We start from the raw sequence: 89,783 nt of genomic DNA on the forward strand, positions 1-89,783 counted from the left end.
CCGTGGCCATGCGCGGCGACGACCCCACCCTCGCGGCCGAGCTGGCCTCGATGGCCGCCGAATACGCCCGCCTCAATCCGGGAACAGCGAGCGCTGAAGGCATGGCGGCGCACGCTGCGGCCATCGTCAGTGGCGACGAGACTGAACTGGACCGTGCGGTTTCCGTTCTGGCCAACGGCCCACGCCAGCTGCTCTACGCGCGCGCCCTGGTGGATCAAGCCCAGGCCCGGGTCCGGCGGAGCGATCACCGCGGCGCGGTGCCGGCCCTGACTCGTGCCCTGGACATCTTCCGCTCACACGGCTCGACCCGCGAGGCCGGGCGGACCCAGGACCGGCTACGTGAGCTCGGGGCCGCAGGGCGGCGCCGCCCGACGCGCACCGCACGCCCGGAATCGGGCTGGAAGGCGCTGACCGCCACCGAGCAGCGAGTCGCCCGGCTCATCGCCGACGGGCACACGAACCGATCGGCGGCGGCCGAGCTGTCGATCTCGCCGCACACGGTCAACACTCACCTTGGCGCCGTCTACCGCAAGCTCGGGGTCACGTCGCGGGTCCAGCTCACCCACGCAGTACCTTGACATCTGGTATGTCCGCGCGATCCGGTCAGGCCGGCGCAGGGGTTGGATCGGTTCATGCACACCGTTCTCGACACCGCCGGCCTGCGACCCGGCGACCGGGCGGACGCCGTCCGCCAGTTCTACCGGGACACCAGTATCGGCACCGCCGATATCAAGATCCCGGTCGGCATGCGCAACACCATGCGGATGGGCCGGGCGGGCCGGCTCAACCTGGGAACTTTCGACGGCACCGGCACCGGCACCGCATTGTGCCTGCAGAAAGATCCTGTACGCGACGGGGAGCGCACGCTTCTCCTGGCGAGCCAGGCCTCGGGTGCCGTGCTGGTTCGGCAGGACGGCCGGCAGACGAGGGTCGGCCCGGGCCAGCTGACGGTCCTGGACCCGACGGCGCCATTCGCCGTGCGCTACCACGGCGCCTTCGCCCAGGCCACGGCCCGCATCCCGCGCGTGGCCCTGCGGCTCCCGGAAGCCGACGTCCGACGGGTGACCGCACGGGTTTTCTCCCCCGTATCGGATCCGCTTGCAGCCCTCGTCGCCGCCAATCTCGGCAAACTGGTCGGTGACCCGGTGCTCCGCCGCGGCAAGAGCGCGGACCTGGTGGTGGAAACGACTCTGCGGCTGCTGCGGGGGTTGCTGGCCCGCCAGGCCGGTGACCCGCAAAGAGCCCGGGAGCCCCGGCACGAGACACTGCCGGACCGGATCTTGCACTATGCCCGGACCCACCTCGCCGACAACGACCTCGACGCCGCCCGGATCGCCGCCGCCCACCATATCTCCGTGCGCTATCTCTACCTGGTGCTGTCCCGCGAGGGCATCGCGCTCAGCGAGTGGATCCGCGCCGAGCGACTCGCCGCGGCGCGGGCCGACCTGGTGTCACCGTGGCTCCGTCGCAGCACTGTCGCCGCCGTCGCGGGTCGATGGGGCTTTGCCGACGCCACCCACTTCAGTAAGGTCTTCCGCCGGGCGTACGGGATGAGCCCCGCCGCCTGGCGCGACGAGAGCAGCGGCCGGCGCTCGTAGCGCGGTGTACACGGCCTTGGCCGCCGCCACGGAGATAGCCATGACGACACCGGCCGGGCCGAGCAGCGCTCCGCCCACGAGCGCCGCGACCAGTACCGACACCGCCGGCATGGCTACCGCATCGCGCAGCAGGCGGCCGTAGTGCCATCCCGCCTGGCCGGCCCAGCCGGACCCCAGCCCCGATGCCTCCCGGGCCGACGGCGGTGCGACCGCCCAGGCCAACGGCACGAGTCATTCGGTGCGTTCGGCTACGAGAACGCAGATGTCGTCGTGGTCGCTGCGGACAGCCAGTTGGTCGAGCAGCGGCCGGGTGCGGTCGGTACGTGCGATCCGGGCGGCCAGCGCCTGGATTTCATCGTCGATGTGCCGGCCACGTCGGATGATGCCGTCGGTGTACATGACGACCCGGTCGCCGACGGGGAAGGAGCGGGTGTACTCGGTGTACCGGGCACGCGGGAAGACGCCGAGCAGCGGGCCTGGCGGGTTCGGCAGTGGCCCGACCGTGCCGTCGGCCGCGGCCAGCAGCATGGGCGGATGTCCGGCCCTGGCCCACGTGATTTCGCCGGTCGCCGGTCGGTACCGGGCCATCACAGCTGTCGCCGCTGGTCGACCGCCGGCGCAGAGCATGGTGTTGAGGCTCGCGAGCAGGGCGGCGGGCGACGCTTGAGCCGCCTGTTCCGCGTAGGCGGCCGCCGCGAAGCGCAGGGGGATCATCATGATGGCCGCGTTGCGCCCATGTCCGGCCACGTCGCCGACGGCAATGATCACGTCGCCGTCGGGCCGGCGCAGCGACAGGTACCAGTCGCCGCCGATCCGCAGCCTGGTGTCTGTGCTGAGGCACCGGGCGCCGAATCGGATGCCGCCGAGGTCGGCGGCGGCGTCGCTGGGCTGAATCAGCTGTCGCAGCACGCGGTTGGTTTCGAGCACGGCCTGCCCCCTCTCGCCCATGCCCGTGCGGCGCCGGGACGCCGGCGCCGCACGGGTCGTACCGCCCGGTCAAGCAGTGATCAACTTGCCGGCCTTGCGAGCCCGGGCCGACTGGCTGAACAGGGCGATCCCGTACGCGACGCTGAAGATGCCGAACACGGTGGCGAGGCTGACCGCCCCGATGTCCGGGCGCACCGCCAGCGACACACCGAGCGCCAGCGAGATCAGGCCGCTGACCGCCCACATGGCCCGCTCGCCGGCAGTCGCCCCGCGACGGAAGGCGAACACGACCTCGACCACACCGCTGGCGAACGCCCAGACCGCGACCGTCAGCGTGAGTACCAGCGCGGTGATGCCGGGCCAGGCAATCGCCACCACCGCGGTGGCGACGGCCAGCAGGGCCAGAATCAGATTGCCTACCACCGGACCGGCCTTGTCGCTGCTGAAGGCTCGTCCGGCGTCGATGCCGGCGATGAGCAGCGCATACACCGCGAACATGAACACGAAGGCACCGACGGTGATGCCGGGCCACGCCAGCGACACGACGCCGACCACGAGCGCGAGAATTCCCCGCCACAACAGCGAGGCTGACAAGGACTTGAACACGGGAACCTCCGACAGGCGGCTTTCGACTGCGATCTGGAGGCGACGCTAGGGAGGGTTGCCCGGCGTGACCGTGCCCGCCGCGCACACCCTTGTGCCGTCTGTGCACCCTCATCCGACGGCTGTCGCCGCCGTCACATCATCTGGTACATCCACGCGATGCGTCCGGTGCCGCCATGGCGTTACCTGAGGCCCATGACCCAGCCCACGATCGTCCTTGTCCACGATGCCTTCACCGACGCCTCGAGCTGGGGCACGGTCATCCGGGAGCTGCGCGGCTGGGGCAGCGCGGTCGTGGCGCCGGCCAACCCGCTCGCCGGCCTCGCCACCGACGCTCGCTACCTGTGCGGCGTCCTGCGGAGCATCGACGGGCCGGTGCTCCTGGTCGGCCACGGCTACGGCGGCGCCGTGATCACGAACGTTCCGGCCGGCCTGGATCACGTGATCGGCCTTGTCTACGTGGCCGGGTTCGGGCTCGACCTCGGAGAAAGCTGCAACGACGTCATGGTGCGGTTCCGGACCACGGCGCTGACGGCGAGCCTGCGATGCGGCGCAGCGGAGGTGCGGGTCGAGGAACCGTACTTTCATCGTACGCTTGCCGCCGACCTGGCCGCCGACGCCGCCCTCGTCATGGCCTTGACCCAGCGGCCCATCGCAACCGCGGCGGCCAAGGAGGGCTCCGCGTACCCGGCCTGGACCCGCCTGCCCTCCTGGTACGGCGTCGCCACCCGCGACGAGGCCGTGCAACCCGCGGCGCAGCGATTCATGGCGCATCGGATGGCTGCGAACCAGATCGAGATCGACTCCTCGCATGCGGTGCCGATGGCGCGGCCGGCGGATGTCGCCGAGCTGATCCAAGCGGCGAGTCGCTGAATCTGGTACATCTTCGCGATCCGCCGTCTCGGCGTCCGCGGTGTAGTCGACACATGAGAACCGTGATGGACACCGCGACGATCGCGGTCGGCGACAGGGAAGAAGCGGTACGGCAGTTCTACCGGCATTCCACCATCCGAGCCGCCCGCATCACTGTCCCGCCCCGGATGACCAACAGGCTCGCCATGGGCGTGGCGGGACGTCTCACGGTCGGCACTCACTCCGGCGCCGTTCACCGGGTGGACGGGCCACCGACGGCTTGCGTGCAGCGCGTCCGGCCGTCGGTGGCCGAGGACACCCTCGTGATGGCCGTACAGACCGCCGGCCGCTTTCAGCTGGCCCAGCACGGGCGCACTGCCTCACTTACCCCGGGCGACCTGACGGTGATAGACCCGGCGGCGCCGTTCACGATGACCTACCCCGGGGACTTCGCCCAGACGACCGTGCGCATCCCGAGAGAACAATTGGGGCTGCCCCGGCGGATCGTCGACCTGGCCGCCGCCCGCCCGTTCTCGTCGGCCACCGACCCCCTGGCCGACCTGGTCCGGCAGTACTTCACGCTGCTGGCCGACAATGCTGAGCTGCGTCACGGTCCGCACGCCGACGAGGTGATCGAGGCCGGTATGCAGTTGCTGCGGGGTCTGCTCGCCGGCCGCGCCGGCGACGAGGAACGGGCCCGGGAGCCGCTGCAGGAGACGCTGGTCCAGCGCGTCCTCGCGTACACGCAGTCGCATCTTGCCGAGCGTGATCTCAACGCGACCCGGATCGCCGCCGCCCACAATGTTTCCGTGCGCTATCTCTATGTGCTCCTGGCTCGTGAGGACATCGTGCTCGGCGAGCGCATCAGAACCGAGCGGTTGGCCGCAGCCCGCCGGGAACTCGCCTCGCCGGCGGGTCGGCGACGCACGATCGCGGCCGTCGCGGCGCGATGGGGTTTCGCCGACGCCACCCACTTCGCCAAGGTCTTCCGACGGCAGTACGGGCAGACGCCCAGGGCGTGGCGTGCCGCTCAGGCTGTGGCCCGGACGGCCTCGGGATGAGCCCGGCCGGCGCCGGGACCGGACAGCCGAGCCGTCGCAAGCTTGCGATGGCGGCAGGCGGGGTTGCCATCACGCTGTTGGAACGAGCGAATTGACTGTTGCTGTGCGTGCCGGGATACGCGGTAGCATCGCCGATGTGCACATGCGCGGCCGCATTACGGAGCGTGCCGAGATCACCCGACTGCTAGCGTCGGTCAGACAAGGCCGGAGCCGAAGTCTCGTCCTGCGGGGGCCCGCCGGTATAGGAAAGTCCGCGCTCATCGATCACGCCGTTGCCGCAGGCGACGAACTCCACTTGATCCGGGTTGACGGCGTCGAGGTCGAACAGCAACTGGGCTTCGCGGCACTGCACCGGCTCCTCCGCCCCCTGCTCGGCGGATGGGACCGGTTGCCGGAGCCGCAGCGCGAGGCCCTCGCGCTGGCCTTCGGCCTCGTGATCGGCTCGCCACCGGATCGGTTCCTCGTCGGGCTGTCGGTTCTGACTCTGCTCGCCGACGCGGCCGCGGATCGACCGCTGCTCGTTGTCTGCGATGACGCGCAATGGCTCGACGATGAGTCCCTGGACGTACTTGCGTTCGTGGCCCGCCGGCTCGACTTCGACGCGATCGCGATGATCTTCGGCGTCCGGCACCCGATCGACCGGGCGTTGCCGCTGGACGGACTACCCGAGCTCGTCATCGAAAGACTGCCCGAGGACGACGCGAAGGCGCTGCTCGAGGAGGACCTCGCAGCCGCCCCGCTGGACAGCCGGCACCGTGTGGTCGTCGACCGCGTCCTCGCCGCGGCCGGCGGTAACCCGCTCGCGCTTCGCGAATTCGCGTACATCCTCACGCCGAGCGCCACGCAGGCCGGGCTGGTCGAGGACTTCCTTCTGGGCGGTCCGCTGCCACTGAGCCGCAGGCTGGAGGCCCGGTTTCTCGACCAGGTTCACAGCCACTCCGCCCTGGCCCAGACGGCGCTGCTGGTCGCCGCGGCGGACGCCACCGGCACCGTCGAGGTAGTGCGTGGTGCCGTCCATCAGCTGGTGACCGCGCCCGCCGAGTCTGTCACGGCGGCCTTCGAGGAAGCCGAATGTGCCGGTCTGCTCGTCTCGGACCCCGCATTCCAGCAGGTGCGTTTCCGGCATCCGCTCATTCGCTCCGCGGTCTACGGCGGGGCGACGGCGTCGCGTCGCCGCGATGTGCACCGAGCGTTGGCTGCTGTCATCGACCCGGTCCACGACGCAGATCGTCGAGCATGGCACTTGGCCGCGGCCGCCGACGGACCCGACGAAGCGGTCGCAGCCGAGCTCGAACAACGCGCCGACCGTGCCCAGGACCGTGGCGGCTATCTGGCGCAGACCGCATTCCTTTGCCGGGCAGCTGATCTGACCGTGGAGGGGCGGCAACGCAACGCACGATTGCTCGCCGCCGCGGGCGCCGCCATCACCGGCGGCGCGCTCCAACGCGCCGAGGACTTGCTCGATCGCCGCAACCCACGGCTCGACACACCGGCCGAGGCGGCGTCCGTCCTGCGGCTACGGGGCAACCTACTACTCGCGACAGGTCGTGAAGGCGCTACATCGTTGCTGCTCGACGCGGTGGAACTCCTCGGACCGATCGAGCCGGCCGCGGCACGCGACACCCTGCTGGAAGCGTTCAAAGCCGCAATTGTCCTGCCACGGCTCGGGCCAGGTGTGACCGCGATGCATATCGCGCAGGACGCATTGAAGCTGCGGCTTCCGGACTCCGAGGGCGAGCGGCTGCTGAGCGGGCACGCCAAACTCATCGCGGAAAGCTTCGGCGCCGCCGTGCCCATCCTGCGCGGTGCGTTCTCGGATCTACGATGCGATGGCACCGACGGTGACAGTGCCACCTCCCGCTGCCTGCTCGGCATCGTCGCCGCGATCGACTTGTGGGACATCGACGCGCTGGGAGCCGTCACCCAGCGATACGCCGCTGCCGCCCGATCGCAGGGGGCTTTGCGCGTTCTGGAGGTCGCCGCGTACGGGCAGGCGATGTGGGAGCTGCTGTGCGGCCGTTTCGCCGCTGCGGAGCTGCTGTTCGCCGAATTCGCCGAGATCGGGTCGGCCATGTGGGCCAACGCGGTGTACTACCGCGAAAGCGACGTGATGCTGCACGCCTGGCGGGGGGACGCCGCGGCGACACGCTCGGCGGCGGCCGTGCAGGCCGGGCCGTCCATCGACGTGCCGGGACCGGCCATCGTGCAGATGGCCCGGCGCGGCCTCATGGTGCTGGCCCTCGGGACCGGCCGATACCCGGAGGCACAGGCGGTCGGGGAGTTGATCCTCGCCGAGAATCCGCCCCATTACCTCGGCACGGCCTTGCCCGACCTGATCGAGGCGGCGGTTCGCAACGGCAAGCCGGCCGTGGCCGAGCGCGCGCTGGCCGAGCTGCGCCTCCGGGCCGGAGCCAGCTCAACGCCATGGGCGCTCGGTCTACTGGCCCGCAGCGAAGCGATCGCAGCCGCTGACCAGGAGGCGGAAGCGCTGTTCCGCGAGGCCATCGAGCAGTTGGAAAAGACCCCGGTTGCGACTGATCGTGGCCGTACGCATCTGCTCTACGGAGAATGGTTACGCCGGCAACGACGCCGCGGCGAGGCTCGGGCCCACCTCAATACGGCCCATGAGATGTTCTGCCGGATGGGCGCAGTCGCATTTGCCGAGCGAACGCAGTTGGAGCTCCTCGCCGCTGGGGAGCGGGCACGTAAGCCCAAGGAATCGACAGCCTGGGTCCTTACTCCGCAGGAGGCGAGAATTGCTCGCCTGGCCGCCGAGGGGGCTACGAACCAAGAGATCGCGAGCGAATTGTTCATCAGTGCCAGCACGGTCGAGTATCATCTGCGCAAGGTTTTCCGCAAACTTGATGTCAACTCTCGCCACAAACTGAGCCGCTCATTGCGCGGCGACGGTGGCGTAGATCGGCATCGCCCGGCGTCGGTGGGTGAGGATCATCGCCGATGAGTGACACTGATGTCGCACATCGAGCCCGGCGACAGGGACTCCGCGAAGGCTGACGGCGCCCCGGACTGTTTCCAGCATCATGGCGGTGCTCGCGGTTTCCGCGCTGTCCATGCCGTTGCGCGGCACGGCGACGGTCGGCGGGGCATACGGCGCGCATGGCGGACCGGTCGGCGCCCGGGCTGCCGGCGGCGAAGGATGCCCTGTCGTCAGCGGCTTTGCCGGACGTTGCTGCCGGGGGCGCCTCAAGATCAGTAACTTGTCGGACACCCGCTGGTCACGGCTTCGGAAACTTGGCCGGGTGAGGCTGCGGGACGGGACCGACGTCGCGCCCGCTAGCAGCACCGACAGTGAGGTGGTGGGGCATGGACACGACCCCGGACAGGCAGATTGCGGACCCGGCCGGCGCGCTCGGCGTACGACTGCGGGCCGGGCACGCCCTGCAGCAGTCCCCGCGGCGCGCCTATGCCCTGCTGCGCTCGGCGATCCGCGACGGCGGGGTGCCGGTGCTCGGGCGGCTGGCCGAGGATGCCCTGGTCAGGGACCTGGCGACCAGCCGTAACGCGGTGCGGCTGGCGCTGCACAAGCTGGGCCTGGACGGTCTGGTGGAGCGGCGGCCGAAGACCGGGACGGTGGTGGTGTCGAAGATCGGCCGGTATCCGATCTTCGAGTGTGCCGACCCGACCACCGGGGTCACGGTCAACCTGTCGCTGATCGAGACCCGGGACGTGCCGGCCACCGCCTACCTGGCGCAGCGGTTCGAGGACGAGGGGCTGGAGTCGCTGCGGATGTCGGAGTTCGTGCTGACCTCCGGCGACCGGACCGTCGGGATCTTCTCCCGGTACGGGCTGGTCGCCGCGCCCGCGCTGGAACAGGCCGCCCCCACGCTGCTGCCGGACGAGATCAGCTGGTACAGGCGCATCCACCGGGAGCCGCCCGGACCGATCGAGGTGACGATCGAGGCGGTCGGGGCGGACGAGCGCACCGCCCGGCTGCTCGGTGTCGAGGAAGGGCACCCGCTGCTCGTACGGGAAACGCTGTATCGCGATCGTCTCGAGCGCCCGGCCGAGCTGCACTACACGTTTCTCGACAGCCGGATGACCTCGTTGCACGCCCGCAGCTCGGCAGGTTGACCTTCAAAGCGTCTTTGACCTGGGGAAACTTCCGTCGGGAGACGGCGCAATGGCCGGGAAACCGCGGAGCAACGCCGGGGTTCACGGGGCGCTCCTAGCGTGCACGGCAGGCGGGCGGTCGTACTCACCGCCACCCGTGTCACGTGGAGGTCAGCAATGTCCCGACGCCATAGATTGTTCACCCTCGTCGCGGGTCTCACCGCGCTCACGCTCGCCCTGAGCGCCTGCGGCGACGACCAGGAAAGTGCCGCGGCGCAGGCCGGGGCCGGCTGCGCGAGCATGACGCCCGCACATCTGCTCCTGCAGACGGCCGATCTCGACGTCTCGTACATCCCCTACGGCATTCTCGCCAAGGAGCTCGGCTACTTCGCCGAGGAGTGCGTCGACATGACGATCGACGTCACCGCCGACGCCACGGTGCAGTCGCTGCTCAACAAGAAGACCGACTTCGGGATGTCGGCGCCCGACGTGGCGCTGACCGCGGGCGGCGACAAGCCGCTGGCCGCGCGCATGGTCTACAACATCATCCCGGAGCTCAACATCTATCTGGCGGTGCTGCCGGACTCGCCGATCCAGTCGGTCGGCGACCTCAAGGGCGCGAAGATCGGCCTGTCCAACAGCAGCCCGTTCTACGACGCGTTCCTCCGCGAATCGCTGCAGCCCGCCGGGCTCACGCTCGACGACGTCCAGCTGGTGACGACCGGGTACGGCTCGACGCCCGTGAACGCGCTGAAGTCCGGCGAGGTCGACGCGGTCCTCTACTGGCCGGGCATGTACACCGCCTGGCAGAACACGGGGCTGCAGACCCGGCTGCTGGCGGGGCAGGACTGGAGTCACAGCTACGACGGTCTCGGCCTGATGGCGCGCAACGACACCATCGAGCAGCAGCCGGAGCTCGTCGAGTCGGTGTCCCGCGCGATCTCCCGCTCGACGGTGTACCTCAAGAAGTACCCCGAGAGCGCGGTGAAGATCTTCTGGGCGGCCTATCCCGAGCGGGCCCCGCTGCCGGGCACCGACGAGGACGACGCGCTGAAGAAGGACCTCGCCGTCCTGCAGTCCACGCTCGGCTCGATGCACGTGGCCGAGCACCCCGACGACTACACCTGGGGCATCCAGACCACCGAGCGCTGGGCGGGTCAGATCGCGTACGACCAGCGCAACGGCATCGTCGACAAGGCGTTGAAGCTCGATCCGGCCGACTACTTCACCGCCCAGTTCATCGAGGCCGCCAACGACTTCGACCCGGCCGCGATCAAGGAGCAGTCGTGAGTGCCCCGGCGATGACGCACACGGCCGACATCCGCATCGACGACGTCGCCATGCGCTTCACCACGCGCGACGGCGAGGGCATCCAGGCCCTGGACCGGACGTCCCTGACCATTCCGGCCGGCCAGTTCGTCTCCGTGCTCGGCCCCAGCGGCTGCGGGAAGTCCACGCTGCTGCGGATCGTCGCCGGGCTGGCCGCACCGAGCGGCGGGAGCGTGTTGATCGGCGACGAGCAGGTCCGCGGCCCGAGCCGCCAGGTCGGGATGGCCTTCCAGGCCCCGGTCCTGCTGCCCTGGTACACCGTCGCGCAGAACATCGCCCTGCCGGGCAAGCTCGGCAAGGACAGGCGCGGGGACGCCGCCGGCCGGGTCGGCGAGCTGCTCGACATGGTCAAGCTCACCGGCCTGGGCGACAAATATCCGCGGGAGCTGTCCGGCGGCATGCGCCAGCGGGTGGCGATCGCCCGCGCGCTGATCACCGGCCCGTCGGTGATCCTCATGGACGAGCCGTTCGGGGCGCTCGACGCGCTCACCCGCGAGCACCTGCACGACGAGCTGCTGGCGATCTGGCAGCAGTCCGGCGCCACCGTCCTGTTCGTCACCCACGACATCACCGAGGCGGTCTACCTGTCCGACCGGGTGCTGGTGATGTCGCCGCGGCCCGGGCGCGTCGTGGCGGACATCGGCATCGACCTGCCCCGGCCCCGCGGCGAGCACACCCGCAAGGCCGCCGCGTACGCCGACCTGGCCGCCGAATTGCGCCGGCACATCGCTCACTGAGCCCCGACCGCGAGGAGTTCCCATGAACGAGCAGGTGCTGGACCGGCCGGTCCTGCAACCGGTCACCGTGGCGCCCCGGCCCCGGAGCAGCGTGCTGCGCCTGGCGCGGCGCACCGCGGTCCTGGCCGGTCACATCGTCTTCACCCTGGCCCTCTGGCAGGCCGTGGTCTGGGTGTTCCGGATCGATCCGCTGGTCGTGCCGGGCCCGTTCGCCGTGCTCGAGGCGCTCGCGGACCTGCTGCGGTCGTCCGTGGTCTACGAGGCGACCTGGGTGACGTTCCAGGAGGCCATGTTCGGCTTCGCGATCGGCGCCGCGGTCGGGATCGTGCTGGCCGTGGTGCTGGCCGAGTCGGACGTGCTGTACCGCCTCGTCAACCCGTACATCGTGGCCTTTCAAGCCCTGCCCAAGGTGGCCCTCACGCCGCTGTTCATCGTGTGGTTCGGCTTCGGCATCTGGTCGAAGGTGGTGCTGATCACGACGTTCGTCTTCTTCCCGGTGATGGTGAACATGTACACGGGCCTGCGCTCGTGCACCCCCGAGGAGGAGGAGCTGATGCGGGTCAGCCACGCCACCCGCTGGCAGCGGCTGCGGCACCTGCGCCTCTACAAGTCGCTGCCCTACCTGTTCGCCGCCTTCGAGGCCAGCTTCGTGCTCTGCCTGACCGGCGCCGTCTTCGCCGAGCTGCTCGGCTCCGGCACCAGCGTCGGCCTGGGCACCCTGGTCCAGCTGTTCACCGCCCGCCTGGCGATGCCCGGGCTGTTCGCGGTCATCGCCCTGCTCGGCCTCTTCGGGGTCCTGCTCGACATCGCCGTGAAGGCCGCCGCCCGGGTGTTCCTCGCCTGGAACCGGCCCTGAGTTCCACCGCACAAGGAGAAGCCATGTCGAAAATGCACCTGATCTGCGATCTCTCGCTCATCCACACCAACGCCAAGTGGCGCTACCCCGGATCGTGGACCAACTACGCGATGTACGGCGACCCCGCCCTCTACCTGGACATCGCCCGCATCCTGGAGCGCGGCAAGTTCGACGGCGCCTTCTTCGCCGACGTGGCCGGCACCCCGATGGTCAACGGCAGCATGACCGACACCGTCGAGCTCGGCGTCGCCTGGCCCCGGCACGACCCGATCCCCATGGTCGCCGCCATGTCCACAGTCACCGAGCGGCTGGGCTTCGTCACCACCGCCTCGATGACCTACAACCACCCCTTCCACATGGCCCGGATGATGGCCAGCCTCGACCACGTCACCCGCGGCCGGGTCGCGTTCAACGCCGTGGTCAGCGGGTTCCCGCAGGAGGCCCAGAACTACGGCTACGACACGACGCCGGACCATGAGTGGCGCTACAACCGGGCCGAGGAGTTCCAGCTGGTCCTGCGCAAGCTGTTCGACTCGGTGGAGCCGGACGCGATGATCTGGGACCGGGCGACCGGCCGGGTGGCGGACGCCGCCAAGGTGCACCGGATCGACCACGTCGGCGAGCACTTCAAGGTGATGGGCCCGCTGCCCACGGCTCCCTGCCCGCAGGGCCGGCCGATGCAGGTGATGGCCGGGCAGTCCGGGGCGGGCATGCGCCTCGCCGCCCGCTACGCCGATCTGCAGTTCGCCCAGGGCCCGACGCTGGAGCTGAAGGCCAAGCACCGCAAGCGCCTCGACGAGGCGTGCGCGGCCGAGGGCCGGGACCCGCGGGAGGTCGGCATCCTCTGGGCCGGACAGTTCGACGTGGTCTCCGGCCCCGCCGAGGCGGACGAGAACCGCCGCAAGTACCTGGAGCAGCACACGCCGCGGCTGCTGCACGTCTTCCTGAGCCAGTGGTGGGGCCTGGACGGCTATCCGCTCGACCCGGACGCCTACGTGCACCAGACCATCGAGGAGATCCGCGCCGCGGGTGTCGCGCCGAACTGGGGTTACCTGGACATCGCCATGTCCATCACGACGGCGACGACCACCATCCAGGAGTACGCCCAGCAGTGGCTGGAGAGCCTCGCCGAGCTGGTGGGCACCCCCGAGCAGCTGGCCGACGACATGGAGGAGTCGTTCCACGCCGGCGGCGGGATCGGCGGCTTCATGATCGCCCCGCGGTCCGGCGTCCCGGCCGGCATCGCCCGGTTCGTCGACGAGGTCGTCCCGGTCCTGCAGCACCGCGGCCTCTTCCGCACCGAGTACGAGGGCCGCACCATGCGCGAGAACCTGCTCAGCGATCGACCCGGAGCTTGAGGTCGCGCACCGCCATGGCGGCGCTCCTGCTGCCGATGTTCTTCGCCATGGCCTCCAACACAATGGTGCTGACCGGCCTCCCGCAGATCATGGCCGACCTGCACGGCACCCAGACCCAGTACTCCTGGATCGTCACCACCTCCCTGCTCGTCCTCACCGTCGCCACCCCGGTCTGGGGCCGGCTGGCCGACCGCGCCGACCGCCGGGCTCTGCTGCGCAACGCCTGCCTGATCTACGCCGCCGGCTCGACCGCCGCCGGCCTGGCCCCGGACCCGTGGGTCATCGTCGCCTGCCGGGTGCTCATCGGGATCGGCGCCGGTGGCATCGTCACCCTCACCCAGCTGGTCGGCACCAGCCTCACCGACGAGGTCGAACGGCCCCGCTTCTTCGGCTCGCTCGGCGCCGTCATGGCCGTGGCCACGGTGGTGGCCCCGGCCCTGGGCGGCCTGGTCGTCAACCTCGGCGGCTGGCGCTGGACCTTCTGGGCCACCGTCCCGCTGGCGGTCCTCGCCGTCGCCCTGATCCAGGCCGGCATCCCGCCGGCACCGGCCGCGGCCGGCACTGGAGCACCGTTCGACCTGGCCGGTACCGTGCTGGTCGTCGTCACCGCGCTGCTGGCGATGGTCTGGATCACGGTGATCGGCCCGCAGCCGGGCTGGGCCTCGGCGCCGTCGCTGACCGTCCTGGTCGTGCTGGCCGCCCTGACCGCCCTGGCGGTGATCCTGGCGCGGCGGGCGCCGGCTCCGCTCGTACCCCCGCATCTGCTGGCGAACGCCCAGCTGGTGAAGGTGCTCGTCGCCTCGGCGGCCGTCGGGGTGGTGACCTTCGCGACCTCGGTCTACCTGTCGTTGTACCTGCAGAGCGCCCGGGACTACAGCGCGGGCACGTCGGGGCTGCTGCTCGTACCGATGGCCGTCACCACCCTGGCCGGGTCTCTCGCGGCGGGGCGCGTCATCTCGGCGACCCGCCGCGACAAGCAGGTCCTGCTGGCCGGCTCGGCCGCGACCCTCCTGGGGCTGATCCCGCTCTGCCTGCTCGGGACCGCCACCAGCGCCGCCGTTGTCGCGGCGGCGGGAGCCCTCATCGGGCTGGGCCTGGGCTGCACGAGCCAGCAGCTCGTGGTCACCGCGCAACGGCACCTCGCCGCGGCGGACATCGGCGTCGGCTCGTCCCTGGTCCTGTTCGTCCGCAGCCTCGCCACGGTCCTGTGCCTGTCGGCGTTCGGTGTCGTGGTCGCCGCGGCCCTGCCCGGGCACGACGCCCTGACCGGCTACACCACGGGCATCCGGTACGTCTTCCAGGTGACCGGGGTCATCGCGGTGGCCGGGACGATCGCCCTGCTCTCCCTGCGCGCACCGGTGCGCCCCACGACCCCGGAGGAGATCGCATGTCCGACACCCCGCTGACCGGCGTCCGCGCCGTCGTCACCGGTGCCGCCCGCGGCCTGGGCCGGGCGATGAGCCTCGCCCTGGCCGGTGCCGGCGCCGAGGTCGTCGCCACCGATGTGGACGGCGACGCCCTGACCGAGACCGTCGAGCTGGGCCGGGCCGCCCCCGGCACCGTACGCGGCATGGTCCTCGACATCACCGCCGAGGCCGCCGTGGAGTCCCTCGCCACCCGCCTGTGGCGCGAGCACGGCGGCGTCGACGTGCTCTTCGCCAACGCCGGCATCGTCCTGGTGCGGCCGTCCCTGGAGACGACGCCGGCGGACCTGCGGCGGGTGCTGGACGTCAACGTCGTCGGCACCTTCGTCACCGCCCGCAGCTTCGGGGCCCGGATGCTGCGGCAGGGTCACGGCCGGATCGTGCTCACCGCCTCCCAGGCGGGCCAGCGCGGCACCCCGGAGTGGCTGGCCTACTGCGCCAGCAAGGCCGCCCTCATCAGCATGACCCAGACGCTGTCCTCGGAATGGGGTCCGGCGGTCACCGTCAACGCCATCGCGCCCGGGGCCTTCGTCACCGACCTCAACCGGCACCTGATGGCCGAACCGGGCTACCTGGAACGCCTGCGGGCCGGCACCGCCCTCGGCCGGGTGGGCCACCCCGACGACATCGGGCCCCTCGCCGTCTTCCTGGCCGGCCCCGGCGCCGCGCTGATGACCGGCGGCGTCGTCAACATCGACGGAGGAGTGAGATGACCACGGTGCACGACGGCCGCATGGACCCGGCGGCCGTACGGGAGGCCTTCGCCTGCTTCCCCTCGGGCGTCGTCGCCCTCGCCGCGGAGGTCGACGGCGTCCCCGAGGTGATGGTCGCCTCCTCGTTCGCCACCGGCATCTCCCTCGAGCCGCCGCTGGTCGCCTTCGCCGCGCAACGCACCTCGGCCACCTGGCCGCGGCTGGCCCGGGCGACCCGGATCGGCATCTCGGTGCTGGGCGACGCCCACAGCACCACCTGCCGGCAACTGGCCGCCCGGGACCGGGCCCGGCGCTTCGACGGCGTGGCCCACACCCGCCTGGCTAGCGGCGCCGTCGTCCTGCACGACGCCGCCGCGACCCTGGAATGCACCGTCCACCGCATCGTGCCGGCGGGCGACCACGACCTCGTCCTGCTGGAGCCGATCGCGCTCGGCACCGACCGGTCCGTGCTGCCGCTGATCTTCCATCACTCGGCCCTGCGATCCCTCCCCCCGAAGGAATAGCCGAGCCGGCCGCGGCAGCGCTTCAACTCACCCGGCCCTTCTTCCGCTGTCAGCAGCACGCCTCGAGGACAAGACGCAGGTCCGGAAGCAGGATCGGCCGGCTCATCCATCGCCGTCCAGAAAGAAATTCTCGAGCAGAGTGGTGAACTCGGCAGGCTTGTCCAGGTGGACGACATGGGTGGCGTCGATCTTTCGGTACGTGCCGTTGCGCAGCAGAGACATCGCGCGGTCGGCCTCCTGCTGGCTCATCGCGCCGTCGAGTGTGCCGTCGGCCAGGGTCGTGACGTGGGCGTGCAGGAGCAGGGCGGGGCAGGCGATTCTTTCCAGCGTCTCGGCGTGGTCGAAGCCCTCGTTCCAGGAACCGTCGTAGAAGGCGGCACCGAAGCGGGGGTCGTAGGAGTCCATGCCCCGGATGAATTGGCGGACAGTGTCGTTGCGCAGCAGGCCGATCTCGACCGGGGCGCCCGGGTGAGCCCGGCGGTAGGACTTGATCGCCTGGGTGAGGGCGAAGGCGGAGCCCCTGCCGACATTCCTGTCGAAGAACGGCTTGCTGCTCTCGATCCAGTAGAGCAGGAAGTCGTCCACGCCTTCCCGCGCGCCCGCGTCACTGGTCCGGAACGAGCGGTAGGCGATGGTCTGCTGGATGCGGGGCTGTTCGGCGGAGAACAGCGGCGGATCCTCGAGCAGGACGGCCCGGACCGATGCGGGGCGATTCGCGGCCAGCCAGGCGGTGAGCAGGCCGCCCGAGGAGTTGCCGGTGACGTACGCCGGCGCTCTGATCACCTGCTGGATGAAGTCGCCCAGGTCCGCGCCGATCCGGTTCGCGGTCATCGGATATCCCGCGGGAACGGTGGTGGCGCCGTGGCCGGGATAGTCGACGTCGAAGACGTGGAACCGCCCGGCCAGTCCGGCAAGCACATCATGCTCCGCGGCATCCTCGACCGGGCCGTCGCCGCCGCCTCGCTGCCGGCCCAGGCTTCCCTCGGCCTCAGACGCGCGGCGCCGGTACGGTCATGACAGGTGGGCGGCGTCGAGGGCGGATTGCAGCGATTGCAGGTAGCCGTCGCTGGTGACGGTGGCGCCGGAGACGGTGTCGATGGTCGCGTTCTGGGCGGTCAGGGTCTCCTGGGTGAGGATGGGCAGGGCGTAGGCGTTGATCTGCTGGTCGCGGCCGTTGTTGTTCGGGTAGACGGGCACCTGCACGGCGGTGATCTTGCCGTTGGCGACGGTGATGCTGACCTGCACGTCGCCCCAGCGGGTGGAGGCGGCCGACCCGGTGTAGGTCTTGCTGCCCGAGCCGGAAGGGGCGCTCGACGTGCTGGAGCTCGAGGCGCTCGGGGTGGGCGAGGTGCCGCTGGTGGGTGACGTGGCCGGGGTGCTGGGGCTGGGCTCGGGTGCGGGCGCGGTCGCGGCGGCCACGGTGTCGATGGCGCTGCTGGTGCTGGTGCGGTAGGAGAACAGCAGGACGAGGGCGGCGACCGTGGAGAACAGCCACAGGGTGATCTTGCGCATCGGCGGGGTCCTTCGCGGTTACCAGGCGAACAGTTCGGTGTGCAGGTTCTCGGGTGCGACTCCGGCGTCGCGGGCGGCGGTGCGGGCGGCGTCGGTCCAGCCTTCCGGGCCACAGACGAAGACCTGGGAGTACGCGATCCACGGTGCGATCGTGCTCAGCGCCTCGGCGTCGGCGTGGTCCGCGTGCTGGGCGGGCAGCCAGGACGGCCGGTCCGCGCGGGGACCGAGCAGGTAGATCACGCGTACGCCGCGGTGGGTGGCGAACCACTCCAGCTCGGCGCGGAACGCGATCTCCGCCTGGGTGCGGGCGCGATAGATCAGCGTCGCTTCGCCGGGGGCGTACGGCAGCTCGCCGAGCAGTGACAGCAGCGGCGTGACGCCGATGCCGCAGGCCAGCATCACCACCGGCCCGCCGCGGTAGGACTCACCGGTCAGCTTGCCGTAGGGGCCCTCGATCAGCGCCCTGGTGCCCGGCCTGAGCGAGGCGACGCGGGCACTGCCGTCGCCAAGAGTCTTCACGGTGATTCGCAGACCATGGCCGTGCGGCGTCGCAGACAGCGAGTAGGGGTGTGCGCGACTCCAGCCGGGCCCGTCGAGAAAGCGCCATTGGAAGAACTGCCCGGCGCGTACGGGAAGGGCGGCGAGGTTGCGCCCGCGAAGATGGACCGAGGTCAGACCCGGGCCTTCCGCGACCACCCGGTCGACCACCAGACGGTGGCGCAGATTACGCCAGACCGGCACACCGATCCGGTACGCGACCACGGCGCCGGCCGAGACCGCGTAGAGCGTCCACCAGTACGCCGTGGCGACCTTGTTGCCGATGAAGTCGGTGCCGGTCCACAGCTGGTGCGGCAGCGCCAAACCGACCCCGGCGTACGCGTAGAGGTGCAGCAGATGCCAGGACTCGTAGCGCAGTTTCCGCCGGGCGAGCCGGATCGAGGTGACCACCACCATGACCAGCGCCAGGGTGCCGGCGGTGGCCAGGAGCATGCCGGGATAGGTCCAGATCAGGTCCCACAGCTCACCGAGGAAGTGCGGGGAGTCGGCGCCCCGGTAGCCGATGATGATCAGCAGGATGTGGGCGACCATCAACCAGAACGAGGTGAATCCGGTCCAGCGGTGCCATCGGGCCAGCCGGTCCTGACCGAACGCGCGCTCGACCATGGGAACCCGGGCCATCAGCAGTACCTGCAGCAACAGCAGGTCCGACGCCCACAGCCCGGTCAGCCGCCCGGCCGCCGCGAAAGCGTCCGCCCCGCCCCCGCCGACCTGCTGCAAGCCGCCGTTGCCCACCCACAGGGCGGTGACGATCAACAGCGTGAGACCGGCCGCCACGCCACCCGCATCGGCGTACCACCGCGGGGTGGCCGGAAGCCGATCGGCGCCGCCGGAGTACGGCGCCGGAGCCCGGTGGACGGGCGGGGCTGTCGCTGTCATGTCCGCAACGATCGGACCTCGGGCTGAGAAATCGAGGCCTGCGCCCTGTGCGGAACCTATGCGCTTGCTATGAACCCTTCCCGTCCTGTCCTCTCCTGTCCGCGGATGCGGGCGTGCGTCACCGGGCAGCCGCACGCGGAGCCCGACTCGTGACTTCGGCTGTCGCCGAAATCCCGCCACGGACCTCACGAAATCCGCCGGGCGAGCGTCTTCCTGCCGAGTGCCCCAAGCGGAGTTTCCTTTGCGTACGCCCGCGGGCGAAAGGAGTGCGATGACGATCGACTGGCCGGTGGTGGCCGGCGTGCTTTCGACGGCTGTGTTCGTATTGGCGACGCTGCCGATGCTCGTCAAGGCGGCCAGGACGAAGGATCTGGCCTCGTACAGCGTCGGGAATCTCCTGCTGAGCAACGCGGGAAACGTTGTCTACTCCTTCTATGTGTTCAGTCTGCCGTTCGGGCCGGCGTGGGGTCTGCACGCCTTCAACATGCTCGTGAGCCTGCTGATGCTGGGCTGGTGGGTGCGATACCGGCACCGTAGCCAACCGGCCTCGCCCGCCCGCGCCGCGAGATGAGCGGCTGCGCGGTCGCGGCCGTGAAAGGCCGCCCTGACGTCTCCAGGCTACGGTGAGCTTCGCGCCCCACGCGGCCATGCCGTCGGGTGGGCCGGCGCGCACTGGCGAAGAAGGGCTGGTCTCGACCTCACGAACTCCGCGTGAGGAGCGTTTACCCAGCATGAGAGGCAAACCACCGTTCGAGTCCGTCGTCGCCCGGCACGGTGCGACCGTGCTCCGGGTCTGCCGGGCGGTACTGGGGCCGGTCGAGGCGGACGACGCGTGGTCGGAGACCTTTCTGTCGGCCATGCGGGCGTATCCGGATCTGCCCGGCGACGCGAACGTCGAGGCATGGCTGGTGACGATCGCCCATCGCAAGGCGATCGACAACGTGCGTGCGACGTCCCGGCGCGCCGTCCCGGTCGGCGAGACACCCGATGCGGCCGTGGCGGCCGCCGATGTCGATGTCGCCGGCGAGCTGGTCAGTGCCGTGGCGGCGCTGCCGCCGAAGCAGAGACAGGCTGTCGCCTATCACTACCTGGCTGACCTGCCCTACGCGCAGGTGGCGGCGATCCTCGGCGGTAGCCCGGCCTCCGCGCGTCGCGCGGCAGCCGACGGCATTGCCGCTCTGCGCCGCATCTATCCGGGCAAGACCCAAGGGGAAGGAGTACCCCGATGACCACTGACGACCGCGGTGACCTGGTAGAGGCGTTCCCCGTCGACGCCGGCCACCTCGCCCGCCTGCACCGGACGTTGACGGCGGCAGCCGAGGCGGAGGGCATCCTGGACGTGTCGTACGACGTCGTCGACACGCCGGTCGGCCCGCTGCTGCTGGCCGCCACCGACCTCGGCCTGGTTCGCGTCGCCTACGAGGGCGAGGACCACGACTCCGTCTTGCGGGCGCTGGCGGAGAAGATCAGTCCGCGGGTGCTGCGGGCTCCCGGACGCCTGGCCGAGGTCCGGGGCCAGCTCGACGAGTACTTCGCGGGCCGGCGTCGCACGTTCGACGTGCCGCTCGACTGGCGTCTGTCGCGCGGCTTCCGCCAGCTGGTGCTGCGGGCACTTCCCTCGGTGGAGTACGGCCACACCGCCCCGTACTCCACCATCGCGCGGCTGGTCGGGAACCCCGGTGCGGTGCGCGCCGTCGGAACCGCCTGCGCGACGAATCCGATTCCGGTCGTGGTGCCGTGTCACCGGGTCATCCGTGCCGACGGCAGTGCAGGGCGCTACCTCGGTGGGCCCGAGGCGAAGAAGGTCCTGCTCGCGCTGGAGGCCGCCGCGTGATGCCTCCTGCCCGCCGATCGCCATGTCCGAATCCCGCCAGCACTCGCGGTCGCGAGGAAGCAGAGTTGAACGCGGAGAGCTTCGATGAAGGAGGCAATGATGACCGTCTGGACGACCATCGCCGGCCCGCTGGGTGACCTGCTCCTGGTGGGGGAGGAGACCGCGGACGGGTGCACGTTGACGTCGCTGTCCATGCCGGGTCAGCGCAACGCCCCGGCCGTGCGGCCCGGCTGGCGCCGGGATCCGGCGCCGTTCGCGGAGATCAGCCGTCAGCTGGCGGCGTACTTCGCCGGTGAGCTCGATCGCTTCGACATCGCGTTCACCGGCGGCGGGACGGCATTCCAGCAGCGGGTGTGGTCTGCGGTGGACGAGATCCCGCACGGCACGACGACCACCTATGGTGCCCTGGCAGCGCGGCTCGGCCTGACCCGCGACCGGGTTCAGGCCCTGGGCGGGGCGATCGGCGCGAACCCGCTGCTGCTGGTGCGCCCCTGCCACCGCGTCATCGGCGCGGACGGCTCGATGCGCGGCTACGCCGGCGGCGTCGAGCGCAAGGTGCGGCTGCTCACCCATGAGGGAGCGCTCCAGCCGGCGCTTCTGTAGGCCCGTGCGACACCCCATTGACCAGAGGAGCCCAACACCATGATCAAGACCCTGGGGTACGCCGACCGGGTCGCCCAGACCGATGGGGAGACCCTGGCCGAGCAGCTCAACGAGCACGGCAACGCCCTGACCGGGCCGCTCCTGACCCCGGCCGAATGCCTCGAGATCGCCGGCCTCTACGACGAGCCGGACCGGTTCCGCACGACGGTGGACATGGCCCGCCACCGGTTCGGCTCCGGCCAGTACCGCTACTTCACCCACGACCTGCCCGGCCCCGTCCGCGACCTGCGCGAGCAGCTCTACCCCCGCCTGCTGCCGATCGCCCGGGACTGGGCCGCCAAGCTCGGCAAGCCCGCGCCCTGGCCCGACAGCCTGGGGGAGTGGCTGCAGCGGTGTCACGAGGCCGGGCAGTCGAGGTCCGCGCAGATTCTGCTGCGGTACGGGCCGGGCGACTGGAACGCGCTGCACCGTGACGTGTTCGGGGACATGCTCTTCCCGCTGCAGGTCGTGATCGGCCTGGATGCCCCCGGCGTGGACTTCACCGGCGGGGAGTTCCTGATGACCGAGCAACGCCCGCGGGCGCAGACCCGGGGCTCGGCCATCGCTGTGCCGCAGGGCCACGGCCTGGTCTTCACCACCCGCGACCGGCCGGTGGCGTCCAAGCGTGGCTGGTCGAACGCGCCGATGCGGCACGGTGTGAGCGTCGTGCGCTCCGGGCTGCGCCGTACTCTCGGCCTCGTCTTCCACGACGCCGCATGAGCTATGTCCTGCTCGGCGCGGACGGGCGGCCGTACCGCAGCTCGGCCCCGGGCGCGCTCGGCGGTCACCGCCGGGGGCGCCGCTACGGGCGGCTGGACTGCCCGTCCGCCCTCCGTGCCATCGCGCGCGGTCATTACGTACGGCACCGGGTGTTCTTCGCCGACGAGGCGACCGCGATCGCGGCGGGGTACCGGCCCTGTGGCGTGTGCCTGCCCGGCGCGTACGCCCGATGGAAGGACAACTCGGAACGTGCACACTCCGCGGCGGAGCTCGCCACGCTCACAGGGTTGCTGACCGCGCCGGACTGGCAAGCCGGGACGGTCACGATCGGGCACAGCCGCGACGCCTCCAGCCGCGCCGCCGCCCACGCGTTTCAAGCGGCCTGGACGGCGGGTGGCGGCGACATCCTCGCCGTGGTGGACTGGCCGGAGGCGGCCGCGTCGTGGCTGCGCCCGGCGAGCCGGTTGACCGCGGAGACTCCGGACGCGTGGGTGTTCGCGGCCCGGGTGCCGGGCTTTGCACAGCTCGCCCGCCGCCTGCGTCTGTCCACCGGCTTCGACCCGGCCCGGGCCGTGGCCTTCGCGGATCTCCAGGATTCCCGGCTGCCGTTGCTGGCCGGCCGGGGTGCCCTCGACGGCCTCCGCGGAGCGAGCGCCGACGGCGGCACGTGGGCGGTGCGGGGCAGTGGGGTCACCTCCTACCCCGGAATGAGCCGAGCGCGCTGATCCAGCGCCCGGCGGCGAACCTCTCGTCCCGTCTTCCGGCCGGATGGTCCGGCTCGGCCGTCCAACACTGAGCTTCTGAGCGGATGAAGTCCATCCGTCGCCGGGCTGAGCGCGGATCGTCGGAGACGTAGGCCAGCCCGACCACCAGCCACAGGGCGATCGGCAGGTGCGTGGCGATCAGGCCGGCCGACTGTGCGGCCTCAGTGCGGGGGGCCGGCGTCCGGCCCGGCGGCTTCGAGCCGTCGCGGGTGCCGGGAGGCGACCTTCTCGGGTTCGCGGATCAGCAGGTCGGCGGGGCTGCAGTCGAGCACGGCGCAGATGACGTCGAGGTCGTCGAGCCGGATCATGGTGGGGGTGCCGGTCCAGAGCCCGGACATTTTGCCCGCGCTGATCTCCAGCCCGGCCTCGGCGAGCAGGCGCCGCATCTCGGCGGACGTCCAGATGTTTCGCTTCGCCGCCCGCAACCGCAGATCCCAGCGCATGGCTCCAGTCCACCACCCCGCGCGGGTGCAACGGAACGGATCGCTGGGGGAAGTGCCCGTCTGTTCATAGAGGACGGTAATGCCGAGACATGAGGTCCGCGCTTGCTCAACGTGATGGGCGTGCAGGAGCATCGGTCGTTGGTGATGGGGCGGCGTGGTGCCGCGTCGTCAGGTCCGGCGTGGGGTCGCGGCGTTCTCGCCAACCGCGTGCAAGCGCTGCGGCTGCCCGGACGTGACCTTCTCAGGTTCGCGGATCAGCAGGTCGGCGGGGCTGCAGTCGAGCACGGCGCAGATGACGTCGAGGTCGTCGAGCCGGATCATGGTGGGGGTGCCGGTCCAGAGCCCGGACATCTTGCCGGCGCTGATCTCCAGCCCGGCCTCGGCCAGCAGCCGGCGCATCTCGGCGGACGTCCAGACGCCTCTTTCGGCCGCGCGCAGCCGCAGGTTCCAGCGCATCGCCTCAGCCCTCCCGCCGCAAGGGGCGGCCAATTAAATCGAACGTCCATCGAGAATCTTGGTTGTTTTTCATGATTCCTGAGCGTTCTCGTCGGTGTGTAAATCTTCGACACTCGCCAATCTATAAGTGTTGTTGCAGCTCACGCGCCGTTTCGTTGTAGATCTTAACGCGTGGCTCCGGTCAATGGATAGTCAGCGACGAAAAACTGCAGGCGCGTTGACATGCCCAGCGGAGATCGTTCAGGATGGTTTCCGAGCCCGCCACTCCATTGCGGAAGCTCAAATCTCGGCACTACAGGGTCGTTGAGCTGCGGTTATGCCGCCGGTGGGAGCTTAGCGGTCCCCATTCATCCAAGCTTCACCTGCGTTGCGTTTGCGCCGAACCGGCGTCTGCGCTATTCGCGCAGGCGGAGCTAGCGATTCAGATCCGTCTATACAACGGAGACGTTTAACGTATTCGTAACTACGTTTCGGAGGCCCGCGCCCCGGCGGGCGCGGCTGACCTGCGAAACGGGCGCTCCCAGCGTGGAGCCGGGCAGGATTTCCCCTCGATCGGGCATGCGTTACAGCGGAGGAGAATCGCGTTGAGCACCCACGTAACCTCGTCAAACAGGCTCCGGGCCGGTGCGTCGCAGCGGGAAGTGCGATCCTCGGTGGTGCCCGTTATGCGGCAGCGGGTTTCCGAGTTGGAGCCCACTCTGGCCCGGATCGGCCTTTACCACCTAGGATTCGCCGACGAGCAGGGCGCCCCGAGCACCGGCGGGGACGGCAAGCTGACCCGCACCAGCCTCATCACGGCGGCGGCGCAGGGCGTCGGCCTGGCCCCGGAGGACGTGCTGTCCCAGGCGGCGGCGCTGGAACTGTTCCACAACTCGACGCTCATCCACGACGACATCATCGACGGCGACGACCTGCGCCGCGGCCGCCCCGCCGCCTGGCGGGTGTTCGGTACGGGCCTGGCCATCCTGGCCGGGAACGCGCTGGAGAACCTCGCCCTGCGCATGGTGATGACCGACACGGGCGCGGGCCGCGAACCCGTCAGCCGCGCGTTCGCCGAGGCCATCGGCCGGGTGCACGACGGCCAGGCCCGCGAGATCGTGTTCCGGCCCGGTCCGGGCGCGACCACCGCGGAGTACGACCGGATCGTCGCCGGCAAGGCCTCGGCCCTGCTGGAGTGGTCCCTGACGACCCCGGCCGTGCAGGCCGGCGAGCCGGAGGAGGTGCTGGCCGCCCTGCGCGCCGCAGGCCGGCACCTGGGCGCCGGCCTGCAGATGTCCAACGACGTCGAGGACATCTGGGGCGACACCGCCGTCACCGGCAAGGGCGACCGGGGCGACATCAAGCGCCGCAACCTGACTTTCCCCGTGGTGCTCGCGCTGTCCGCCGACTGCGCGGCCGGCCGCGCGCTGGCCCGGCTGTGGCAGGCCGACGACACCACGGATGCGCACCTGCAAGCGATGGCCGACCTCATCGAGGAGGCCGGCGGCCGCCGCACGGCCACCCAGCTCGCGCAGGACCATCTGGCCCGGGCCGTGGAGAACCTCGCGCGAGCGCACCTCGCCGAGGCCGCGACCGACGAACTGACCACCTTGTTCGACCGCATCGTCAACCGCACGGCATGACCTGCGCCGCCCGTCGGGGGCGGCCTCTGGATTGGAGCGCACCACCATGACCACCACCCAGGAAAACCCGGCTTCCTCCGTCATCCGCAGCGAGTTCGAGCGCCGGGCGCAGGCCCACTACGAGACCAAGAAGCAGGATCCGATCAACCTGCTCCTGGGCGAGGAGGACGGCCTCTACCACCACCACTACTCGGTCAGCGACTACGACCACTCGGTGCTGGAGCTGCCCGAGCCCGAGCGGGACGCCGCGATTCTCGCCGAGATGGGCCGGTTGGAGCAGGAGCAGGTCGACCTGATCCTCGACGGACTGGGTGACCTCACGCCCGAATCGCGGGTGCTGGACGGCGGTTCGGGCCGCGGCGGCACGGCCTTCCTCGTCAACCGCAAGTTCAACTGCGAGGTGGTCGGGATCAACTTCTGCGCCCACCACATCGAGACCGCCGAGCGCCTCGCCAAGGACAAGTTCGGCGTCGACGACAAGGTCACGTTCAAGTTCGCCAACATGTGCGACACCGGCCTGCCAGCCGGCTCGTTCGACGCGGTCTACACCAACGAGACCACCATGTACGTCGACCTCGACGACGCCTACGCCGAGTTCTCCCGGCTGCTGCGCCCGGGCGGCCGTTACGTGTGTGTCGACTGGCCGGCCAACGACATCGTCAACGCCGACAGCGCGTCGGTGAAGGCGATCGACAAGCACTACGACTGCAAGATCCCGAAGCGCAGCGACCACTTCAAGTACCTCGCCAAGCACGGCCTCGTGCCGGTGCAGGTGCACGACTACACCCGTGAGGCCATCCCGTACTGGGACCTGCGGCAGCACTCCAAGCTGGCCACCGGCGTGGAGCAGCCGTTCCTCGACGCGCACCGCAGCAACGAGCTCAACTACATCGTCATCGTCGCCGAAAAGGTGCGCTGACCCGAGGGGCGCGGGTGCCCGCCGGACAGGGCACCCGCGCCACCGTCCCGGCACACCACGACAAGGGAGGCCGTCCATGGGCGCCGTAGCTCAATTGCCGTTCGAGCAAGCACATCTGCTGGAAGTCGCGCCGCTGCTGCGCACGCTGCAGTCCGAGGGCGCGGTCCACCGGGTCCGTACGCCCGAGGGCGTCGAGGCCTGGCTGGTCACCGGTTACGCCGAGGTGCGGCAGCTGCTCGACGACCCCCGGCTCAGCCGCTCCAACCCGAATCCGGGCGCGGTCAAGGACAGCGGGTCCGCGTTCCTGGACAACCTGCTCGGCGACCTGGCCACGGACCACGCCCGGCTGCGGTCCTTGCTGGAGCCGCACTTCGCCCCCGAGCTCATGGCCAAGGTGCGCTCGTCGGTCGAGGAGCTGACCGAGGAGCTGCTGGACGAGCTGGCGGGCAAGACGCCGCCGGTGGACCTGCGCGTGGAACTGGCCCTGTCGCTGCCGATCCTGGTGATGTGTGAGTGGCTGGGCGTGCCTCCCGAGGACAAGAACAAATTCAGCGTCTGGACGCAGGACGCGGCCAGCGTGGGTGACCCGGCCCGGTCTCAGCAGGGGATGGGCCAGCTGTTCGCCTACTGCCGGCAGCTCGTGGCGCAGAAGCGGGAGGCGCCGGCCGACGACGTGATCTCCCGGCTGTGTGCGGCGGAGGGGCTCACGGACATGGAGATCGTGGCCCTCACCGCGCTGCTGCTGTTCGGCGGCTACGAGACCACAGTGGCCCGGATCGGCACCGGTGTCCTGCTGCTGCTCACCAACCGCGATCAGTGGCAGGCCGTGCTCGACGACCCGGGCGTCATCGCGGGCGCGGTCGAGGAGCTCCTGCGGCTGTCGATACCCAATCCGCACAACGGCGGCATGCCGCGCTTCGCGCTGACCGATTTCGAGGTCGGGGGCGTCACCATCCGGGCCGGCGACCTCGTGCTGCTCAACATCGTCGCGGCGAACCACGACGAGCTGGCGTTCCCCGACGCCGACCGGGTCGACGTCCACCGACGCGACGGCGGCAGCCTCACGTTCGGCCACGGCGCTCACTACTGCGTCGGCGCGCCGCTGGCCCGCATGGTGCTGCAGGCGTCGCTGGTCCGGCTCGTCAAACGCTTCCCGGAGATGCGGCTGGCCGTCGATGTGCAAGAGCTCGGGCTGCGCCACGACACGCTGGTCGGCGGGCTGATCGCGCTGCCGGTGACGTGGTGATCGATCACCATGCTGCAGCAGATCTCTGAGCGCATCGTCAAGGGCAGCCCCGACTCGGTCCGCGACTATCTCCTGCTGGCGCGGCTGCACAAGCCCACCGGCGTCATCCTCTACCTGCTTCCGGGATGGTGGAGCTTCGCGCTCGCGTCCGGGCGCCGGCCGGACCTGGTGGCGATGCTCTGCCTCGCGGTCGCGGCCGTCCTGGTGCGCGGCGCCGCCTGCGCGTTCAACGATGTCATCGACCGCGACATCGACGCGCAGGTCGCCCGGACGGCCTCCCGCCCGGTCGCGGCGGGCAAGGTCAGCATCCGCAACGCCCTGCTGTTCGCCGCTGCCCAGGCACTGCTCGCCCTGCTGGTCCTGCTGCCGGTGAACGTCGCGACGGCCGTCATCGTCGGCGCCTCGTTCCCCCTCCTCGTCGCGTATCCGTACATGAAGCGGATCTTCTTCTGGCCCTCGGCGTTCCTGGCGCTGGTCATCAACGTGTACGCGCTGGCGGGCTGGACGGCTGTGACCGGCCGGCTGGAGGTGTCCGCGACGGCGCTGGGCCTGTACGCGTGCGGCTTCTTCTGGACCTTGATCCACGACACCATCTACTCCCACCAGGACAAGGAGTACGACCGCAGCATCGGGGTCAAGTCCTCGGCCCTGATCTTCGGCGCCGCCAGCAAGGCGTGGCTGCTGGTCTTCCTCGCCCTGAGCGTCGGCAGCGCGTTGTGGGCCGGTGCCCAGGCGCCGACCGGCTGGGCCTTCTTCCCGCTCACCGTGGCGGCGGGACTGCTGCTCGGCTACCAGATCGTCCGCGTCGACCTGGACGATCCGCAGTCCTGCTGGGACACCTTCAAGGCCAACGTCTCCTTCGGCTGGCTCGTGCTCGCCGCCGCGGTCGCCGGGATCTTCACATGACGCCATCACAGGAGGGGAACCGAGTGACGAGTTCGATGTGGCGGGGCGACGACGTCGACCTGGACGCCTACCTGGCCCGCGTGGGTCTCCGGGGCGACGTGGCCCCGGATCTCGCCACGCTGCGCGCCCTGCACACGGCGCACGTCGACGCGATCGCCTTCGACAACCTCGACGCGATCCTCGACCGGGCGGTGCCGGTGGACCTGGACAGTGTGCAGGACAAGCTGGTGCGGCAGGCCCGGGGCGGCTGGTGCCTGGAACACGTCGTGCTGATCGCGGCGGTGCTGGACCGGATCGGCTACACCTTCACGGCGCTCGCGACCCGGTCGCGGATCCGCACCGGCAACAAGTTCGGCCCCGCGGTGCACATAGCGCTCCGCGTCGAGCTGGACGGCGTACCGTGGCTGTTCGACGTGTCGTTCGGCGGTTTCGGACTGTCCGAGCCGATCCGGATCGCCGAGGGCGCCCGGGTGGACGGCAACTGGTCCTTCGACGTCGTACGCGAGCCAGCCGGGGAATGGGTGCTGCGCCTGCTGCGCCCCGACGGCCCGGCGGATGTCTACGGCTTCACCGAGGACCGGCGCTATCCCGCGGACTTCGAGGTGCTCAACCACTGGTGCCGCACCGACGAGCGCTCGCCGTTCAACAAGAAGATCATCCTGCAGCGCACCCGGCCCGAGCTGCGGCACGTCCTCATCGGCAGCACGCTCACCGAGTTGCGGCCCGGACGGCCGCCGGTCGTGCGCGAGCTCGACGAGGACGCGCTGCTGGCCGCGCCCGCTGAACTCTTCGGCGTCACTCTGGCACCGGACGACCTCCGCGCCTTGGCCAAGACCCTGCCCGGCGGCGCCTGATGCGAACCCTGCTGCTGGACAACTACGACTCTTACACCTACAACCTGTACCAGTTGATCGCCGGCGTGAACGGCGCGGAGCCGGTCGTGCTGGTCAACGACGACCCGGACCTGAGCGGCCTGCGGCTGGAGGAGTTCGACAACATCGTCGTGTCGCCCGGCCCGGGACGTCCGCAGAATCCACGCGACATCGGCCTGACCGGTGACCTGCTGCGCCGGTCCACGCTGCCGGTGCTCGGGGTCTGCCTCGGTCACCAGATGATCGCCCACCTGGCCGGCGCGCCGGTGGTCGCCGCGCCCGAGCCGAGGCACGGGCATCTGGCCAGGATCACCCACCACGGGGACCCGCTGTTCGCCGGGGTGCCGGACGAGTTCGTCGCGGTCCGCTACCACTCGCTGTGCGTGCCGGAGCCGCTGCCGGACGAGCTCGTCGCGACCGCGTGGGCGGACGACGGCGTCGTCATGGCGCTGCGCCACCGCGACCGCCCGCAGTGGGGCGTGCAGTTCCACCCTGAGTCGGTCGCGTCCCGCTACGGCCGGCAGATTATGCAGAACTTCGCCGACCTGACCCGTCGTACGCAACCCGCGCCGCGCCCGTCCGTGACGGTCACCGGTCCCGGGCCGGCCACTGCGCCCGTCCCCGCGCCGCAGCTCGAAGTTCTGAGCGCGGTGGTGCCGACGGCCGCCGACGCCGAGGCCATCTTCCTCGAGTTGTTCGACGGCAACCCGTACAGCTTCTGGCTCGACAGCAGCCGGGTGGAGGAGGGCCTGTCCCGGTTCTCGTTCCTCGGCGACACCTCCGGCCCGCTCAGCGAGGTGCTCACCTACCGCACGGGCAGCGGCGTGGTGTCGGTGCGCGACGCCCGCGGGGTTCGTACCGAGGAAGGCAGTGTCTTCGACGTCCTGGAGCAGCGCCTGCGCGAGCGACGCATCCCCGACGTGACCCTGCCGTTCGACCTCACCGGCGGCTACGTCGGCTACTTCGGCTACGAGCTCAAGTCCGAGTGCGGGGCCACGGCCGCGCACGAGGCGGAAACGCCGGACGCCGCCTGGATGTTCGCCGACCGCGTCGTGGCGATCGACCACCGGGAGGGGCTGACCTACCTGGTGGCCATCGCCGACGGGCAGCACCGGCCCGCCGCGCAGGAGTGGCTGGACCGGACGGCGTCGCGGCTGGTGGGCCTGCACCCGGCCGACCACGTGCCGCCCGGCGAATCGGCCGCCGGTCCGGCCCCGGACGCCGAGAAACTTCTGGTCCGGGACCGCGACCAGTACCTGGCCGACATCGCCGAGTGCCAGCGGCAGCTGCGGCGGGGCGAGAGCTACGAGATCTGCCTGACCGACAAGTTGCACCTGCCGTTCCACGACGAGGACACCGCGTTCTACCGGCGGCTGCGCCGCGCGAACCCGGCCCCGTACGCGGCCCTGCTGCGCCTGGGCGATGTCACGGTGTTCAGCTCCTCGCCGGAGCGGTTCCTGCGCATCGAGCGGGACCGCACGGTGACCAGCAAGCCGATCAAGGGCACCGCCCCCCGCGACGACGACCCGGTGCGCGACGCCGAGATCGCCGCCACGCTGAGGTCGAGCGCCAAGACGCAGGCGGAGAACCTGATGATCGTCGACCTGCTGCGCAACGACCTGGGTCAGGTCTGCGAGGTGGGCAGCATCGACGTCGACCCGTACCTGGCGGTCGAGAGCTACCAGACCGTGCACCAGCTGGTCTCCACGATCCACGGCCGGCTCGCCGGCGACGTCAGCGCGATGGACTGCGTCCGGCAGTGCTTTCCCGGCGGCTCGATGACCGGGGCACCCAAGCGCCGCACCATGGAGATCATCGACCGGCTGGAGACCGAGGCCCGGGGCGTGTACTCCGGCGCCCTCGGCTACTTCGGCCTCTCCGGCGGCACCGACCTCAACATCGTGATCCGCACCGCGGTCCGGGTCGGCGACCGGCTCTCCATCGGCGCCGGGGGTGCCATCGTGCTCGACTCCGACGCCCAGGAGGAGTACGAGGAGATGCTGCTCAAGGCCGCCGCGTCGCTGCGCGCCTGGCGGGCCCCGGCCGTGTCCGACGCGGGCGGCGCCCCGCGATGAGCGTCGTGACCGGGCCGTGGGCCCGCTGCTGGTGGGACGCCGAGGCGGGGTGGTCGCCCGCGGCCGACGCCGCGGGGACGGTGCGAGTCATCGACTCCTGGCTCACGGACGAGGGCCGGGTGCGGGGCCTCGGCCGGCACGCCGAGCGGTTCGGCGCGGCCTGCGAGCGGCTGGCCGGGCCGGGCCGGGAGGAGACGGGCCGCTTCATGCGGGCGGTCGCCGGGGCGCTGCCCGCCCGGGGGCGCTGGTTCCCGCGCGTGGAGCTCGTCGCCCTCGGCTCGTCGACCCGGTTGCGGATGTGGCTGCGCCCGGCGCCGCAGCGCACCGAGGTGCTGCGCGTGTGGACCGCTACCGGTCCCGACCGGCGCCGGCTGCCCGCCGTCAAGGGCCCCGACCTCGACCACCTGGCCATGCTGCGTGGCGCCGCGGCCGCCGCCGGGGCCGACGAGGCGCTGCTGCTCTCGCCGGAGGGCCACGTGCTGGAGGGGGCGACCACGAGCATCGTCTGGTGGCGCGGCGACACGCTGTGCGGCCCGCCGCCCGGCCCCGGGCTGTTGCCCGGGGTCACCCGCGCGTTGGTCAGCGAGATCGCGGCCGCGGCCGGGCATCCCGTGGTCACCGAGCGCGCCACCGTCGAGGACCTCGCCGGGGTGAGCGTCTGGACGCTGAACGCCCTGCACGGCATCCGGCCGGTGGCCGAGGGCTTGGGCCGGTTCGCGGACGCCGACGCGGTGGCGGCCGACCGCTGGCAGTCCCGGCTCGAAGCGCTGGCCGTGCCCGCCGGCGCCGCCCTGATCCCCGCGTCGCACCCCTGAAGGAGGCCTCCCGATGACCGATACCGCGGACCGTGACGAGCCCGAGTACGAGCGCGACCTGCTGCTGCAACTGACCCGCCGCTGGGGCAGGAAGGTGGCCGTCAAGAAGGACGAGCTCGACCTGGACGGGCACTTCGACGAGCGGTTGCCCGACTTCCCCGAGCACCTCGTGCCGGTGCTGAGCCTGCCGGGGGCCGACCGGCTCGACCGGGACGCCCGCGACCGGATCCTCTCCGCGGCCTGGATCGCCTACAACGCCAAGACCGCGGCCATCGAGGACGAGATCATCCTGCCCGCCTGCCGGCTGATGCTCCAGGAGCGGATCCCCGTGCGCCGCGACGACATCGCCGTGGCGGCCCTGCACCAGACCATCATCGACGAGCACTACCACATCCTGATGTGCCACAACGCCGTCGGCGTCACCCGCCGCCGCCGCGACCTGGGCGACGTGCGGTTCGCGCCGGACATCTGGTCGGTGGTCCGGGGGCGGAGCGCGGCTCGCGCCGGGCTGTCCGGCTTCGACCGCGACATCGTCGACATCGCGTTCTCGCTGGCCGCCGAGACGACGATCAGCGGGTTCCTCTCGACGCTGTCCACCGCCCGCACCATCCAGCCGATGAATCGGATCACCACCGACCTGCACCGGCGCGACGAGAGCGGGCACGCGGTGGTCTTCCGGGAGCTGTGCGGCTCGCTCTACCGCAGCCTGGACCCGGCCCAGCAGGAGATGTTCCGCGACGCGCTGGTCAGCGGCCTGGCTGCGTTCCGCGCCGCCGACCTGGACTCGTGGGTGGCGGTGGCGGCCCAGGGGGGCTTCGAGATCGGCGCCGACCAGCTGCGCGACTGGGCCGCGACCCGGCCCGCCCCGGCGCGCGACACCGGGCCGCTGCAACTGCTCCTCGGCGACCTGGGCATCAGCCCGGACCTCGTCGAGACCGTCCCCGTCCACCGGGCCGGCTGAGGCCGGCGGCGAGCGGAGCAACGGTGGGTCAGATGAGCAACGACACTGCTGAAGAGCAGCACAACGCCGCCCCGGCAGCCGGCGAGGCCGGCCCGGACTGGCGCACCCTCGTCGCCCACCAGCGGCCGGAATGGCCCGACCCGGCGGAGGTCGGCGCGGTGGTGGCCCGCCTGGCGGGTGCCCCGGCGCTGGTGACCCCGCGCGAATGCGACACCCTCACGGAACGGCTGGCCCAGGTGGCCGAAGGCGAGTCCTTCCTCCTGCAGGGCGGCGACTGCGCCGAGCTCTTCGCCGGCGCCACGGCCCCGGCGGTGCACGGCAAGCTGCGCGTCTTGAGGCAGATGGCCGCGGCCCTCACCGGCGCGTCGGCGCTGCCCGTGGTCACGGTGGGGCGGATGGCCGGGCAGTACGCCAAGCCCCGGTCCCACCCGACCGAGGCCCGCGACGGGCGCGAACTACCGGTGTACCGCGGCGACGCGGTCAACGGGCTCGGCTTCAGCGACGCCGAGCGGCGGCCGGACCCGGAGCGGCTGCACCGCGCCTACCAGGCGTCGCGGGACACGCTGGCGCTCATGCGTGCCTTCGCGCCCGGCGTCTTCACCAGCCACGAGGGACTGCTGCTCGACTACGAGGACGCGTTGACCCGCCGTGACCCGGAGACCGGCCGGCGCTACGCGGGAAGCGGCCACCTGCTGTGGATCGGCGACCGCACCCGGCAGCTCGACGGTGCCCACGTCGCCTGGTTCGCGACCGTCGCGAACCCGATCGCGGTGAAACTGGGCCCGGCCACCACGCCCGAGCAGGCGCTCGCGCTGATCGACCGGCTCAACCCCGGCCACCGGCCCGGCCGGTTGACGTTCGTCGTGCGGATGGGCGCCGAGCGCGTACGAGACCTGCTGCCCGAACTCGTGGAGAAGGTCACCGCGTCCGGCGCACCCGTGGTGTGGGTGTGCGATCCGATGCACGGCAACACCATCGAGGCGCCCAGCCGGCACAAGACCCGTCGCTTCGACGACATCGTGGCCGAGGTCGCCGGCTTCTTCGCGGTGCACGCCGCGCTCGGTACCCACGCCGGCGGCCTGCACGTGGAGCTGACCGGCGACGACGTCACCGAGTGCGTCGGCGGCAGCATCGGGCTGACCTTCGACGACCTGCCCCGCCGATACGAATCGGCGTGCGACCCGCGGCTCAACGGCAGCCAGGCGATCGACCTGGCCGCACAGCTCGCCGAGATCCTCACCCCCGCCCGCACCTGGAGTAGCCGATGACCTCCCGCCTGTTCACCTCCGAGTCGGTCACCGAGGGCCACCCGGACAAGATCGCCGACCAGATCAGCGACGGTGTCCTCGACGCGCTGCTGGCCCGGGACCCGCGCAGCCGGGTTGCGGTCGAGACCCTGATCACGACCGGCCAGGTGCACCTGGCCGGCGAGGTCACGACCCAGGCGTACGCCGACATCCCCGCCATCGTGCGCGAGACGATCCTGGGCATCGGCTACGACTCGTCGGCGAAGGGCTTCGACGGCGCGAGCTGCGGGGTGAGCGTGTCGATCGGCGCACAGTCGCCCGACATCGCCCAGGGCGTGGACACCGCGATCGAGCTGCGTTCCGGCGACAGCGAGCAGGTGCTCGACGCGCAGGGCGCCGGCGACCAGGGCATGATGTTCGGCTTCGCCTGCTCCGAGACGCCCGAGCTGATGCCGTTGCCGATCGCCCTGGCCCACCGCCTCGCGCGGCGCCTGTCGGCGGTGCGCAAGGACGGGACGGTTCCCTACCTGCGCCCGGACGGCAAGACCCAGGTCACCGTCGAGTACGACGGCCTGCGGCCGGTGCGTCTCGACACTGTTGTCGTGTCGAGCCAGCACGCGCCCGGCATCTCGCTGGAGTCGCTGCTGACCCCGGACATCCGGGAGCACGTCGTGGGTCCCGAGCTGGCCGGGCTGGGGCTGGCGACCGACGGCTACCGGCTGCTGGTGAACCCGACGGGGCGCTTCGAGATCGGCGGCCCGATGGGCGACGCGGGCCTGACGGGGCGCAAGATCATCGTGGACACGTACGGCGGGTACGCGCGCCACGGCGGCGGTGCGTTCTCCGGTAAGGACCCGTCGAAGGTGGACCGGTCGGCCGCGTACGCGATGCGCTGGGTTGCCAAGAACGTCGTCGCCGCGGGGCTGGCCGAGCGCTGCGAGGCTCAGGTCGCGTACGCGATCGGCAAGGCCAATCCGGTGTCGCTGTTCATCGAGACGTTCGGCACCGAGAACGTGCCCGTGGCGCGGATCGCAAGGGCGGTGGGCGAGGTCTTCGACCTGCGTCCGGCCGCCATCATCCGGGACCTGGACCTGCTGCGGCCGATCTACCAGCAGACCGCCGCGTACGGGCATTTCGGCCGTGAGCTGCCGGAGCTGCGCTGGGAGAGCACCGAGCGAGCGGCCGACCTCAAGAGCGCGGCCACGGCCTGACATGGGCGGCGTCCACGTGGCCGGTGCCATCGCCGCCGATCCGCTCATGGCCTCGGCGGTTCCGCACCGGACCGTCCCGGAACCGCCGGCCCGCCCTGCCCGAAACGGTGCCCGCGCCCGTGATTGCGAGGATACGAGATGCCCGAATGTCGAAGTGGCCGGCGCGGCGAGCGGCGGGACTCGTGATGCAACCCGCTGACCTGCTCCCAGCCGCCGGTCGTGGCAACTCGCCGGCGAACCCCGGCGTCGGCCGCGCCCACGGCAAGGCCATCCTGCTCGGCGAGCATGCCGTCGTGTACGGCGCCCCGGCCCTGGTCGTCCCGATCCCGCAGCTGACCGCGACCGCCACGGCGACCCGCCGGCCCGGCACCGGCGCGGACTCCGGCCGGATCACGTTCGCGATGGTGGGACCGGGCTCGGCCGCGGTGACCCCGCTGGCCACCGACGGGCTGCGGCACCTGGTGACGGAGTTCGAGAAGCTGGCCGGGCTGCCCGGCCCGCTGCACACCGAGGTCGTCATCGAGTCCTCCATCCCGCAGGGCCGCGGCCTGGGCTCCAGCGCCGCGTGCGCCCGGGCGGCGGCGCTCGCGCTCGCGGACGCCTGCGGTCACCGCATCCGTCCCTCCGACGTGTACGACCTCGTGCAGTCCTCGGAGATGGTTGCCCACGGGCGGGCGAGCGGCATCGACGCCGTGGCCACCGGCGCCACCGGAGCTCTGATGTTCCGGTCCGGCACCGCCCAGGAGTTGCCGGAGGGCGCGGCCGAGCATCCGGACGCGGCCTTCGTCATCGCGGACAGCGGCATCGGCGGCAGCACCAAGGCCGCCGTGGAGCTGTTGGCCGGCCGGTTCGACCACGAACCGGCGTTGCGTGAGGACTTCGTGACCGGCGTGACGGACCTGATGACCGCGGCCGTGCACGAGCTCGTCCACGGCGACCTGGCCGGCTTCGGCAGCCGGCTGACCGAGAATCACCGGCTGCTGCGCGAGATCGGCATCAGCACCGCCCGGATCGACGCGCTGGTCGAGGCCGCCCTCGCCGCCGGGGCCCTGGGCGCCAAGATCACCGGCGGCGGGCTGGGCGGCTGCCTGATCGCGCTCGCCGCCGACGCCGCCGGGGCCGCAGCCGTCGGCCGGGCCCTGCGCGCGGCCGGCGCCGTCACCACCTGGGTCGTGCCGATGACGAGGGCCGCGGGCCATGACGACTGACGCCGCGACCGCGGTCGCCCACCCCAACATCGCGTTGATCAAATACTGGGGCAAGCGCGACGAGGAGTGGATGATCCCGGCCGTCGACAGCCTGTCGCTGACCCTCGACGTGTTCCCGACCACCACCACCGTCCGGCTGGCGCCCGCCGGGCAGCCGGACCGTGTCCTGCTCGACGGCCGGCCCGCCGAGGGCGAGATCGAGAAGCGCGTGCTCGTCTTCCTCGACATGCTGCGCGCGCGGACCGGCCGCCGGGAGGCCGCCGTCGTCGACACCCGCAACACGGTGCCCACCGGCGCGGGCCTGGCCTCGTCGGCGAGCGGGTTCGCCGCGCTGGCGGCGGCCGGTGCGGCCGCCTTCGGCCTGGACGCCGGCCCGGCCGCCCTGTCGCGGCTGGCCCGGCGCGGTTCCGTGTCGGCGGCCCGGTCCATCTTCGGCGGCTGGGCGATCTGCCACGCGGGCAGCGGCAGCGGCGCCGAGGCGGACCTGGGGTCGTTCGCCGAGCCGATCGCCGCCCCGGACTTCGACCCCGCCCTGGTGATCGTGGTGCTGAACGCGGGCCCCAAGGCCGTCTCCAGCCGGGCCGGCATGCGGCGCACCACCGAGACGTCGCCGCTCTACCGCGCCTGGGCGGACGCCGGCCGGGCCGACCTGGCCGAGATGCGGACCGCGCTGGCCCGCGCCGATCTGGACCAGGTGGGGGAGATCGCGGAGCGCAACGCCCTCGGGATGCACGCGACGATGCTGGCCGCGCGGCCGGCGGTGCGCTATCTGTCCGCGGCCACGCTGACCGTGCTCGACGCCGTCCTGGCCTTGCGCGCGGCCGGGACCTCCGCCTACGCCACGATGGACGCCGGGCCCAACGTCAAAATCCTCTGTTCCCGTACGGACGCCGCGCTGGTCGCGGACGAGATGCGTGCCGCCGCGCCGGGGTGCCGGGTGCTCACCGCTCATCGGGGGCCGGGAGTGCGCCTGGAGGCCGTGCGGTGAGCCGCCGGGAGACCGCCCCCTGGTCCGGCGCCGTGCCCGTCCCGGGCACCGAGCCTCGCCCCAGGGCCGTACGCCACTCGGCGCCGGGCAAGCTTTTCATCGCCGGCGAATACGCGGTGCTGGAGCCCGGGCATCCGGCGCTGCTCATCGCGGTCGACCGGCACGTCCACGCCGAGGTGTCGGGCCTGCCCGGCGGGTCCCCGCTTGCCCGCGCCGACGTGGTGATCCGGTCCGACCTGTACGCCGGCGAGGTGCGGTGGCGGCGCGGGGACGAGGCGCCGGCCGGGCTGGGCCACGTGGTGTCCGCGATCGCCGTCGTCGACGAACTGCTCGCCGCTGGCGGCCTGCCCAGCCCCCCGATCCACGTCACGATCGAGAGCGACCTGCACCGCGGCGGCACCAAGATCGGTCTCGGGTCGAGCGGCGCGGTCACCGTGGCCGTGGTGTCCGCCGTTGCCGCGTACGCCGGGCTCGCACTCTCGCCGGAAGAACGCTTCCGGCTGGCGTTGGTCGCGACCGCCCGGCACAGCACCCGTGCGTCCGGCGGTGACCTCGCCGCGAGCGTCTGGGGCGGCTGGATCGCCTACCGGGCCCCGGATCGCGCCGCCGTCCTGGACCTCGTGGAGCGCAGCGGCATCGCGGTGGCGCTGCGCGTCCCCTGGCCGGGCTTCGGTGTGCGCCGGCTGCCGCCGCCGCGCGGGCTCGAGCTGGCGGTCGGCTGGACCGGGGAACCGGCCAGCACCGGGTCGCTGGCCGGCCGGCTGGGTGCGGGGGAGTGGTCCGGCAGTGCCTCACACCGCACCTTCGTGGCGCGCAGCGACGCATGCGTGCACGCCGCGGTGCGCGCCCTGGAACGGGGTGCGGGCCGGGAGCTGATGCACCAGGTACGTGTGGCCAGGCTGCTGCTGGCGAACCTGGACGCGGAGGTGCAGCTCGGCATCTTCACCGCCCGGTTGACCGCGCTGTGCGAGGCGGCCGAGGCGGTCGGGGGCGCCGCGAAGCCGTCCGGCGCCGGGGGTGGCGACTGCGGGCTCGCGTTCCTGGACGCCGCTGCGCACGGCGACGTGTCGCAGCTGCGGAAGGAATGGGCCGCCGCCGGGGTGCTTCCCCTGCCGATCCGTGTCGAGCCGATGAACGGGAGCGAGCAATGATCGCCAACCGCAAAGACGACCACGTCCGATTCGCCCACGAGCAGCAACGTCACCTCGTCGGGCACAACCAGTTCGACGACGTGCGGTTCGTGCACCACGCGCTGGCCGGCATCGACCGGTCCGAGGTGTCGCTGACCACCAGGTTCGGCGGCATGGAGTGGCCGGTCCCGGTCTACATCAACGCGATGACCGGCGGCAGCGTCAAGACCGGACTCATCAACCGCGACCTCGCGATCGCGGCCCGGGAGACCGGCGTGCCGATCGCGACCGGCTCGATGAGCGCCTACTTCGCCGACGGGTCCACGGCAGACACGTTCCGGGTGATGCGCAAGGAGAACCCGGACGGCTTCATCATGGCCAACGTCAACGCGAACGCCACCGTCGACAAGGCGTGCCGGGCGATCGACCTGCTGGAAGCCAATGCGCTGCAGATTCACCTGAACGCCGTGCAGGAGACCGTGATGCCCGAGGGGGACCGGTCGTTCTCCGCCTGGGGCCCGGCGATCGAGAAGATCGTGGCCGGCGTGGAGGTGCCGGTGATCGTCAAGGAGGTCGGCTTCGGGCTCAGCCGCGAGACCGTGCTGCGGCTACGGGACATGGGGGTGCGGGTCGCGGACGTCGGCGGCAACGGCGGCACCGACTTCGCCCGCATAGAGAACGACCGGCGCGACCGGGCCGACTACTCGTACCTGCTCGGCTGGGGCCAGTCCGCACCCGCCTGCCTGCTCGACGGCCACGACGCCGGCCTGCCGCTGCTGGCCTCCGGCGGCGTGCGCAACCCGCTCGACGTCGTACGCGGGCTGGCCCTGGGCGCCGCCGCGGCCGGTGCCTCGGGGCTGTTCCTCAAGACAGTGCTCGATTCCGGCGTACCCGGGCTGGTCGCCTTGATCTCGACGTGGCTGGACCAGATCGCGGCACTGATGACCGCGCTCGGCTCCCGGACCCCGGCCGAGCTGACCCGCTGCGACGTGCTGGTCCAGGGCGGCCTCGGCGCGTTCTGCGTCCAGCGCGACATCGAGACCGGCCGGCTCGCCACCCGGTCCCGGTCGCACGCCACGAGAGCGATGGGAGATCTGTGATGACCGATGCCAGCCTGACCGCCGGCGTACCGATGAAATGGGTCGGGCCGCTGCGCATCTCCGGCAACGTCACCCACTGCGAGACCGAGGTGCCGCTGGCGACGTACGAGTCGCCGCTGTGGCCCTCGGTGAACCGCGGCGCCCGCATCTCCCGGATGGTCGAGCGCGGGATCGTCGCGACCCTGGTCAACGAGCGGATGACCCGCTCGGTGTTCGTGCGCGCCACCGACGCGCAGACGGCCTACCTGGCCGCGCTGGAGATCGGCGCCCGCATGGACGAGCTGCGGGACATCGTGCGCACGTGCGGGCGGTTCGTGGAGCTGCTCGGCTTCCACCACGAAATCACGGCCGACCTGCTGTTCCTGCGGTTCGAGTTCTCGACCGGCGACGCGTCCGGGCACAACATGGCGACGCTGGCGGCCGACGCGCTGCTGACCCATCTGCTGCAGACCGTCTCCGGCATCGCGTACGGATCGATCTCGGCCAACTACTGCACCGACAAGAAGGCCACGGCGGTCAACGGCATCCTCGGCCGGGGCAAGAACGTGGTGACCGAGCTGCTGGTGCCGCGGGAGATCGTGCACGAGCGACTGCACACCACGGCCGCCGCGATCGCCGAGCTCAACGTGCACAAGAACCTCATCGGCACGCTGCTCGCCGGCGGCATCCGCTCGGCCAACGCCCACTACGCCAACATGCTGCTCGGCTTCTACCTGGCGACCGGGCAGGACGCGGCCAACATCGTCGAGGGCTCGCAGGGCGTGACTGTCGCCGAGGACCGCGACGGCGACCTGTACTTCTCGTGCACCCTGCCCAACCTGATCGTCGGCACGGTCGGCAACGGCAAGGGCCTCGGCTTCGTCGAGGAGAACATGACCCGGCTCGGGTGCCGGGCCGGCCGGGAACCCGGCGAGAACGCGCGCCGCCTCGCGGCCATCTGCGCCGCGACCGTGCTCTGCGGCGAGCTGTCCCTGCTCGCCGCGCAGACGAACCCGGGCGAGCTCATGCGGGCGCACGTCCGGCTGGAACGCAACCACACCACCGCCATGATCGGAGAGTGACGTGTCCGCAGACCTCACCGCCGGGATCCACGACCTGTCGGTCGCGACCACCCAGTACGTGCTGACTCACGAGACGCTGGCCCGGCAGACCGGCGCCGACGTGGCCAAGTACCACAAGGGCATCGGCCAGCAGTCGATGAGCGTGCCCGCCGCGGACGAGGACATCGTCACGATGGCCGCGACGGCCGCCGCCCCGATCCTGGCCCGGCACGGCAGCGACCGGATCCGCACCATCGTCTTCGCCACGGAGACCGGCATCGACCAGGCCAAGGCGGCCGGCATCTACGTGCACTCGCTGCTCGGCATGCCCTCGGCCACCCGGGTCGTGGAACTCAAGCAAGCGTGCTACTCCGGCACCGCCGCCCTGCAGTTCGCGCTCGGCCTGGTCCACCGGGACCCGTCGCGGCAGGTGCTCGTGATCGCCGCCGACTCCTCGAAGTACGAACTGGGCAGCTCGGGCGAGGCCACCCAGGGTGCGGCCGCGGTCGCCATGCTGGTCGCCGCCGACCCCGCGCTGATCCGCCTCGACAACACGTCCGGGCTGTTCACCGCGGACATCATGGACTTCTGGCGGCCCAACTACCTGACCACCGCGCTGGTCGACGGGCAGGAGTCCATCTCGGCGTACCTGCAGGCGGTGGAGGGAGCCTGGAAGGACTACACCGAGCAGGGCGGCCGCTCGCTGGCCGACTTCGGTGCCTTCTGCTACCACCAGCCGTTCACGAAGATGGCGTACAAGGCGCACCGGCACCTGCTGCAGTATCACGGGCACGACGTCGACGAGGCCGACGTCGTCCGGGCCGTCGGGCGCACCACCGGCTACAACTCGGTGATCGGCAACAGCTACACCGCCTCGATGTATCTGGGCCTGGCCGCGCTGCTCGACGGCTCCGACGAGCTGACCGGGCAGTCCGTCGGCTTCTTGAGCTACGGCTCCGGCAGCGTCGCCGAGTTCTTCGCCGGCGACGTCGTGCCCGGCTACCGCACGCACCTGCGCACCGATCAGCACCGCGCGGCGATCGACCGGCGTGCGGACATCGACTACGCCACATACCGGGCGCTGCATCAGCGGTCCTTCCCCACCGACGGCGGCGACCACGCGACGCCGCGCGAGACCACCGGGCCGTACCGGCTGGCGGGCCTGTCCGGCCACAAGCGGATCTACGAGCCGCGCTGATGGGAATCTCGACGGTCTCCCCGAACTCGCCGCTGCGGGGGGTGACGGTCCTGCTGCCCGGGCCGGCACCGGTCGGCATCCTCGCGACCGGCTCATGCCTGCCCGACCACGAGGTCGGCAACGATCAGATCGCCGCGCCGGCCGGCGTCGACCCGGCCTGGATCGTCGACCGTACCGGCATCCGCGCCCGCCGCCACGCCGCGCCGGACCAGGCGACCTCCGACCTGGCCGTCGCCGCCGCCCGCCGCGCCCTTTCCGCGGCCGGCGTGCGCCCCGACGGCCTCGAGCTCATCATCGTGGCCACCTCCACCCCGGACCATCCGCAACCCGCCACGGCGGCCCTCGTGCAGGCCGCGCTGGGCGCCACCCGGGCCGCCGCCTTCGACCTCAACGCGGTCTGCAGCGGCTTCGTCTTCGCCCTCACCACGGCCCAGCGCTTCCTGGCCCAGCGCCCCGGCGGCCACGCCCTGGTCATCGGCGCCGACATCTACTCCCGCATCCTCGACCGCGCCGACCGCCGCACCAGCGCCCTGTTCGGCGACGGCGCCGGAGCCGTGGTGCTGGGCGACGTCCCGGCCGGCCGCGGCCTGCTGGCCGACCAGCTGGCCAGCTACGGGGAGTACGCCTCGCTCATCCGGGTGCCCGGCGGCGGCAGCCGGGCACCGCTCGACGCCGGGGCACTGGCCGCGGGCGAGCAGCATTTCACCATGCAGGGCCGAGCGGTCCGCGACTTCGTGGAGACCCATCTGCCTCCGGCGGTCGCGGGCTTCCTGCGCGACGCGGGCCTCTCCCCGGCCGACGTCGACCACGTGGTGCCCCACCAGGCCAACGGCCGCATGCTGGACGACCTGGTGGCGCTGCTGGGCCTGCCCCGCGCGGTCGTGCACCGCACCGTCGAGCACTACGGCAACACCGGCGCCGCCTCGATCCCCATAACCCTGGACTGCGCCAACCGGGCCGGCCGGTTGCGTGCGGGCGAGGTGGTGCTGCTCGTGGGCTTCGGCGGCGGCATGTCGACCGGCATCAGCGTGCTGCACTGGTGACCGTCGCGCCTGGTGGGAGGACGCGATCCGGTTACTGGTCCCCGCCGGGCTGCGGCCGGCGCTGTGCCGATCGACCGGGTCAGCGGCGCGCGACCGGTGCCTCGTCCGCCGGCTCGGGCCGTTCCGCGCGCATGGGGTGGATGAGCTGCAGCAGCGGGCCGGCCATCGCGGTGGTGACCAGGGCCATGACGACCATGGACGAGTACAGCTGACCGTCGAGCACGCCGAGCTCGAGACCCACGCTGAGGATGATCAGCTCGGTGAGCCCGCGGGTGTTCATCAGCGCCGCCAGCGCCCCGGCGGGACGCGCCGCGATGCCGCACAGGCGCGCCGCGAAGAAGGCGCCGGCGAACTTGCCGCCGATCGCCACGGCGAGGATGAGAACGAGATCCAGGACGTCGCCGCCGTCCATGCGGGAGAGATCGACCTTGAGGCCGGCGACGACGAAGAAGATCGGCAACAGCAACAGTGCGTTGAGCTGTCCGATGTGCCCTGTCACCTGCGCGGTGACATGGGACGACGGCGAGGTGTCCGCCGGCCGCCGCGGCATGATCACGCCGAAGAGGAAGGCGCCGAAGATGAAGTGCAGGCCGATCCATTCGGTGAAGAAGGCCGAGACGAGCAGGCCCACGACGGTGACGAGCAGGGCCCCGGGCCGTGAGCTGCCGGGATCGCGGGGAGCGCCGAGGAGGCGGCGCAGCACCGGGCGTACCACCGCGACCATGAGCAACACGTACGGAATGAACAGCAGCAAAAGCAGCTGAGATCCGGTGGCGGCGCCGCAGATCGCCACGACGACGGCGAGCAGGGTCCAGGCCAGGACGTCGTCGATGGCGGCGCAAGCGAGGGCGACATTGCCCAGCCAGGTACGACTCATGCCGCGGTCGGTCAGGATGCGGGCGAGAACGGGGAAGGCGGTGACCGACATCGCGGCGCCCACGAACAGGATGAAGCCCGCCTTGTCGGGGGTGGGGTGGTCGGCGTACAGGTACATTGCGAGCGCCGCGCCCAGTCCGAAGGGCAAGGCGATCGATGCGGCGGCAACCGTGCCCGCCACGGTCCGGCGGCCGCGCAGCAGCCCGGCGTCGAGCTCGGCGCCGACGATGAACATGAACAGTGCGACCCCGAGGTTGGCCAGGGCGGCGAGATAGGGGCGGATGTCGGTGGGCACCAGCGTCGCCGAGATGACCCCGTGGAAGAGCGTGGGACCGAGCAGCAGTCCGACCAGGATCTCGCCGATGACGGGGGGCTGCCGCAGCCGCCGGGCCAGCGCGCCGGCACCGTAGGCGGACAAGGAGATCAACGCCAGCGCGAGAAACAGCATGGACACCTGGTGAGTGCTCATGGTGACAGTTCCCCGATCGTGAGAAGCTGGATGCCGCCGCCCGAGGCTTGCGGGAATTGCCGCGATACAACGGCATGCGTGGCTCGGGCGAATGTACGGTCCGTGACGGCGTGAAGAGGGCCGGGCGCGCCCACGCGAAGGCCCGCGGTAGCGGCGTACACCGGCGATCATTTCATGACGCTCGATGCCCGACAAGGGCTCGTCCCGGCCGCGACAGGGGGCCCCTAGCTGTACTGTCGACGAGACTTTCCGGACGCGCGACGGCCCCTTGTCCCCCCTCGTCGCCCGGAGTGGCCTCACGTTCCGGCGGTCACCGCGTTTGCCGCCCTGTGCTTTTCCGATCCTGGAATTGCTTGCCCCGGCTGTCCCCCGCCGCCCTTTCACCGATCATTGACGATCTCAAGGATGGGTGTCCTCATGACCGATTCCGATCTGACGGACCTGCGTGAGCGGGCCGCCCGGGGCGACAGCGATGCCATCGGTGAGCTCGTCGAGCTCGCCGGTGAGCGCGGCGACATGGACGAGCTGCGACGCCTCGCCGACGCCGGCAGCTCCGATGCGGCAGCTCAGCTCGTCGAGCTGGCGGGGGAGCTGGAGGACAAGGACGAGCTGCGGCGGCTGGCCGCGGGCGGCAACCGCGATGCCGCCGACATGCTGCTCGAACTGTCCGAGGGCGACAACTACGATGACGACGACCAGCGGGACGGCTGACGACCCGTCCCCACCGGGCCGGGGCACGCTGGAGGCTCCGGGGGCGTCGGGCCGGCCTGTGACCTGAGGACCGGTGGCCGGTGTCGTCGTGCCCGATGGGGCGCGACCGGCGCCGCTCGATCGGGGGTGCGTCGTCGGGACGGGGGACTGGCGGGTTTCGTCGCGCCTCGTTCGGGCACCGGAAGTCGACATGGCTGCTGCTTGTCGCCACCTGGGCGGACGATGTCCGTGGTGGCGGGGCGCTGCCGTCGACCAGGCCGGGAAGACCGGCGTACGCGAGACGGGCCGTTGGTCCGGCGAACTGTGGGATGCCGAGGAACGCGATGAGGATCATGAAGCTGGCCACCGGACTGGCCGTGGGCTATGTGCTGGGAGCCCGGGCCGGACGGGACAAGTACGAGCGCATCGTCGCCGTCGCCCAGCAGGCGAGCGGCCGTTCCGGCGCGGAGCAGGCCGCCGGTCCGGTGGAGGCCCCGGCTGCCGTGTCACGGGTTGAGCAGCCGGCCCCGGTGGAAGCCGGCGCCCGGCCCCGTCCGCCGCGCAAACGGCGTGCGAAGGCTGCCGCCACCACCGTGACACCGGGTGTCGCAGGCCTCGGATCGTCCCTGGGAGCTGCGGAGGCGGATGTCGCGGAGCAGAAGGCGCTCGTGGTCGACACCCGCGACGAACCGGCCCGGTCGTCGGACTCCCTCGCCGGCGACACCGCCGACGTGCTGGAGCAGCGCCGCTCGGTGTAGGCGGTTCCCGCCCGGCCGGCTTCCGTGAGCGAGGCCGGCCGGCGGTCAAGGGGTTGCTGCCTGATGGTGCAGGGCGACTCGCTGCTCCCGGGCAGAGTCGCTCGGGGAACCGGCTGAGTTGATCTCTGTGAAATAGAAGAACTTCATAGTGGGCGGGTCCGGTCCCATGAGCACCCGCGAGGTCTCGTTGCCACTGTCACGCCTGCGAGGATTCGGGCTGGTCGCACTGATCGTCAGCTCGGTCGTGTCCGTCACCCCGGCCGCCCGCGCGGCCACCGCTCCGCCGCCGGCCCCCGGCGCGCCGGCGACCACGGTCACCTTGATCACCGGCGACAAGGTGAGCGTCGCCGCCGACGGCGGTGTCCAGGTGCGCAACCCCGAGGGGGAGCTGGCCGGCTACCTGTCGAACGTCAAGGACGGCGACACGTACGTCTACCCGCACGACGCCTTCGGCTCACTGGCCTCCGGTCTGCTGGACGAGGACCTGTTCAACGTCACCGAGCTGATGGCCGCCGGGTACGACGACGCGCACAGCTCCGGCATCCCGCTGATCGTCACCTACACCGGCGGGGCGCCCACCGCTCGTACGGTGCTGACCGGCGCCACCGGCATCCGGCCGCTGGACAGCATCGGCGGCGCCGCCATGATCGCGGACCGGTCCGGCCGGTTCCTGTCCTCCGTGGCCGACGCCCGGTCCGCCCGTACGATCAAGAAGATCTGGCTCGACGGCAAGGTCGGGGCCGACCTGGCCGAGAGCACCGCGCAGATCGGCGCCCCCGGGGTCTGGCAGCAGGGCAACACCGGTACGGGTGTCGACGTCGCCGTTCTCGACACCGGGATCGACACCTCCCACCCGGACCTGACCAGCTCGGTGGCGGCGACCGCGTCCTTCGTGCCCGGCGAGTCGGTGGAGGACGGCCTGGGGCACGGCACGCACGTGGCGTCCACGATCGCCGGCAGCGGTGCCGCCTCGGGCGGCCGGGAGCGCGGCGTCGCGCCGGGCGCCCGCCTGCACGTCGGCAAGGTGCTCGACAACGACGGCAGCGGCCAGGAATCGTGGATCATCAGCGGCATGGAGTGGGCGGCCCGCGACCAGCACGCCCGCGTCGTCAACATGAGCCTCGGCGGCGACAAGACCGACGGCACGGACCCGATGAGTACGGCGGTGAACCAGCTCAGCGAGGAGACCGGTGCGCTGTTCGTCATCGCGGCCGGCAACGCGGGACCGGGCAGGTCCACCGTGGGTACGCCGGGCGTGGCCGACGCGGCGCTGACCGTCGGCGCCGTGGACAGCCGGGACGTGCTCGCCTCCTTCTCGAGTCAGGGGCCGCGGCCCGGCGATCGGGCGGTCAAGCCCGACCTGACCGCGCCCGGGGTGGACATCCTGGCCGCCCGTTCCCGGCTCAGCGCGCTCGGCGAGGGGGACTATCTGTCGCTGAGCGGCACGTCGATGGCCACGCCGCACGTCGCCGGCGCCGCGGCACTGGTCGCCGCCGCGCACCCCGAACTGCGGGGACAGCAGCTCAAGGACGCGCTGGTCAGCACGACCACGGCCACGCCCGGCACGGATCCCTTCCAGGGCGGGACCGGCCGGCTCGACGTGGCGGCCACGACGGGCGCCACGGTCTTCGCGACGGGCTCGGTCAACTTCGGGTACCCGTCCTACCCGGACGGGCAGACGGGACCGGTCAGCCGCGACATCACGTACACCAACATCGGTGCGACTCCGGTCACGCTCGATCTGGGCTCCTCGCTGGACCTGCTCACCCTGTCGGCGAAGCGCGTCACCGTCCCGGCCCATGGCACCGCCACGGTGACCGCGGCGACGTCGTGGGACAAGGTGCCGGGCGACCAGGCCTTCTCCGGCTACGTGACCGCTTCCGGCGGGTTGCGTACGTCGGTCGGTGGCGGGCGGGAAGGCGTACGCCGTCAGCTCACGCTGCGGGCCCGCGACCGCAACGGCAAGCCCCTCACCGGCGTGGTCGTCGTGCTGAGCCGGGACAAGACGGTCATCCAGGTGTTCGACGAGACGGGGGCGCTCGATCTGCGGCTGCCCGAGGGCACGTACACCGCCTATCTGACCGCCGACGTCGAGGGCACCCACGGGCCGTACTCGCAGGGCCTGGCCATCCTCCCGATGACCGGCATCCAGCTGAGCGGCGACCGCACGGTGGTGTTCGACATGGCCAGGGCCCGCCGGTTGACCGCGACCACTCCGCTGCCGTCCACGGTGACCGCCTCTCGCGTCACGCTCATCCGGGACATCACCGGGAACCCCTGGCTGGACGCGTGGTACCCGGAAGCGCGGTACGACAGCGTCTGGGTGCTGCCGACGGGCAAGGTCCCGGACGGCACGCTGACCCTGTCGGCCCGCTGGCGCCTCGCCCAGCCCACCTTGACCGTCGCGGGCTATGACGACCTGCGTGTGCGGCAGGGCGCGACGCCGCTGCCGGCCACCGTGCGCAGCCTCGAGGCAGTACTGGGCGGCGCCGTGCGTGGCAAGGCCCTGGTCGTCCGGGCCGGCGGCTCGGCCACCGTGCAGGACCAGGCCGCCGCGGCGGCTGCGGCGGGCGCTCGGCTGCTCCTCGTCGTCAACGACGGCGCCGGCCGCCTCGAGCCCTGGCCCGGGTCGTTCGGGACGCCGCCGGTCACCGTCGCCACCCTTACCCGCGACGAGGGCGAGAAACTGATCGCCCGTCTGCAGCGCGGGCGCAGCGTCCGGCTGGACGTCACCTCGCACCCCGACGCCGAGTACGCCTACGACCTGGTCACCGACTACGAAGGCAGGGTGCCGGAGAACCTGACGTACCGGGCCATGCCCGGCACTCTGGCCCGGATCGACATGTCGTTCGACAACTGGCGGCCGGGACGCGCACTCGACCAGCGGTACGAGATCAACACGCTCGGGATGACCACCTATCTGGACTACGCCGAGGCTCCGGCCCGAGGCGACCGGACGGACTGGGTGACCGCCGGGACGAAGTGGATCGCGACCGTGACGATTCCGGGGGAGCAGACCCAGCACACCGCGCCGACCGCGTACCGGGCCGGATCGGTCCAGGCGCAGCGGTGGTTCGGCCCGGTGCAGCGGCCCCGCCTCGTGGACGACCCGGACAGCCTCGACATCGTCCGCCAGGACGACGGCTGGCTCTTCGCCGACATCCCGGGCTGGGGCGACTCGGGCACCGCCCACGAGGGGGACACCCGCGAGAATCCGAACGCCGACAACCGGCTGACCCTCTACCAGGGTGACGAGGTCGTGGGATCGACCGGCCGGGACAACCCGCTGCTGGCCGTCGGCCCGCTGCCGGCCCAGGTGCTGCCCTACCGGCTGGTGGCGGAGAATGACCGGGACGCGTGGTCCGGGCCCTATTCGACCAGCACCCGCACCGAATGGTCGTTCACCTCCGGTGCCGTGCAGCCGGGCACGGCCGCCTCTCCGCCGCTGATCCAGCTGGACTACGACGTGGACACCGACCGGGACGGCCGGGCGCCACGAACCTTCGGCCTGACGGTCGCCGCGTCCACGCCGGCCTCGGCGACCGGCCCCGGGGTCGTGCGGACAATCACGCTCGACGTCTCGTACGACGACGGGGCCACCTGGCACCGGGCTGCCGTCCGCCCGCGGGCGACCGGCTGGAGCGCCCGGATCGCCGCCCCGCGCACTGCCCGCTTCGTCACGCTGCGCACCAGCGCTCGCGACACCCGGGGCAACGCGGTCGAGCAGCGCATCACGCGGGCTTTCGGCCTCCGCTAGGGTCAGTTTCGGCCGCAGCCCGGCGAAACAGACCCTGGGAGCAAGCAGCGGCGCGGACGTGCTCAGCACGCCCGCGCCGCCGTGCCGCGCTCAGGAATCACCGGCTGCCCGAGCGTGACCGGCCCACGACCGATCATTGTCGGCAGACGGGAAGATCAAGCGCATCTCGCTGCGCCGGCTGGATCCACACCTCCGACAGAGGCCCTGCCCAGCGCTCGCCGACGAGCCACGTGACGTCGCGTGGCCGCCCTCAGGGCCGGCCGCACACCGGCGCCGAGATCGTCGGCGTGGACGGATACGCGGTCGCTCCGCTGCGGGGTGGTGGGGCTTGCGCGTGCAAGGTGGCACCGGCCGGCGAAGACGACGACGGCCCGGCGACGAGGGTTTCCGCCGACGGCGAGGCGATGCTGTTCACCCTCGGCGTGAGCACGGCCTACGGTGGCGCGGAGACCCTGCTCCAACCCGCCGAGCCGGGGCATCATCACGTTGAGGATCAGCAGATCCAGCGTGTCGCCACCGGCCCCCGCCGACCACGTCGAGCACGGCGGCTGTCAGCTCTGGGCGAGGGCGACGTGCACGTCGGTGTGCGGGATGCCGGTGGCCTCGGCGACGCCGGCGTTCGTCACCAGGCCGCGGTGGGTGTTGAGGCCGGCGGCGAGGCTGCGGTCCGCGGTCATGGCGGCGCTCAGCCCTTCGCCGGCGAGGGCGAGGGCGTAGGGCAGGGTGACGTTGGTCAGGGCCATGGTGGAGGTCCGGGCGACCGCTCCGGGCATGTTGGCCACGCAGTAGAAGACGGAGTCGTGGACCCGGTAGGTGGGGTCGTCGTGGGTGGTGGGCCGGGAGTCGGCGAAGCAGCCGCCCTGGTCGATGGCGATGTCGACCAGGACCGAGCCGGGCCGCATGCGCTTGACGAGGTCGTTGCCGACCAGGGTCGGGGCCTTGGCGCCGGGGATGAGCACGGCACCGATGACCAGGTCGGCGGCGACGACGGCTTGCTCGATCTCGTACGAGCTGCTGGTGACGGTCCGCACCGCGCCGCGGAAGAGGCGGTCGATCTCGCGCAGGCGGTCGACGCTGAGATCGAGCACGGTGACGTCGGCCCCCATGCCGTGGGCGACGGTGGCGGCGTTGAGCCCGGAGACGCCGCCGCCGATGATCACGACGCGCGCCGGGGCGACGCCCGGGACGCCGCCCATCAGCACGCCGCGGCCGCCCTGCGCGCGCATGAGGGCCTGCGCCCCGACCTGTGGGGCGAGCCGGCCGGCGACCTCCGACATGGGGGCGAGCAGGGGCAGGGAGCCGTCGGGCTGCTGCACCGTCTCGTACGCCACCCCGGTCACGCCCCGGGTCAGCAGCTCGTCGGTGAGGCGCTTGTCGGCGGCCAGATGCAGGTAGGTGAAGAGGATCTGGCCCTCGCGCATCCGGGCGTACTCGGGCTCGATCGGCTCCTTGACCTTCATGACGAGGTCCGCGTCCGCCCACGCGTCGGACACGAGTCGGGCGCCGGCCGCGGCGTACTCGTCGTCGGTGATCAGTGAGCCGGCGCCGGCGCCGGCCTGGATCTGCACGTGGTGGCCTCGGCCGGTCAGCTCGCGGACCCCGGCGGGGGTGAGGGCGACGCGGTACTCGTGGTTCTTGATCTCGGTCGGGACGCCGATGCGCATGTCAGTCTCCGGGGCGACGGGGTTGATCAGGGGTGGGGTCGGACGGCTCAGAGGTCGAGGTCGGTGAACTGCGGGGGCGCGGACGCCGCGCCGCTGATGAAGCTGGTCCACTCGCGGGTGTGCGGCTGGGCCTTGTGCGCCTCGTGCTGGTCCTTGCTCGCCCAGATCTCCAGCAGGCGCAGGTGGCCGGGCTCGCCGACCTTCCAGGACAGCTGGTATTCGAGGCAGCCGTCCTCGGCGAGTGACGCCTGCTGGAAGGTCTGCCCGGCCCGGTCGACGTCGTCGATGCGGGCCGGATCGACGGTGATGCCGCCGTGGACGATGATCATGGTTCTCCTCAGGTGATGGGGAAGGCCCGGCGCAGCACGGGCAGGACTTCCGCGCCCAGCAGGCGGAGCGCGGCGAGCGGGTCGGGGCCCATGGGCGGGCCGAACGAGATGTGGCGTACGCCCGCGTCGATGAGCTGGGCGCACTGGTCGATGACCTCGTCGACGCCGCCGACGATGCCGAGCTGGAGCATGGAGTCGGTGACCGAGGCGATGGCGTCGTCCTCGCGCCCGGCGAGCATCAGCTCCTGGGTGCGGGCGAACTCCGCCGGGTCGAGGCCGTTGGCGGCGAGCGCGTCGGTGGACAGCGAGCCGCTGTAGCGGGCGATGTGCCGGGCGAGCAGGTGCCGGGCGGTTGCGCGGTCGTCGGAGATCGACGCCCAGACGCAGGCCGCCACGTCGAGGTCCTCGATGCTGCGGCCGGTCTTGGCGGCGCCGGCCTTGAGCTGCTCGACGACGCCGTAGACGTGGCGCGGGGGCAGGCACAGCGGCAGGGCGCCGTCGGCGATGCGTCCGGTGAGGTCGAGCATCCGGGGTCCCATCGCCCCGATGTAGATCGGCGTCGGGTGCCAGAAGCGCGGCACCGCTTGCGATGTCCAGCCGGGCGCGACGCCGGGCACCCCGGCGGGACTGCGGCCGTTGACCAGCTCGCGGATGGCGAGGACTGCTTCCCTCGTACGGACGACGGGTTTGGCGGGCTCGATCCCCGCCCAGCGGAAGAAGACGTCGGAGCCCGCGCCGATGCCCAGCAGGAAGCGCCCGCCGGACAATTCCTGCAGGCCCGACGCGTACATGGCGATCTGGGCGGGGTGCAGCGACACCGGGTCGAGCACACCGGAGCCGAACTTGATCCGGGTGGTCTTCAGGGCCAGCGCGGCCAGCGTGACCAGGCCCGGTTCGCCGAGGATGTCGTTGCCGGTCCACACCTGGTCGAAGCCGGCCTCCTCGGCCACGAGCGCCTTGTCCACCACGGAGAGCACGCCGTGCCCGCCGACCCGGGCGCTGAACGTCACCGGTCTCATGAGTCCTCCACGACGTGCAGCCGGATGTGCAGGTTCTCCGGCGGATCGGGGCAGGCCAGCAGCGGCCGGCTGCGCAGATAGGCGTCGGGCGAAGCAGCGTCGAGCCGGCCCAGCACCGCCGGAAGGATCGACGCGATCGCGAAGTAGCAGAACCGCTTGCCCTCGGGCACGGTAAGCCCGGTGGCGTCGAGGTCGAAATGGTCGCCGACCTCCAGGCCGCACGCCGAGTAGTTCATGTCCTCGACCGTGCAGCGCACCTTGAGCCCGGTCACGGCAGGGCCTCCAGCCGCAGGATCACGTTCTCTCCTGCGTCCGGGCAGCACAGGAAGGGCTTGCGGATCAGCCAGTCGTCGGCGGGCAGCGGGTTCTGCCGCATGCCCAGCACGGGCAGCACGCCCATGAGCGCCAGCGGGCAGAACGGCTTGCCGCCGGTCGACAGCCCGGTGGCGTCCACGTCGACGGCGTCGCCGACCTCGATCCCGCAGCGGGGCGCGTCGGCGCGCTCGACGACGATCCGCACGCGCTGGGTCGGCGGCAGCAGCTCAGCCATGGATCGGCTCCCCGCCGGTGACCCACAGCGTCTGCCCGGTCAGCGCGCCCAAGTTCACCAGCGTGTGCACGGCGTCGGCGACGTCGTCCGGGTCGGGGAAGTCCGGCAGCGCCAGGGTTTCGCGCAGCCGCTCGGCCAGCGCCTCCTGCTCGGGGCTCAGCTCCTCGCCCGGATCGGCGACCCGCCCCGGCGCGACGATGTTCGCCGTGATGCCGTGCCGGCCCTCCTCCAGCGCGAGGTAGCGGGTGAGCACGCTCGCCGCGGCCTTCGCCGCGCCGTAGGCTCCCCGGCCCGCGACCGGGCGCGCCATCAGCGCCCCGGAGAGGTAGACCACGCGACCCCACCCCGCGGACCGCATTCCGGGTACGACCCGGGCGCACAGAGCCGCGTGCAACTGCACCGCCCCGAGGTGCGCCGCCAGGTCCGCCGGATCGATCGACGCGACCGGCGCGGGGGTGTGCAGCCGCGGATGGGCGGCGTTGACCAGCACCCCCACCGGTCCCAGCGACTGCTCGATGCCGGTGATGGCGCTGTCCACGTCGGCGAGGTCGGCCCGCGCCAGCACGGCGACCTGGAAGCCGGCGGCGGCGAGCCGGGAGGCCACCGCCTTCCCGATCGGCCCGGTGCCCCCGGCGACCACGGCGACGGTCATCGCAGCACCGCCGCCAGGAAGGCCCGGGTGCGCTCCTCGCGCGGCGCGCCGAGCACCTCCTCCGGCGTGCCCTGCTCGACGATGCGGCCGGCGTCCATGAACACCACCCGGTCGCTGACCTCGCGGGCGAAGCCCATCTCGTGGGTCACCACGACGACCGTGATCCCGCCCGTGACGGCGAGGTCCTTCATCACCGTGAGGACCTCGCCGACCAGCTCGGGGTCGAGCGCGCTGGTCGGCTCGTCGAAGAGCATCACCTGCGGCTTCATGGCCATGGCGCGGGCAATCGCGACGCGCTGCTGCTGCCCGCCGGACAGCTTCGACGGGTACGAGCCCTCCTTGCCGGCCAGTCCGACGCGGGCGAGCAGCTCCCGGCCGTACTCCCGGGCCTTTCCGGGATCTTCGCGCTTGACCTTGATCGGGGCGAACGCGACGTTCTCCAGCGCCGTCATGTGCGGGAAGAGGTTGAACTGCTGGAAGACCATGCCGATGCCGAGGCGCTGGCGGCACGCCTCGGACTCGCGCAGCTCGTGCAGCCGCCCGCCGTGCTCGCGATAGCCGACCAGCTGGCCGTCGACCCGGATGCTGCCGGCGTGGATGTCCTCGAGGTGGTTCATGGTGCGCAGCAGGGTGCTCTTGCCGGAGCCTGAAGGGCCGATGATGCACACCGTCTCGCCCCGGGACACCTGCAGGTCGATGTCGTGCAGCACCTGGTGGCTGCCGTACCACTTGTCGACGCTCCGCACGTCGATCATGACGTCAGTCATCGCTCGGCGGCCCTCTTCTCCAGGAAGTACTGGGCGACGGACCAGAGGCCGATCACCAGCAGGTACCAGACGGTGGCCACGATCAGCATCTCGATCGTGCGGAAGTTGACGCCGGAGATGCCCTGCACCACGGTGAGCAGGTCGCCGCCGGCGATCACCGAGACGATGGCGGAGGCCTTGAGCATGCCGATCGACTCGTTGCCCAGCGGCGGGATGATCACCCGCAACGCCTGCGGCAGCACGATGTGCCGCAGCGTCTGGGCCCGGTTGAGCCCCAGCGCCTTGGCCGTCTCGTGCTGACCACGGCCGACGGCGAGCAGCCCGCTGCGCACGATCTCGGCCATGTAGCCCGAGCCGGCCAGCGACAGCCCGATCACCGAGGCCACGAACGGCGTCACCACGTGGCCGATCGGCGCCGACCACCACACCACGTCCGTGAACGGGATGCCCAGGGTCAGGTTCTTGAAGAACAGGCCCAGGTTGCCCACGAAGATGAGCAGCACGATCAGCGGCACGCCGCGGAAGAAGAACACCCACGCTGCGGCGACTCCGGACAGCACCCGGCTCGGCGACATGCGCATCACGCCGATCACGACGGCCAGCGCGAGCGCCACGACCATGCCGATGACCGTCATCTCCAGGGTCAGGAGCAGACCCTTCAGGACGGTACGGGTGAACAGGTACTGCCCGACGACGGTCCACTCGAAGTTCGGGTTCGTGGCGAAGCTGTACGCCACGAGCAGCACCAGGGCGCCGACCGCGACCGCACCGATCAGGCGGCCCCAGTGGCGTACGGGCACCACGTCCCGCCGCGGCGCCGGACGCGAGGTCGCGGGGCTCACGGTCGCGGGTGCATCGGTCATCGCGCCGCCCCCACCGGTTCGCCGCCCGGGAAGCCCGCCGACAGCAGCGCCTGGCCCACCGACGTCCACCGGCTGCGCCACGTCGAGGCGTGCGCGGAGACGCCGGTGCTGTCGCGCACCAGCCGCTCGAACGGGAACTTCTCGTAGATCACCTGCGCGCCGAGGATCTCGCCGCAGCGGTCGAGCACGACCCGGGTGAACTCCTGCGCCATCGGGGCGTCGCCGCGGGCCATCGTCACGTCGTCCGGCACGGCGCCCGCGGTGAAGATCTGCTCGTCGATCGCGCGCATGCCGTCGAGCACCAGCGCGCGGGCCGCCCGGACGTAGGAGCCGGCCTCGCCCAGCAGGGTCAGCTGCCGGTCGGTGGGCTTGCGGTCGCGCAGGTGGCTGGTGGCCAGGTCGACCGCGTGCTGGGCGATGCCGACCGAGATGCCCGCCATGCTGTAGAAGGGCAGCTCGACGTGCTTGTTGAGCGGGTCGGCCGTGGCGTCCGGGGCGAAGAAGCGGTCGAAGGCGTGGTCGCGTGGCACGAACACGTCGGTGACCGTGTAGCCCTGGCTGCCGGAGCCGCGCAGGCCGATGGTGTGCCAGTCGTCGAGGAGCTCGACCCGGTCGGCGGGCAGCCACACCCCGAGGGTGAGCACGCTGCCGTCGGGCTTGCGCACCGGCTCGCCGTCGCGCTGCACCTCGACGCCGGCCACGATGCGGTCGGCGGCGCGGATGCCGCTGCCGAAGCCCCAGCGGCCGGTGACCCGGTAGCCGCCGGGGACCTCGACGGCCTTGCCCTTCGGGTGGAACGAGCCGCAGGTCGGCAGGTCCAGCTCCGGGTAGAGCTCGGCGAACGCGGCGTCGCCCAGGCGACCGGCGTAGAAGCCGGTGGCGGCGAGCACGCAGACGTTCCAGGCGATGCCGGCGTCCACGGTGGCGACCGCCTCGACCATCCGGGTCTGGTCGGTGAGGCTCATCTGCGGCCCGCCGCGGCGCGCCGGGAAACCGACGCGGTACGCCCCGGCGGTGCGCAGCGCCTCGCGCATCCGGTCGGTCAGATATCCCTGGGCCTCGGTGGCGTCGGCCTCCTCGCGCACGACCGGAAGCAGGGCGTGCACGTTGGCGAGGATGTCGGCGGCGGTGAGGGACACGGTGGACGCAACCATGGGAACTCCGTTCGAGGGGAGGAGGGGTCAGGCCTTGGCGCCGATCGCGGTCTTGCTGACCGGGTTGGCGACGACCTCGGCGGCGGTGATGGCGGCCGACTGCAGGTCGTACTTGGCCATGATCTGGGCGTACGTGCCGTCGGCGACGAGCTTCTGCATCGCGCCGAGCAGCGCCTTGGTCAGGCCGGGCTGGCTCTTGCCGACGGCGATGGTGGTGTACTGCGGCTCGAACTCGCTCGCGGGCACCTCGGCCACGCCGAACGTCGAGCCGCTCTGCTTCACGACGGCCTGCTGGCTGGTGGTGGAGTCCATCCAGGCGTCGATGGTGCCGGCCTTGACCGCGCTGATCGCGGCCGTGGCGCCCTGGTACTCGGCGGGCTGGATCGGGTTGCCCGCGCAGGAGGCGTCGCTGACCTTCTTGATGGTGTCGCCCTGGATCGAGCCGACCGGGATGCCGATCTTCTTGCCGCACATGCTCGCCAGCCCGGTCACGCCGGACGTCTGGTCGGAGAGCATGAGCAGCGCCATCGTCGACTTGTAGAACGGCACGAGGTCGACCACGCTCTGCTCGCGCTCGGCGGTGGCCGAGACCTGGCCGAAGAGGGCGTCCACCGAGCCGGACTGCACGCCGGGCAGCTGGGCGGGCCACTGCATGTTCTTCCACGTGACCGAGACGCCCAGCAGGGGCGCGATGGCCGCGGCCAGGTCGGGGGCGACGCCCACCGGCGTGGAGGTGTCGGTGGTGGTGACGCTGATGACCGGCGGGGTCTCCCAGAGCGCGCCGAAGCTGATCTGCTTGGCCGACTTGATGGCGTCGGGCAGGTCGGCGGCGAGCGTGCTGTCCGTGGTGGCGGACGGGTTCGCCGCCGCGGGGGCGCTGCCGGCCGTGCCGGTGGTGGGGTCGGAACAGCCCGCGAGCACCGCGGTGAGGGCAAGCAGGGAGATCGGCGCGGCCAGGGCCGGGCGCAGGCTACGGAGAAACATGGGGAGTCCCATCGCTAGATATCTCGTGATAAATGCGGCCTCGTCGGGGTGGCTCGACCCGGCTGTCGGAGGGGTGCGGGTGTCAGGAAGCGGTGGTGAGGATGAGGGCGCAGCCCTCGGCATGGCAGGCCGCGGCGACAGCCTCGGTGCTGTGCGCCGCGTCCAGGACGATCGCGGTGTACTCGTGCCCGTAGTGGTCGATGAAATAGGCGGCGTCCTCGGCGCGGGTGAAGTCCTCGCCGTAGCGGGGCCGCAGCCGGGCCAGCCGCCGGGCCGGCTCGACGCCGGCGTCGCGCAGGATCTCGGCGACCCCGTCCAGCAGCGCCGCCGGGGCGGGCATCCCGACCGCGATGCCGAGCCGCCGGCCGGTGGGCCGGTGCGCCGCGCGCACCCGGTCGAGCACCCCGGTCATGCCGCGTCCAGCCTGCGGAAGCCCGAGCCGTGGAAGATCAGCGGCTCGCGGGTGTGGTCCTCGCGCAGCTCGTGCACCTCGAGCATGACCACGTGGTGGTCGCCCGCGGGCACCTCGGCGAAGACCGAGCAGTCCAGCCACAGCGGCGCTCCGGCGAAGAACAGCGCGCCCTGGCTGGTCCGCTCGATCGGCTCGTCGCCGAAGCGGGCGGCGCTGTCCTTGCCGGCCAGGCGCCGGCACAGGGCGGCCTGGTCGGCGCCGAGCAGCGAGATCCCGATCCGGGGCCGGTTGCGCAGCCGCGGCCAGGTCGCCGACTCGTTGCGGACGGAGAAGAGCACCAGCGGCGGGTCGAGCGAGACGCCGACGGTGAACGAGGACGCCACCATGGCGGTGGGCTGCCCGCCGGCGTCGGCGGCGAGGGCCACCACGCCGGAGGGGAAGCGGGCGAAGGCGGACCGGATCAGGTCGGGGTCGCGTCGGTGGGCGGTGAGGGTCATCCGGCACCTCCTCGGGCCGTGCCGGGCGGGTCCGGCCGGCGCTGGCCGGTGACCTGCTCGACGTAGGCGTGGGCGTGCGGCGCGACGCGGTCGCGCAGCTCGGTGAAGACGGGGATGCTGCGCCGGGCCGGCCAGTCGTCGCTGAGCAGCCAGCCGGGCAGGCCCGGGTCGAGGTAGGGGATCGGGCGCCAGGCGTCCATGCCGCGGATGTACGTGGCGAAGGCCCGGTGCCCGTCGGGCCGGGGCCCGAGGGCCTCGACCGCCGCGGCGTGCGCGGCCAGGAAGTCGTCGTGCAGGGCCCGGATGGCGTCCAGGTCCCACCAGAGGGCCACGGCGACCTGCGGCGGCTTGTCGCCGCGGATCTCGTTGGCGAGGAACACGGTGGCCCGGGCATTGAGGCCGAGGTCGGCGAGGATCTCCTGGACCTCGTCGACCAGGTAGCCGGGGCAGATCCAGAGCGCCGGGGACACGTTGCCGCAGCCGATCCAGGAGAGCCGGCGGCGCAGCTGGTGGCGCAGGTCGCGCTGCTCCTCGGGCACCGAGTAGGCGATCAGGCACCAGCGGTCGTCGTCGTCCATGAAGCGCGGGGCGTAGATGCGCTGGTCGGCACGGGCCAGCATCGGCCGGGCCGCCTCGGTCAGCTGGTAGCCCTGGGTCCGCCCGCGGGCGGCCGGCTCCAGCAGGCCCTTGGCCTTGATCCGGGTGAGGGCGTTGCGGGCCCGGGCGTCGGAGACGTCGAGCGCCCGCATGAGCGTGATCAGGTCGGCCACCGCGATCCAGCCGCCGAGGCGGCGCAGCGACATGCCGATGATCGTCCGGAGCAGGGAGGTGGCGCTGCCGGGCGACCAGTCCATGTCGTCGGGGAGCTTTGCCTGAGCTGTGTCTTCGCTGGTCACGCCACCTCCTCGGCCTCGTTGGTGACGGAGCTTATATCGACATCGTGACGACCGTGAAGAAGGCGATAGGTTAATTCGAGATTTCTCCACGCTGTGGCGCCCCCGCGTTTGTGTCGGCCGTGTGAACGCGTGTGAACTCCTTCTACGCAGCTCATCGGCTGTTCGGATGACACTTTGCCGGATTGGCTGTGAACACGATTCGGCGTCTTGTTCACTCTCACTTAATCCTGGTAGAACTCCCGTCAGGTCCGCTCGACGGGCCACAGCCGCCCGGATCTAGGAGGACCATCCGATGGCTCGCCCCCCGCACGCGAACGGCATCTCCCGCCGCGGCCTGCTGCAGCTCGGTGGCAGCGTGGCGCTGCTGCTCTCCACCGGCGCCTGCGCCGCCGGCAAGTCCAGCCCCACCACGAGTGCGTCCGGCGGCCCCGCGGCCTCGACGCTGCGCATCGCCGTCTCCAGCTACCTGTCCAGCTGGGACCAGGACTTCGTGGGGTTCGACCTCACGGCGCTCATGCTGTTCAAGAACGTCTACCCCTACATGATCGACTACGGGGTCACCACGGCCTCGGACAGCCAGATCCTCGACACCGCGAACGTCACGCCCACCTTCGCCGAGTCGTTCGAGCCGGACGCCGAGCAGAAGGTCTGGACGCTCAAGCTGCGCCAGGGCGTGAAGTTCGCCAGCGGCAACGAGATGAAGGCCGCCGACGTCAAGTGGTCCAAGGACCGGGCGTTCGCCGCCGCGGCCAACGTCGCCGGCATCTACCGCACGATCGGCCTGACCAAGCCCGAGCAGGTCGTGGTCAAGGACGACTACACCGTCGAGTTCCACCAGGAGTTCCCCAGCGCGCTGACCAAGCAGATCCAGGCGATCTCGCTCTACGTCTTCGACTCCGTCGAGGCCAAGAAGCACGCCACCGACGCCGACCCGTGGGCCAAGGAGTGGTTCGCCAAGAACGCCCCGACCGGCGGCTACTACAACGTCAGCAAGGCCACCCAGGGCCAGGAGATCGAGCTGACCGCCAACAGCGGCTACCCCGGCCCCGACGCCCCGAAGACGCCCACGATCCGGATCTCGGTCGTGCCCGCCGCCGCCAACCAGCGGCTGCAGCTGCAGGCCGGCGACATCGACGTGGCGCTGGGCATCACCGGTCAGGACCTGCAGGACCTCAAGAAGGCCGACGGCATCAAGGTGCTCTCGGCGGCCAGCAACACCCAGGTCGCGATCCAGATGTCGACGACCACGGCGCCCTTCGACGACGTGAACGTGCGCAAGGCGCTGGCCTACGCGGTCCCGTACGACCAGATCATCAAGAACGTCTACAGCGGCGACGCCCGGCCGACCAAGAGCCTCGTACCGCTGGACATGCCCGGCTACGCCGAGACCGGCTACCCGTTCACCTACGACCTGAACCAGGCCAAGGCCGCGCTCGCCGCCGCCGGCAAGACGGCTGTCGAAAGCGAGCTGGTGTTCGAGGCGGACAACGCCGAGCAGCAGAAGATCGCCGTGCAGGTGCAGTCGGAGGCCGCCAAGGCCGGCATCACGCTCAAGCTGACCCCGCTCGACCCCGCCACGCTCGGCGAGCGGCGCACGCAGAAGAGCATCCCACTGCAGATCACGACCGGCCAGCTCTGGGTCAACGACGTCGAGTACATGCTGGCGACCAGCTTCGTGAAGGGCGCCTCGCTGAACTACTCCAACTACACGAACGCGGAGCTGGAGGAGATCTACACCAAGTCGCACACCACCGTGGACCAGAACCAGCGGCTCGCGCTGTGGGCCCGGGTGCAGGAGATCCTCGCGGCGGACGTGCCGTGGGTCATCATCTGCCAACCCAACTTCAATCTCCCCGTACGCGAGGAAGTGGCCGGCTGGGTCCAGCCGATGGACGGCCTCGCCCGCCTGCGCTACCTGAGCGCCACGGCCTGACGTGCGTATTCTCCGGTTCGTCGCCCGGCGGCTGCTGCAGCTGATCCCGGTCCTGCTCGGGGTGGTCGTGCTGACCTTCCTGCTGGTCCGGGTGCTGCCGGGCGACCCCATCCGCAGCATCCTCGGCCCCAACGCGACCGAGGCCGACGCCGCCGCGGCGCGCGCCCGCTACGGGCTCGACCAGTCGCTGTGGCAGCAGTTCCTCGACTATCTGCGCGGGCTGCTGACCGGCGACTTCGGCACCTCGATCCAGAGCGGCACGCCGGTCGGCGACGAGCTGGCCGTGCGGCTGGGGCCGACGTTCGAGCTGGTGATCATCGCGGTGGTGATCGCCGTGCTGCTGGCCATCTGGCTCGGCATCCGCTCGGCGCGCCGGGCCGACCGCCTCGGCGACCACACCGTGCGGGTGTTCTCGCTGATCGGCAACTCGATCCCGGAGTTCTGGCTGGGCCTGGTGCTGGTGCTCGTCGGGTACGCGGCCCTGGGCTGGTTCCCCGCGCCCAGCGGCCGCGTCGACCCCGACACCGGCCTCACCCCGCTGACCGGCGCGGACCTGCTCGATGCCGCGCTGACCGGCAACGGGCCGGCGCTGGCGTCCGCGGCGGCCCACCTGGTGCTGCCGGTGCTGACGCTGGTGATCGGCATCCTCGCTCCGCTGGTGCGCAGCGTGCGGGCGTCCGCGCTGGAGGTGCTGCACTCCGAGGCGTACCAGGCGGCGGCCGCGCACGGCCTGCCCGAGCGGACTCTGCTGCGCGGCTATCTCACCCGGGCCGCGCTGGTCCGGCTGCCGTCGCTGGCGGCGCTGGTCTTCGGCACGGCGATCGGCTCCACGGTCCTCGTCGAGTACGTCTTCAGCTGGCAGGGCTTCGGCCAGTGGGCGCTGCGCGGCCTGCTCTACCGCGACTACCCGGTCGTGCAGGCGTCCGTCCTGATCATCGCGCTCTGCTACGTGCTCGTCTTCCTCATCGCCGACGTGGTGCACGCGATGCTCGACCCGAGAGTGAGGATCTGATGGCCGCCCCCGTTCTTGTCGCCGGCGTCCGCGGCGGCCGGTTCGCCAGGTCGCTGATCTGGACGGGCTCGGCCATCCTCGCGGTCGCCGTGCTCGCCGCCGTGTTCGCCCCGCTGCTCAGCTCGTGGGGCGCCACCGAGATCGACCCCGCCGGCACGCTCGCCGCGCCCGGCGCCGGTCACCTGCTCGGCACCGACACCAACGGCATGGACGTGTGGAGCCGGGTGCTGCACGCCGCCCGCATCGACCTCGGCATCGCCGTCGTCGCCGTGGCGCTGGCCGTGGTGGCCGGGACGCTGCTCGGCCTGCTCGCGGGCTACCTGGGCGGCTGGATCGACGACGTGCTCATGCGCATCGTCGACATCTTCCAGGCGTTCCCCACGTTCATCCTCGCGCTGGCGGTCGCCGCGCTGCTCGGCGACGGGTTCCTCAACCTGGCGCTGACGATCGCGCTGGTCAACGCGCCGGCCTACGCCCGCTTGGTGCGCGCGGAGGTGCGTACGCTGCGCGAGCTGCCGTACGTGGAGGCCGCGCGCACCGCCGGCGCCTCGACGTTCGGGATCCTGTGGCGGCACCTGCTGCCCAACAGCCTCACCCCGGTCCGGGTGCTCGCCCCGCTCAACTGCGGCTGGGCGATGCTCACCCTCGCCGGGCTCTCCTTCCTCGGCCTGGGCATCACGGTGCCCACCGCCGAGTGGGGATCCATGATCAGCCTGGGCACGTCCGACGTCGTCGCGGGCCGCTGGTGGACGTCGGTGCCACCCGGTCTCGCCCTGCTCGTCTGCGTCCTGGGCTTCAGCCTGCTGGGCGAGGGCCTGCAGGAACGCGCGGACGCGAAGCGGCGGTGACCATGCTCGACATCGACAACCTCTCGGTGCTCATCCGCCGGCCCGGGCGCCAGGTGGCGGCCCTCAGCAACGTCAGCTTCCAGGTCCACCCCGGCGAGGTCGTCGGGCTGGTCGGCGAGAGCGGCGGCGGCAAGAGCATGGTCGCCCGCGCGATCGTCGGCATGCTGCCCGCCGGCTCCGAGGCCACCGGCCGGGTCGGCTTCGACGGCGCCGACGTGCTGCGCATGGACGCGGCCGCGCTCGCCCGGCACCGGGGCAGCGGCGCGGCGATCTGCTTCCAGAACCCGCGCGGCGCCCTCAGCCCCACCCGCACGGTCGGCCGCCAGCTCATCGACCGGCTCGTCACCCACCAGGGCATGCGCGGCGACCGGGCGGCGGAGAGCGCCGAGGAGCTGTTCGCCTCGGTCGGCATCCGCAATCCGGGGCGGCGGCTGGAGGCGTACCCGCACGAGCTCTCCGGCGGCATGGCCCAGCGCGTCATGATCTCCCTCGCGACCGGCTGCGCGCCGGGGCTGCTCATCGCCGACGAGCCCACCACCGGCCTCGACGTCACGCTGACCCGCGAGATCCTGCGCCAGTTCCGGCACGCGGCCGACACCGACGGGCGCGGCGTCCTGCTCATCTCGCACGACCTCGCCTCGATCGCCGAGATCTGCGACCGGGTCGTAGTGCTCTACGCCGGGACGGTGGTCGAGACCGGTCCCGCCGCGACGGTGCTGCGCGAGCCCAGCCACCCGTACACGCGGGCGTTGTTGCAGTCCGTGCCGGACGTGGGCGGCGGGCGGGTCACGGCGACCCCCGGCGGCATGCCGCTGCTGACGGAGGCGCCGCACGACTGCCCGTTCGCGCCGCGCTGCGCGCATGCCACGGAGAAGTGCCGGACCGAGCGGCCGCTCCTGGACGGGACGCTGGCCTGCTTCCATCCGCAGAGCGGCCCACTGAACAAATCCGACAAATCCGACGAGTCGCAGAAGCGTTCAGCGGGAGACGTCGTCCTCACGATCGAGGACGCGCACGTCGTCTACAAGAGCCGCTTCGGCTCGGGCGGCCATCACGCCCTGCGCGGAGTCTCACTGGAACTGCGCGCCGGCGAGACCCTGGGCGTGGTGGGGGAGAGCGGCTGCGGCAAGAGCACCCTCGCCAAGCTGATCATGGGCCTGGTCCCGCCCAGCCGGGGCAGCGTCGCGGTCGGCGGCAAGGACGTCGGCAGGCTCAGCCGCGCCGAGCGTACCCGGGCTCAGATGGTCTTCCAGGACCCGATCGGCTCGCTGAGCCCGCGGCGCACGGTGGCCGACTCCATCGCCGAGCCGCTGCGCGCCGCGAAGGTCCCCGACCGCGCGGAGCGGGTCGCCGCCGCCCTGGACCGCATGGAGCTGGACCGCTCGATCCTGGCCCGCCACCCGCACGAGCTCTCCGGCGGCCAGGCCCAGCGCATCGGCATCGCCCGGGCCCTGGTCGGCGACCCGGACCTCATCGTCTTCGACGAGCCGACCTCCGCGCTCGACGTCACCGTCCAGGCGCAGATCCTCGAGGTGATCGCCGACGTGGCGGCCGACCGGGACCGCGGCTCGGTGTTCATCTCCCACGACCTGGCCACCGTGCGCGGCTTCGCCGACCGGGTCGTCGTGCTCTACCTCGGCCGGGTGGTCGAGGAGGGTCCCGTCGACGAGGTGTTCGACCACCCGAAGCACCCCTACACGCGGGCCCTGCTGGGCAGCGCGCCGCGCCTGGGCGAGACCCGGGAGGCGGCGGTCACCCTGGTCAAGGACCTGGAGGAGGCCGACGCGGCGACGGGCTGCCCGCTCGCCGCCCGCTGCCCGTTCGTCACCGACACGTGCCGGGCCGAGGAACAGACCCTGCAGCCGTACGGCGGGAGCAGCGCCGCGTGCCACCGCGTGCCCGAGCTGCCCGCCCTGATCGGAAAGGTCCCCGGTGTGGCATGAGTGACTGCACCGAGCGGCAGCCAGCCGCACCGTCGAACGGCCTCGCAGGCGAGGGCCAGGAAGGCATGCCCATGAAACTGCCGGAGCGACCCCTGCGGCTCGCCGTGGACATCGGCGGCACGTTCGTCGACGCGATGGAGCTCGACACCCGCACCGGCAAGGTGCGCTTCCGCAAGGCGTCCACCACGCCGCAGCACCCCGCCGAGGGCGTGCTCAACGCGATCGCCGCGCTCGGCACCGACCTGTCCGAGGTGGAGCTCTTCATCCACGGGACCACCCTCGGGCTCAACGCGGTGCTGGAGCGCCGCGGCGGCAACACCGGCATCATCACCAACGAGGGCTTCCGGGACATCTTCCTGCTCGGTCGCGGTAACGTGCCGGCCGACCACATGTACGACTTCCGCTACCAGCGCCCGGAAAGCCTGGTGCAGCGCCGGTTCACCGCCGGAGTCACGGGCCGCCTGGATTACAAGGGCAACGAGGTCGAACCGCTCGACGGGGAAAGCGTCCGCGCCGCGGCGAAGGAGCTCGTCGAGAACCAGGGCGTCACGTCGATCGCGATCTGCTTCCTGCACTCGTTCCTCGACCCGACGCACGAGCAGGCTGCGGCCCGGATCGTCCGCGAGGCCTACCCCGACGTGAGCCTGTCGCTGTCCACCGACATCGTGCGCGAGTACCGCGAGTACGAGCGCACCAGCACCACCGTGCTCGAGGCCTACATCCGGCCGATCTTCGAGCGCTACGTCGACGAGCTGGAGGCCGGCCTGCACGCGGGCGGCTTCGCGGGCCGGTTCCTCATCATGCGCTCCGGCGGCGGCTCGATGACCGGTGCCGTGGCGAAGACGTCGCCCACCCACACCGTGCTGTCCGGCCCGGCCGGCGGCATCGTCGGCGCGGCGTACCTGGCGAGCGAGCTGGGCCGCGAGGAGCTGCTGACCTTCGACATCGGCGGGACCTCGCTGGACGCGTGCGTCATCGAGCACGGGGGCGCGGTCGCCGCGTACGAGGCCCAGCTCGAACACTTCCCGCTGCTGATCCCCACGTACGACATCCGCACCATCGGCGCCGGCGGCGGATCGATCGCCTGGCTCGACCGCGGGTTGCTGAAGGTGGGTCCGCAGAGCGCGGGCGCCGCCCCGGGCCCGGTCTGCTACGGCCGCGGCGGCACGCAGCCCACGGTCACCGACGCCGCCGTGGTGCTCGGTTTCATGGACCCGCAGCGCTTCCTGGCCGGCACGATGGGGCTCGCCGACGAGGCGGCCCGCGAGGCGATCCGCGAGCAGCTGGCCGAGCCGCTCGGGCTGTCGGTGGCCGACGCGGCCGCCGGCATCTACGACGTGCTGCTCGCCAAGACGGTCGGCGCGGTCCGGCAGATCACCGTCGAACGCGGCCACGACCCGCGGGTGTTCTCGCTGCTGGCGTTCGGCGGGGCGGGCCCGCTGCTCGCGCCGCTGCTGGCCCGTGAGATGGGCATCCGCGAGGTGATCGTGCCGTTCGCGCCGTCGGGCTTCTCGGCTTGGGGCATGCTGTCGGCCGACATCGTCAACGACTTCAGCCGCACGGTCATGCGCACCCTCGACGACGCCGACCTCTCGTCCTTGGAGCCGGTGTTCGCGGCGACGGAGAAGGAGGCGCTCGCCTCGCTGGCCGAGCAGGGCGTTCCGGACGGCGAGGGCGTGCTGGAAAGGCAGTTTGAGCTGCGCTACCTCGGCCAGGAGCACAGCCTCATGGTCACCGTCGGCGCGACCCTCGACGCGGCTGCCGTGCGCACCGCGTTCGAGGAGTTGCACCACGCGCGCTACGGCCACACGATGGGCAACCCCTTGCAGATCCTCAATCTCCGGGTACGAGGCATCGGCCGCACCTCCCGCCCCGACCTCCCGAGGATCGAGGCGGGAACGGGCGAGCCGCCCCTGCTGACCCGCCGGGACGCCTTCGACTTCGGCACCCGCGCGGTCGCCTCGTTCGCCGTCTACGACCGGGCGGAGCTCCGGGCGGGCGACACGTTCGACGGTCCCGCGCTGGTGGACGAGGGCACCTCGACCACTGTCGTGCCCAGCGGCCAGCGCGTCACGGTCGACCCCCACGGCTACCTGCTCGTCACACTCCTCGAGGGGGCACAGTGACCACGCTTGACGGTGCTCGCGTCGAGGTCGTGCGCAGCTATTTGCTGTCGGCGGCCGAGGAGATGCGGGCCACGCTGATCCGTACGTCGTTCAACCCGGTCATCTACGAGGTGCACGACTTCGGGCTGTCGCTCTACGACGCGGCCATGCGCCCCGTCGCCGAGGCCACCGGCCTGACCTCGTTCCTGGGCGCCAACGACTATTCGCTGCGCAAGGGCGTCGAGTACGTCGGCGTCGAGAACCTGCACGCCGGCGACGTGGTGCTGCTCAACTACCCGTACTGGAACGCGGCCCACGCCTACGACGCCACCCTGTTCGCGCCGGTGTTCGACGGCGCCGACCTGATCGGCTACCTGTGCATCCGGGCGCACTGGATGGACCTGGGCGCCAAGGACCCCGGCTACGTGCTCGACTCGACCGACATGCACCAGGAGGGCATGATCTTCCCGGGCACCAAGGTGGTCTCGCGCGGCGAGCCGGTGCGCGACGTCCACGAGCTGATCCGCTTCAACTCCCGGATGCCCGACGCGGTCCTCGGCGACCTGCACGCCCAGATCGCGGCGCTGCGCACCGGGGAGCGGCGGCTGCTGGAGATCCACGCCAAGTTCGGCCGGGAGACCGTGGCGGCCGCCGTCGAGCACATCATCGCCGACGGGGAGGCCCGTACCCGGGCCGCGCTGGCCGCCCTGCCGCAGGGCACGTGGACGGCCGAGGACATCCTCGACGACGACGGCCTCTCCGACGAGCCCGTGCCCATGAAGGTCACCGTCACCATCGCCGACGAGAAGTTCATCGTGGACTTCGCCGGTTCGGCGGCGGCCACGCGCGGGCCGATCAACATGCCGTTCGGCGCCACCGAGGCCATCTGCAAGGTGATCCTCAAGTCGCTGACCTCGCCGGACGAGCCCACCAACGCCGGCACGGTCGCGCCCCTGGAGGTACGCGCCGAGCCGGGCACCCTCTTCCACGCGGTCTACCCGCAGCCCACTTTCACCCTGTGGACCGGCATCGTCGCGTTCGAGCTGATCCTCAAGGCCCTCGCGCAGGGCATGCCGGACCGGCTGCCCGCCTCCAGCGGCGGCGACGTGCCCGGCTTCATGATGGTCGGCGTGCACCCCGACACCGGGGCGATGTTCGCGGTCAGCAACAACGACCTGGTCGGCTGGGGCGGCACCGCCACGCACGACGGGATGGACGCGGCCACGCACGTCTCCGGCGCCACCGGGCGCGGCACCCCGATCGAGGTGCTGGAGGCGCGCACGGGGATGTTCATGGAGCGGGTCGAGATCCGTACGGACTCCGGCGGGGCCGGCACCTTCCGCGGCGGCTGCGGCCTGCGCCGCGACATCCGGTTCGTCACCCCGGGCGAGTTCCTCACTGTCATCAAGAAGACCAAGAGCGCGCCGTGGGCCCTGGCCGGCGGCCGGCAGCCGGATCCGAACCAGATCGTCGTCTTCCCGGGTACGGACCAGGAGCACCGCGTCAGCACCAAGCGCACGAACGTCCGCCCCGGCGACCGGGTGACCCTGCTGACGGCCGGCGGCGGTGGCCACGGCGACCCGGCCGCCCGCGATCCCGAGGCCGTGCGCCGGGACGTGGCCGAGGGCTACGTCTCCGCGCGGGCCGCCCGCGACGTCTACGGGGTGGACCTCGATGGCTGACGGCGCCACCGTCGAGGTGGTCCGCAGCTACCTGGCCTCCGCCGCCGAGGAGATGCGGGCGACGCTGGTGCGCACCGCGTTCAACCCGGTCATCTACGAGGTGTACGACTTCGGCATCTCGATCTACGACCGGGACCTGACGCTGGTCGCCGAGTCCACCGGCCTGTCGCGCTTCCTGGGCGCCAACGACTACTCGATCCGCAAGGGCGTCGAGTACGTGGGCGACCTGGACCCCGGCGACGTGGTGCTGCTCAACTATCCGTACTGGAACGCGGCGCACTCGTACGACGCGACGCTCTTCGCCCCGGTGTTCCTCGACGGCTCGCTCGTCGCCTACCTGTGCATCCGGGCGCACTGGATGGACCTCGGCGCCAAGGATCCCGGCTATGTCCTGGACTCCACCGACATGCACCAGGAGGGCCTGATCTTCCCGGGCACCAAGATCATCAAAGGCGGTTCCCCGGTACGCGACCTCTACGAGCTGATCCGCTTCAACTCCCGCATGCCCGAGGCGGTCCTGGGCGACCTCAACGCCCAGATCGCGGCCCTGCGCACGGGCGAGCGGCGGGTCACCGAGGTCTACCGGCAGTACACCCCGGCCGTCGTCGCCGAGGTGATCGAGAAGTCCGTGGCCGCCGCGGCCGAGTCCGCCGCCGAGGCCGTGGCCGCCCTGCCGCAGGGCAGCTGGACCGCCGAGGACTGGCTCGACGACGACGGCATCACCGACGATCCGATCCGCATGAAGGTCACCGTCACCGTCGCGGACGGGACGTTCACGGTGGACTTCACGGGCTCGTCGCCGGCCGTCCCGGGCCCGGTCAACCTGCCGCTGGGCGCGACCATCGCCACCGCCCGGGTCGCCTTCAAGGCGATCAGCACGCCCACCGAGCAGACCAACGCCGGCCACTTCGCCCCGCTGCGGGTGGTCACCGAGCCCGGCTCGCTGTTCCACGCCGAATACCCGAGCGCCACGTTCACCCAGTGGACCGGCACGGTGGCCCTCGAACTGATCTACAGGGCCCTCGCCCAGGGGATGCCGGACCGGTTGCCGGCCTCCAGCGGCGGCGACGTGCCCGGCTTCATGATGGTCGGCGTGCACCCGGACACCGGTGCCATGTTCGCGGTCAGCAACAACGATCCGGTCGGCTGGGGCGGCGCCCCGGACCACGACGGCATCGGCCCGGCCAACCACCTGTGCCAGACGCAGGCCCGCAACACCCCGGTCGAGGTCCTCGAGGCCAGGACCGGCATGTTCTTCGAGCGGGTCGAGATCCGTACCGACTCCGGGGGCGCGGGTCGCTTCCGGGGCGGCTGCGGGCTGCGCCGCGACATCAGGTTCGTGACCGACGGGGAGTTCCTGTCGGTCGTCAAGAAGACCAAGAGCCCGCCCTGGGCGCTGGCCGGCGGCTCGCCGTCCGAGCCCACGCAGGTGGTCGTCTTCCCCGGCACCGACCGGGAGCACCGGGTCAGCACCAGACGGACCGCGGTCCGCGCCGGTGACCGGGTCACGCTGCTGACCGCGGGCGGCGGCGGCCACGGGAATCCGGCCGAGCGGGACCCGGCGGCGGTCCGCCACGACGTTGCCGAGGGCTTCGTCTCCGCCCAGGCAGCCCACGAGACCTACGGGGTGACACTGTGAATCAGCTGATCGGCAACTGCACGGCGGTCGACGCCCGGCTGGAGCCCGTGCGCGACGCGGGCATCTGGGTCGAGGGCGACCGCATCAAGGCGGTCGGGCCCTACGCGGACATCGCGGCCCAGGCGCGCGCCGCCGGGCCGGTGACCGAACGCGACCTCAACGGCGCCTACGTCACTCCCGGCCTCGCCAACATGCACACCCACTTCTCCCTGTCGCTGCCCGGCAAGGGCGGCGACATGGTGAAGGACCTGGGCCCGCACGACCTCGCCTACTACATGGCCGACGGCGCCCGGCGCACCCTGCAGTGCGGCGTGACGACCGTGCGCAACGTGGCCGAGAAGGACCACGCCGACTTCGCCCTGCGCCGCGCGATCACCGCCGGGCGTACCGAGGGCCCGCGCATGTTCACGGCGGGCAAGGCGCTGGTCTGCACCGGCGGACACGGCCACGAGAGCAGCGACACCCTCGAGTGCGACGGCCCGGTCGGCTTCCGGCACGGCGTGCGCAGCCAGATCAAGGCCGGCGCCGACCTGATCAAGATCATGATCTCCGGCGGCATCGCGGGCGAGCACGAGGGCATCAGCACCCAGCAGCTGTTCACCGACGAGATGGCCGCCGCGATCGAGACCGCGCACGCCTGGGGCCGCAAGGTCACCGCGCACGCCGGCCCGGCGCCGGTCATCAAGGCCGCGGTCGAGCTGGGCCTGGACTGCGTCGAACACGGCTACCAGCTCACCCCCGAGGTGGCCGCGCTGATGGCCGCTCGCGGCACCGCCCTGGTCCCCACGCTGCTCGTGACCCGGTGCAAGGAGTTCTTCGACGAACTCGGCGTGCCGGAGTGGATGCAGTGCCGGTCGCTGGGTGCCGGGCCGCGGCACCTGGAGAGCTTCGCCATGGCCCTGGATGCGGGCGTGGACATCCTGCTGGGCAGCGACATGCCGCCGTTCTGGGGCTTCGAGGGCACCAACGCCACCGTGCGCGAGCTGGAGTACATCGCCGAGCAGGTCGGGCCGGCCCGCGCGCTGCACATCGGCACGCTCGCCCCGATCCGCTGGCTGCGGGCCGAGACCGACCTCGGCACGATCGAGCAGGGCAAGTACGCGGACCTGATCGCCATGGACGCCGACCCGCTGGACGCCACGTCGGCGTTCCGGGGCGTGCGCTGGGTCATGAAGGGCGGCCAGGTCGTCCGGGACGAGGAGGGCAAGTGAGCTTCGTGGAGTACGGCCCGGCGGAGATCGCCGCGGGCATCGACGACATGTACGACGCGTTCCTCGCCGGCGACCGCGAGCGGTTCGACTCGCACCTGCACGCCGAGGTCACCACCTGGGAGACGCACCTGCCCGGCCCGCTGCGCACCCGCGGCGAGCTCGACGAGTTCCGCGACACCCGCGACGCGGCGGGGGAGCGGCCGAAGCTGGCCGTGCTCGCCGCCACGGACAAGCGCATCGACGTGTGGGGCGAGGTCGGCGTGGCCCGCTATGTGCTGGTCGCCCAGGAGGAGACCGGCGGCCCCGAGCAGCACAGCCGGGTCACCGATGTCCTGCGCCGCGTCGACGGCGGCTGGGTGATCATGCACCACCACTCGGAGCTGGTCCGATGACGGACGACATGGAGATCTACGACCTGCGGGTCACCGTCGACCGCATCGAGGGCCGCTCGGTGTGCGGGATGGCGGTCGGCGACTCCTTCGACCTCACGAACAGCGCGCACCTGAAGCTCCCCGACGGCAAGCACTTCTGCGTGTACGCCCTCGCCTCGGTGCTGCCGTTCCTGGCCGCCAAGCAGCGCGACATCCCGGCCGGGGACTGGCTGGCGCAGGACTCGCACTTCGCCTGCCCCGACCCGGAGGAGCGGCTGATCATGAAGGTCGAGCGGACCTGTCGCCGCCGGATGAACTCCGAGGACCTCACCTGATGGCCGCCGAGATCGGGCTGGGACTGCAGAGCGACAAGCCCGCCGGCACGTACGCCCGGCTGGCCCGCACCGCGGAGGCGGCCGGCTTCGACGTGCTCACCGTCTTCGGCGACCTCATGTACCAGCCGCCGCTCTTCCCGCTGCTGGAGATGGCGGCCGCCACGTCGCGGGTGCGGCTCGGGCCGGCGTGCCTGAACCCGTACTCCCTGGCCCCGTACGAGATCGCCGGCCAGACCGCGGCCCTCGACCTCGCCTCGCACGGCCGCGCCTACCTCGGCCTGGCCCGCGGCACCTGGCTCGGCGCGGTCGGCATCCCGCAGCCGCGCCCGCTGACCACGCTCGCCGAGGCGGCCGTCGTCGTCGAGCGGCTGCTGGGCAAGGACACCAGCGGCTACGACGGACAGGTCTTCCACCTCGGGGCCGGCACCGCGCTGCGCTACGAGCCCCACCGCCCCCGGGTGCCGCTGCTGATCGGCGCGTGGGGGCCGCGGGGCGCCGCGCTGGCGGGCCGGATCGCCGACGAGATCAAGGTGGGCGGCAGCGCGAACCCCGCCATGGTCCCCGTGATCCGGGACCGGGTGGCCGTGGGCGCCACGGCCGCCGGCCGCGACCCGGACGAGATCGGTATCGTGCTGGGCGCGGTCACGGTCGTCGACACCGACGGCGAGGCCGCGCGCGCCAAGGCCCGGACGGAGGTGGCCATGTACCTGGCCGTCGTCGCCGATCTGGACCCGACCGTGACGCTCCCGGACGGCCTGGTCGCCCGGGTCGGCGAGCTGGTCGACGCCGGCGAGCACGAGGCCGCGGGCCGGCTGATCCCCGGCGAGGTGCTCGACCGCTTCGCCTTCTCCGGCACCCCCGAGCAGGTGGCCGCCCAGGCGCAGGCGCTGATCGACGCCGGGGTCCGCCGGGTCGAGTTCGGCACCCCGCACGGCCTGACCGACGACGGCGGCATCGAACTGCTTGGCAGCGCGGTGCTCCCCCTCCTGAAGAGATAGGACACGCCCGTGGACGTCCTCGTGGTGCTCGGCCCCGGCCTGACCGCCGACGCCGCCCTCCTCACCGGCCAGGCCGAGACCAGCGCCGCCGCGCTCGGCGTGGGCGTGCGCGTCGTCCGCAGCGACTCCACGACGGCCACCCGCGCGGCCCTCGCCGGCCACGACGGCCCGTCCGTGGTCACCCCGGCCGACCGCGCGCTCATGACAAACTCCGCCACGACCGTCTGGTACGACCTCGGCGCCACCGACCCCGAGCCCGGCGTGCCGCACCTGCAAGGCCGCGGCGTGTGGGGCCTCGACTGGGCGATCCGGCACGCCGTGCACCGGCTGCGGCACCCCGTCACCGAGCGCGTGGCCTACGGCGAGCACCCCGAGCAGTGGGCCGAGCTGCGCGCAGCCGGCGTGGACGCGCCCGTTGCCGTCCTCGTCCACGGCGGATTCTGGCGTTCGGTCTGGGCCGCGGACCTCATGGACGCCCTCGCGATCGACCTGGCCGACCGGGGCTGGCACGCCTGGAACCTGGAATACCGCCGCCCGGACCGCCACGGCTGGCCCGCCACGATCGCCGACGTCACGGCCGGCGTCGCCGCGATCCAGGCCCGCCACACCGGACCGGTCGTGGTCTTCGGCCACTCGGCGGGCGGCCAGCTGGCCCTCAACCTGGCCGCCGACGTGCCGGGCCTGACCCTCGCGGTCTCCCTGGCCGGGGTGATCGACCTGGCCGAGGGCTTCCGCCGCGGCCTGGGCGGCGGCGCGATCCGGGTGGCGCTGGGCGGGACCCCGGAGGAGCTTCCCGAGGTGTACGCGGCCGCCGACCCGATGGCCCGGATCCCGCTGAAGACCCCGGTGCTGCTCGTGCAGGGCGCGGGCGACGACCCGGACCTGGTCGACGCCAACCGGGTCTACGCCGCGGCGTCCGGGGCCCGGCTGCTCGAACGCCCCGGCGACCACTTCGACGTCATCGCCCCGCAATCCGCCATCTGGCGCGCCACCATGGCCGAGGTCGATCAGCTGCTCGCGCGGTGACGCCGACGGCCCGCCCCCCGGCAGGTCACGAATAATTTCACGCTCGTGAACAAGCGCTGCGGCGCGGACGAGGGCAGGCGAGGCTAGAACAGCCGCGGGGTGACCACCGAGACGACGGTCGTCACCTCGTCGGTGTCGTTGTACATCCGGTGCGGCACGGCCGATCGCAGGTGCACGCTGTCGCCGGGCCGCAGCCGGTGCTCCTCGCCGTCGACCTCGTAGAGCAGCTCGCCCGAGATCACATACGCGAACTCCTCGCCCGCGTGCCCGTACGCGTTCTCCCGCTGCCCGCCCGGCGCGATGTGCACCAGCATCGGCTCCAGCACCAGCCCGGCGCCGCGGTCGGAGAGCATCCGGTAGGTCTGCTGCCCCGACACGTATTGCGTGGCAGCGGTTTCACCGCGCGTGAGCGTGAAGTGCTTTGCCGGCGGCGGCGCGGCCGGCTCCGCGACAGGGGCGGCGGCCTGCGGCGGCGCGGCGTCGAAGAAGTCGGCCACCGACCGGTCCAGCGCGGTCGCCACGCTGCCCAGCGCGGTCAGCCCGATCGACGAGATGCCCCGCTCGACCTGCGACAGGAAGCCGATCGACAGCCCCGAGCGGGACGCGAGGCTGCGCAGCGTCAGCCCGCGCGCGGTGCGGAACTCGCGGATGCGTGCCCCGACCCGCGGCGCCCCGTCCTGCGGAGCTGGGGCCTCCTCGACCTGCGTCACCGGACCTCCCTGGGAAACGTTTGTTCGATGGTACCTAAATCGCGCGGGCCGGGGAGGGCCCGATCGGCTGCCACGGCAGCGGCGACGACAGGATCATCGTGCTCGACGGGGTGCCGTGCGCGGCGAGGCGGTCGATCACCGCCTCGAAGGCCTCGACCGAGGGCGCCGCCACCTTGATGAGGCAGCAGGTGTCGCCGGTGACGCGGTGGATCTCCAGCACCTCCGGCCAGTCCCGGACCGTGTCGTCGCGCAGCACGCAGTTCGGCCCGTAACAGGACATCCGGATCTGCGCGACCACGTTCCGCCCGGCCTTCGCCAGGTCGACGTGCGCGTGGTAGCCGGTCACCACCCCGGTCTCCTCCAGCCGGCGCACCCGCTCGGCGACGGCCGGCGGGGACAGGTGCACCCGCCGGGAGAGTTCGCTGTAGGACAGCCGCGCGTCGGCCTGCAGTTCGCGCAGCAGGGCCCAGTCCATCGCGTCCATGCGGCCACCTTCCGTTCGTAAAGTCGCGCCGCCAATTTAGCCACCGTCGCCCGCATAAGGCGAGGTCATCATCGTTAAATCGGCATTCCGGAGAGCCCGCCCGCGACGGGATCATGATGCGGTCACCCACCCGACGGCAGCCGAGGAGCACTCGTGGAGCCGCAGGAATCTCTGGCCGTCCGGCCGTCGACAGCAGCGGAGCGCGACGAGCGGTCCGCGCGCAACGGCGGACGCCCCACCCTCGAATTCGATCAGCGGGTCCCGTACGACGCCTACATCCGGGCCAGCACGCTGCACACCCTGCAGCGCACGCTGACCACCGATCCCGGCGAGATGTCGTTCCTGGTGGTCAGCCAGATCATGGAGCTGTACTTCAAGCTGATCCGGCACGAGCTGCTGGAGGCCCGGACGCTGCTGCGCCGGGACGAGATCTGGCCGGCGCTGGCCCCGTTGCGCCGCGCGTCGCTGCACCTGGAGGGGCTCAACGCCGCCTGGCAGACGCTGCGCTGGATGACGCCCGCCGACTTCAACCAGTTCCGCAACCAGCTGGGCGAGGGCTCGGGCTTCCAGTCGGCGATGTACCGGCAGGTGGAGTTTCTGCTCGGGCTCAAGACCGCCACGCTGATCCGGCCGTTCAAGGGCACCGCGGCGCACGACGAGCTGGTCGCGCTGCTGGCCGAGCCGAGCCTGTGGGACGACGTGATCGCCCTGCTCGCCCGGCACGGCCACGACATCAAGCCCGAGCTGCTGGAGCGCGACTTCGCGGCCGAGCACGAGGCGGACCCGAGCGTGGCCGAGGCGTGGGTGCGCGTCTACCGCGACCCGGGCCCCGGCAACCACCTGCGGCTGCTCGGCGAGGCCCTCACCGAGCTCGCCGACCGCTTCGGCGACTGGCGCTACCTGCACCTCAAGACCGTGCAGCGGACCATGGGCGCCAAGCCCGGCACCGGCGGCTCGGCCGGCGTCGCCTGGCTGCAGCGCAGCATGGCCCGCACGGTCTTTCCCGAGCTCTGGACCTCCCGGACGGAGATGTGATGCGCAGCGACGAAGCCCGCAAGCTCGACGCGGAGGACCCGGGTCACCGGCACCTCTTCCACGTCCCGCCCGCCGACGGCGGGGAGCACCCGGAGGCGGCCTACCTGGCCGGCAACTCGCTCGGCCTGCAGCCGCGGGCGGTGCGCGAGGAGCTGCTGGGCGACCTCGACGAGTGGGCCCGCCTCGGCGTCGAGGGCCACCTGGAGGCGGCCCGGCCCTGGCTGCCCTACCACGCGCTGCTCACCGAGCCGGCCGCCCGTCTGGTCGGGGCGCTGCCGGCCGAGGTGGTCGTGATGAACTCGCTCACCGTCGACCTGCACCTGCTGATGGTGTCGTTCTACCGGCCCGCGGGGCGCCGCACCCGGATCGTGATCGAGGACTCGGCGTTCCCGTCCGACAGCTACGCGGTGCGCAGCCAGGCCCGCTTCCACGGCCTGGACCCGGAGGAGGCCGTCGTCCGGCTGCGGCCACGCGCCGGCGAGGACACCCTGCGCACCGAGGACGTGCGCGCGTTCCTGGCCGCCGAGGGCGACACGGTGGCGCTGCTGCTGCTCGGCGGCGTCAACTACCTCACCGGCGAGCTGATGGACATCCCCGCGATCACCACCGCGGGCAAGGCGGCCGGGGCGGTCGTCGGCTGGGACCTGGCGCACGCGGCCGGGAACGTGCCGCTGCGCCTGCACGAGTGGGGTGCCGACTTCGCGGCCTGGTGCTCGTACAAGTACCTGAACTCGGGCCCGGGCGCCCTGGCCGGGGTCTTCGTGCACGAGCGCCACCACGGCGACGCGTCGCTGCCGCGCTTCGAGGGCTGGTGGAGCACCGCGGAGGCCACCCGCTTCGAGATGACCCCGCAGTCCCGGCCGCCGGCCAGCGCCGAGGCCTGGCAGATCTCCAACCCGCCGATCATGGCGATGAGCCCGGTGCGTACCTCGCTGCGCATCTTCGACGAGATCGGCATGCCCGCCCTGCGCGAGCGCAGCCTGCGCCTCAGCAACTACCTGCGGGGGCTGCTGGACGAGGTGGTCGCCGAGCGGCCGCTGGCGGTCATCACCCCGCGCGAGGACGCCCGGCACGGCAGCCAGCTGTCGGTGCGCCTGCTCGAGGGCAGCGCCGGGGCGCTCACCAAGCGGCTGCGCTTCGAGCACGGCGTGATCGCGGACGCCCGCCAGCCGGACATCGTGCGCTTCGCCCCCGTCCCGCTGTACTCGACCTATCTCGACTGCGTGCGCGCCGCCGAAGCGCTCGCCGCGTGTGTGGAGGTGCGCTGAATGAGCAAGGAGACCGTCGCGATCGCCGGCGCCGGGCTGACCGGCAGCCTGCTCGCCTGCTATCTCGGGCGCAGGGGCTACACCGTCGACGTGTACGAGCGTCGCGCCGATCCGCGCGTCACCGGCGGCGAGCGCGGCCGCTCGATCAACCTGGCGCTGTCCGAGCGGGGCATCGACGCCCTGCGCCGCATCGGGCTGGATGCCGAGGTGCTGGCGGACGCGCTGCCGATGACCGGCCGGATGGTGCACCCGCTCGGCGCGGAGGCGAACTTCCAGCCGTACAGCCTCGCCGGCGACCGCGCGATCAACTCGATCAGCCGGGGCGCACTGAACAACGCGCTGCTCGACGCCGCCGAGGCCACCGAGGGCGTCACCGTCCACTTCGAGCACGCGCTGAGCGCGCTCGACCCGGAGACCGGCACGCTCGGCTTCGCCGACGGGACACAGGCCAAGGCGGACATCGTGCTGGGTGCCGACGGCGCCGGCTCCGCGACCCGCAAACTGCTCGCCGAGTACGCCGGCCCGGCCCTCACCAGCGACGTCGACTACCTGGACTACGGCTACAAGGAGCTGACCGTCCCGGCGATCGGCGGGGAGTTCGCCTTCGACCCGGGCGCCCTGCACATCTGGCCGCGCGGCACCTCGATGATGATCGCCCTGCCCAACCCGGACAGGTCGTTCACCGGCACGCTGTTCTGGCCGAAGACCGGGGCGGGCAGCTTCGCCGCGCTGGACACCGCCGAGGCCGTCGAGGAGCACTTCCGCGAGAACTACCCGGACCTGCCCGGGCTGATCCCGACGCTGGCCGAGGACTACCTGGCCAACCCGGTCGGCTCGCTCGGCACGGTCACCTGCACGCCCTGGCAGCTGCTGGGCCGGGCGGCGCTGATCGGCGACGCGGCGCACGCGATCCTGCCCTTCTACGGCCAGGGCGCCAACTGCGCGTTCGAGGACGTGGTCGAGCTCGACCGCTGCCTGACCGAGACCGGCGGCGACTGGTCCGTGGCGCTGCCCGAGTACGAGCGCCGCCGCCGCGACAACGCCGCCGCGATCGCCGAGATGGCGAGCAACAACTTCGTCGAGATGCGCGACAAGGTGGCCGACCCGGTGTTCAAGCTCGGCAAGAGCATCGAGCACACGCTCGAGCGGCTGCTGCCGGACCTGTACGTGTCGCGCTACGAGCTGGTGTCGTTCTCCCTGACCCCGTACGAGCAGATCCGCCGCCGCGTCCGCCGCCAGCACCAGGTGCTCGGCGCGCTGGCCGGGGTCGCGGCCCTCGGCCTGGCGCTGCTGGCCCGGAAGGCGGTCCGCCGATGACCACCCTGCTGCGCAACTTCGTGGACGGCGAGTTCGTCGAGGGCAAGCAGACGTTCGAGAAGGTGTCCCCGGTGACGGGCGAGACGGTGTACATCGTCCCGGAGACCGACCGGACCACCGTCGACGACGCGGTCGCCGCCGCCCGGGCCGCCCTGCACGGGCCGTGGGGCCGCATCGGCGAGCAGGAACGCGCCCGGATGCTGCGCCGGCTCGCCGACGAGCTGGACCGCCGCTTCGAGGACCTGGTCGAGGCCGAGGTCGCCGACACCGGCAAGACCTACGCCCAGGCCCGCTCGCTGGACATTCCGCGCGGCGCGGCCAACTTCCGGGCGTTCGCGGACATCGTCGCGGCGGCGGGCACGGAGACGTTCTTCACGCCGACCGCGACCGGCGGCCGGGCCATGAACTACGTCGTCCGCAAGCCGGTCGGTGTGGTCGCGATCATCGTGCCGTGGAACCTGCCGCTGTTGCTGCTCACGTGGAAGGTCGCCCCGGCGCTGGCCTGCGGCAACGCGGTGGTCGTCAAGCCCAGCGAGGAGACGCCCGCGTCGGCGACCGTGCTGGCCGAGGCGATCGCCGCGGCGGGCATCCCGCCCGGGGTCTTCAACCTGGTGCACGGGCACGGGCCCGAGGCGGCGGGCGAGTGGCTGACCCGCCACCCGGGCGTGGACGCGGTCACCTTCACCGGCGAGTCGGCCACCGGCGCGGCCATCATGCGCAACGCGGCCGACGGCGTGAAGGCGGTGTCGTTCGAGCTGGGCGGCAAGAACGCCGGGATCGTCTTCGCCGACGCGGACCTCGACGCGGCCGTGGCGGGCAGCGTGCGGTCCAGCTTCACCAACGGCGGGCAGGTCTGCCTGTGCACCGAGCGCCTCTATGTGCACCGCTCCCGCTTCGACGAGTTCACCACGAAGCTGGCTGATCGAGCCTCGGCGCTGGCCTACGGCTGGCCGAAGGACGAGGGCACCCAGACCATGCCGCTGATCTCGCGCAACCACCGCGAGAAGGTGCTCGGCTACTACGACCTGGCCCGGCAGGAGGGGGCGACGGTCCTGGCAGGCGGGGGAGTGCCGGCTTTTGATGACGTACGAGACCACGGCGCCTACGTGCAGCCGACGGTGATCACCGGGCTGCCCCCGACCGCGCGCAGCGTCCGGGAGGAGATCTTCGGCCCGATCACGCACGTCGCGCCCTTCGACGACGACGAGGAGGCGTGGGCCCTGGCCAACGACAGCGAGTACGGGCTTGCGTCGGCCGTCTGGACCCGGGACGTCAACCGGGCGCTCACCGCCGGCAGCCGCCTCGACGTGGGGCTGGTGTGGGTCAACACGTGGTTCCTGCGCGACCTGCGTACTCCCTTCGGCGGGATGAAGGCCTCCGGGCTCGGGCGCGAGGGCGGGCGGCACTCGCTCGACTTCTACTCCGAGTACACGACCGTCTGCGTGGACCTGCCGTGAGCGCCGCCGCCGAGGAGCTGACGCAGGCGTACGTGTCCGGCAAGCCGATCGCCCCGCTGCGCGAGCGGCTGGTGACGCCGGGCGACGTCGCGGCCGCGTACGAAATCCAGCAAGAGCAGGTCGACGCCTGGGTGACCGCCGGACGGCGGCGGGTGGGCGCGAAGATCGGGCTGACCGCCCCGGCGGTGCAGCGCGCGTTCGGCGTCTACCAGCCCGACTTCGGGGTGCTGTTCGCCGACATGGCCGTCCCCTCCTCGTCGGAGATCGACTCCACGGCTCTTCTGCAGCCGCGGGTCGAGGCCGAGGTGGCGTTCGTGCTGTCCCGGGACCTGGATCTGGAGCAGGTGACCGTGGTCGACGTGCTGCGGGCGACCGACTTCCTGCTGCCCGCGATCGAGGTCGTCGACTCGCGGATCGCCGGCTGGGACATCTCCATCGTGGACACCGTGGCGGACAACGCGTCCAGTGGCATGTACGTGCTCGGCACGACGCCGCGGAAGGTCGGCGACGTCGACCTGCGGCTGTGCGGCGCGGTCGTCGAGCATCGCGGGGAGCCGGTGTCGGTCGGGGCGGGCGCGGCCTGCCTCGACAACCCGCTGCACGCGGTGGCGTGGCTGGCGTCGACGCTGGCCACCCACGGCACGCCGCTGCGGGCGGGCGACCTGGTGCTCTCCGGCGCGCTCGGGCCGATGGTGCCCGCCGTGGCGGGGGAGAGCTACGAGGCACGGATCTCCGGGCTCGGCACTGTCCGGGCGACATTCTCCAAGGAGGCGGGCCGATGAGCGTCGGCGTGGCGGTGATCGGGTCCGGCAACATCGGCACCGATCTGATGTTCAAGGTGATGCGGACGTCCTCCGCCCTGACGATGGTCGCGATGGCGGGCATCGATCCGGCGTCGGACGGGCTGGCCCGGGCCGCGCGGCTCGGGGTGGACACCACGGCGAAGGGCGTCGAGGGGCTCGTGGCGCTGCCGTCCTTCGGCGACGTCAAGGTGGTGTTCGACGCGACGTCGGCGGGGGCGCATCGGCACAACGATGCGGTGCTGTCCTCGTACGACGTCAAGGTCGTTGATCTGACCCCGGCGGCGATCGGGCCCTATGTCGTGCCGAGCGTCAACATCTCCGGCTTCTCCGGTCAGCGCAACGTCAACATGGTGACGTGCGGCGGGCAGGCGACCGTGCCGATCGTGGCGGCGGTCGGGCGGGTGACCCCGGTGTCGTACGCGGAGATCGTGGCCTCGATCGCGTCCCGCTCGGCCGGACCGGGCACCCGGGCCAACATCGACGAGTTCACCGAGACGACCGCGCGGGCCCTCGAGGTCGTCGGCGGCGCGGCTCGGGGCAAGGCGATCATCGTGCTCAACCCGGCCGAGCCGCCGCTGCTCATGCGCGACACGGTCTACTGCCTGTGTCCTGACTCCGGCGTGGACCGCTCTTCGGTGGCGGAATCCATTCACAAAGCGGTGGAAGCCGTGCAGGAGTACGTGCCCGGCTACCGCCTCAAGCAGGACGTGCAGTTCCGGCCGGTCGACGGCGGGCTGCTGGTCAGCGTCTTCCTGGAGGTGTCGGGCGCGGGCCACTACCTGCCGGAATACGCCGGGAACCTCGACATCATGACCTCCGCCGCCGTGCGGACCGCGGAAAGGCTGGTCGCGTGACGGACATCTACGTGCAGGACGTGACCCTGCGGGACGGCATGCACGCCATCGGGCATCGCTACACCGTCGATCAGGTACGCGACATCGCGGCGGCCCTGGACGCCGCCGGCGTGGCCGCCATCGAGGTGTCGCACGGCGACGGGCTCGCCGGGTCGAGCATCAACTACGGCCGCGGGGCACACACCGACGCCGAGTGGATCACCGCCGCCGCGTCGGTCCTCACGAACGCCAAGCTCACGACCCTGCTCTTGCCGGGCATCGGGACGGTGGCCGACCTCAAGGCCGCCCGCGACCTGGGCGTCACCAGCGTGCGGATCGCCACGCACTGCACCGAGGCGGACGTCTCCGCGCAGCACATCGCGTGGGCGCGGGAGAACGGCATGGACGTCGCCGGGTTCCTGATGATGTCGCACATGAGCCCGCCTGCCGAGCTCGCGAAGCAGGCCAAGCTCATGGAGTCGTACGGCGCGCACTGCGTCTACATCACCGACTCCGGCGGCCGGCTGCTCATGAAGGACGTCGCCGAGCGGGCCGACGCGTACCGGCAGGTGCTCGACCCCACGACGGAGATCGGCATCCACGCGCACCACAACCTGTCGCTCGGCGTGGCCAACAGCATGGTCGCGGTGGAGCACGGGGTGCGCCGGGTTGACGCGTCCCTCGCGGGCATGGGCGCCGGGGCGGGCAACGCGCCGCTGGAGGTCTTCGCCGCGGTGGCCGAGCTCAACGGGTGGAAGCACGGCTGCGACGTGTTCGCGCTGATGGACGCCGCCGACGATCTGGTGCGCCCGCTGCAGGACCGGCCCGTACGGGTGGACCGCGAGACGCTGTCGCTGGGCTATGCGGGCGTGTACTCGTCCTTCCTGCGGCATGCGGAGACGGCCGCCGACACGTACGGGGTGGATGTGCGCACGATCCTCGTCGAGCTCGGCCGGCGCCGGATGGTGGGTGGCCAGGAGGACATGATCGTGGACGTGGCTCTCGATCTGGTCCGGGAGGATCAATGACTTCCTACGCCAATGTTTTGGACGAGGCCCTGGTGGCGCGGACCGAGGTGCCGTCCTTCGGCTCTTCCTTCGACGTCGCGGAGGCCTACGGCATCCAGGAGGAGCTCGTCGGGCGCCGGATCGCGCGCGGCGAGCGGATCGTCGGCGTCAAGATGGGCCTGACCAGCCGCGCGAAGATGCAGCAGATGGGCGTCGACGAGGCCATCTGGGGGCGGCTCACCGACGCCATGCGGATCCCCGACGGCGGCGTCCTCGACCTGTCGCAGCGGATCCACGCCAAGGTCGAGCCGGAGGTCGCGTTCCTCGTGCGCGGCGGGGAGATCGCCGCGATCGCCCCGGCGCTGGAGGTCATCGACTCGCGGTATCTCGACTTCAAGTTCACGCTGCCCGACGTGATCGCCGACAACACCTCGGCGGCTGCCTTCGTGGTGGGGGCGTGGCAGCCGGTGCCGTCCGGGGTCGACAACCTGGGCGTCCTGCTCGAGCTCGACGGGCGGACCGTGGAGATCGGCTCGACCGCGGCGATCCTGGGCGACCCGCGCCGGGCCTTCGCTGCCGCTTCGAGATTGGCGGGAAACCTGGAGGACGACTGGATCGTCCTGGCCGGGGCCGCCACCGCCGCCGTCACCGTCGCCCCGGGCACGCACGTCCAGGTCACGGTCGAGAAGCTGGGCACCGCGTCGTTGAAGGCGTCGTCGCTCCCGGGGGCGTCGGCGCTCGCGGGGGCAGAGAAGTGAGCGCCCTCGACGTCAGGCCGCGTGGGCGCTTCCCGCACGTCAAGGTCGCCAACGGGTTCGCCTTCGTCAGCGGGACCAGCAGCCGGCGGCCGGACAACAGCATCGCCGGGGCGTCCGCGGACGAATTCGGGACCACCATGCTCGACATCGCCGCGCAGACCCGGGCGGTGATCGAGAACATCCGCGAGATCCTCGCCTCCATAAGCCTGGATTTGTCCGACGTCGTCCAAATCACGACCTACCTGGTCAGCATGAACGACTTCGGCGGCTACAACGCCGTCTACGCCGAGTACTTCGACGAGACGGGCCCGGCGCGCACCACGGTCGCCGTGCACCAGCTGCCGCACCCGCACCTGCTCATCGAGATCCAAGCCGTCGCCGCGTTGAAGGGGGCCTCGTCATGAACCCGATCAATTTCCCGAAGTGGATCGAGGAGAACCAGCACCTGCTCAAGCCGCCGGTCGGCAACAAGCAGATGTTCCCCACCGGCTCCGACTTCATCGTCATGGTGGTCGGCGGCCCGAACTCGCGCACCGACTTCCACGTCGACCCGTACGAGGAGTTCTTCTACCAGGTCAAGGGCAACATGCACGTCAAGACCATGACGCCCGACGGGCCGGTCGACGTGCACATCCGCGAGGGCGAGATGTGGGTGCTGCCCGGCAACACGCCGCACTCGCCGCAGCGCCCCGAGGCCGGCTCGATCGGCCTGGTCCTGGAGCGGGTCCGCGAGGAGGGCACCCTGGAGAAGTTCCAGTGGTACTGCTTCGAGTGCAGCGCGCTCGTCCACGAGGTCGAGCTGCAGGTCCGGGACATCGTCGAGGACCTGCCGCCGGTGTTCACCGCCTTCTACGAGGACGAGAAGGCCCGCACCTGCCCGTCCTGCGGCACCCTGCACCCCGGCAAGGGCTGACATGACCGGAGTCGTCGACGTGCACACCCACGTCGTGCCGAACGGCTGGCCGGACCTCGCCACGGAGTGCGGCGGGGACGGCTGGCCCTGGCTCAAGGCCACGTCCGAGCGCGAGGCGATCATCATGATCCGCGACGTGCCGTTCCGTACGGTGGACTCGTCCTGCTGGGATCCCGCGGTCCGGCACGCGGACATGGACGCCGACGGCGTGGACGTCCAGGTCGTCTCGCCCACGCCCGTCTTCTTCGGGTACGACCGGCCCGCCGCGCAGGCCGTCAAGCTGGCCCGCATCTTCAACGACCTGACCCTGAAGCTGACCGCGGACGACCCCCGGCTGGTGCCGTTCTGTCAGGTCCCGCTGCAGGATCCGGCGGCCGCGTGCGCTGAGGTCGACCGCTGCCTGGCGGCGGGCTTCCGCGGTGTGGAGATCGGCAACCACGTCGGCGACCGCGACCTCGACGACGCCGGCATCGCGGAGTTCCTCCAGCACTGCGCGTCCGTCGGCGCGCCGGTGTTCGTCCACCCCTGGGACATGCCCGAGGGGCCGCGGCTGGAGCGCTGGATGGCCCGCTGGCTCACCGGCATGCCCGCCGAGACCCATCTGTCGGCGCTGGCGCTGATCCTGGGTGGCGTCCTCGACCGGGTCCCGGACACCCTGCGGCTGGCCTTCGCGCACGGCGGCGGAAGCTTCCCGTTCTGGCTGGGGCGCGCCGACAACGCCTGGGAGCGCCGCGGCGACATCGTGCGCGGTCGCTCGACCCGGCCGCCGAGCGCCTACACCGACCGGTTCTACGTGGACTCGGTGGTCTTCAGCGAACCGGCGCTGCGGCTGCTGGTCGACACCATGGGGGAGGACCGCGTCCTGATGGGCACGGACTATCCGTACCCCCTCGGCGAACGCCCGGCGGGCGCGGTGATCCGCAACGCCTCCTTCCTCACCGCCGCCCAGCGCGACAAGTTGCTGTCGGGCAACGCTTGGCGCTTCCTCACCGGCGCGCCGTGACCGACGTGGCGTTCGCCGGCCACCCGCGCCGGTCGGCGACGCCACCTCGCCGGGGCCGGCGGCACGGTCAGCCGTTCGACGCGGGCGCTCAGGCGGCGCGTACCTCGGCGTCGTAGATCCGTAGCCAGGTCAGTGGGGGATTCTCGCCGTCCGGTGTCTTCAGCCCGATCTGCACCCGGTCCCGGCCCGCGACCGGAGGCAGGAGCAGCCGGGCGGCGAGGGTGCCGTTGATGCGGACCTGAGCGGCGCTTTCGGTGACCGCTATCTCGTACTCGTTGATCTCCTCGGGCCGCGGCTGCGCTTTCACTGTCGCGGTGAGCAGCGCCCGCACGGTCGTGCCCTTGACGATGTGCACTGTGGCGAACTCGCCGCAGAGAGAGATCATGGTGCCGTCGCCCTGCGCATTCATGTGGAACCAGAAGGCCAGGCACGCTCCTCCGGCGGCGCTCTGGGCCCGCGCGTGCAGCAGCAGGTCACCGGGCAGGCTCGTGTCCGGGCCGGATCCGCAGCCCAGCACGCCCGCCTTCCGGGAGGCGACGTCGAGGACGCCGTCCGTCAGGGAACATCCCTTGACGTGCGCGGTCGTCCACGCCGCCAGGCCGGTGGGCGTGGCTGCCGCCGCCGACGGCCCGGCGCTTCGACTTGCGGCCCGGCCGGGGACCGGGGTTCCTGCCGAGCCGCCGGCCAGGGCCCACCACCCGAGTCCGGCCAGCAGCAGCGCGATCGCCAGGACGCCGGCCAGCAGGGGGCGCCGGCGCGTGCGAGTCGGTTTCCGGCCGGGCACGACGGGCATTGCCCGCCTCTGATCAGCTGACGCCCCGGGCCGGCCGCTGCCGACCAGTTCGTCGAGGATCTGGCGCGCGGTGGGCCGTTGCCGCGGATCCTTCGCCAGGGAGAGCGCCACGAAGGATCGCATGGGTTCGGCGAGGCCGTCCAGGCGCGGCGGCTGGGTCAGGATGCGTGCCGCGGTGGCCGTCGGGGTGTCGCCCTGGAACGGCGTCCGTCCGGTTCCGGCGTAAGCGATCACGCAGCCCCACGCGAAGACGTCTGCCGCAGCCGTCAGGTCGGCGTCGCTCTCGTTGTCGAAGCGTTCGGGCGCCATGTAGGCGACCGTGCCGACGAACTGATCCGTGCGGGTGTGCCGGCTGGTCGCCTCGAACGCCCGGGCGATCCCGAAGTCGATCACCTTGGGGCTGCCCGGTGCCAGGAGCACGTTCTGCGGCTTCAGGTCGCGGTGGATCACTCCGGCGCCGTGGATGCCGACCAGCGCTGTGGCCACGCCGGCCGCGACGGCTTGCAGCCGGGCCGGCGACAGGGGCCCGCCGGTCTCGACCGCCTCGGCCAGGGAGGGGCCGTCCACGTACTCGGTGACCAGATAGGGCGGATCATGGTCGACGTCGGCGTCGAGGACTTCGGCCGTGCAGAAGGCGGGCACTTGGCGTGCCCGATCGACCTCGCTGCGGAACCGGGCGACGAACTCCCGATCGTCGGCAAGCCCCGTGCGCACCAGCTTGACCGCCACCTGCCGCCGGTCGGGCGCCTCGGCCAGGAAGACCACGCCCATGCCGCCCCGTCCCAGCCGGCCCAGCATCCGGTAGGGGCCCAGCCACCGAGGGTCATCGCGGGTGAGCGGCTCCACCCGGCCGACTCCACCGGCCGAGTTGGTGATCATCGGCGAACGATACCTCGCCGCCCGCTCGTGGCGGCGGACGTGGCGTTCAGGCTGTGCCCGGTTTGTTCAGAGCGTGAAGCCCGCGACGAGCTCCCGCAGCTCCCGGCCGGTCCGGGCGAGGTCGTCGGCGCTGCTGCGGGCCTCGGACACCGCGGTGGCGGTGGCTCCGGCGGCCGACGCCACCCCGGCGATGTTCGCGGCGATGTCCGAGCTGCTGGTGGCCACCTCGGCCACGTTGCGGCCCATCTCGCTGGTGGTCGCGGTCTGCTCCTCGACCGCGGCCGCGATCAGCGTCTGCAGGTGGCTGATCCGGCCCACCACGCCGCCGATCCGGTCGATCGCGTCCACCGCCTCGCCGGTGTCGTCCTGAATCTGGCCGACCAGCCGGGCGATCTCGGTGGTGGCCTTCGCGGTCTCCTGGGCGAGATCCTTGACCTCGCCGGCGACCACGGCGAACCCCTTGCCCATCTCACCGGCCCGGGCCGCCTCGATCGTCGCGTTCAGGGCCAGCAGGTTGGTCTGCTCGGCGATCGAGGTGATCAGGGCGACCACCTTGCTGATCTCGCCGGAGGACTCACCGAGCTTGCCCACCGTACGGTTGGTCTGCTCGACGGCCGCGACCGCCTCCCCGGACACCTGGGCGGCCTCGCCGGCGCTGCGCGCGATCTCGTCGATGGCCTGCTTCATCTCGGCGCTGCCGGCCTCCAGCGTGCGCACGTTGCCGGAGACCAGCCCGGCGGACTCGGAGACCGCGCCGGCCCGGGTGTCCGTGTCGGCGCTGGACGAGGCCATCTGCGCGGAGACGGCCGACAGCCCGGTCGCGGCGTCCGACAACGTGCCGGCGTGCCCGGCGATCGACGAGACGGTGTCCCGCAACGACGCCGCGGTCCGGTCCAGGGCGTCGCCGAGCGTGCCCAGCTCGTCGCGGCGGCGCAGCCCGGCCCGCACGGTGAGGTCCCGCCCGGCCAGCCGGTTCAGCCCGTTCACCACGACCGCCAGCGGGCCCACCACCGACCTGGTCACGAGCGTGCCCATCAGTACGGCCAGCACGACCGCCACGAGCAGGGCGCCCAGCAGGATCCGCACCACGTTGTCGCGTACGCCCTCCACCTCGGCGGTGAGCGCCGCCACCCGGGCGTCGACGGACTGCACGAGCGCGGCGGTGATGTCCAGCACCGTGCTGTACGCGTCGGCCGCGTCACCGCCGTTGATGCTGTCCATGACCTTGGCGCGAGCCGCGGGAGTGTCGGCCGCCAGCCAGCCCATCAGCGTGTCGTCCCACGCGAAGAAGTCGTCCCAGGCGGGCGCGAGCCGGTCGAACTGACTCTTCTCGGCGGCGGTCATCACGTCGGTGCGGGTGGCCGCCAGATTCGCGTAGACGCGGGTCTTGGCCTTCAGCTCGCCCTGGCGGTTGTACCCGTCCGCGCCGGTGGCCTTCGCCGCCCCGTAGGCGCCGGCGTCCGCGACCACCAGCCCCTGCCAGCCGGAGACATCCGCGGCGTCGTAGGCCGTGGTCTGGATGTCGTCCCGCAGCTCCTGCAGGGCGCTGAGCCGCTGCTGGGTGCCCGCCTGCTCGCGCAGGCCCCACCAGCCCACCCCGGCCGACGTGACGATCAACATGGTGAGAACGAGGTACGAGACGCCGAGCCTCTTGCCGACGCT

General features: G+C 71.8%; 87 protein-coding genes. 62 read left to right on the forward strand and 25 right to left on the reverse strand.

What is annotated here, in order from left to right:
- Together RBH18_RS08185 and RBH18_RS08190 are read left to right on the forward strand one after the other, a co-directional pair.
- A partial coding sequence (locus RBH18_RS08185; RefSeq protein WP_306205354.1) for a helix-turn-helix transcriptional regulator occupies positions 1–578 on the forward strand: 578 nt, incomplete at its 5' end.
- 54 nt (positions 579–632) lie between these two features.
- Positions 633–1,598 (forward strand): helix-turn-helix domain-containing protein, encoded by a 966-nt coding sequence (locus RBH18_RS08190; protein ID WP_306205355.1) that lies wholly within the window; start codon positions 633–635, stop codon positions 1,596–1,598.
- Positions 1,599–1,829: 231 nt separating this feature from the next.
- Here RBH18_RS08190 and RBH18_RS08195 read toward each other — a convergent pair whose 3' ends face one another.
- The gene (locus RBH18_RS08195) at positions 1,830–2,525 is read right to left on the reverse strand and encodes a PP2C family protein-serine/threonine phosphatase (protein ID WP_306205356.1); all 696 of its coding nucleotides are present in this window, start codon (positions 2,523–2,525) and stop codon (positions 1,830–1,832) included.
- A gap of 69 nt (positions 2,526–2,594) precedes the next feature.
- Positions 2,595–3,131 carry an HdeD family acid-resistance protein gene (locus tag RBH18_RS08200; protein WP_306205357.1) on the reverse strand — a complete coding sequence of 179 codons (537 nt, stop codon included), beginning with the start codon at positions 3,129–3,131 and terminating at the stop codon, positions 2,595–2,597.
- A gap of 192 nt (positions 3,132–3,323) precedes the next feature.
- Here RBH18_RS08200 and RBH18_RS08205 point away from each other — a divergent pair, with 192 nt between their 5' ends.
- From RBH18_RS08205 to RBH18_RS08255, 11 genes are all read left to right on the forward strand, one after another.
- Positions 3,324–4,001, forward strand: coding sequence for an alpha/beta hydrolase (locus RBH18_RS08205; protein WP_306205358.1), 678 nt, complete (start codon positions 3,324–3,326; stop codon positions 3,999–4,001).
- 53 nt (positions 4,002–4,054) lie between these two features.
- A complete protein-coding gene (locus RBH18_RS08210) occupies positions 4,055–5,041 on the forward strand; it encodes an AraC-like ligand-binding domain-containing protein (RefSeq protein ID WP_306205359.1) in 987 nt (328 codons plus the stop codon).
- Between the two features lie 142 nt (positions 5,042–5,183).
- Positions 5,184–8,003, forward strand: a complete 2,820-nt coding sequence (locus RBH18_RS08215) for a LuxR family transcriptional regulator (protein WP_306205513.1) — start codon at positions 5,184–5,186, stop codon at positions 8,001–8,003.
- Between the two features lie 362 nt (positions 8,004–8,365).
- Positions 8,366–9,133 carry a GntR family transcriptional regulator gene (locus RBH18_RS08220; protein ID WP_306205360.1) on the forward strand — a complete coding sequence of 256 codons (768 nt, stop codon included), beginning with the start codon at positions 8,366–8,368 and terminating at the stop codon, positions 9,131–9,133.
- A gap of 156 nt (positions 9,134–9,289) precedes the next feature.
- Positions 9,290–10,402 (forward strand): ABC transporter substrate-binding protein, encoded by a 1,113-nt coding sequence (locus RBH18_RS08225; protein WP_306205361.1) that lies wholly within the window; start codon positions 9,290–9,292, stop codon positions 10,400–10,402.
- Positions 10,399–11,178 (forward strand): ABC transporter ATP-binding protein, encoded by a 780-nt coding sequence (locus RBH18_RS08230; RefSeq protein WP_306205363.1) that lies wholly within the window; start codon positions 10,399–10,401, stop codon positions 11,176–11,178. Before RBH18_RS08225 ends, RBH18_RS08230 begins: the two co-directional genes overlap by 4 nt.
- Before the next feature lie 22 nt (positions 11,179–11,200).
- A complete protein-coding gene (locus tag RBH18_RS08235) occupies positions 11,201–12,034 on the forward strand; it encodes an ABC transporter permease (RefSeq protein ID WP_306205365.1) in 834 nt (277 codons plus the stop codon).
- Between the two features lie 23 nt (positions 12,035–12,057).
- The gene (locus RBH18_RS08240) at positions 12,058–13,392 is read left to right on the forward strand and encodes an NtaA/DmoA family FMN-dependent monooxygenase (RefSeq protein ID WP_306205367.1); all 1,335 of its coding nucleotides are present in this window, start codon (positions 12,058–12,060) and stop codon (positions 13,390–13,392) included.
- Positions 13,393–13,406: 14 nt separating this feature from the next.
- Complete coding sequence (locus RBH18_RS08245; protein WP_306205369.1) at positions 13,407–14,798, forward strand: MFS transporter; 1,392 nt, start codon at positions 13,407–13,409, stop codon at positions 14,796–14,798.
- Complete coding sequence (locus tag RBH18_RS08250) at positions 14,780–15,529, forward strand: SDR family NAD(P)-dependent oxidoreductase (protein ID WP_306205371.1); 750 nt, start codon at positions 14,780–14,782, stop codon at positions 15,527–15,529. The genes RBH18_RS08245 and RBH18_RS08250 overlap by 19 nt, the downstream gene beginning before the upstream one ends.
- Positions 15,526–16,032 carry a flavin reductase family protein gene (locus tag RBH18_RS08255; protein WP_306205373.1) on the forward strand — a complete coding sequence of 169 codons (507 nt, stop codon included), beginning with the start codon at positions 15,526–15,528 and terminating at the stop codon, positions 16,030–16,032. Before RBH18_RS08250 ends, RBH18_RS08255 begins: the two co-directional genes overlap by 4 nt.
- A 102-nt stretch (positions 16,033–16,134) precedes the next feature.
- On the opposite strand, the gene RBH18_RS08260 is transcribed toward RBH18_RS08255, so the two are convergent.
- The 3 genes from RBH18_RS08260 to RBH18_RS08270 form a co-directional block, all read right to left on the reverse strand.
- Positions 16,135–16,950, reverse strand: coding sequence for an alpha/beta fold hydrolase (locus tag RBH18_RS08260; protein ID WP_306205375.1), 816 nt, complete (start codon positions 16,948–16,950; stop codon positions 16,135–16,137).
- Positions 16,951–17,043: 93 nt separating this feature from the next.
- A complete protein-coding gene (locus RBH18_RS08265; RefSeq protein WP_306205377.1) occupies positions 17,044–17,544 on the reverse strand; it encodes an FMN-binding protein in 501 nt (166 codons plus the stop codon).
- An 18-nt stretch (positions 17,545–17,562) separates the two neighbouring features.
- On the reverse strand, positions 17,563–18,981 hold the full coding sequence (locus RBH18_RS08270) for a ferredoxin reductase family protein (RefSeq protein WP_306205380.1): 1,419 nt from the start codon (positions 18,979–18,981) through the stop codon (positions 17,563–17,565).
- 271 nt (positions 18,982–19,252) lie between these two features.
- On the opposite strand from RBH18_RS08270, the gene RBH18_RS08275 reads away from it, so the two are divergent.
- The 6 genes from RBH18_RS08275 (at position 19,253) to RBH18_RS08300 (ending at position 22,902) form a co-directional block, all read left to right on the forward strand.
- Positions 19,253–19,552 (forward strand): hypothetical protein, encoded by a 300-nt coding sequence (locus tag RBH18_RS08275; protein WP_306205382.1) that lies wholly within the window; start codon positions 19,253–19,255, stop codon positions 19,550–19,552.
- Positions 19,553–19,712: 160 nt separating this feature from the next.
- Positions 19,713–20,210 carry an RNA polymerase sigma factor gene (locus RBH18_RS08280; RefSeq protein WP_306205514.1) on the forward strand — a complete coding sequence of 166 codons (498 nt, stop codon included), beginning with the start codon at positions 19,713–19,715 and terminating at the stop codon, positions 20,208–20,210.
- Positions 20,207–20,815 (forward strand): methylated-DNA--[protein]-cysteine S-methyltransferase, encoded by a 609-nt coding sequence (locus RBH18_RS08285; RefSeq protein ID WP_306205383.1) that lies wholly within the window; start codon positions 20,207–20,209, stop codon positions 20,813–20,815. The genes RBH18_RS08280 and RBH18_RS08285 overlap by 4 nt, the downstream gene beginning before the upstream one ends.
- 99 nt (positions 20,816–20,914) lie before the next feature.
- Positions 20,915–21,418: a methylated-DNA--[protein]-cysteine S-methyltransferase gene (locus RBH18_RS08290; protein ID WP_306205385.1), complete on the forward strand. Its 504-nt coding sequence runs from the start codon at positions 20,915–20,917 to the stop codon at positions 21,416–21,418.
- 39 nt (positions 21,419–21,457) lie between these two features.
- Complete coding sequence (locus RBH18_RS08295; RefSeq protein ID WP_306205387.1) at positions 21,458–22,177, forward strand: 2OG-Fe(II) oxygenase; 720 nt, start codon at positions 21,458–21,460, stop codon at positions 22,175–22,177.
- Complete coding sequence (locus tag RBH18_RS08300; RefSeq protein ID WP_306205390.1) at positions 22,174–22,902, forward strand: type 1 periplasmic-binding domain-containing protein; 729 nt, start codon at positions 22,174–22,176, stop codon at positions 22,900–22,902. The genes RBH18_RS08295 and RBH18_RS08300 overlap by 4 nt, the downstream gene beginning before the upstream one ends.
- Before the next feature lie 200 nt (positions 22,903–23,102).
- Here RBH18_RS08300 and RBH18_RS08305 read toward each other — a convergent pair whose 3' ends face one another.
- Both RBH18_RS08305 and RBH18_RS08310 read right to left on the reverse strand, forming a co-directional pair.
- Entirely contained in the window at positions 23,103–23,384 is a 282-nt protein-coding gene (locus RBH18_RS08305; RefSeq protein ID WP_306205392.1) for a helix-turn-helix domain-containing protein, read from the reverse strand.
- Positions 23,385–23,552: 168 nt separating this feature from the next.
- On the reverse strand, positions 23,553–23,840 hold the full coding sequence (locus RBH18_RS08310) for a helix-turn-helix domain-containing protein (protein ID WP_306205394.1): 288 nt from the start codon (positions 23,838–23,840) through the stop codon (positions 23,553–23,555).
- 665 nt (positions 23,841–24,505) lie between these two features.
- Between RBH18_RS08310 and RBH18_RS08315 the strand changes: the two genes are divergently transcribed.
- The 17 genes from RBH18_RS08315 (at position 24,506) to RBH18_RS08395 (ending at position 43,421) form a co-directional block, all read left to right on the forward strand.
- Entirely contained in the window at positions 24,506–25,462 is a 957-nt protein-coding gene (locus RBH18_RS08315; RefSeq protein WP_306205396.1) for a polyprenyl synthetase family protein, read from the forward strand.
- A 46-nt stretch (positions 25,463–25,508) separates the two neighbouring features.
- Entirely contained in the window at positions 25,509–26,381 is an 873-nt protein-coding gene (locus tag RBH18_RS08320) for an SAM-dependent methyltransferase (RefSeq protein WP_306205398.1), read from the forward strand.
- Positions 26,382–26,457: 76 nt separating this feature from the next.
- Entirely contained in the window at positions 26,458–27,627 is a 1,170-nt protein-coding gene (locus RBH18_RS08325) for a cytochrome P450 (RefSeq protein WP_306205400.1), read from the forward strand.
- A 9-nt stretch (positions 27,628–27,636) separates the two neighbouring features.
- Positions 27,637–28,533 carry a UbiA family prenyltransferase gene (locus tag RBH18_RS08330; protein WP_306205402.1) on the forward strand — a complete coding sequence of 299 codons (897 nt, stop codon included), beginning with the start codon at positions 27,637–27,639 and terminating at the stop codon, positions 28,531–28,533.
- A 23-nt stretch (positions 28,534–28,556) separates the two neighbouring features.
- Positions 28,557–29,387: an arylamine N-acetyltransferase family protein gene (locus RBH18_RS08335; protein ID WP_306205404.1), complete on the forward strand. Its 831-nt coding sequence runs from the start codon at positions 28,557–28,559 to the stop codon at positions 29,385–29,387.
- The gene (gene pabB / locus RBH18_RS08340; RefSeq protein ID WP_372338887.1) at positions 29,384–31,480 is read left to right on the forward strand and encodes an aminodeoxychorismate synthase component I; all 2,097 of its coding nucleotides are present in this window, start codon (positions 29,384–29,386) and stop codon (positions 31,478–31,480) included. The genes RBH18_RS08335 and pabB overlap by 4 nt, the downstream gene beginning before the upstream one ends.
- Positions 31,477–32,295, forward strand: a complete 819-nt coding sequence (locus RBH18_RS08345; protein WP_306205408.1) for an aminotransferase class IV — start codon at positions 31,477–31,479, stop codon at positions 32,293–32,295. Before pabB ends, RBH18_RS08345 begins: the two co-directional genes overlap by 4 nt.
- 13 nt (positions 32,296–32,308) lie before the next feature.
- Complete coding sequence (locus RBH18_RS08350; RefSeq protein WP_306205410.1) at positions 32,309–33,256, forward strand: diiron oxygenase; 948 nt, start codon at positions 32,309–32,311, stop codon at positions 33,254–33,256.
- A gap of 32 nt (positions 33,257–33,288) precedes the next feature.
- Positions 33,289–34,524, forward strand: a complete 1,236-nt coding sequence (locus RBH18_RS08355) for a 3-deoxy-7-phosphoheptulonate synthase class II (RefSeq protein WP_306205412.1) — start codon at positions 33,289–33,291, stop codon at positions 34,522–34,524.
- Positions 34,521–35,714: a methionine adenosyltransferase gene (metK, locus tag RBH18_RS08360; protein WP_306205414.1), complete on the forward strand. Its 1,194-nt coding sequence runs from the start codon at positions 34,521–34,523 to the stop codon at positions 35,712–35,714. The genes RBH18_RS08355 and metK overlap by 4 nt, the downstream gene beginning before the upstream one ends.
- A gap of 185 nt (positions 35,715–35,899) precedes the next feature.
- Positions 35,900–36,922, forward strand: a complete 1,023-nt coding sequence (mvk, locus tag RBH18_RS08365; protein WP_306205416.1) for a mevalonate kinase — start codon at positions 35,900–35,902, stop codon at positions 36,920–36,922.
- Entirely contained in the window at positions 36,912–37,910 is a 999-nt protein-coding gene (gene mvaD / locus RBH18_RS08370; protein WP_306205418.1) for a diphosphomevalonate decarboxylase, read from the forward strand. Before mvk ends, mvaD begins: the two co-directional genes overlap by 11 nt.
- A complete protein-coding gene (locus RBH18_RS08375) occupies positions 37,907–39,061 on the forward strand; it encodes a phosphomevalonate kinase (RefSeq protein WP_306205421.1) in 1,155 nt (384 codons plus the stop codon). Before mvaD ends, RBH18_RS08375 begins: the two co-directional genes overlap by 4 nt.
- The gene (gene fni / locus RBH18_RS08380; protein WP_306205423.1) at positions 39,058–40,140 is read left to right on the forward strand and encodes a type 2 isopentenyl-diphosphate Delta-isomerase; all 1,083 of its coding nucleotides are present in this window, start codon (positions 39,058–39,060) and stop codon (positions 40,138–40,140) included. Before RBH18_RS08375 ends, fni begins: the two co-directional genes overlap by 4 nt.
- Entirely contained in the window at positions 40,140–41,201 is a 1,062-nt protein-coding gene (locus RBH18_RS08385) for a hydroxymethylglutaryl-CoA reductase (RefSeq protein ID WP_306205425.1), read from the forward strand. Before fni ends, RBH18_RS08385 begins: the two co-directional genes overlap by 1 nt.
- Position 41,202: 1 nt before the next feature.
- On the forward strand, positions 41,203–42,378 hold the full coding sequence (locus RBH18_RS08390) for a hydroxymethylglutaryl-CoA synthase (protein ID WP_306205428.1): 1,176 nt from the start codon (positions 41,203–41,205) through the stop codon (positions 42,376–42,378).
- A complete protein-coding gene (locus tag RBH18_RS08395) occupies positions 42,378–43,421 on the forward strand; it encodes a 3-oxoacyl-ACP synthase III family protein (RefSeq protein WP_306205430.1) in 1,044 nt (347 codons plus the stop codon). Before RBH18_RS08390 ends, RBH18_RS08395 begins: the two co-directional genes overlap by 1 nt.
- A 79-nt stretch (positions 43,422–43,500) precedes the next feature.
- Here RBH18_RS08395 and RBH18_RS08400 read toward each other — a convergent pair whose 3' ends face one another.
- The gene (locus RBH18_RS08400; RefSeq protein WP_306205432.1) at positions 43,501–44,766 is read right to left on the reverse strand and encodes a cation:proton antiporter; all 1,266 of its coding nucleotides are present in this window, start codon (positions 44,764–44,766) and stop codon (positions 43,501–43,503) included.
- 417 nt (positions 44,767–45,183) lie between these two features.
- On the opposite strand from RBH18_RS08400, the gene RBH18_RS08405 reads away from it, so the two are divergent.
- The 3 genes from RBH18_RS08405 to RBH18_RS08415 all read left to right on the forward strand — a co-directional run bounded on the left by RBH18_RS08405 (position 45,184) and on the right by RBH18_RS08415 (position 49,971).
- Positions 45,184–45,477: a hypothetical protein gene (locus RBH18_RS08405; RefSeq protein ID WP_306205434.1), complete on the forward strand. Its 294-nt coding sequence runs from the start codon at positions 45,184–45,186 to the stop codon at positions 45,475–45,477.
- Between the two features lie 323 nt (positions 45,478–45,800).
- Positions 45,801–46,214, forward strand: coding sequence for a hypothetical protein (locus RBH18_RS08410; RefSeq protein WP_306205436.1), 414 nt, complete (start codon positions 45,801–45,803; stop codon positions 46,212–46,214).
- 166 nt (positions 46,215–46,380) lie between these two features.
- Positions 46,381–49,971, forward strand: coding sequence for a S8 family serine peptidase (locus RBH18_RS08415; protein WP_306205438.1), 3,591 nt, complete (start codon positions 46,381–46,383; stop codon positions 49,969–49,971).
- Positions 49,972–50,522: 551 nt separating this feature from the next.
- On the opposite strand, the gene ald is transcribed toward RBH18_RS08415, so the two are convergent.
- The 13 genes from ald to RBH18_RS08480 form a co-directional block, all read right to left on the reverse strand.
- Positions 50,523–51,635 (reverse strand): alanine dehydrogenase, encoded by a 1,113-nt coding sequence (ald, locus tag RBH18_RS08420; protein WP_306205440.1) that lies wholly within the window; start codon positions 51,633–51,635, stop codon positions 50,523–50,525.
- A gap of 47 nt (positions 51,636–51,682) precedes the next feature.
- Positions 51,683–51,964, reverse strand: coding sequence for a putative quinol monooxygenase (locus tag RBH18_RS08425; RefSeq protein ID WP_306205442.1), 282 nt, complete (start codon positions 51,962–51,964; stop codon positions 51,683–51,685).
- 8 nt (positions 51,965–51,972) lie between these two features.
- On the reverse strand, positions 51,973–52,983 hold the full coding sequence (locus tag RBH18_RS08430; protein ID WP_306205444.1) for an LLM class flavin-dependent oxidoreductase: 1,011 nt from the start codon (positions 52,981–52,983) through the stop codon (positions 51,973–51,975).
- Positions 52,980–53,255, reverse strand: a complete 276-nt coding sequence (locus tag RBH18_RS08435; RefSeq protein ID WP_306205446.1) for a TIGR04076 family protein — start codon at positions 53,253–53,255, stop codon at positions 52,980–52,982. Before RBH18_RS08435 ends, RBH18_RS08430 begins: the two co-directional genes overlap by 4 nt.
- The gene (locus tag RBH18_RS08440; RefSeq protein ID WP_306205448.1) at positions 53,252–53,533 is read right to left on the reverse strand and encodes a TIGR04076 family protein; all 282 of its coding nucleotides are present in this window, start codon (positions 53,531–53,533) and stop codon (positions 53,252–53,254) included. Before RBH18_RS08440 ends, RBH18_RS08435 begins: the two co-directional genes overlap by 4 nt.
- Positions 53,526–54,185: an SDR family NAD(P)-dependent oxidoreductase gene (locus RBH18_RS08445; protein WP_306205450.1), complete on the reverse strand. Its 660-nt coding sequence runs from the start codon at positions 54,183–54,185 to the stop codon at positions 53,526–53,528. Before RBH18_RS08445 ends, RBH18_RS08440 begins: the two co-directional genes overlap by 8 nt.
- Positions 54,182–54,952, reverse strand: a complete 771-nt coding sequence (locus RBH18_RS08450; protein WP_306205452.1) for an amino acid ABC transporter ATP-binding protein — start codon at positions 54,950–54,952, stop codon at positions 54,182–54,184. Before RBH18_RS08450 ends, RBH18_RS08445 begins: the two co-directional genes overlap by 4 nt.
- Positions 54,949–55,815, reverse strand: a complete 867-nt coding sequence (locus RBH18_RS08455; RefSeq protein ID WP_306205454.1) for an amino acid ABC transporter permease — start codon at positions 55,813–55,815, stop codon at positions 54,949–54,951. Before RBH18_RS08455 ends, RBH18_RS08450 begins: the two co-directional genes overlap by 4 nt.
- Complete coding sequence (locus tag RBH18_RS08460; protein ID WP_306205456.1) at positions 55,812–56,969, reverse strand: acyl-CoA dehydrogenase family protein; 1,158 nt, start codon at positions 56,967–56,969, stop codon at positions 55,812–55,814. The genes RBH18_RS08455 and RBH18_RS08460 overlap by 4 nt, the downstream gene beginning before the upstream one ends.
- Positions 56,970–56,996: 27 nt before the next feature.
- Positions 56,997–57,953: a transporter substrate-binding domain-containing protein gene (locus tag RBH18_RS08465; RefSeq protein WP_306205457.1), complete on the reverse strand. Its 957-nt coding sequence runs from the start codon at positions 57,951–57,953 to the stop codon at positions 56,997–56,999.
- 82 nt (positions 57,954–58,035) lie between these two features.
- Positions 58,036–58,365 (reverse strand): hypothetical protein, encoded by a 330-nt coding sequence (locus RBH18_RS08470; protein ID WP_306205458.1) that lies wholly within the window; start codon positions 58,363–58,365, stop codon positions 58,036–58,038.
- Positions 58,362–58,862, reverse strand: coding sequence for a flavin reductase family protein (locus RBH18_RS08475; RefSeq protein WP_306205459.1), 501 nt, complete (start codon positions 58,860–58,862; stop codon positions 58,362–58,364). The genes RBH18_RS08470 and RBH18_RS08475 overlap by 4 nt, the downstream gene beginning before the upstream one ends.
- On the reverse strand, positions 58,859–59,758 hold the full coding sequence (locus RBH18_RS08480; protein ID WP_306205460.1) for a PaaX family transcriptional regulator: 900 nt from the start codon (positions 59,756–59,758) through the stop codon (positions 58,859–58,861). The genes RBH18_RS08475 and RBH18_RS08480 overlap by 4 nt, the downstream gene beginning before the upstream one ends.
- A 292-nt stretch (positions 59,759–60,050) precedes the next feature.
- Here RBH18_RS08480 and RBH18_RS08485 point away from each other — a divergent pair, with 292 nt between their 5' ends.
- The 12 genes from RBH18_RS08485 to RBH18_RS08540 all read left to right on the forward strand — a co-directional run bounded on the left by RBH18_RS08485 (position 60,051) and on the right by RBH18_RS08540 (position 74,861).
- A complete protein-coding gene (locus tag RBH18_RS08485; RefSeq protein WP_306205461.1) occupies positions 60,051–61,691 on the forward strand; it encodes an ABC transporter substrate-binding protein in 1,641 nt (546 codons plus the stop codon).
- A gap of 1 nt (position 61,692) precedes the next feature.
- Positions 61,693–62,703, forward strand: coding sequence for an ABC transporter permease (locus RBH18_RS08490; RefSeq protein ID WP_306205463.1), 1,011 nt, complete (start codon positions 61,693–61,695; stop codon positions 62,701–62,703).
- Positions 62,703–63,551, forward strand: coding sequence for an ABC transporter permease (locus RBH18_RS08495; protein WP_306205464.1), 849 nt, complete (start codon positions 62,703–62,705; stop codon positions 63,549–63,551). The genes RBH18_RS08490 and RBH18_RS08495 overlap by 1 nt, the downstream gene beginning before the upstream one ends.
- Positions 63,552–63,553: 2 nt before the next feature.
- On the forward strand, positions 63,554–65,494 hold the full coding sequence (locus RBH18_RS08500) for an ABC transporter ATP-binding protein (protein ID WP_306205516.1): 1,941 nt from the start codon (positions 63,554–63,556) through the stop codon (positions 65,492–65,494).
- Positions 65,495–65,565: 71 nt separating this feature from the next.
- The gene (locus tag RBH18_RS08505; RefSeq protein WP_306205466.1) at positions 65,566–67,620 is read left to right on the forward strand and encodes a hydantoinase/oxoprolinase family protein; all 2,055 of its coding nucleotides are present in this window, start codon (positions 65,566–65,568) and stop codon (positions 67,618–67,620) included.
- A complete protein-coding gene (locus RBH18_RS08510) occupies positions 67,617–69,281 on the forward strand; it encodes a hydantoinase B/oxoprolinase family protein (protein WP_306205468.1) in 1,665 nt (554 codons plus the stop codon). The genes RBH18_RS08505 and RBH18_RS08510 overlap by 4 nt, the downstream gene beginning before the upstream one ends.
- Entirely contained in the window at positions 69,274–70,920 is a 1,647-nt protein-coding gene (locus RBH18_RS08515; protein WP_306205470.1) for a hydantoinase B/oxoprolinase family protein, read from the forward strand. The genes RBH18_RS08510 and RBH18_RS08515 overlap by 8 nt, the downstream gene beginning before the upstream one ends.
- Positions 70,917–72,131 (forward strand): metal-dependent hydrolase family protein, encoded by a 1,215-nt coding sequence (locus RBH18_RS08520; RefSeq protein ID WP_306205472.1) that lies wholly within the window; start codon positions 70,917–70,919, stop codon positions 72,129–72,131. The genes RBH18_RS08515 and RBH18_RS08520 overlap by 4 nt, the downstream gene beginning before the upstream one ends.
- A complete protein-coding gene (locus RBH18_RS08525; protein WP_306205474.1) occupies positions 72,128–72,523 on the forward strand; it encodes a nuclear transport factor 2 family protein in 396 nt (131 codons plus the stop codon). The genes RBH18_RS08520 and RBH18_RS08525 overlap by 4 nt, the downstream gene beginning before the upstream one ends.
- Entirely contained in the window at positions 72,520–72,837 is a 318-nt protein-coding gene (locus RBH18_RS08530) for a TIGR04076 family protein (RefSeq protein WP_306205476.1), read from the forward strand. The genes RBH18_RS08525 and RBH18_RS08530 overlap by 4 nt, the downstream gene beginning before the upstream one ends.
- Complete coding sequence (locus RBH18_RS08535; RefSeq protein WP_306205478.1) at positions 72,837–73,835, forward strand: LLM class flavin-dependent oxidoreductase; 999 nt, start codon at positions 72,837–72,839, stop codon at positions 73,833–73,835. The genes RBH18_RS08530 and RBH18_RS08535 overlap by 1 nt, the downstream gene beginning before the upstream one ends.
- A 9-nt stretch (positions 73,836–73,844) precedes the next feature.
- The gene (locus RBH18_RS08540; protein WP_306205480.1) at positions 73,845–74,861 is read left to right on the forward strand and encodes an alpha/beta hydrolase family protein; all 1,017 of its coding nucleotides are present in this window, start codon (positions 73,845–73,847) and stop codon (positions 74,859–74,861) included.
- A gap of 83 nt (positions 74,862–74,944) precedes the next feature.
- On the opposite strand, the gene RBH18_RS08545 is transcribed toward RBH18_RS08540, so the two are convergent.
- A complete protein-coding gene (locus RBH18_RS08545) occupies positions 74,945–75,571 on the reverse strand; it encodes a helix-turn-helix domain-containing protein (RefSeq protein ID WP_306205481.1) in 627 nt (208 codons plus the stop codon).
- A gap of 34 nt (positions 75,572–75,605) precedes the next feature.
- Positions 75,606–76,055: an Lrp/AsnC family transcriptional regulator gene (locus tag RBH18_RS08550; RefSeq protein ID WP_306205483.1), complete on the reverse strand. Its 450-nt coding sequence runs from the start codon at positions 76,053–76,055 to the stop codon at positions 75,606–75,608.
- A 153-nt stretch (positions 76,056–76,208) separates the two neighbouring features.
- Here RBH18_RS08550 and RBH18_RS08555 point away from each other — a divergent pair, with 153 nt between their 5' ends.
- The 11 genes from RBH18_RS08555 to RBH18_RS08605 are packed head-to-tail and all read left to right on the forward strand — an operon-like array spanning position 76,209 to position 86,449.
- Positions 76,209–77,090, forward strand: coding sequence for a tryptophan 2,3-dioxygenase (locus RBH18_RS08555; protein ID WP_306205486.1), 882 nt, complete (start codon positions 76,209–76,211; stop codon positions 77,088–77,090).
- The gene (gene kynU / locus RBH18_RS08560) at positions 77,090–78,358 is read left to right on the forward strand and encodes a kynureninase (RefSeq protein ID WP_306205488.1); all 1,269 of its coding nucleotides are present in this window, start codon (positions 77,090–77,092) and stop codon (positions 78,356–78,358) included. Before RBH18_RS08555 ends, kynU begins: the two co-directional genes overlap by 1 nt.
- Positions 78,359–79,675 carry an FAD-dependent oxidoreductase gene (locus RBH18_RS08565; RefSeq protein ID WP_306205490.1) on the forward strand — a complete coding sequence of 439 codons (1,317 nt, stop codon included), beginning with the start codon at positions 78,359–78,361 and terminating at the stop codon, positions 79,673–79,675.
- Positions 79,672–81,132, forward strand: coding sequence for a 2-hydroxymuconic semialdehyde dehydrogenase (locus RBH18_RS08570; RefSeq protein WP_306205492.1), 1,461 nt, complete (start codon positions 79,672–79,674; stop codon positions 81,130–81,132). Before RBH18_RS08565 ends, RBH18_RS08570 begins: the two co-directional genes overlap by 4 nt.
- A complete protein-coding gene (locus RBH18_RS08575; RefSeq protein ID WP_306205494.1) occupies positions 81,129–81,914 on the forward strand; it encodes a 2-keto-4-pentenoate hydratase in 786 nt (261 codons plus the stop codon). Before RBH18_RS08570 ends, RBH18_RS08575 begins: the two co-directional genes overlap by 4 nt.
- Complete coding sequence (locus RBH18_RS08580) at positions 81,911–82,789, forward strand: acetaldehyde dehydrogenase (acetylating) (protein ID WP_306205496.1); 879 nt, start codon at positions 81,911–81,913, stop codon at positions 82,787–82,789. The genes RBH18_RS08575 and RBH18_RS08580 overlap by 4 nt, the downstream gene beginning before the upstream one ends.
- Positions 82,786–83,796, forward strand: coding sequence for a 4-hydroxy-2-oxovalerate aldolase (gene dmpG / locus RBH18_RS08585; protein WP_306205499.1), 1,011 nt, complete (start codon positions 82,786–82,788; stop codon positions 83,794–83,796). Before RBH18_RS08580 ends, dmpG begins: the two co-directional genes overlap by 4 nt.
- Positions 83,793–84,533 carry a 2-keto-4-pentenoate hydratase gene (locus RBH18_RS08590; protein ID WP_306205501.1) on the forward strand — a complete coding sequence of 247 codons (741 nt, stop codon included), beginning with the start codon at positions 83,793–83,795 and terminating at the stop codon, positions 84,531–84,533. The genes dmpG and RBH18_RS08590 overlap by 4 nt, the downstream gene beginning before the upstream one ends.
- Positions 84,530–84,937: a RidA family protein gene (locus RBH18_RS08595; protein WP_306205503.1), complete on the forward strand. Its 408-nt coding sequence runs from the start codon at positions 84,530–84,532 to the stop codon at positions 84,935–84,937. The genes RBH18_RS08590 and RBH18_RS08595 overlap by 4 nt, the downstream gene beginning before the upstream one ends.
- Positions 84,934–85,446: a 3-hydroxyanthranilate 3,4-dioxygenase gene (locus RBH18_RS08600; RefSeq protein WP_306205505.1), complete on the forward strand. Its 513-nt coding sequence runs from the start codon at positions 84,934–84,936 to the stop codon at positions 85,444–85,446. Before RBH18_RS08595 ends, RBH18_RS08600 begins: the two co-directional genes overlap by 4 nt.
- A 1-nt stretch (position 85,447) precedes the next feature.
- Entirely contained in the window at positions 85,448–86,449 is a 1,002-nt protein-coding gene (locus RBH18_RS08605; protein WP_306205507.1) for an amidohydrolase family protein, read from the forward strand.
- Between the two features lie 88 nt (positions 86,450–86,537).
- Here the strand turns inward: RBH18_RS08605 and RBH18_RS08610 are convergent, their stop codons facing one another.
- Both RBH18_RS08610 and RBH18_RS08615 read right to left on the reverse strand, forming a co-directional pair.
- Entirely contained in the window at positions 86,538–88,121 is a 1,584-nt protein-coding gene (locus RBH18_RS08610) for a serine/threonine-protein kinase (RefSeq protein WP_306205509.1), read from the reverse strand.
- A gap of 66 nt (positions 88,122–88,187) precedes the next feature.
- The coding region (locus RBH18_RS08615; RefSeq protein WP_306205511.1) for a methyl-accepting chemotaxis protein at positions 88,188–89,783 on the reverse strand (1,596 nt) is incomplete at its 5' end.

The organism is Actinoplanes oryzae (assembly GCF_030757795.1).
Classification (GTDB): Bacteria; Actinomycetota; Actinomycetes; order Mycobacteriales; family Micromonosporaceae; genus Actinoplanes.

Bases quoted from the DNA above. Each gene is read 5' to 3' on its own strand.
- RBH18_RS08190 (WP_306205355.1), top strand. From the start codon at position 633: ATGCACACCGTTCTCGACACCGCCGGCCTGCGACCCGGCGACCGGGCG.
- RBH18_RS08205 (WP_306205358.1), top strand. From the start codon at position 3,324: ATGACCCAGCCCACGATCGTCCTTGTCCACGATGCCTTCACCGACGCC.
- RBH18_RS08210 (WP_306205359.1), top strand. From the start codon at position 4,055: ATGAGAACCGTGATGGACACCGCGACGATCGCGGTCGGCGACAGGGAA.
- RBH18_RS08215 (WP_306205513.1), top strand. From the start codon at position 5,184: ATGCGCGGCCGCATTACGGAGCGTGCCGAGATCACCCGACTGCTAGCG.
- RBH18_RS08220 (WP_306205360.1), top strand. From the start codon at position 8,366: ATGGACACGACCCCGGACAGGCAGATTGCGGACCCGGCCGGCGCGCTC.
- RBH18_RS08225 (WP_306205361.1), top strand. From the start codon at position 9,290: ATGTCCCGACGCCATAGATTGTTCACCCTCGTCGCGGGTCTCACCGCG.
- RBH18_RS08235 (WP_306205365.1), top strand. From the start codon at position 11,201: ATGAACGAGCAGGTGCTGGACCGGCCGGTCCTGCAACCGGTCACCGTG.
- RBH18_RS08240 (WP_306205367.1), top strand. From the start codon at position 12,058: ATGTCGAAAATGCACCTGATCTGCGATCTCTCGCTCATCCACACCAAC.
- RBH18_RS08245 (WP_306205369.1), top strand. From the start codon at position 13,407: ATGGCGGCGCTCCTGCTGCCGATGTTCTTCGCCATGGCCTCCAACACA.
- RBH18_RS08250 (WP_306205371.1), top strand. From the start codon at position 14,780: ATGTCCGACACCCCGCTGACCGGCGTCCGCGCCGTCGTCACCGGTGCC.
- RBH18_RS08255 (WP_306205373.1), top strand. From the start codon at position 15,526: ATGACCACGGTGCACGACGGCCGCATGGACCCGGCGGCCGTACGGGAG.
- RBH18_RS08265 (WP_306205377.1), bottom strand. From the start codon at position 17,544: ATGCGCAAGATCACCCTGTGGCTGTTCTCCACGGTCGCCGCCCTCGTC.
- RBH18_RS08270 (WP_306205380.1), bottom strand. From the start codon at position 18,981: ATGACAGCGACAGCCCCGCCCGTCCACCGGGCTCCGGCGCCGTACTCC.
- RBH18_RS08275 (WP_306205382.1), top strand. From the start codon at position 19,253: ATGACGATCGACTGGCCGGTGGTGGCCGGCGTGCTTTCGACGGCTGTG.
- RBH18_RS08280 (WP_306205514.1), top strand. From the start codon at position 19,713: ATGAGAGGCAAACCACCGTTCGAGTCCGTCGTCGCCCGGCACGGTGCG.
- RBH18_RS08285 (WP_306205383.1), top strand. From the start codon at position 20,207: ATGACCACTGACGACCGCGGTGACCTGGTAGAGGCGTTCCCCGTCGAC.
- RBH18_RS08290 (WP_306205385.1), top strand. From the start codon at position 20,915: ATGACCGTCTGGACGACCATCGCCGGCCCGCTGGGTGACCTGCTCCTG.
- RBH18_RS08295 (WP_306205387.1), top strand. From the start codon at position 21,458: ATGATCAAGACCCTGGGGTACGCCGACCGGGTCGCCCAGACCGATGGG.
- RBH18_RS08300 (WP_306205390.1), top strand. From the start codon at position 22,174: ATGAGCTATGTCCTGCTCGGCGCGGACGGGCGGCCGTACCGCAGCTCG.
- RBH18_RS08305 (WP_306205392.1), bottom strand. From the start codon at position 23,384: ATGCGCTGGGATCTGCGGTTGCGGGCGGCGAAGCGAAACATCTGGACG.
- RBH18_RS08310 (WP_306205394.1), bottom strand. From the start codon at position 23,840: ATGCGCTGGAACCTGCGGCTGCGCGCGGCCGAAAGAGGCGTCTGGACG.
- RBH18_RS08315 (WP_306205396.1), top strand. From the start codon at position 24,506: ATGCGGCAGCGGGTTTCCGAGTTGGAGCCCACTCTGGCCCGGATCGGC.
- RBH18_RS08320 (WP_306205398.1), top strand. From the start codon at position 25,509: ATGACCACCACCCAGGAAAACCCGGCTTCCTCCGTCATCCGCAGCGAG.
- RBH18_RS08325 (WP_306205400.1), top strand. From the start codon at position 26,458: ATGGGCGCCGTAGCTCAATTGCCGTTCGAGCAAGCACATCTGCTGGAA.
- RBH18_RS08330 (WP_306205402.1), top strand. From the start codon at position 27,637: ATGCTGCAGCAGATCTCTGAGCGCATCGTCAAGGGCAGCCCCGACTCG.
- RBH18_RS08345 (WP_306205408.1), top strand. From the start codon at position 31,477: ATGAGCGTCGTGACCGGGCCGTGGGCCCGCTGCTGGTGGGACGCCGAG.
- RBH18_RS08350 (WP_306205410.1), top strand. From the start codon at position 32,309: ATGACCGATACCGCGGACCGTGACGAGCCCGAGTACGAGCGCGACCTG.
- RBH18_RS08355 (WP_306205412.1), top strand. From the start codon at position 33,289: ATGAGCAACGACACTGCTGAAGAGCAGCACAACGCCGCCCCGGCAGCC.
- metK (WP_306205414.1), top strand. From the start codon at position 34,521: ATGACCTCCCGCCTGTTCACCTCCGAGTCGGTCACCGAGGGCCACCCG.
- mvk (WP_306205416.1), top strand. From the start codon at position 35,900: ATGCAACCCGCTGACCTGCTCCCAGCCGCCGGTCGTGGCAACTCGCCG.
- mvaD (WP_306205418.1), top strand. From the start codon at position 36,912: ATGACGACTGACGCCGCGACCGCGGTCGCCCACCCCAACATCGCGTTG.
- fni (WP_306205423.1), top strand. From the start codon at position 39,058: ATGATCGCCAACCGCAAAGACGACCACGTCCGATTCGCCCACGAGCAG.
- RBH18_RS08385 (WP_306205425.1), top strand. From the start codon at position 40,140: ATGACCGATGCCAGCCTGACCGCCGGCGTACCGATGAAATGGGTCGGG.
- RBH18_RS08395 (WP_306205430.1), top strand. From the start codon at position 42,378: ATGGGAATCTCGACGGTCTCCCCGAACTCGCCGCTGCGGGGGGTGACG.
- RBH18_RS08400 (WP_306205432.1), bottom strand. From the start codon at position 44,766: ATGAGCACTCACCAGGTGTCCATGCTGTTTCTCGCGCTGGCGTTGATC.
- RBH18_RS08405 (WP_306205434.1), top strand. From the start codon at position 45,184: ATGACCGATTCCGATCTGACGGACCTGCGTGAGCGGGCCGCCCGGGGC.
- RBH18_RS08410 (WP_306205436.1), top strand. From the start codon at position 45,801: ATGAGGATCATGAAGCTGGCCACCGGACTGGCCGTGGGCTATGTGCTG.
- RBH18_RS08415 (WP_306205438.1), top strand. From the start codon at position 46,381: ATGAGCACCCGCGAGGTCTCGTTGCCACTGTCACGCCTGCGAGGATTC.
- ald (WP_306205440.1), bottom strand. From the start codon at position 51,635: ATGCGCATCGGCGTCCCGACCGAGATCAAGAACCACGAGTACCGCGTC.
- RBH18_RS08425 (WP_306205442.1), bottom strand. From the start codon at position 51,964: ATGATCATCGTCCACGGCGGCATCACCGTCGATCCGGCCCGCATCGAC.
- RBH18_RS08430 (WP_306205444.1), bottom strand. From the start codon at position 52,983: ATGAGACCGGTGACGTTCAGCGCCCGGGTCGGCGGGCACGGCGTGCTC.
- RBH18_RS08440 (WP_306205448.1), bottom strand. From the start codon at position 53,533: ATGGCTGAGCTGCTGCCGCCGACCCAGCGCGTGCGGATCGTCGTCGAG.
- RBH18_RS08445 (WP_306205450.1), bottom strand. From the start codon at position 54,185: ATGACCGTCGCCGTGGTCGCCGGGGGCACCGGGCCGATCGGGAAGGCG.
- RBH18_RS08450 (WP_306205452.1), bottom strand. From the start codon at position 54,952: ATGACTGACGTCATGATCGACGTGCGGAGCGTCGACAAGTGGTACGGC.
- RBH18_RS08455 (WP_306205454.1), bottom strand. From the start codon at position 55,815: ATGACCGATGCACCCGCGACCGTGAGCCCCGCGACCTCGCGTCCGGCG.
- RBH18_RS08460 (WP_306205456.1), bottom strand. From the start codon at position 56,969: ATGGTTGCGTCCACCGTGTCCCTCACCGCCGCCGACATCCTCGCCAAC.
- RBH18_RS08465 (WP_306205457.1), bottom strand. From the start codon at position 57,953: ATGTTTCTCCGTAGCCTGCGCCCGGCCCTGGCCGCGCCGATCTCCCTG.
- RBH18_RS08470 (WP_306205458.1), bottom strand. From the start codon at position 58,365: ATGACCGGGGTGCTCGACCGGGTGCGCGCGGCGCACCGGCCCACCGGC.
- RBH18_RS08475 (WP_306205459.1), bottom strand. From the start codon at position 58,862: ATGACCCTCACCGCCCACCGACGCGACCCCGACCTGATCCGGTCCGCC.
- RBH18_RS08485 (WP_306205461.1), top strand. From the start codon at position 60,051: ATGGCTCGCCCCCCGCACGCGAACGGCATCTCCCGCCGCGGCCTGCTG.
- RBH18_RS08495 (WP_306205464.1), top strand. From the start codon at position 62,703: ATGGCCGCCCCCGTTCTTGTCGCCGGCGTCCGCGGCGGCCGGTTCGCC.
- RBH18_RS08500 (WP_306205516.1), top strand. From the start codon at position 63,554: ATGCTCGACATCGACAACCTCTCGGTGCTCATCCGCCGGCCCGGGCGC.
- RBH18_RS08505 (WP_306205466.1), top strand. From the start codon at position 65,566: ATGAAACTGCCGGAGCGACCCCTGCGGCTCGCCGTGGACATCGGCGGC.
- RBH18_RS08515 (WP_306205470.1), top strand. From the start codon at position 69,274: ATGGCTGACGGCGCCACCGTCGAGGTGGTCCGCAGCTACCTGGCCTCC.
- RBH18_RS08530 (WP_306205476.1), top strand. From the start codon at position 72,520: ATGACGGACGACATGGAGATCTACGACCTGCGGGTCACCGTCGACCGC.
- RBH18_RS08535 (WP_306205478.1), top strand. From the start codon at position 72,837: ATGGCCGCCGAGATCGGGCTGGGACTGCAGAGCGACAAGCCCGCCGGC.
- RBH18_RS08550 (WP_306205483.1), bottom strand. From the start codon at position 76,055: ATGGACGCGATGGACTGGGCCCTGCTGCGCGAACTGCAGGCCGACGCG.
- kynU (WP_306205488.1), top strand. From the start codon at position 77,090: ATGCGCAGCGACGAAGCCCGCAAGCTCGACGCGGAGGACCCGGGTCAC.
- RBH18_RS08565 (WP_306205490.1), top strand. From the start codon at position 78,359: ATGAGCAAGGAGACCGTCGCGATCGCCGGCGCCGGGCTGACCGGCAGC.
- RBH18_RS08570 (WP_306205492.1), top strand. From the start codon at position 79,672: ATGACCACCCTGCTGCGCAACTTCGTGGACGGCGAGTTCGTCGAGGGC.
- RBH18_RS08580 (WP_306205496.1), top strand. From the start codon at position 81,911: ATGAGCGTCGGCGTGGCGGTGATCGGGTCCGGCAACATCGGCACCGAT.
- RBH18_RS08590 (WP_306205501.1), top strand. From the start codon at position 83,793: ATGACTTCCTACGCCAATGTTTTGGACGAGGCCCTGGTGGCGCGGACC.
- RBH18_RS08600 (WP_306205505.1), top strand. From the start codon at position 84,934: ATGAACCCGATCAATTTCCCGAAGTGGATCGAGGAGAACCAGCACCTG.
- RBH18_RS08605 (WP_306205507.1), top strand. From the start codon at position 85,448: ATGACCGGAGTCGTCGACGTGCACACCCACGTCGTGCCGAACGGCTGG.
- RBH18_RS08610 (WP_306205509.1), bottom strand. From the start codon at position 88,121: ATGATCACCAACTCGGCCGGTGGAGTCGGCCGGGTGGAGCCGCTCACC.